General features: G+C 36.4%; 100 protein-coding genes, 2 tRNA genes and 1 riboswitch (1 of these 103 cut by a window edge). Of the genes, 63 read left to right on the top strand and 39 right to left on the bottom strand.

Annotated elements, in window-relative coordinates:
- Positions 1-163 carry the 5' end (the start) of an iron-containing alcohol dehydrogenase gene (locus QMN76_RS05805; protein WP_034339749.1) on the bottom strand. It extends 1,001 nt beyond the left edge of the window, so only the first 163 of its 1,164 coding nucleotides appear in the window; the start codon lies at positions 161-163; its stop codon lies beyond the left edge, outside the window.
- Positions 164-372: 209 nt separating this feature from the next.
- Entirely contained in the window at positions 373-1,716 is a 1,344-nt protein-coding gene (locus QMN76_RS05810) for a penicillin-binding protein activator (protein WP_051462029.1), read from the bottom strand.
- A 125-nt stretch (positions 1,717-1,841) separates the two neighbouring features.
- Between QMN76_RS05810 and rsmI the strand changes: the two genes are divergently transcribed.
- Positions 1,842-2,693, top strand: a complete 852-nt coding sequence (gene rsmI / locus QMN76_RS05815) for a 16S rRNA (cytidine(1402)-2'-O)-methyltransferase (RefSeq protein ID WP_235176846.1) — start codon at positions 1,842-1,844, stop codon at positions 2,691-2,693.
- Positions 2,694-2,708: 15 nt separating this feature from the next.
- On the opposite strand, the gene gntT is transcribed toward rsmI, so the two are convergent.
- Complete coding sequence (gntT, locus tag QMN76_RS05820) at positions 2,709-4,025, bottom strand: gluconate transporter (protein WP_034339746.1); 1,317 nt, start codon at positions 4,023-4,025, stop codon at positions 2,709-2,711.
- 92 nt (positions 4,026-4,117) lie between these two features.
- Between gntT and QMN76_RS05825 the strand changes: the two genes are divergently transcribed.
- Positions 4,118-4,690, top strand: a complete 573-nt coding sequence (locus QMN76_RS05825) for an SIS domain-containing protein (protein WP_034339744.1) — start codon at positions 4,118-4,120, stop codon at positions 4,688-4,690.
- Positions 4,691-4,744: 54 nt separating this feature from the next.
- Here the strand turns inward: QMN76_RS05825 and QMN76_RS05830 are convergent, their stop codons facing one another.
- The gene (locus QMN76_RS05830) at positions 4,745-5,008 is read right to left on the bottom strand and encodes a hypothetical protein (RefSeq protein ID WP_034339743.1); all 264 of its coding nucleotides are present in this window, start codon (positions 5,006-5,008) and stop codon (positions 4,745-4,747) included.
- A gap of 202 nt (positions 5,009-5,210) precedes the next feature.
- Between QMN76_RS05830 and QMN76_RS05835 the strand changes: the two genes are divergently transcribed.
- Together QMN76_RS05835 and QMN76_RS05840 are read left to right on the top strand one after the other, a co-directional pair.
- Positions 5,211-5,855, top strand: coding sequence for an SGNH/GDSL hydrolase family protein (locus QMN76_RS05835; RefSeq protein ID WP_282024156.1), 645 nt, complete (start codon positions 5,211-5,213; stop codon positions 5,853-5,855).
- Between the two features lie 59 nt (positions 5,856-5,914).
- Positions 5,915-6,334 (top strand): DUF1090 domain-containing protein, encoded by a 420-nt coding sequence (locus QMN76_RS05840; RefSeq protein WP_282024154.1) that lies wholly within the window; start codon positions 5,915-5,917, stop codon positions 6,332-6,334.
- A 135-nt stretch (positions 6,335-6,469) separates the two neighbouring features.
- On the opposite strand, the gene QMN76_RS05845 is transcribed toward QMN76_RS05840, so the two are convergent.
- Complete coding sequence (locus QMN76_RS05845; RefSeq protein WP_034339738.1) at positions 6,470-7,048, bottom strand: TetR/AcrR family transcriptional regulator; 579 nt, start codon at positions 7,046-7,048, stop codon at positions 6,470-6,472.
- A gap of 157 nt (positions 7,049-7,205) precedes the next feature.
- Here QMN76_RS05845 and QMN76_RS05850 point away from each other — a divergent pair, with 157 nt between their 5' ends.
- The 6 genes from QMN76_RS05850 to glgA all read left to right on the top strand — a co-directional run bounded on the left by QMN76_RS05850 (position 7,206) and on the right by glgA (position 16,805).
- Positions 7,206-7,427, top strand: a complete 222-nt coding sequence (locus tag QMN76_RS05850; protein WP_034339736.1) for a YiaA/YiaB family inner membrane protein — start codon at positions 7,206-7,208, stop codon at positions 7,425-7,427.
- 33 nt (positions 7,428-7,460) lie between these two features.
- The gene (locus QMN76_RS05855; protein WP_282024151.1) at positions 7,461-10,874 is read left to right on the top strand and encodes an MFS transporter; all 3,414 of its coding nucleotides are present in this window, start codon (positions 7,461-7,463) and stop codon (positions 10,872-10,874) included.
- Positions 10,871-12,115: an NAD(P)/FAD-dependent oxidoreductase gene (locus QMN76_RS05860; RefSeq protein ID WP_282065844.1), complete on the top strand. Its 1,245-nt coding sequence runs from the start codon at positions 10,871-10,873 to the stop codon at positions 12,113-12,115. Before QMN76_RS05855 ends, QMN76_RS05860 begins: the two co-directional genes overlap by 4 nt.
- Positions 12,116-12,380: 265 nt before the next feature.
- Positions 12,381-12,968 carry a DUF3828 domain-containing protein gene (locus tag QMN76_RS05865; protein WP_034339729.1) on the top strand — a complete coding sequence of 196 codons (588 nt, stop codon included), beginning with the start codon at positions 12,381-12,383 and terminating at the stop codon, positions 12,966-12,968.
- Positions 12,969-13,087: 119 nt separating this feature from the next.
- Entirely contained in the window at positions 13,088-15,277 is a 2,190-nt protein-coding gene (gene glgB, locus QMN76_RS05870; RefSeq protein WP_282024148.1) for a 1,4-alpha-glucan branching protein GlgB, read from the top strand.
- A gap of 85 nt (positions 15,278-15,362) precedes the next feature.
- Complete coding sequence (glgA, locus tag QMN76_RS05875; RefSeq protein WP_282024146.1) at positions 15,363-16,805, top strand: glycogen synthase GlgA; 1,443 nt, start codon at positions 15,363-15,365, stop codon at positions 16,803-16,805.
- A gap of 9 nt (positions 16,806-16,814) precedes the next feature.
- On the opposite strand, the gene QMN76_RS05880 is transcribed toward glgA, so the two are convergent.
- A complete protein-coding gene (locus QMN76_RS05880) occupies positions 16,815-19,118 on the bottom strand; it encodes a glycoside hydrolase family 15 protein (protein ID WP_282065846.1) in 2,304 nt (767 codons plus the stop codon).
- A 441-nt stretch (positions 19,119-19,559) separates the two neighbouring features.
- Between QMN76_RS05880 and QMN76_RS05885 the strand changes: the two genes are divergently transcribed.
- The 8 genes from QMN76_RS05885 (at position 19,560) to QMN76_RS05920 (ending at position 34,706) form a co-directional block, all read left to right on the top strand.
- Positions 19,560-25,550: an alpha-2-macroglobulin family protein gene (locus QMN76_RS05885; RefSeq protein ID WP_282024142.1), complete on the top strand. Its 5,991-nt coding sequence runs from the start codon at positions 19,560-19,562 to the stop codon at positions 25,548-25,550.
- Positions 25,547-27,895 (top strand): penicillin-binding protein 1C, encoded by a 2,349-nt coding sequence (gene pbpC / locus QMN76_RS05890; RefSeq protein ID WP_282024140.1) that lies wholly within the window; start codon positions 25,547-25,549, stop codon positions 27,893-27,895. Before QMN76_RS05885 ends, pbpC begins: the two co-directional genes overlap by 4 nt.
- A gap of 428 nt (positions 27,896-28,323) precedes the next feature.
- Positions 28,324-29,172, top strand: a complete 849-nt coding sequence (locus QMN76_RS05895) for a transketolase (RefSeq protein WP_282024138.1) — start codon at positions 28,324-28,326, stop codon at positions 29,170-29,172.
- A complete protein-coding gene (locus QMN76_RS05900) occupies positions 29,169-30,113 on the top strand; it encodes a transketolase family protein (RefSeq protein WP_282024136.1) in 945 nt (314 codons plus the stop codon). The genes QMN76_RS05895 and QMN76_RS05900 overlap by 4 nt, the downstream gene beginning before the upstream one ends.
- A 4-nt stretch (positions 30,114-30,117) precedes the next feature.
- On the top strand, positions 30,118-31,599 hold the full coding sequence (locus QMN76_RS05905) for an FGGY-family carbohydrate kinase (RefSeq protein WP_282024134.1): 1,482 nt from the start codon (positions 30,118-30,120) through the stop codon (positions 31,597-31,599).
- A gap of 40 nt (positions 31,600-31,639) precedes the next feature.
- Positions 31,640-32,404 carry an SDR family oxidoreductase gene (locus QMN76_RS05910; protein WP_034339705.1) on the top strand — a complete coding sequence of 255 codons (765 nt, stop codon included), beginning with the start codon at positions 31,640-31,642 and terminating at the stop codon, positions 32,402-32,404.
- 189 nt (positions 32,405-32,593) lie between these two features.
- Positions 32,594-33,877, top strand: a complete 1,284-nt coding sequence (locus tag QMN76_RS05915; RefSeq protein ID WP_282024132.1) for an MFS transporter — start codon at positions 32,594-32,596, stop codon at positions 33,875-33,877.
- A 49-nt stretch (positions 33,878-33,926) separates the two neighbouring features.
- On the top strand, positions 33,927-34,706 hold the full coding sequence (locus QMN76_RS05920; protein WP_034339699.1) for a glucose 1-dehydrogenase: 780 nt from the start codon (positions 33,927-33,929) through the stop codon (positions 34,704-34,706).
- A 273-nt stretch (positions 34,707-34,979) separates the two neighbouring features.
- Here QMN76_RS05920 and QMN76_RS05925 read toward each other — a convergent pair whose 3' ends face one another.
- The 3 genes from QMN76_RS05925 to QMN76_RS05935 form a co-directional block, all read right to left on the bottom strand.
- Positions 34,980-35,960 carry a sugar-binding transcriptional regulator gene (locus QMN76_RS05925; protein ID WP_282065847.1) on the bottom strand — a complete coding sequence of 327 codons (981 nt, stop codon included), beginning with the start codon at positions 35,958-35,960 and terminating at the stop codon, positions 34,980-34,982.
- A 483-nt stretch (positions 35,961-36,443) separates the two neighbouring features.
- A tRNA-Ala gene (locus QMN76_RS05930) sits at positions 36,444-36,519 on the bottom strand.
- A gap of 164 nt (positions 36,520-36,683) precedes the next feature.
- Positions 36,684-37,124 carry a carboxymuconolactone decarboxylase family protein gene (locus tag QMN76_RS05935; RefSeq protein ID WP_282024129.1) on the bottom strand — a complete coding sequence of 147 codons (441 nt, stop codon included), beginning with the start codon at positions 37,122-37,124 and terminating at the stop codon, positions 36,684-36,686.
- A gap of 492 nt (positions 37,125-37,616) precedes the next feature.
- Here QMN76_RS05935 and hemE point away from each other — a divergent pair, with 492 nt between their 5' ends.
- The 7 genes from hemE (at position 37,617) to QMN76_RS05970 (ending at position 43,012) form a co-directional block, all read left to right on the top strand.
- Positions 37,617-38,681: a uroporphyrinogen decarboxylase gene (gene hemE, locus QMN76_RS05940; RefSeq protein WP_034339692.1), complete on the top strand. Its 1,065-nt coding sequence runs from the start codon at positions 37,617-37,619 to the stop codon at positions 38,679-38,681.
- Positions 38,682-38,693: 12 nt separating this feature from the next.
- Positions 38,694-39,419, top strand: coding sequence for an HAD family hydrolase (locus QMN76_RS05945; RefSeq protein WP_282024128.1), 726 nt, complete (start codon positions 38,694-38,696; stop codon positions 39,417-39,419).
- Positions 39,420-39,425: 6 nt separating this feature from the next.
- Positions 39,426-39,878 carry a protoporphyrinogen oxidase HemJ gene (hemJ, locus tag QMN76_RS05950; RefSeq protein ID WP_371827979.1) on the top strand — a complete coding sequence of 151 codons (453 nt, stop codon included), beginning with the start codon at positions 39,426-39,428 and terminating at the stop codon, positions 39,876-39,878.
- Positions 39,879-39,887: 9 nt separating this feature from the next.
- Positions 39,888-40,847: a threo-3-hydroxy-L-aspartate ammonia-lyase gene (locus QMN76_RS05955; protein ID WP_282024126.1), complete on the top strand. Its 960-nt coding sequence runs from the start codon at positions 39,888-39,890 to the stop codon at positions 40,845-40,847.
- A gap of 281 nt (positions 40,848-41,128) precedes the next feature.
- Positions 41,129-41,728, top strand: coding sequence for a phage neck terminator protein (locus QMN76_RS05960; protein WP_282024125.1), 600 nt, complete (start codon positions 41,129-41,131; stop codon positions 41,726-41,728).
- A gap of 17 nt (positions 41,729-41,745) precedes the next feature.
- Positions 41,746-42,477: a hypothetical protein gene (locus QMN76_RS05965; protein ID WP_282024124.1), complete on the top strand. Its 732-nt coding sequence runs from the start codon at positions 41,746-41,748 to the stop codon at positions 42,475-42,477.
- Positions 42,452-43,012, top strand: a complete 561-nt coding sequence (locus QMN76_RS05970) for a hypothetical protein (RefSeq protein WP_282024122.1) — start codon at positions 42,452-42,454, stop codon at positions 43,010-43,012. The genes QMN76_RS05965 and QMN76_RS05970 overlap by 26 nt, the downstream gene beginning before the upstream one ends.
- Before the next feature lie 101 nt (positions 43,013-43,113).
- On the opposite strand, the gene aroC is transcribed toward QMN76_RS05970, so the two are convergent.
- The gene (gene aroC / locus QMN76_RS05975; RefSeq protein ID WP_282024120.1) at positions 43,114-44,208 is read right to left on the bottom strand and encodes a chorismate synthase; all 1,095 of its coding nucleotides are present in this window, start codon (positions 44,206-44,208) and stop codon (positions 43,114-43,116) included.
- Between the two features lie 34 nt (positions 44,209-44,242).
- Positions 44,243-45,085 carry an enoyl-ACP reductase FabI gene (fabI, locus tag QMN76_RS05980; protein ID WP_034339685.1) on the bottom strand — a complete coding sequence of 281 codons (843 nt, stop codon included), beginning with the start codon at positions 45,083-45,085 and terminating at the stop codon, positions 44,243-44,245.
- Between the two features lie 351 nt (positions 45,086-45,436).
- Here fabI and QMN76_RS05985 point away from each other — a divergent pair, with 351 nt between their 5' ends.
- The 10 genes from QMN76_RS05985 (at position 45,437) to lpxK (ending at position 55,856) form a co-directional block, all read left to right on the top strand.
- Positions 45,437-46,312, top strand: a complete 876-nt coding sequence (locus QMN76_RS05985) for a universal stress protein (RefSeq protein ID WP_034339683.1) — start codon at positions 45,437-45,439, stop codon at positions 46,310-46,312.
- 172 nt (positions 46,313-46,484) lie between these two features.
- The gene (locus QMN76_RS05990; protein ID WP_282024117.1) at positions 46,485-46,820 is read left to right on the top strand and encodes a DUF2849 domain-containing protein; all 336 of its coding nucleotides are present in this window, start codon (positions 46,485-46,487) and stop codon (positions 46,818-46,820) included.
- Positions 46,813-48,516: a nitrite/sulfite reductase gene (locus QMN76_RS05995; RefSeq protein WP_282024115.1), complete on the top strand. Its 1,704-nt coding sequence runs from the start codon at positions 46,813-46,815 to the stop codon at positions 48,514-48,516. The genes QMN76_RS05990 and QMN76_RS05995 overlap by 8 nt, the downstream gene beginning before the upstream one ends.
- Complete coding sequence (locus tag QMN76_RS06000; RefSeq protein WP_282024114.1) at positions 48,503-48,991, top strand: DUF934 domain-containing protein; 489 nt, start codon at positions 48,503-48,505, stop codon at positions 48,989-48,991. Before QMN76_RS05995 ends, QMN76_RS06000 begins: the two co-directional genes overlap by 14 nt.
- A 202-nt stretch (positions 48,992-49,193) precedes the next feature.
- Positions 49,194-50,552 (top strand): ethanolamine permease, encoded by a 1,359-nt coding sequence (eat, locus tag QMN76_RS06005; protein WP_282024113.1) that lies wholly within the window; start codon positions 49,194-49,196, stop codon positions 50,550-50,552.
- Between the two features lie 37 nt (positions 50,553-50,589).
- Positions 50,590-51,975: an ethanolamine ammonia-lyase subunit EutB gene (locus QMN76_RS06010; protein ID WP_282024111.1), complete on the top strand. Its 1,386-nt coding sequence runs from the start codon at positions 50,590-50,592 to the stop codon at positions 51,973-51,975.
- Positions 51,976-51,977: 2 nt separating this feature from the next.
- Complete coding sequence (eutC, locus tag QMN76_RS06015; protein WP_034339670.1) at positions 51,978-52,751, top strand: ethanolamine ammonia-lyase subunit EutC; 774 nt, start codon at positions 51,978-51,980, stop codon at positions 52,749-52,751.
- A 131-nt stretch (positions 52,752-52,882) separates the two neighbouring features.
- On the top strand, positions 52,883-53,563 hold the full coding sequence (locus QMN76_RS06020; protein WP_282024109.1) for a lysophospholipid acyltransferase family protein: 681 nt from the start codon (positions 52,883-52,885) through the stop codon (positions 53,561-53,563).
- Positions 53,563-54,861, top strand: coding sequence for a 3-deoxy-D-manno-octulosonic acid transferase (locus tag QMN76_RS06025; RefSeq protein ID WP_282024108.1), 1,299 nt, complete (start codon positions 53,563-53,565; stop codon positions 54,859-54,861). Before QMN76_RS06020 ends, QMN76_RS06025 begins: the two co-directional genes overlap by 1 nt.
- Positions 54,858-55,856: a tetraacyldisaccharide 4'-kinase gene (gene lpxK, locus QMN76_RS06030; protein WP_282024107.1), complete on the top strand. Its 999-nt coding sequence runs from the start codon at positions 54,858-54,860 to the stop codon at positions 55,854-55,856. The genes QMN76_RS06025 and lpxK overlap by 4 nt, the downstream gene beginning before the upstream one ends.
- Here the strand turns inward: lpxK and QMN76_RS06035 are convergent.
- Entirely contained in the window at positions 55,756-56,805 is a 1,050-nt protein-coding gene (locus tag QMN76_RS06035; protein WP_282024105.1) for an MBL fold metallo-hydrolase, read from the bottom strand. The two genes, lpxK and QMN76_RS06035, sit on opposite strands and share 101 nt — an antisense overlap.
- A gap of 83 nt (positions 56,806-56,888) precedes the next feature.
- On the opposite strand from QMN76_RS06035, the gene QMN76_RS06040 reads away from it, so the two are divergent.
- The 4 genes from QMN76_RS06040 (at position 56,889) to QMN76_RS06055 (ending at position 59,568) form a co-directional block, all read left to right on the top strand.
- On the top strand, positions 56,889-57,824 hold the full coding sequence (locus QMN76_RS06040) for a lysophospholipid acyltransferase family protein (protein ID WP_282024385.1): 936 nt from the start codon (positions 56,889-56,891) through the stop codon (positions 57,822-57,824).
- A 272-nt stretch (positions 57,825-58,096) separates the two neighbouring features.
- Positions 58,097-58,267, top strand: coding sequence for a hypothetical protein (locus QMN76_RS06045; RefSeq protein WP_161631860.1), 171 nt, complete (start codon positions 58,097-58,099; stop codon positions 58,265-58,267).
- Positions 58,268-58,281: 14 nt separating this feature from the next.
- The gene (locus QMN76_RS06050; RefSeq protein WP_282024102.1) at positions 58,282-59,211 is read left to right on the top strand and encodes a DnaJ C-terminal domain-containing protein; all 930 of its coding nucleotides are present in this window, start codon (positions 58,282-58,284) and stop codon (positions 59,209-59,211) included.
- An 18-nt stretch (positions 59,212-59,229) separates the two neighbouring features.
- Positions 59,230-59,568 carry a chaperone modulator CbpM gene (locus QMN76_RS06055; protein WP_034339664.1) on the top strand — a complete coding sequence of 113 codons (339 nt, stop codon included), beginning with the start codon at positions 59,230-59,232 and terminating at the stop codon, positions 59,566-59,568.
- On the opposite strand, the gene folE is transcribed toward QMN76_RS06055, so the two are convergent.
- From folE to trpB, 10 genes are all read right to left on the bottom strand, one after another.
- The gene (folE, locus tag QMN76_RS06060; RefSeq protein WP_034339661.1) at positions 59,563-60,165 is read right to left on the bottom strand and encodes a GTP cyclohydrolase I FolE; all 603 of its coding nucleotides are present in this window, start codon (positions 60,163-60,165) and stop codon (positions 59,563-59,565) included. The two genes, QMN76_RS06055 and folE, sit on opposite strands and share 6 nt — an antisense overlap.
- A gap of 12 nt (positions 60,166-60,177) precedes the next feature.
- Entirely contained in the window at positions 60,178-60,702 is a 525-nt protein-coding gene (locus tag QMN76_RS06065) for an ApaG domain-containing protein (RefSeq protein WP_034339658.1), read from the bottom strand.
- A complete protein-coding gene (gene metZ / locus QMN76_RS06070; protein WP_282024099.1) occupies positions 60,674-61,876 on the bottom strand; it encodes an O-succinylhomoserine sulfhydrylase in 1,203 nt (400 codons plus the stop codon). The genes QMN76_RS06065 and metZ overlap by 29 nt, the downstream gene beginning before the upstream one ends.
- Positions 61,877-62,267: 391 nt before the next feature.
- Positions 62,268-63,770 carry a glycerol kinase GlpK gene (gene glpK, locus QMN76_RS06075; protein WP_282024097.1) on the bottom strand — a complete coding sequence of 501 codons (1,503 nt, stop codon included), beginning with the start codon at positions 63,768-63,770 and terminating at the stop codon, positions 62,268-62,270.
- Positions 63,771-63,808: 38 nt separating this feature from the next.
- Positions 63,809-64,597 carry an MIP/aquaporin family protein gene (locus tag QMN76_RS06080; protein WP_034339649.1) on the bottom strand — a complete coding sequence of 263 codons (789 nt, stop codon included), beginning with the start codon at positions 64,595-64,597 and terminating at the stop codon, positions 63,809-63,811.
- Positions 64,598-64,628: 31 nt separating this feature from the next.
- Positions 64,629-66,134, bottom strand: coding sequence for a glycerol-3-phosphate dehydrogenase (glpD, locus tag QMN76_RS06085; protein ID WP_282024093.1), 1,506 nt, complete (start codon positions 66,132-66,134; stop codon positions 64,629-64,631).
- Positions 66,135-66,635: 501 nt separating this feature from the next.
- Positions 66,636-67,937, bottom strand: coding sequence for a bifunctional folylpolyglutamate synthase/dihydrofolate synthase (locus QMN76_RS06090; RefSeq protein ID WP_282024092.1), 1,302 nt, complete (start codon positions 67,935-67,937; stop codon positions 66,636-66,638).
- A 4-nt stretch (positions 67,938-67,941) separates the two neighbouring features.
- Positions 67,942-68,811, bottom strand: coding sequence for an acetyl-CoA carboxylase, carboxyltransferase subunit beta (accD, locus tag QMN76_RS06095; RefSeq protein WP_034339640.1), 870 nt, complete (start codon positions 68,809-68,811; stop codon positions 67,942-67,944).
- A gap of 47 nt (positions 68,812-68,858) precedes the next feature.
- Positions 68,859-69,686, bottom strand: a complete 828-nt coding sequence (gene trpA, locus QMN76_RS06100; protein WP_034339636.1) for a tryptophan synthase subunit alpha — start codon at positions 69,684-69,686, stop codon at positions 68,859-68,861.
- Positions 69,683-70,909: a tryptophan synthase subunit beta gene (gene trpB / locus QMN76_RS06105; protein ID WP_282024090.1), complete on the bottom strand. Its 1,227-nt coding sequence runs from the start codon at positions 70,907-70,909 to the stop codon at positions 69,683-69,685. The genes trpA and trpB overlap by 4 nt, the downstream gene beginning before the upstream one ends.
- 358 nt (positions 70,910-71,267) lie before the next feature.
- On the opposite strand from trpB, the gene rho reads away from it, so the two are divergent.
- Entirely contained in the window at positions 71,268-72,539 is a 1,272-nt protein-coding gene (gene rho, locus QMN76_RS06110; protein WP_282065853.1) for a transcription termination factor Rho, read from the top strand.
- A gap of 185 nt (positions 72,540-72,724) precedes the next feature.
- Here the strand turns inward: rho and QMN76_RS06115 are convergent, their stop codons facing one another.
- Both QMN76_RS06115 and QMN76_RS06120 read right to left on the bottom strand, forming a co-directional pair.
- Positions 72,725-73,174, bottom strand: a complete 450-nt coding sequence (locus QMN76_RS06115) for a methylated-DNA--[protein]-cysteine S-methyltransferase (RefSeq protein ID WP_282065854.1) — start codon at positions 73,172-73,174, stop codon at positions 72,725-72,727.
- Positions 73,175-73,258: 84 nt separating this feature from the next.
- Positions 73,259-74,206, bottom strand: a complete 948-nt coding sequence (locus QMN76_RS06120; protein ID WP_282065855.1) for a tetratricopeptide repeat protein — start codon at positions 74,204-74,206, stop codon at positions 73,259-73,261.
- Between the two features lie 249 nt (positions 74,207-74,455).
- Between QMN76_RS06120 and mnmE the strand changes: the two genes are divergently transcribed.
- The 6 genes from mnmE to QMN76_RS06150 all read left to right on the top strand — a co-directional run bounded on the left by mnmE (position 74,456) and on the right by QMN76_RS06150 (position 80,408).
- Complete coding sequence (gene mnmE, locus QMN76_RS06125; protein ID WP_408869460.1) at positions 74,456-75,775, top strand: tRNA uridine-5-carboxymethylaminomethyl(34) synthesis GTPase MnmE; 1,320 nt, start codon at positions 74,456-74,458, stop codon at positions 75,773-75,775.
- Positions 75,776-75,813: 38 nt separating this feature from the next.
- Complete coding sequence (gene mnmG / locus QMN76_RS06130; protein ID WP_282024084.1) at positions 75,814-77,706, top strand: tRNA uridine-5-carboxymethylaminomethyl(34) synthesis enzyme MnmG; 1,893 nt, start codon at positions 75,814-75,816, stop codon at positions 77,704-77,706.
- Positions 77,690-78,304, top strand: a complete 615-nt coding sequence (gene rsmG / locus QMN76_RS06135; protein WP_051462019.1) for a 16S rRNA (guanine(527)-N(7))-methyltransferase RsmG — start codon at positions 77,690-77,692, stop codon at positions 78,302-78,304. Before mnmG ends, rsmG begins: the two co-directional genes overlap by 17 nt.
- Positions 78,305-78,309: 5 nt before the next feature.
- The gene (locus tag QMN76_RS06140) at positions 78,310-79,098 is read left to right on the top strand and encodes a ParA family protein (protein ID WP_034339614.1); all 789 of its coding nucleotides are present in this window, start codon (positions 78,310-78,312) and stop codon (positions 79,096-79,098) included.
- A gap of 23 nt (positions 79,099-79,121) precedes the next feature.
- Entirely contained in the window at positions 79,122-80,024 is a 903-nt protein-coding gene (locus QMN76_RS06145) for a ParB/RepB/Spo0J family partition protein (RefSeq protein WP_282024081.1), read from the top strand.
- Positions 80,025-80,332: 308 nt separating this feature from the next.
- Positions 80,333-80,408 (top strand) — tRNA-Lys (locus QMN76_RS06150).
- Between the two features lie 9 nt (positions 80,409-80,417).
- Here the strand turns inward: QMN76_RS06150 and QMN76_RS06155 are convergent.
- Together QMN76_RS06155 and QMN76_RS06160 are read right to left on the bottom strand one after the other, a co-directional pair.
- Positions 80,418-81,752 (bottom strand): lipopolysaccharide biosynthesis protein, encoded by a 1,335-nt coding sequence (locus QMN76_RS06155; protein ID WP_282024080.1) that lies wholly within the window; start codon positions 81,750-81,752, stop codon positions 80,418-80,420.
- 112 nt (positions 81,753-81,864) lie between these two features.
- Positions 81,865-82,530 (bottom strand): histidine phosphatase family protein, encoded by a 666-nt coding sequence (locus QMN76_RS06160; RefSeq protein ID WP_282024078.1) that lies wholly within the window; start codon positions 82,528-82,530, stop codon positions 81,865-81,867.
- A gap of 160 nt (positions 82,531-82,690) precedes the next feature.
- On the opposite strand from QMN76_RS06160, the gene rfbB reads away from it, so the two are divergent.
- From rfbB to rfbD, 4 genes are read left to right on the top strand one after another with little or no spacing between them, the layout of a single operon-like run.
- Positions 82,691-83,743 carry a dTDP-glucose 4,6-dehydratase gene (rfbB, locus tag QMN76_RS06165; RefSeq protein ID WP_282024076.1) on the top strand — a complete coding sequence of 351 codons (1,053 nt, stop codon included), beginning with the start codon at positions 82,691-82,693 and terminating at the stop codon, positions 83,741-83,743.
- Positions 83,744-83,753: 10 nt separating this feature from the next.
- Positions 83,754-84,647, top strand: coding sequence for a glucose-1-phosphate thymidylyltransferase RfbA (rfbA, locus tag QMN76_RS06170; RefSeq protein ID WP_282024075.1), 894 nt, complete (start codon positions 83,754-83,756; stop codon positions 84,645-84,647).
- A gap of 11 nt (positions 84,648-84,658) precedes the next feature.
- Positions 84,659-85,219 carry a dTDP-4-dehydrorhamnose 3,5-epimerase gene (rfbC, locus tag QMN76_RS06175; RefSeq protein WP_282024073.1) on the top strand — a complete coding sequence of 187 codons (561 nt, stop codon included), beginning with the start codon at positions 84,659-84,661 and terminating at the stop codon, positions 85,217-85,219.
- Positions 85,220-85,232: 13 nt separating this feature from the next.
- Positions 85,233-86,111, top strand: coding sequence for a dTDP-4-dehydrorhamnose reductase (gene rfbD / locus QMN76_RS06180; RefSeq protein WP_034339597.1), 879 nt, complete (start codon positions 85,233-85,235; stop codon positions 86,109-86,111).
- A gap of 48 nt (positions 86,112-86,159) precedes the next feature.
- On the opposite strand, the gene QMN76_RS06185 is transcribed toward rfbD, so the two are convergent.
- The 5 genes from QMN76_RS06185 to QMN76_RS06205 all read right to left on the bottom strand — a co-directional run bounded on the left by QMN76_RS06185 (position 86,160) and on the right by QMN76_RS06205 (position 91,655).
- A complete protein-coding gene (locus QMN76_RS06185) occupies positions 86,160-86,816 on the bottom strand; it encodes an RluA family pseudouridine synthase (RefSeq protein ID WP_282024069.1) in 657 nt (218 codons plus the stop codon).
- A gap of 2 nt (positions 86,817-86,818) precedes the next feature.
- The gene (locus QMN76_RS06190; protein ID WP_084051567.1) at positions 86,819-89,512 is read right to left on the bottom strand and encodes a DNA translocase FtsK; all 2,694 of its coding nucleotides are present in this window, start codon (positions 89,510-89,512) and stop codon (positions 86,819-86,821) included.
- A gap of 61 nt (positions 89,513-89,573) precedes the next feature.
- Positions 89,574-90,140, bottom strand: a complete 567-nt coding sequence (gene rsmD / locus QMN76_RS06195) for a 16S rRNA (guanine(966)-N(2))-methyltransferase RsmD (protein WP_034339590.1) — start codon at positions 90,138-90,140, stop codon at positions 89,574-89,576.
- Positions 90,141-90,148: 8 nt separating this feature from the next.
- Entirely contained in the window at positions 90,149-90,925 is a 777-nt protein-coding gene (locus QMN76_RS06200) for a pseudouridine synthase (RefSeq protein ID WP_282024066.1), read from the bottom strand.
- The gene (locus tag QMN76_RS06205; protein ID WP_034339584.1) at positions 90,909-91,655 is read right to left on the bottom strand and encodes a gamma-glutamyl-gamma-aminobutyrate hydrolase family protein; all 747 of its coding nucleotides are present in this window, start codon (positions 91,653-91,655) and stop codon (positions 90,909-90,911) included. The genes QMN76_RS06200 and QMN76_RS06205 overlap by 17 nt, the downstream gene beginning before the upstream one ends.
- Positions 91,656-92,076: 421 nt before the next feature.
- On the opposite strand from QMN76_RS06205, the gene QMN76_RS06210 reads away from it, so the two are divergent.
- From QMN76_RS06210 to QMN76_RS06230, 5 genes are all read left to right on the top strand, one after another.
- A complete protein-coding gene (locus QMN76_RS06210; RefSeq protein ID WP_282024383.1) occupies positions 92,077-92,508 on the top strand; it encodes a nucleoside deaminase in 432 nt (143 codons plus the stop codon).
- Positions 92,509-92,588: 80 nt separating this feature from the next.
- Positions 92,589-94,145 (top strand): Do family serine endopeptidase, encoded by a 1,557-nt coding sequence (locus QMN76_RS06215; RefSeq protein WP_282024064.1) that lies wholly within the window; start codon positions 92,589-92,591, stop codon positions 94,143-94,145.
- A 145-nt stretch (positions 94,146-94,290) separates the two neighbouring features.
- Positions 94,291-94,358: riboswitch (Fluoride riboswitch) on the top strand.
- Positions 94,359-94,421: 63 nt separating this feature from the next.
- On the top strand, positions 94,422-94,796 hold the full coding sequence (gene crcB, locus QMN76_RS06220; RefSeq protein ID WP_034339579.1) for a fluoride efflux transporter CrcB: 375 nt from the start codon (positions 94,422-94,424) through the stop codon (positions 94,794-94,796).
- 259 nt (positions 94,797-95,055) lie between these two features.
- Complete coding sequence (locus tag QMN76_RS06225) at positions 95,056-95,502, top strand: META domain-containing protein (RefSeq protein WP_084051566.1); 447 nt, start codon at positions 95,056-95,058, stop codon at positions 95,500-95,502.
- 38 nt (positions 95,503-95,540) lie between these two features.
- Positions 95,541-96,278, top strand: a complete 738-nt coding sequence (locus tag QMN76_RS06230) for a dienelactone hydrolase family protein (RefSeq protein WP_282024060.1) — start codon at positions 95,541-95,543, stop codon at positions 96,276-96,278.
- 42 nt (positions 96,279-96,320) lie between these two features.
- Here the strand turns inward: QMN76_RS06230 and QMN76_RS06235 are convergent, their stop codons facing one another.
- Positions 96,321-96,575: a DUF3297 family protein gene (locus tag QMN76_RS06235; protein ID WP_282024058.1), complete on the bottom strand. Its 255-nt coding sequence runs from the start codon at positions 96,573-96,575 to the stop codon at positions 96,321-96,323.
- Between the two features lie 543 nt (positions 96,576-97,118).
- On the opposite strand from QMN76_RS06235, the gene QMN76_RS06240 reads away from it, so the two are divergent.
- The 4 genes from QMN76_RS06240 (at position 97,119) to QMN76_RS06255 (ending at position 102,251) form a co-directional block, all read left to right on the top strand.
- Positions 97,119-97,370: a hypothetical protein gene (locus QMN76_RS06240; RefSeq protein ID WP_282024056.1), complete on the top strand. Its 252-nt coding sequence runs from the start codon at positions 97,119-97,121 to the stop codon at positions 97,368-97,370.
- Between the two features lie 86 nt (positions 97,371-97,456).
- Positions 97,457-97,735, top strand: a complete 279-nt coding sequence (locus QMN76_RS06245; RefSeq protein WP_282024054.1) for a helix-turn-helix domain-containing protein — start codon at positions 97,457-97,459, stop codon at positions 97,733-97,735.
- Positions 97,736-97,739: 4 nt separating this feature from the next.
- Positions 97,740-98,726: a reverse transcriptase family protein gene (locus QMN76_RS06250; protein WP_282024052.1), complete on the top strand. Its 987-nt coding sequence runs from the start codon at positions 97,740-97,742 to the stop codon at positions 98,724-98,726.
- A 114-nt stretch (positions 98,727-98,840) separates the two neighbouring features.
- Positions 98,841-102,251 (top strand): S41 family peptidase, encoded by a 3,411-nt coding sequence (locus tag QMN76_RS06255; RefSeq protein ID WP_282024051.1) that lies wholly within the window; start codon positions 98,841-98,843, stop codon positions 102,249-102,251.
- A gap of 371 nt (positions 102,252-102,622) precedes the next feature.
- On the opposite strand, the gene QMN76_RS06260 is transcribed toward QMN76_RS06255, so the two are convergent.
- Both QMN76_RS06260 and QMN76_RS06265 read right to left on the bottom strand, forming a co-directional pair.
- On the bottom strand, positions 102,623-104,260 hold the full coding sequence (locus QMN76_RS06260; RefSeq protein ID WP_282065856.1) for a hypothetical protein: 1,638 nt from the start codon (positions 104,258-104,260) through the stop codon (positions 102,623-102,625).
- The gene (locus QMN76_RS06265) at positions 104,184-104,540 is read right to left on the bottom strand and encodes a hypothetical protein (protein WP_282024050.1); all 357 of its coding nucleotides are present in this window, start codon (positions 104,538-104,540) and stop codon (positions 104,184-104,186) included. The genes QMN76_RS06260 and QMN76_RS06265 overlap by 77 nt, the downstream gene beginning before the upstream one ends.
- Positions 104,541-104,659: 119 nt before the next feature.
- On the opposite strand from QMN76_RS06265, the gene QMN76_RS06270 reads away from it, so the two are divergent.
- Complete coding sequence (locus QMN76_RS06270; RefSeq protein ID WP_034339561.1) at positions 104,660-105,124, top strand: copper resistance protein CopC; 465 nt, start codon at positions 104,660-104,662, stop codon at positions 105,122-105,124.
- Here QMN76_RS06270 and ccmB read toward each other — a convergent pair.
- Both ccmB and ccmA read right to left on the bottom strand, forming a co-directional pair.
- Positions 105,040-105,705 carry a heme exporter protein CcmB gene (gene ccmB / locus QMN76_RS06275; RefSeq protein ID WP_034339559.1) on the bottom strand — a complete coding sequence of 222 codons (666 nt, stop codon included), beginning with the start codon at positions 105,703-105,705 and terminating at the stop codon, positions 105,040-105,042. The two genes, QMN76_RS06270 and ccmB, sit on opposite strands and share 85 nt — an antisense overlap.
- Before the next feature lies 1 nt (position 105,706).
- Entirely contained in the window at positions 105,707-106,348 is a 642-nt protein-coding gene (ccmA, locus tag QMN76_RS06280; RefSeq protein ID WP_328517274.1) for a heme ABC exporter ATP-binding protein CcmA, read from the bottom strand.
- A 174-nt stretch (positions 106,349-106,522) separates the two neighbouring features.
- On the opposite strand from ccmA, the gene acnA reads away from it, so the two are divergent.
- A complete protein-coding gene (gene acnA, locus QMN76_RS06285) occupies positions 106,523-109,207 on the top strand; it encodes an aconitate hydratase AcnA (protein ID WP_282024049.1) in 2,685 nt (894 codons plus the stop codon).
- Between the two features lie 67 nt (positions 109,208-109,274).
- On the opposite strand, the gene QMN76_RS06290 is transcribed toward acnA, so the two are convergent.
- The 3 genes from QMN76_RS06290 to pflB all read right to left on the bottom strand — a co-directional run bounded on the left by QMN76_RS06290 (position 109,275) and on the right by pflB (position 113,039).
- Positions 109,275-109,754, bottom strand: coding sequence for a hypothetical protein (locus QMN76_RS06290; protein WP_282024047.1), 480 nt, complete (start codon positions 109,752-109,754; stop codon positions 109,275-109,277).
- Between the two features lie 139 nt (positions 109,755-109,893).
- Positions 109,894-110,643 carry a pyruvate formate lyase 1-activating protein gene (gene pflA / locus QMN76_RS06295; protein WP_034339544.1) on the bottom strand — a complete coding sequence of 250 codons (750 nt, stop codon included), beginning with the start codon at positions 110,641-110,643 and terminating at the stop codon, positions 109,894-109,896.
- Between the two features lie 110 nt (positions 110,644-110,753).
- Positions 110,754-113,039, bottom strand: a complete 2,286-nt coding sequence (pflB, locus tag QMN76_RS06300; protein WP_282065858.1) for a formate C-acetyltransferase — start codon at positions 113,037-113,039, stop codon at positions 110,754-110,756.
- Between the two features lie 456 nt (positions 113,040-113,495).
- Here pflB and QMN76_RS06305 point away from each other — a divergent pair, with 456 nt between their 5' ends.
- Together QMN76_RS06305 and rimP are read left to right on the top strand one after the other, a co-directional pair.
- Positions 113,496-114,596: a glycerol dehydrogenase gene (locus tag QMN76_RS06305; protein WP_034339537.1), complete on the top strand. Its 1,101-nt coding sequence runs from the start codon at positions 113,496-113,498 to the stop codon at positions 114,594-114,596.
- Between the two features lie 141 nt (positions 114,597-114,737).
- Positions 114,738-115,343 carry a ribosome maturation factor RimP gene (gene rimP, locus QMN76_RS06310; protein WP_282024042.1) on the top strand — a complete coding sequence of 202 codons (606 nt, stop codon included), beginning with the start codon at positions 114,738-114,740 and terminating at the stop codon, positions 115,341-115,343.

Below are 115,343 nucleotides of genomic sequence, written 5' to 3' on the forward strand. Positions count from 1 at the left end.
CTGTTTCCACTTCTGATAATGTTCCATTTTTTCGAACACTACCACCACCAATAATAATTAAAACCTTAGCGTCTTGAGGAATTAAATCATTTAATCTTTGAATTGTTTCTTTACCAAAAATAATACGCGTTGGATTACAAAAGTCAAAATTTTGAACTGACATCATATACCTCGTTTAATGTAAATTATTTACAATGAATATAACACATCTTGTATTCAATTAGAGATGAAAAATATTCATAATTATGATTAGTATTTATAATTAAAAATCGATATTTACCAATAATATTATTTTAGAACTAAACAAAAAAAGAGGGAATCTCTTCCCTCTTTTATAATGAATTACAATATGTTATCTAATAATAATTAAAACTAGCTATTTGTAGAACCTGCTGCAGGCTTAATAACAGAAGGTGTAGAAATTATTTTTCCACCACCAGAAGGTTGAATTTGAAAAATTTGTAAATCACGTTTTACATGTCCATCAGGCTGTAAAACAAATAAACCATCAACCCCATCAAATCCATCAGCACGAGTTAAATTCTTCGTCGTGTATCCGCCAATTTTACTAAGAGAATTAGCCAAGGCCGCAGTATCATAGGTTAAATCAGCCAAAGGCTTGGGTGTAACCCCGTATTTTACTCGATATTGTTGTGCAAAGAATTTTCTTTTTTGAGGATCTGGCGAAGCATACCACGCGCCCTGCAATTTACCCAATTTAGATGCAAAAGCCCCCCATAATCCAGGACCCATAATTCTGACTTTATCAGAGGAAACTTGTGTTTCCCCTAATGCATCAATTACTGATTGTAACTGTAAACCTGTATCAGATAATAATAATGCATCAAATGGAGGGGCACCCAAATTTATTTTTTCAACAGCCTTTGCACCATCAGTAGGTTTTGCTTCAGAGGGTGCTAATTCATCTAACAAATTACTATCATTACTAGCGGTATCGGTTGGTGTTTTTGATATATTTTGTGATGCAGGGTTACTTTTCGCGGCTTGTACACGGGCATCATAATTTGATAAATTTTTCAATTGTTGAGTAATATCATCCTTAGAAGCCGTATGATACGTAATCGTAGGTACCATTAACCCTAAATCAGCACAAGCTTTGGTTAATGCAGCCCCCATTGCTTTTCCCATTGGATTTTCAGGCAATAAAGCTGCAAATTTTGTTCTTCCTTCATTTTTTGCAGCACGCACCATCGTTAATACTTGTTGTTCAGGGGTCACTCCAAAAGCCCAAACATTCGGGCCCGCCACAGAAACATCACTGGTATAAGCAATCACAGGCACATTTTGAGATGCGGTTACAGATGCAACTTCAGTAGTATTTGTTGCTGTTAATGGGCCTAGGATAATACCATCCCCAGCAGCAATTGCTTTGCGTGCAGCTTCCGCAGCACCACCTGCTTGTTCGGTATCAAATACATCAAGTTTGGGTGCAGTGGGATCACTGAGTGCTAGCTTAGCCGCTTGCATCATATTTGTACCCAAAGGTCCATTACGGCCACTAAGCGGTAATAATAATCCAATTTGTTTATTTGTATTTTCACTGTTTGAAATTACCGGTTTATTACCACCATTTCCATCAGAGGAACAAGCTGCTATGATCAATATCGGAACACAAGCACTTAATTTTAATAATTTTGACACGATATCCATTTGATTAAAAATCCCTTGCTTTACAGGATTAAGGCTCTTATTCAATACTTTTGCTCCTTGATGTAACCGAACTCATATAAATTTAGATTGCTATTATTATGAAACAAGAAAAACCTATGTCATCAAATACTTCCTTACCCTTTCCAGATCAACAAAATTCTAGAAATTCAATGATAAATATAGGTGAATTTATTCTTGTTTCTACCCCTATTGGTAATTTAAATGATTTCAGCCTCAGAGCAAAGCAAACTCTTCAAGAAGTCGATATTTTACTCTGCGAAGATACACGTGTTACAGCCAAGCTGCTTGCAGCCTATGGAATTTCTGTGCATATGGAAAGTGTTCATGAACATAACGAGGGCAAACGTATCCAACAAATTATTTCCTGGATGCAACAAGGAAAAAAAATAGCACTTGTTTCTGATGCAGGTACGCCATTACTTTCTGATCCTGGATATCGTGTAACCCGAGCTATTATCGAGGCTGATCTGCCAATTACAGCTATTCCTGGCCCCAATGCAGCTTTAACCGCGTTAACACTTTCTGGATTACCCCCTCATCCTTATATGTTTATTGGATTTCCCCCACCAAAATCTCAAGCCAGACAAAATAACTTTGCCATTCTAAAGGCCTCTGAGCGTGCGGGGCTTAAAGCAACCTTTATTTGGCACGAGGCACCCCACCGCTTGCTTGATATGTTAATCGATTTAAAATTTATTTTTGGTGATAATCGCCCTGCAGCTGTTGCCAGAGAGCTCACTAAAAAATTTGAAGAACTTCAACGCAACTCTATCCAAGGACTAATTGAGCATTTTACCCATACCCCTCCTAGAGGAGAAATTACGGTTTTGCTCGGCCCTGCTCTTGAAGAGGAAGAAGTTAGCGAAGATGATTTAGACCAACAGCTTCAAGGTGCTTTAAAGACAATGTCCGTCAAGGATGCTGCTGCATTGGTTGCTACTGCTGTTCATTTACCTAAAAAAATTGTTTATCAACGTGCTTTGGAACTTAGTAAAAAATAGGTTTTTCCAGTTTGTTTAAATTAACTGGGAGAAAATCAAGCATCCAATCAGTCCACAAACAGAAATAATGGTTTCCAGTACTGACCAAGAACGAATGGTTTCTCCAATAGTTAAATTAAAATACTCTTTGAATAACCAAAAACCTGGGTCATTGACATGAGAAAAAATAACACTGCCAGATCCTATAGCGATCACCATTAATTCTGGACTTACACCTGCTGTTAAAATTAATGGAGCAACAATCCCGCCAGCTGTCATTGCGGCAACCGTTGCTGAACCTAACGCAATCCTTAACAAAGCAGCAATAAGCCATGCCATTAATAAAGGAGATAAATGACTATTATGCATCATATTGGTAATATAGTGATCAATATGACTATCTACCAAGATTTGCTTAAACGCTCCACCACCCCCAATAATTAGCAAAATCATGGCTATTACTTTGATTGCGACGGTCATCGTGTCTGAAATTTCACTCATCGTTCTACCGCGATGAAGACCGAAGGTAAAAATAGCAATCAACACCGCCATTAACGTCGCAATAATTGGATTTCCCAAAAAATCTGCATAAGCAAGCAAAAAATGATTATGAGGTAAAACCATCTCTGCTACTGCACGTAAAGCCATCAAAAAAACAGGAACCAAGGCTGTTAAAATACTAATTGCAAATCCTGGCATTTCTTCTTCAGCAAATTCCTTATGAGAATACAATCCTGGTGGAACAGGTTTATCAATATTCTTTAAAAAATGTGCATAAACAGGCCCCGCCAAAATGACTGTTGGGATAGCAATGCATATACCATATAAAAGTGTTTTACCCATATCTGCGTGAAAAATTGCCGCAATTGCTGTGGGGGCGGGGTGAGGCGGTAAAAATCCATGCGTTACCGATAACGCTGCTGCCATAGGGGCACCTACATATAAAATCGGAATGCGTGCAGATACCGCAATAGTACAAACCAGAGGCAACAATAATACAAACCCAACCTCATAAAACAGCGCAAACCCTAATATAAATCCTGTTAAAACTACTGCCCATTGAATATATTTATATCCAAAAATAGTAATCAAAGTTGTTGCGATACGTTGAGCACCTCCACAATCAGCCAATAGTTTTCCTAATATCGCACCAAAACCGATAATCAGTGCCAGTTCCCCAAGCGTATTACCAACCCCTGTTTTAATAGATGAAATTACCTGCATAACAGGCATGCCCTCTAAGACACCCACAAACAAAGAAACAATAATCAAAGAAAGAAAGCCGTTTAACTTTAACTGAGTTACTAAAATCAGTAACAGAATAATCCCAAAGAATACGATTAATAATGGCATATTATTCTCGATATGTTTTATAGTTTTAAAAAGCATACAATCAAATATGTTAAAATTGAAACATTTAAATAATAACAAGAATGGAGCAACAAATGACAATTTATAAAAATCTAGTTAATACAGTTATTCAAGAAAATCTTGAAACATTACTTGCTGTCGATCCAAAACAAATTCAAAATCTTATCAGCGAAATCAAACAAGCAAAAACTATCCAACTTTACGGAATGGGCAGGATGCAATTATCGGTGCGTGGATTTGCGATGCGTTTAAAACATATGGGATTTGACAGTTACGTTGTTTATGATACGACCACACCCTGCATTGGCAAAGGAGACTTGTTGATCGTGCATTGTGCCGTTACCAATGCTGAGCTTAATGTTATTCAACTGGCCAAAAATGCAGGGGCAAAAATTGTTTTATTAACAGCACATCCAGAAAATAAACATGGGCAATATGCTGATCTATGCGTAAGAGTGCCCGGACAAATTTTTGGAACAAATACCGAAATTCACTCTATTCAACCCATGTCTACTTTACTGGAACAGTCCTTATTTTTATTTACCGATATTATCACCTTAATGTTGATGAAAGAATGTAATATTTCACTCGAAAAAATGAAAAATAAGCATACAAACCTTGAAGGACTTCCTGGCGATTTTGCCTAAGCAATATTGATTTTATTAGAGATACTATTTGTATAGTAACATTATCTTTGTTTTTTATAATGCCGTTATAAAAGCAATTAAACCAAACAAAATTCCTGGTGCATTTGATGCAACAACAGGCCAGATTTTTGCTTTGGTTCCATAAATAACCCAAAGTAGGCAATTTGCAACAGCCGCCGCAGGTTGCCAGGGTTGTGTAACGTGCCCGTGTAAATTATCTATGATTTGAGGAATATAAAAAACATACATACAACAAGCAGTAAACGTTCCGATCCATCCAATCCACTGAACATATTTTGGAAGCTCTGAATTTTCCATAGTGCACCTTAAAAAACTTAAAAATTATCTAAATTTATAAAAAATTAGTAGAAGTAAGCTTTTATCTATTTTAGCTTAGAAACAATCATATCACGTTTTTGTGTAATAATGAAATTTACCTTTAATATGTTTATTCCTTTATTTGACCATTTTTCTATTTTTTACTAGTTTTAGTAAAACCATAAAAGTTAGTGAGATCAAAATGAATAAAAAAACTATTTTGTTTTATGGAGACAGCAATACTTATGGTACAAAACCTATGTCTGGTTTTGGTAAAAGTGAACGTTTTAACCAAAATGAACGATGGATAGGAATACTACGCGAACAATTAAAAGATAATTATTTTCTTATCGAAGAAGGTTTACCTGCACGAACAACTGTTCATAATGATCCTATTGAAGGTATCCACAAAAATGGATTGACCTATCTACAACCCTGTTTAGAAAGTCATTCCCCAATTAATATATTTGTTTTAATGCTGGGGACAAATGATTTAAAAACACGTTTTTCAGTAACACCTGCTGATATTGCTTTTTCTGTTGATCAATTAATCTTAATGGTTAAATCCTGCAAAATTGGACCCAATCAAACTTGCCCTAAACTGGTTTTATTGTGTCCCCCTCCTATCAAAGAAGTCATAGGGAGTTTAGGAGATATTTTTGTTGGAGGTGAAGAAAAATCTAAAATGCTGGGGCATTATTATAAGCAAGTTGCTCAAAAGCATCATGCTGCCTTTTTAGACCTTGCTTCTATCGTTACCGTCAGTGATATAGACGGGATTCATTATGATAAAGATCAACACTTAATATTGGCACAATCCGTAAAAAAAATAATAGAAAACTTATAAAATATTGCCATATTTTCTTTTTAACTTCTATTTAGGACTAAATATTCAGGAGGATAAAAATGCTGAAATCCATCATAAAGATAAGCTGCCTTTCGACAATATTCATTGCGACTGTTCCTGCTTTTGCGGATGACTATTATCATTTTGAAACATGTAAAGAAAAAGTAACTGAAATAGAACAAAAAATCACTTACGAAAAACAACAGCAAAAGCAATATAAGGTTGAGCAATTAGAAAAGAAGCTAAGTTATATAAAAACAAAATGCCAGGATACAGAGCTGCAAAAAGGCTATCAGTTGAAAGTTAATCACAAACAAGCAAAAGTAACAGAAAGAACTGAAGAGCTCAAACAAGCCCAACAAGATGGAAAAACAACGAAAATTAGAGAAAAAGAAGCAAAACTACATGAGGCACAAACTGAGTTAAAGGCGGCTCAAGATGCACTTGAAAGCTTTAAAAAGAATGTAAATTCTAATTAAATTATTATATTCAATATTATAACTAATGTAATAGGTTTATTAAGAAAATTCTTGATAAACCTATCTATTTTCGCAAATGACTAATTACAATGTAATATATGCACGCTTATTTTTAATATTTTCTAATAACATTAATTATTTCATCATGGTTAAAACAAGTAATCGAATACGATTTTCCACATCTTGATTAGTCCCACCTAATCTGGAATCTAATCCTAATACAACAATACCATGAACTGCTTCATACATAGTTCTGGCCAGCATAATATTTTTCTCTTTATCTTGCATATCTTTTGAAAATAAAGTGGTAATTTTTAATAATAAATTACCACGAACCTCCAAATATTCAGTAGGTAAATCCCCTTGAGAAAAACGAAAAGCAAAAAGAGCTTCCCACTGATTAAAATATTCTCTAGCATAAGTTAAATAAGCAACAGCTAAAGCAGTTAAACGATCAACCACTTCTTCCCTTTGTTCTGCTTGGGCTTGTTCAAACATATACTCACCCATTTCTCTTAGCGTTCGCGTGTTTACCGCCAGAACCACGTCATCCAAGCCAGTAAATAAATAGCCCAATGCACCAAGTGCACAACCCGCTTTTTTAGTAATGGCACGTACCGTACATTTTCTCAGCCCTTCTGTTGCGATAATATTCTGAGCAACATCAATGATTTTTTGACGTAGCTCTTCTGGATCTCTACCTTTACGTCCCATTAATTCCTCTGTGTTTACTGATTATTATTTAGTTATGCACTTTATAAGTCAAAAACAAAAGAAGTAAATTTTATTGAACAACGTTCAAAAAGTTCTTGATTTTATCCTCCAAATGTATTTAATGAACATTGTTCAATTAACAGAAAAGGAATCGAAAATGATAAAACAATCAAACACTACAACAACAAACAGCTGGATTATATTTACATGGGTTAACTTTACTATCTCCATCATTGCAATCGCTTTTGCCGTTTTTTATATGCCAATAAATGATTGGCTCAGAGCTTGTCTGGGCCTATCAAGCTTGTTCTTAATTCAATCATCAATCTCTTTATCCAAAACATTACGTGATCAAGCAGAATATCAATCAGAACATTAAAATAAAACATATAACAAATAAGGCAAACCTATTATGCCAAAAACATCCAATTCATCCCAACGCTCTTTATGGTTTTTATGTTTGGCACAATCTTGCGGTGTACTAAATGAAAACATGATTAAAAATGCTATGCTCGTTATGGCACTATTTGTTATGGGGTATGAAAATACAGGAATAGCAGCAATCGCTGGAGGATTATTTATTCTACCTTATGCATGTTTCTCTGCAACCGCTGGACAAATTGCAGACAAATTCTCAAAACAACGTTTAATGATCGCCGTTAAAATTGTACAAATTCTCCTTATACCATTTTCTTTTACAGGATTTATCCATCAACATATCCCTCTTTTATTGGGATGCATATTTTTACTGGGTACAGCCGAAGCTTTTTACTGCCCATTAAAGTACAGTATTATCCCTGAAATTGTCGAAAAGAAAAAAATCCTTTTTGGCAATAGCTTAATCGAAACCTCTACTTTTGTTTCCGTATTAATCGGGATGTTAATTGGTGGATCTGTAATTTTATTGCCTGGTGGTTTATATTGGGTTTGTGGGTCTGCTTTTATCTTATCTATCCTAAGTTTAATTTCAGTTTTAAAAATCGATAAAGTTGCACCAGCAGATCAAAACCTCATATTAAATATTAATATTATTCAAGAAACTTACAGAACAATTCTGTTATCAAATAAAAATCGTAGTATCTGGTTATGTATCTTGGGTATATCTTGGTTTTGGACAATCGGATCTATGGTTGGCGCTGGTATCTTTGATCTCTCTGCACAAATTATTCACCATAATGGTCATTATTTAACCAATTTATTTATCAGCTGTTTCTCTTTAGGCGTTGCTGGAGGGTCTATCTTGTGCTCTCGTTTACTTAGAGGAAATATTTCTGCACGATTTGTTCCTGTCGCTGCGATTGGAATTTCTCTATTTTGTTTCGATTTTGGTTATGCAATCATATCTATTCAAACAGTGTCTTCTTTATCCTTTTTCGTCTCCTCATTTACAGGAATACGTATTCTTGTTGATTTAACCTTGATGGCAATCTGTTGTGGTATTTACTCAGTTCCACTTTATGCCATTATACAAGAAAAATCCCCTAAAAGTAGTAAAGCTAGAATTATTGCTGGTAACAACATTATTAATGCCATCATGATGGTCATAGGCGCTTTTATCTGGGCAAAAGCAAGCTCTTTTGGAGTTTCTTCTGCATCTCTATTCATATCTCTTTCAATCATTAATATATTTGTGGCTGTATATATCATGCGTTTTTTTACTTCCAAAATTCTTCAATTTATATTCAAAATCTATTTCAAAATTTTTCATAAAGTAACTGTCACAGGAATTGAAAACTTTCATCAAGCAGGCAATAAGGTTGTCATTGTTTGCAATCATACCTCTTTTGCTGATGCCAGCTTGTTATCTTGTCTTCTTCCTGAACAACCTGCTTTTGCTATTTATACTAAAACAGCACAAAAATGGTGGGCTCGTCCTTTCTTGGCATTTGTAAAAACATTTACCGTAGATATTCAATCCCCATATACCATTAAAGAAATGGTTCAAGCTGTTCGTGATAAAAACCAAAAACTAGTTATTTTCCCCGAAGGGCGCCTGACTAAAACGGGAAATTTGATGAAATTATATGAAGGTGCAGGCATCGTTTCTTATAACGCAAACGCAAAGATATTGCCTATTTACATAAATGGATTACAATTCAGTATTTTGGGACGCATGAAAGGCAAGTTACCACTCCGATTATTCCCTCGAGTATCCATAACCATTAGACCACCAGTTGACTTAAACGACCACCTTAACCACAATCTTTCTCATCAAGAGAATAGAAATTATATTGGTAATATTCTAGAACAAATTATGATTAACACTTCCTTTGCTGCAAAAAACACTGAAAAAACACTTTTTAAGGCACTGATTGATGCAAAGGATCTCTATGGCAAAAAAAGAGAAATTATTGAAGATATCAAACGTGAACCTTTTACTTATGATCGTTTATGTATAGGGGCGATTTTATTCGGTCGAAAATTAGAAAAAGAAACTACTTTAAGTGAGTGTATTGGCTTATTACTTCCTAACTCTTGTGGTGCTATTGTCTCATTTATGGCTCTTTCTGCTTTTGGTCGCGTGCCACACCCAATCAACATCTCGACTGGCGCAGAAAATATTTTGAATATATTTCAAACTGCACAAATCAAGACCATTATTTCAAGCCATCTATTTATCGACAAAGGAGGGTTACAAGAGTTAGAAGCAAAACTTTTACAAAAAGTTAAAATTATTTACATAGAAGATATTATCAAAAATCTTACCTTATCAGATAAAGCCAAAGCAAAATTAGATTTATTACGTCCAGAAAACCTTCCCGGAATGAAGGCTTCTTATCAGTCACCCGCAGTTATTTTGTCGACCTCTGGCTCGGAAGGCCACCCAAAAGCTGTTGTATTAAGCCATCACAATATTTTAACCAACTGCCAACAAGTAGCCTCAGTAATTGACTTTAGCTGTGCAGATCATGTCTTTAACGCCATGCCTTTTTTCCACTCTCTTGGATTAACTGGAGCTACATTACTACCTTTATTCAATGGAGTTCGTACTTTCCATTACCCTAACCCTTTACATTATAAAACTATCCCCTCTATGATTTATGATACAGATGCAACCATATGCTTTGGTACCGATACTTTTTTAAATGCATGGGCTAAATATGCACATACTTATGATTTTTATGCCATGCGATACATTATTACCGGTGGAGAAAAAGTCAAAGAAGAAACACATAAATTATATGCTGAAAAATTTGGTGTCCGTATTTTCGAAGGGTATGGTGCAACAGAGAGCTCTCCTGTCATTGCTTTAAACACGCCAATGAATCATCGTAATGGAACCGTAGGGCACTTCTTGCCTGGGATTGATCATAAAATCACTCCTGTTCCAGGAATTAGTATAGGAGGAAAACTGTCAATAAAAGGCCATAATATCATGATGGGTTATATGTTAAATACAAACCCTGGCGTTATACAACCTATTGAAAATGAATGGTATGATACAGGGGATATTGTTTCAATTGATAGTGATAACTTTATTACGATTTCTGGTCGTGTAAAACGTTTTGCAAAAATTGGCGGTGAAATGATTTCCATGAGTGCTGTGGAAAGCATGACGACAAAAATATGGCCAACTGCAACGAATGCTGTAGTAAATTTAACGGATGAGAAAAAAGGAGAACAATTATTGTTGATTACAACGCAACAAGATGCGACAATTGAGCAAATGTTATCCTATAGCAAGAAGCATGATATTGCAAAAATCATGATTCCTAAAACTGTTAAAATTGTTAAAGAAATCCCTTTATTTGCAACAGGGAAAATCAATTATCCAGAATTACAAAAACAATTACATTTATTAAAATTGGAGAATTCGACAAAATGAGAAAAAAACAAATCGTTGTCCTAGGCGGTGGGATTGCAGGAATTGAATTCTTGGTCAGAATTAATAAACAAATCGATCATTCTCAATATGAACTTTCTTTAATTGATAAAAATGAATTTCATACTTGGAAGCCTATGTTACATACTTTTGCTGCTGGAACAGCATCTCCTCAAGAACAAGGAATGCCATTTTTAATCCAAGCAAAACGTCACAATTTTACGTTTCAACCTGGTGAAGTGTCAGAGGTCAATACAGAAAAAAAAGAAATTATACTGGCCCCATATATTGATAAACATGACGATGAAATCTTACCCCAAAGAACTGTTCATTATGACTATCTTGTTGTCGCGTTAGGCAGCAGGGCAAATGATTTTAACACTAAAGGCGTAAAAGAGTTTGCTTATACAATTGATGACGTTGGATATGCGATTGAGTTTTACGATGACCTCAAAAAATACACCATACAATCAACATTATTGCAAAAAAAACATCATATAATTATTGTTGGTGCTGGAGCCACTGGAATTGAGCTTGCAGGTGAAGTCGTTCATGTTTTACAGCAATCCTCGCAATATACGAATCATAATTTAGAAAAATATATAGATATAACCGTTATTCAATCAGGAGACAGAGTATTACCTAGTTTTAAAAAACCAATCAGTCGATCTGTGCAAAAAACAATGGATCGAATTGGGGTAAAAACTTTATTATCAACCAGAGTAACCGAGGTTACTAAAGATCATGTTGTTTTAAGTTCAGGAGAAACGTTACCTGCAAATCAGGTAGTTTGGACGACGGGTATCAAAGCTACTGAAATTTCTGGCGATATTTCCAATGGAGAGCGCTCTAAGAATTTACAACTTATTGTCAATTCACAATTTCAGCTTTTAAATCATCCTGATATTTTTGTAATTGGGGATTGTTCTTTTATGCAAGATAAGCCTTTGGCACCAACAGCACAAGTTGCACGCCAACAAGCTATTTATCTAAGCAAAAATTTTATAAAAATTATTCATAAAGAAACTAATATTCCACGTTTTATGTATAAAGATTACGGATCTTTAATCAGTGTAGGTCGTTATGGCTCTTTTGGCTCTTTTGGTTCGACAGGACAAGTCAAAGGCATATTAGCACATTTAGCTCATATTTTGTTATATCGCACTCATCAAATGAATATCCTAGGTACATTCAGAGGGATAAGTGCAATTTTAGCTGACTTATTGCGCAACCTCTCCAGATAAAATCACTATCCAAGCAGAGAAAAAGAATGAACCTTTTTGTATCTCTGCTTTTCTCTTAATATTCTCTTAACGCTTTTAATGATATTAAATACCAAGATATTTCCTCTAGTAACACTCCTATTTATTGAATAATATATATTGTTTAAATAATGTTATAGTTAATTGATTAAAAATATAAATTCAGTATTGTAAAAGATTAAGGTATAATTTTATTAACTATTCTCTTCCTTTTTATAATGTAGTATCATCTTGGATATTGTTTAAAATGCTGATTAATCAAGTGCAACGAACTCGAATATATTGGTGTGCTATTATTTTTATAGGAACAATTTTTCTATTGCAAAGTAAAGCTTATGCACAAGAGAGCCCTATTAAAACTATTCAAGATATTTATTCTTCTTATCAACCTCAATCAGATAATGGAATAAGTAATATTGATCCAGCTGATCTACAAAACAGTCATTTTTTTTCACCTGATTTCCTAAATGTGATTAAGGAAGATGAAAAATTAACGTCCGCACAAGGAGATAATAGTATCATCGATTATGATTTTATCTGCAATTGTCAAGATACAATGGATGGTATTATTGTAAGGAAAATAGAAACATTACAGCAAACCCAAAATACAGCACGAGTAAAGGTTTCTTTTGATTTTATTCTAAATGGCAGCGATAATTTCCAAAAAGATGAACTTTTTTCTAACGAGCATCCTGGTCAACAACAAACTTACTTTAATTTAATCAAGCGCCAAAATCATTGGCTTATCGATGATGTGACCGATGAAAAAAATGTTGGTATCAAAAATGGATGGAAAGAAGAGCTTCGTAAATATTACCACAGCTCTATTAAATAATTTTATAACATCACCTTCACTTGTTTGTGTTTTTATTACGAAAAGATTAGGTTTCAAAAACTTAAATCTATGTCAGAATAAATTAAACCTATTTTTTACCAATAGATAAAATTATATACATGACAGAAAAAAAAACCGAAAAAACACTAACTCAATTATTAGAAGGAAAATGTAATGACCCTTTTTCTCTTTTAGGGCCTCATTTTATAAAAGGTTATTTGGAGTTTCGTGTTTTTTTACCTGGCGCAAAACAAGTTTGCATTCTTGAAAAAGCGACTCACAAAGAAATCTTGCCATTAAAACAAACACATCCTGAAGGTTTCTTTGAAGGTAAAATTAAACAAGATATCTATTTCCCATATTTAGTTAAAATCAATTGGGAAAATAGTGAACAAATTATAGAAGACCCTTATCGTTTTGGTAAAATCTTGACAGAATATGATACCTGGTTACTTAACAGTGGCAAGGATATCTATTCCTATGAAAAACTTGGTGCTCATAAAACAACAATTGATGGTATTTCAGGGGTCAGTTTTATTGTATGGGCTCCTAATGCCCAGCGTGTTTCTGTTATCGGAGATTTCAATGCTTGGGATGGACGCAGGCATCCAATGAGATTGCGCCCAGAAAGTGGTTTTTGGGAAATTTTCATGCCTGATCTTGTACAAGGACAACTCTATAAATACGAAATTTTAACGCAAGCAAACGAAATCCTTTTTAAATCTGACCCTTATTCCTTTTTTAATCAATTACGCCCTGAAACAGCTTCCATTATCCATAATCCTCCCCCTGTAAAACGACGTCAACCAGAACAAAATCAAGCCAATCAATTAAATCAACCTATTTCTATTTATGAAGTGCATTTAGGATCATGGAAACTTAATGCAAAAACAAATAAATGGTTAACTTATAGGGAGCTTGCTGAGCAACTCATTCCTTATGTCAAAAAAATGGGTTTTACGCATATTGAAATTCTCCCTATACAAGAACATCCTTTTGATGGATCTTGGGGATATCAACCTGTTAATATTTATGCCCCCACTTGTCGCTTTGGACCTCCAGAAGACCTTATTTACTTTATTGAAACAGCACATAGAAATAATATTAATATCATTCTTGATTGGGTTTCTGGGCATTTTCCCAAAGACCCATATGGTTTAGAATTCTTTGATGGTACTAATCTTTATGAATATCCTGATCCCAAAGAGGGATATCATCCTGACTGGAATACACTTATTTACAATTACAACAGCCCCTTTATCTGTAATTTTTTATCCAGTAATGCCCTATATTGGATAGAAAGATTTGGGTTTGATGGTCTTCGAGTTGATGCGGTTGCCTCAATGATTTATCGCGACTATAGCCGCAAAGATGGAGAATGGATTGCCAATAAATTTGGTGGCAATATTAATCTTGAAGCTGTCGACTTCCTACGTTATACAAATAACTTACTGCACAAACATACGCCTGAAATTGCTATGATTGCAGAAGAATCTACTAATTTTTATGGCGTAACCCTCCCTCCTGAACAAGATGGTCTGGGTTTTAATTATAAATGGAATATGGGCTGGATGCATGACACACTGGATTATATGCAACAGGATCCCATTTACCGTAAATTCAATCATAATAAAATGACTTTTGGCATTTTATATGCTTGGAGTGAAAATTTTATCCTGCCTTTATCTCATGATGAAGTCGTGCATGGAAAGAAATCTTTAGTAGAAAAAATGTCTGGTTTAGGTGACGAAAAATTTGCAAATCTTCGTGCTTATTACGCCTTTATGTGGGCATACCCAGGGAAAAAACTACTCTTTATGGGTTGTGAATTTGCACAATATAATGAATGGAATCATAATACTCAATTAGACTGGCATCTATTAGATAACCCGACACACAATTTACATAAAGGTGTGCAATCTTTAATCAAAGACCTTAATCATCTTTATAAAAACACGCCCCCCTTATATGAATATGATCATAATATAAAAAGTTTTGAATGGATCATTACTGATGACCATGACAACTCTGTTTTTGCATTTATTAGAAAAGATCAAAATGATAATTTTATTTTGATTATTAGCCACTTTACTCCTACCATCTGTGAAAACTACCGAGTTGGAGTCCCCCATCATGGGGTTTATGAAATTATTTTAAATACAGATCATGCGATGTATTATGGAAAAAATACATTTGATAAACGTAAAATAATCAGTGAACCTATAAAGTCACACAATTTTGAATGGTCTTTATCAATATCACTACCACCTTTTTGTACGTTTTATATTAAGCTTAAAAATATATTTTAAATCTATATTATATTATTAATTTAATGTAATGATTAATCATGGTTTAGAATATATTTATTAATATATTATATATAAAGTGTTCTTGATGAATATATTACATGTTTGTTCTGAATTTTTTCCGTTATTAAAAACAGGTGGCCTAGCCGACGTCATGGCTGCTTTACCTGCGGCACAACGCCGTTTAACTGTTGATGCACGGATTTTACTACCTGGGTTCCCAAATATTATTAACCATGTTCCAGGCAAAGAAAAAGTAACAGATCTTCATAGTTTCGCTGGAAATATAACTTTATATTACGCTGTCTATGATACAATCCCTTTATATATCATTGATGCCCCTAATTTATACGATCGACCAGGCAGCCCTTATCACGATCAAAATAAAAATGCATATAATGATAATCATATTCGTTTTGCTTTATTAGGTTTTGTTGCTTGTGAGCTGGCCAAAGGTTGTGATTCTTTTTGGAAACCAGATATTGTTCATGCTCATGATTGGCACGCGGGATTATCTTGTGCTTATCTCGCTGCGAATAACTATCCTGCTAAATGTGTTTTTACCATCCATAATATCGCCTTTCCTGGCATGTTTTCTCCTCATCACTTGCGTGAGCTATGGCTACCAGACAGCTTTTATAATATTGATGGTTTAGAGTTTTATGGGCAAATTTCATTTTTAAAAGCCGCCTTATATTATGCTAATCATTCTACCACCGTAAGCCCTACCTATGCTCAAGAGATACTTAATCCTCGTTACTCTCATGGATTTGACGGTTTATTACAACAACGATATCATGAGCATCGTTTTAGCGGTATTTTAAATCAGGTTGACGAAAATATATGGGCACCTGACAAAGATCCTTTAATAACACAACCTTATTCCGTACGTAACTTAAGAGATAAAATCAAAAACAAACAAGCTCTTCAACAAGAACTTGGGCTCCCATTACTACAAGGGTCTCCACTCTTTACCATCGTCAGCAGAATGAGTTATCAAAAAGGTCTGGATATGGTCTTGGAAATCCTACCTAAAATGATGGATGCTGGCCTACAATTCGTTATCTTAGGGCAAGGAGATCCTCATCTAGAGCATGCTTTCAGTCAACTTGCTTATAAATATCCCAATAATATGAGAGCAATCATTGGGTATACAGAACCAGAATCTCACCGTTTTATTGCCGGAGCTGATATTTTAATGGTTCCCAGTCGTTTTGAACCTTGTGGATTAACCCAACTCTATGCACAAAAATATGGGACGTTACCTTTAGTCAGGCGAACAGGAGGATTAGCAGACACTGTAACTGATTGTTCTTTAGAAGCGATGGCCACTAATCAAGCCACAGGTTTTGTCTTCAATGAAAGCACCATCCACGATCTTGGTAACGCAATTCATCGCTCTTTGATCTTATGGAAAACCCAAAGGAAATGGCGCCAATTACAAAAAAGCGCCATGACCAAAGATTTTAGCTGGAATACCACCGCTCAAAGTTACATCTCCCTATATAATGAAATATTACATAAGGGATAAAGTAAAACTTTAGGTTACGGGGACTTCCCAATTTCTTCCTTCCCACCCATTATTTTCAAAATGACGTGTAAAATTAATTCTTTTCCCAGCAAGATTTTTAAGATTTAAACAAACACCATACATTCCAAACCCTAAAGGCTGACTTGACTGATCTTGGATATCATTCCATCCATCAAATCCATAATGTAAATTAAAAGGGCTGCTAGCCTGTATCCACAATTTATATTTTGAAGAAACAAAGCCACAAGCAATCGTATCATACCAATAAATAGCATCAGATTTTTGATTGTTTTTTAAATAGCGATCTGTAACGCAAGCAAACTGCTCTATAGGTTTTTGAGATATATGGATATAAATAAGTTTAATAAATTCTGCATGTGCCCAAATTAATGGCATAGCACTGCCTGAAGGACGTCCTTTATATAATCCATATCTTCGAATATCCTCTTGATCCCAAATTTGTTCTGGAAGCATTCCCCCTTTACTGGCAGAGGCAAGAATAGCTTTGATATAATCTGTTGCGTCTTCTTTACATAAAACAGCTTGATGGCCTCGTTCACCACTTAATAATGGCCATAACCGCCCAATACCACTACCATCAAACGCACTACCATCTTCATGCTCGCCATAACCGTCTTCGTTATACCGATAATAATAAGGACCATGGGGCAAATTGACGCATAAAGCTTTATCAATCAACTTTGTTGTATCAACAATACGCTTATCCGTAGGATGACGTAATCCTAGCCTAGCTAAATAAAGATATTCCAGTCCAAGAAGTTTATATGTTTCAATAGATTGCCCATTTCTATTTTTAAGATCAACATATCCATATTTTGCAGGACAATTATTCGGATTAATGCGAACATAGTGACCATCAATTTGATGCTCTTGATCTAAATCTGTATTTTCTACATAAACCCACTCCTCTAGACGATTATTCCAGTCATCTGCCAGCTTTAACGCATACTCCGCATCGTTTTTATCAAGAAATTTAGAATGCGCACCTGTAACCAAAGCTGCTATCATTAAAGATAACGTAAAAGCATTAATTCCTGAATTCTCTTCCCAACGATCTTGAGGGCTAGTAGGGCCATTATGAACTATAAAAGCAATCGCTTTTTGAATCATATTCTCAACGGCTGCTTCCATACCATCAATTAAATTTTCCTCTTGCAATTTTACCGCAAATAATACAGGAAAGGCCACCTCATCAAGTTGTAATCCTTGCCAATATGGGCGACCATCAGTAAAATTATTTTGCATCCAATGGCCATCAGGCAATTGAATAGAAATTAAATAGGAAAGGATTTGCTTAGCCTCTAATAGCATTCCACAAGTTAACATGGAAAAGCCAACTTCGACTAAATCTCTTGGCCAGACTAGATGATATCCCCCTGTATCTTTATGAGCATACCCCCAAGGAATACTTAAACTTGCAACCAAAGCGCCTGGAAAAGTTCCTCCAGCATGACTTTTTATAACCGCCATAGACCTTTTAATAGCATCTAATAAAACGTCAGGAAGTTTATCACTTTTGGGAAAGTTAAAAAACTTGAACCATTCTGTCCAACAAATAACATATTGTTCTCGAACATTAGGATAACCCGTCGCTAACGAGCTATAAGCCAACGTTTGAGCGCCTTCTTTAGTATTGGCAAAAGAAAGAGCTAAAACCCCATTATTTTCAGTAAGCTCGCCCATCATTGCAATATTTCCAGGGCCTGCTTGTTCATATTCCCATGTCATTTGACCATTTTGATGAAAATCTTGCCAACCATCAGAGTTACCTACATACCCAACACTGGAACGATTAAACCCACTATCTGCTGCAAGCATAATGGCGTAATCATCTTTTTCAGCAATCATTCCTTTGGATGTAATAAATCCTATATTACTTTCACTATTTCCACTTAAGTGAGGGGATAATAAAGAGTAAAGTTTTGCACCATTTCCTTCTAACTTATACTGAATTAATAAGACATCTCTGAGGGGATCAACAATAATTTCAAGCTCTAAGGTAAAAAGTTGATGTTTATGTGTAATTTTAGGAAGTAATAATTCTGCAGAAGGGGTGCTTAATGTATAATTATGCAAGCGTTTTACTTCGAACCACTCACCATTAACAGCAACAATAAAGCCTAAATCTCGGATTTGAGGTTTGCTACAAGATGGCCAATAAATTTCGTTAAGTATACCATATCCAACAGTAAACCAAACACGACTTTTTAATAAAGACGTTCCAATAATATCTTTTGCGCTACTTGTCCAAGTAGGGGATATTCCAGGTCCTCCAGGAGCTATTTTAGACATTATATTTCCTTTCTGATTTATAATTACTTGGTTTAATTTTTTACAGTGAGAAAGGGACTATAAAATAAATAAAAACAGTTACTTGATTTCGTAACACTTTATTTATAAACGATAATTACAAATAATAATTTAGTATATAAAGTTAAACATATAGCAAGCAATATATTATAAACTTAATGTAATGTTATTTCTATTCTCCTTAAGAGTCAAAGGCTTAAACTCTTTACCAACAAATTATTAGTATTTGTCTAATATTTAAAAATAAAAAAATAAAAAAATTATCAGAAATAATTTTTTGTATTTAAAATCTATATTAAAATAATACATAGAATAATTTATAAATATTATGCCAGTAATATCATATTGCAAACACCCTAAATTTAGTGAATAAAAGATATTAATATATATATTTAAAACCACAAAATTAAGGATGAATTTTTTATGCAGTTTTTACAGTTTCTATGCTTATTGCCAATTAAAATTCTCCGATTTTTATGGAAATCTATTCTTTTTATTCTCAGACCTATCATAGGTCAGGTTAATTTTACATGGTCAGCCCCAACATGGATGGCACCTTGCCGCAAAAATAAAAAACTTTTTGCATATGGGATTCCTTCTTTTCTTGTAATGATTGCACTTGGTTATTCTGGAATCTATTGGTACCAACATCGTCCTATTCCACCAATTCCCAATTTGGTAAAAATATACGCTATTGCACCCTCTATTACAGATTATAAAAAAACACCTCCAACTATTTATCCATTAAGGATTAATTTCTCAGGATCGGCTGCTCCATTAAATAAAATGGGAAAGAAATTTCCTAATCTTTTTCCGATTACTCCAGAAATCAAAGGCGTTTGGCAATGGACCAGTGACCATGCATTAAGTTTTCAACCTCAAACAGATTGGAACGCTGGGCAAACTTACAGCATCAATTTTACTAAACCAAACGAGTTTAATCCAAATGTCATTATTCGCAGCGCACAAGATATCAATAATACAAACCCTACGGTTAAGTTTACCACAGTTGCTTTTGATGCAAAATTAAATGATAAAGCTTTTCAACAGGATGATCAGCATCCTATGATTAAAAAAGGAATCTTTACACTCAGCTTTAATATGCTTGTTGACCCGATTAGTTTTGAGAAAAATATACATTTATCCTTAGTTACCTACACTAAAAAGAAAAACACTTCTTTATTTAGTGGTGATAAAGACAAAGAAATTATAGAAAAAACTGAACAAAAAATACCTTTTAACGTTATTTATGATAAACAAAAACTGACCGCGACTATTGCTTCTGAAAATCTGCCAATCCCGAATGATAACAGCAAACTTGAATTAACAATTGATCCAGGAACAACTTCTCAACTAGGTCATGGTAATCTTACCAATAAGATCACTGCCTCTGTTAATGTTCCCAGTAAATACACATTAACTATTAATGATCTTAGTACGCATATTGTAACAGATGAGAAAAATACCTCTGATCAAATTTTAGAAGTGAAATTCAACTCTCCCGTCAATGATGAGCAAGTGGCTAAGAATATTTCTGCTTGGATTTTACCTGCTCTTAGCGATCGTGATGAACCATGGAATACGAAAACCCTAACCCCTCAAACCATTAGTCATTTCACACCTCTTAAACTAACTTTAATTCCCGCTGAAAATAACGCTCAAGCAATTCAAAGTTTTAAATATAAAACAGATCCTAATCAGCAAATTCTAGTTAAAATTAATGTCGGCATACAATCAACAGGCGGATATATTCTTAATAACCCTCATATAAAAATCCTTAATACGCCAGATTATCCTAAGCGTTTAAATTTTATGTCTGATGGTGCTTTGTTGTCCCTGCATGGCAGCAATAAAGTCTCTGTTGCTTCACAAAATTTAACTGGTGTAAAAATGGTTATCGGGCAATTACGTCCGAACCAAATACAACATCTTGTCAGCTTCCGAGATAGTGATGAAAATTATAATAAAGTAAACTTTAAATCTCCTTTTACAAAAGACCATATTATTAATCGCTATCAACAAAAAATCAGCTTTGGCAACAAGCCCTCGCATGACATTCGATATGATGGGTTTGATCTTTCATCATACTTGCACAAAGGATTACATGGTGTCTTTATCTTGCACTTATCAGAATATGATCAAAAAGCAGAAAGAAAAGAAAAACAAGCCAAACGCCAACGTGATCGAATTAATAGTCAAAGAACCTTTGCTATCGGTAATACCCCATCAAATATAGATGATAATGACTCTGATGAAGAAGAATCTTCTTTAAGCGATAGTCGTCTTATTGTTATTACTGATCTGGGTATGATTGTTAAGAAATCCCTTGATGGCAGCCAAGATGTATTTATCCAATCCATCAACAGTGGCAGCCCAGTGGCCAATGCAGAGGTTTCTGTGATGGGATTAAACGGGGATAAACTCATTACAAAAACAACAGACGATTCTGGCATTGTTCATTTTCCTAATTTGCAAGGGTTTACAAAAGATAAACTTCCTACTCTTTACATTGTTAATAAAGATGATGACCTATCCTTTTTACCCATTAATACAACTAATAGAAGTCTAGATTTTTCACGTTTTAATGTCGGTGGAGATATCAATACCATCCACAAAAAGGAGATTTCTGCTTATCTATTCTCGGATAGAGGTATTTATCGTACTGGCGAAGACTTCCACATTGGTATGGTAATCAAAACAGCTGATTGGCAAAATTCTATAAAAAATCTTCCATTAAAAATGATTATTACGGATCCTACTGGGAAAAGCTATGAATCTGCAGTGACGGTTGGTCAAGATGGATTTAATGAATACACCAACACTATTGGTGAAAATGACCCCAACGGTACATGGCAAATCAGTTTATTAACCATAGATCCCAAAGATAAAGATTGGTCACAAGAAATTGGATCAACAACGATCAAAGTCAAAGATTTTCTTCCTGAGCAAACGCGGGTTTCAGCTGAATTTTCTGCAAATAACCCTAAAGGATGGGTTAAACCTGAACAATTAAAAGCTATTGTTCAAGCCAAAAACCTATTTGGAACTCCAGCTGGAAACAGACGTGTTGAAGCTAGTATCAAAGTCAGTCCTTTTGTTCCTCAGTTTGAGCAATGGAAAGATTATCAATTCAGTATTGCTGATCGACTAAAAGAAAGCTTTGAAGATACATTACAAGAAGAAAAAACCAATGATCAAGGAAAAGCAACCTTTGATCTAAATCTTAAAAAATATACAAACTCCAGCTATAGCCTATCTTTCCTAGGACAGGTCTATGAACCTGATTCTGGGCGCAGTGTGGCGGCAACAGCTCAAACAATTGTCTCCTCCAATAATTATATGGTGGGATATCATTCAACAGACGATATCAGCAATATTAAGATCAACAGTGCTGTCAAAGCTGTACATTTAATTGCGATTAACCAACAGGTTGAATTAATACCATTACCTGACCTTAAAATCAGATTAATTGAAAAACGCTATGTTTCAGTTTTGGTAAAACAATCTTCTGGGCTTTACAAATATGAATCAAAACCCAGAGAAACAATTTTAAGTGAAACGCCTTTTTCTATTGATAAAAATGGTAGTGACTATTCAATTAACACAAATAAAGCTGGAGACTATAAAGCAGTTGTTTTGGATAAAGACAATAACGAGCTCAATACTATCAATTTCTCTATTATTGGTGCAGGTAATTTATCACGCTCCTTAGAAAGAAATGCTGAGCTTAATATTAGCCTTAATAAAAAAGCTTATAAACCAGGTGAAGAAATCGAAGTTGCTATTCGAGCTCCTTATATAGGCAGTGGATTAATTACCATTGAAAAAGACAAAGTCTATGCGCATACTTGGTTCCATACAGATACCACCAGCTCCATTCAACATATTACTGTTCCACCAGAGTTGGATGGAAACGGATATATTAATGTCCAGTTCGTTCGTGACCCCTCTTCTGATGAAATCTTTATGAGTCCTCTAAGCTATGGGGTTGTCCCTTTTTCTATTGATCTTGAACAACATCAAAACGCTTTGGCAATCACAGCACCTGAAATTACCAAAGACCGTAAAATTACTTTTACAGTAACCTCTGAACGCCCAACACGTGTAATCTTATGGGCGGTAGATAAAGGGATTTTACAAGTTTCCAAATATAAACTACCTAATCCTTTAGGATATTTTTTCAGTAAGAAAATGCTTGATGTGCAAACTTTGCAAATTCTCGACCAAATTCTTCCTGAATTTAGTCAATTATTAAAAGTAGCTGCCGCCGCCGGCGGAGATGAAGATTCCCCGTTTACACAACGTGTTAATCCATTCAAACGCAAACAAGATAAACCTGTTGTCTTTTGGTCTGGAATTGTTGACATCAATGGCAGCAGAGACTTTACCTATGATGCGCCAGATTATTTTAATGGCACATTACAAGTCATGGCTTTATCCGTTTCAAATGAGCAAATTGGTGTAACTAGCAAAGAAAGCATTGTCAGAGATGATTTTGTTTTAAAACCCAACGCACCAACAACGCTTACCCCAGGAGATGAAAGTGAAGTCAGCGTTCTTGTTGCCAATAATCTGGACAAACTCAATGGACAAAAAGTTCCCGTAAGTGTTAGCCTAAAAACAACCTCTCAATTCCAAGTCATAGGGAATAATATCCAAACGCTCTCTTTGGGTGAAAAACAAGATAGTGTTGTTCAATTCCGTATCAAAGCGCTTAATCGTAATCTTGGTTCAGGGGATTTAATATTCTCGGTGAACTATAATCAATCCATAACTCGTAACACAACGCATGTTTTATTACGACCAGCCTCAACCTATCGCACTCAAGTAAATATGAATAAACTTGACGCTGGAGCAACAAAAACTTTTACGGATTTACGTAGTGTTTATCCGAATAACGCTTTGCATTATGCTTCTTTTTCCAACCTACCGATGGTGATTATCCAAGGACTAGGCACTTATCTTATGGACTATGAACATTTATGCTCAGAACAAATTGTTAGCCGTGCTTTTGCTTTGCTAACTATTCAAAATAAACCTGAGTTAAAAAATATTTTTGCTCAGACAGATCCGAACCAAGTCAAAAATCTTAATGCATCACTTGATCAAATTATTACGACTTTACAAGAGCGGCAAAATAGTGCAGGTGCGTTTGGCTTATGGAGATCCACACCCAATGCCGATAACTTTGTTACCAGCTATGTTACTTTCTTCTTACAAAATGCAGCAGATCAAGGAAAAAATGTTTCTCAAAGTGCTTTAAATAAAGCCTATGCTTATTTAAAAGATTATGCTGTAAATGGCAGCAATGACAATTTGACTGATATGCGTAATAAAGCGTTTGCTATTTATATCCTTACAAAACAAGGCAATGTTACCACCAGTGCCATCTCTAGCCTTGTGAAAGATCTAAATACAAAATACAAAGAATCTTGGAAACAAGATTCCACCGCTGCATGGTTAGCCGCCTCTATGAAGCTTATGAAGCAAGATGAAGCTGCAGGACAGATGATGGCGGAATCCTTAAAAAGACTGCAACGAGATCCTAAGGCTTCTAATATAGGTTGGAATTACGAAGGTTATGATGGTGGGGATTTAGCCCAAGATGCTACCATTTTATATCTTGTGTCACAGCATTTCCCAAGTCTATTACCAAACTTGTCTGAAAATGCTTTTACCAACATTTTAAGCACGATTGAACAAGGCTATTATAATACTTTGTCATCATCATTAACCGTAATGGCATTTGATGCTTATTCTGCAAATATTAAAGATGATACGAAAAACTTGTTAATCCAAGCAATGGGAACAGATAGTCAAAAACAATCAACCATTTTGAAAACCAGTCAACTTAAAAATGGCATACAGATATTAAACTGGCAGCAAGGACCTACTACTTCTTTGAGCTTCAACAATCAATCCAGTATCAAAGCTTGGTATAGTGTTATTCAAAGAGGTTTTGACCAAAACCCTCCTAAAACAGCACTCCAACAAAAAATGGAGATTATTAGAGATTATACCGATCAAAAGAATAATCCAGTCTCTGATGTCAAAGTGGGTCAAGAAATCTTGGTTCATGTTAAATTCCGTTCAACAGACAATAAAACACACAATAATATCGCTATTACTGATTTATTACCTGGTGGATTTGACCTTGTTGCTGACAAGACAGAAGCTGTTGATTCAACCACAGAAAATAATAGTTTCTATCCTGATTTTATTAATAAACAAGAAGATAAAGTTATGATTTATACTTCGGTTACTAAAAATATTCAGGAATATGTCTATCGGATTAAAGCAACCAATGCAGGAAAATACATCATTCCGCCAGCTTATGGTGAAGGAATGTATAATCCAACCATTCAGGCAAGATCCCTTTCAGGTGGATATCTTGCTGTTACTTCGGCTAAATGATCCATTTTTTAAAAAAATGGCAAAACTGGATTTGTGCTGGCAGCTTGATTATTATTATCATTATCGGCTGTCGGCTATATCCACATCCTGCACTAAAAGATTCCCTTCCTATTTCTCGTACGGTTTATGATCAGTCTGGAAAACTGCTGCGATTAACCTTGGCAAAAGATGATCGTTATCGATTATGGGTGCCTTTAAACAAGATATCCCCAACCTTAATTAATGCCGTTCTGCTTCACGAAGATCAGTGGTTTTATTATCATTTAGGCACGAACCCTTATGGCATAGCCAGAGGCGCTTTGGTTACCTATATTTTGCATGGGCACAGACAGGGTGGCTCAACCATTACTATGCAACTTGCACGCCTTTTATATCAGCTCAATACCAAAAAACCTTGGGGTAAAGTAAAACAAATCTATTATGCTACCAAGCTTGAGTTACTTTATTCCAAAAAAGAGATTTTAGAAGCTTATTTAAATATCGCTCCTTATGGAGGGAACGTTGAAGGTATACAAACAGCAAGCCTTATCTATTTTAATAAAAATGCTTCTGAGTTAAATATTCCTGAAACTCTTTTATTAGCTGTTATCCCCCAAGAACCTAATCTAAGACTACGTTGTAAAAATAAGGATACTTGTCTGATTACCAACAAAAATATTCTTAAGGCAAGATCACTTTTATACAATCAATGGATTAAAACTTATCCAACAGATAACAACGTAGCTGCGTTTATAAAATTGCCATTACCGTTACGCCCCGTTTCAAAGCTTCCTTTTGAAGCACCACATTTCTCTGAGCAAGTTCTTAATCAATACCCCACAAAATCTAACCTAATGACAACGCTTGATTTAAGCCTGCAACATATTCTTGAACAACAAATTACTAATTATGTGAGTTCGAATGGTCAATTAGGAATTCATAATGCGGCAGCATTATTAGTTGATACAAATGACATGAGCATCAAAGCTATGATAGGCTCAGCAAATTATTTTAACCAAACCATATCTGGACAAATTAACGGAACATCAATCAAAAGATCCCCAGGATCATCGTTAAAACCCTTTATTTATGGGCTTGGATTTGATCAAGGGATATTACATCCGCAAAGTATTTTATATGATATTCCCATGACTTTTTCTGGATATGCACCTGAAAATTTTGATAGACATTTTGAAGGGCCTTTAACCGCAACTAAAGCCTTAAATCTAAGCCGAAATATCCCTGCTGTTTGGGTTGAATCAAAATTATCAAACCCTAATTTTTATCAGTTCCTTGCGAATGCAACTATTCATCATCTTAAAAGCCAACAATATTATGGGTTATCCTTAGCTCTTGGTGGAGAAGAAATTTCAATGCAACAAGAAGCCAACTTGTATGCTTTATTGGCCAATCAAGGAAAATTACAGCCATTACGTTTTCTTTTAACCGATCCTATAAAAGATGGAAAATCATTACTAAGTAATGAAGCCCGATTTATGGTAATCGATATTTTATCACAAAATAAACGGCCTGATGAAACGACCTCAGCCATACATTCTCCGTTCCCAATTGCTTGGAAGACAGGTACGTCTTCTGGATTTCGTGATGCATGGACTGCTGGACTATTCAGTCATTATGTTTTAATTGTTTGGGTCGGTAATTTTGATAATTCCAGCAATAGCAATTCAACAGGTGTTAAAACAGCAGCCCCTTTATTTTTTAATATTATAGATGCTTTACAGCCTAAAGTTACTTCAAAAGACCTTACAGCTTGGCAAGCACCTCAAACACTTAAAAAAGTGCAAGTTTGCCTTGCCAGTGGCGATTTACCCAATCATTGGTGCCCGCAAACAGGATATACATGGTTTATTCCAGGCGTATCTCCTATAAAAGTCAGCACTTTGCATCAACCAGTAATCATTGATAAAAACACTGGAAAAGTGGCATGCCCTCCTTTTGAAGGAAAGCAAATTCATACAGAAATCTTTGAGTTTTGGCCATCAGAAATACAATCTATTTTTAAAAGAGCAGGCTTATCTTATCGTTCCCCACCCTCTGATAAATCTTGTAAAAAAACATTTAAGAATACACACCCACCGCATATTCGCTCTCCTCATGCTTATCAAACTTATCTGTTACGTTCAAAATTGAAAGATCATGATCAAACTTTTATTGCTTTAACCGCCAACGCAGATGGAAATATTTCGCGCTTATATTGGTTTGCAAATAACAATTTTCTTGGAGAAACCCCACCCAATAGTGCTCTGTTTTGGCAGCCTGAACTGATTGGAAACTATCATATATCTGTTACCGATGATCAAGGGCAAAGTGATAGTGTAAATATCACTATTGATTCGATTCAGTAAATTTAAATAAAATCCATTGAAATATAATTTTTGAATAAAAGACAATATTTTATTAAGTGAACGGTTATGAATACTGTAAATATTGATATTTACGTTATTGTTAGAGTTACAGAAATACAGCGAATTTATTTCTATATCGTGATGTAAAATCGATTATAGCACATTAACTGAATGGATATTACACAATCACCTCTCTTCGACAAACTGTGCATTAGTTTGAAAAACTCCACAAAAAGTATAATCGCTTAATAAAGGATTCTAATTCTTTTTATATAGTATGATGTATACCATATATTCACAACATCGTTATTTGTTAGATATTTTCTTGACCAATTTCATTTTAAAAGGTCATATCTATATATGAATAAATTATCACTATGTGAATAAATATTCATATATAAAATTGATTTGTTATTTGAGGTGGTTAAATGGCTAAAGTTCAAGAGGTTTTGAATAATAATGACAAGGATCGCCTGCTAAAGTTAAGTCAAATTGCTTCTGAAATTCGTGTTGATATCGTGAATACCATTGCCGCGGCAAAGATGGGGCATATTGGGGGTGACTTTTCTGTCACTGATATTTTAGTTTCCTTATTTTTTGGCGTGATGAACTATAAATCACAAGATCCAAATTGGGCAGACAGAGATAGATTCATTCTGTCAAAAGGGCATTGTGCAGCAGCTTTATATTCTGTGATGGCCAAAGCTGGCTATTTCAAACATGAACAGCTGGGTGAATTTATGAAGCCTTTATCTTTTTTAGGAGGGCATCCTAATCGCCGTAAACTTGCAGGTATTGAAGCGAATACAGGCCCATTAGGTCATGGATTACCTATCGGGGTCGGATGTGCAATTGGAGCAAAGTTAGCAAAAAAATCATATAGAACTTTTGTTATATTAGGAGATGGTGAGTTACAAGAGGGCTCTAATTGGGAAGCCGCAATGTATGCAGGCCATCGTAAGCTCGGCAATTTAATGGCCATTGTTGATCGTAACCGCTTACAACAAGGTGCAGGCACCGAAGATACCAATTCACTTGATCCCTTAGCAGATAAATGGCGTGCTTTTGGTTGGGATACGTATGAGCTGAACGGGCATTGTTTTGAAGAATTATTAAAAGTTATGGAAGCTCCTTCTACAGGTAAACCCAAAGTTATTATCGCGAACACAATCAAAGGAAAAGGGGTCTCCTTTATTGAAAATAGAGTGGAATGGCATCACAAAGTTCCTTCTGCCGAACAAAATATCCAAGCTATTAAGGAGTTAACACACTCATGACGTCTTTATCTCAACAAGAAACATTTGATTGTCGCAAAATATTTGCTGAAACCTTAATAGAGTTGGCTCGTCAAGATGAGCGTATTGTCGCTGTTTGTAATGACTCTGTTGGTTCATCTAATTTAAATGATTTTAAAAAAGAATTCTCAGATCGTTTAATTAATGTCGGTATCGCTGAACAAAATATGATTGGAGTTGCCGCAGGGCTGGCCAATAGTGGTTTTATTCCATTTGTAAGCTGTGCTGGACCTTTTTTAAGTGGTCGTGCTTTGGAACAGGTTAAGGCTGACGTTGCATATAATATGTATCCAATTATTTTATGTGCGCAAAGCCCTGGAATGTCTTATGGAGAATTGGGGCCAACCCATCACTCTATCGAAGATTTCTCTTGGATCCGAGCATTAACAGATATTACATTGCTAAGCCCTGCTGACCCTAAGCAAACTAAGGATGCAATTCTTTGGGCGGTTAGAGCAAATAAACCTGTTTATATGCGTATTAATCGCTTTAAAATTCCTCAGACCACACCAAATAATGCCCCTTTTGAAGTGGGTAAAGCATTGGTTTTAAAAGAGGGAAAAGATGTTACGTTGATTACAACAGGTATCCTCGTTCCTCGTGCTTTAGAGGCCGCAGTTTTATTGGAACAACAAGGCATTTCAGCCAGAGTTTTAAATATGCACACGATTAATCCATTGGATAAAAAAGCCATTCTTGCTGCGGCCAGTCAAACGCGTGGTATCGTAACTATGGAAGAAGCCATCACAACGGGTGGTTTGGGCGCAGCAGTTGCCGAGGTAGTTGTTGAGCATCATCCAACCAAGATGCGAATTTTAGGCGTTTCACATTTTGCGCCAACAGGTTCTGCATCATTTTTATTAGACCATTTTGGGCTAAGTGTAGAAAATATTGTTAAGTCTGCTTGTGAATTAGCGAGGTAGCATCATGGGCGATCCATTAGTTCTGGCCATTGATCAAGGTAGCAGCTCTACAAAGTGCGTTATTGTTGATTACAAAGGTAAAATTATTGCGTGTGGTAAGATTGAAATTGGGGAAACCCATCCTTTTCCCGGTCACGTGGAACAAGACGGAGAGGAAATCTGGCAAAGTGTAGGAAAGGTTGTTTCTAAAACACTTGAAAACTTGCCTAATGGTTATATAGCTGCTGATGTTATTGTTGCCGGGATCAGCACACAACGAGAATCTTTTCTATTATGGGATCGCCAGACAGGGAAACCATTGCATCCGCTAATTTCTTGGCAAGATCAACGCCAAGTCGATTTATCATCAAAATGTTCAGATGAAGCTGTGCAGAACAAGGTAAAGTTTCTTACAGGCCTTCCTTTGGACCCCATGTTTTCTGCATCAAAAGCTAAATGGTTATTAGATCATTATGATAAAGACCGTAATCGCTCTTTGAAGGGTGAGCTCTGCCTTGGTACAATTGATTCATGGTTGCTATTCAACATTTATGGCGAGCATTTAATCGAAGCAGGCAATGCATCACGTACTCAATTAATCAATGTTCATGAATGTGATTGGGACGATGACTTACTGGCCTTATTTGATGTGCCGAGAGCATGTTTACCTAAAGTTATTTCTTCTAATGGTCCTTTTCCAAAAGAGATTAAACAATCTTTGGGTCCATTAAAAATTCCTGTTGGTGCAGTAATGGGAGATAGTCATTCTGCTTTATTTGGACATCAAGCATTTAATATTGGGCAAGTCAAAGCAACTTATGGCACAGGCTCTTCAATTATGGGGCTTATTCGTAAAGAAGACGAGCTGCATTCTGGTTTATGTTTAACCATTGGTTGGAAAACTGGTGATAAGATTGCTTATGCTGCTGAAGGAAACATTCGCTCTTTAGGAGCTACCTTACGTTGGATGGCAGGAATATTGGATATTTCTGTGACTGAACTCGTTGAATTGGGTATGAAAAGTCAAAGTGACTCTGTTGTGTTAGTTCCTGGTTTTGGAGGGCTGGGCGCCCCTTGGTGGGATGAAAAAGCAGTTGGTTTAATTACCAATTTGACCCTCGGAACCAGCAGGCAGACTTTGGCCAGAGCTACTATAGACAGTGTGGTTTATCAAGTTGCGGACGTAGTAAATGCTATTCGTCGTAATGTGGGTGAAATTCATCAACTTTTTGTAGATGGTGGACCAACCAGTCATGACGGTTTGATGCAGTTACAAGCACAGATACTGAATTGTTCTGTATTTAGAGCAGAAAGACCAGAATTATCAGCTTTGGGGGTTGCTTATATGGCAGGGTTAACCGAAGAAATTTGGACTCAAGCAGGTTTAGATAAACTCAATCGAGCTTATGATTTGTTTGAACCAAAATCACAGCAAGATGAACAGAACATTGATTTAGAAAAGTGGCATAAAGCCGTTAACCAATCCCGTCAGCTATATTCTATCTAATATTTGTTAAAGAGAATATTTATTATAAAGGAATACAATTATGGAACTTTTTTCTCTTGCAGGTCAAAACGCTTTTGTAACAGGATCAGGAAGCGGAATTGGACAAAGAATTGCCGTTAATCTTGCTAAAGCTGGGGCTAATGTAGGATGTTTTGATTTACCTAACAGTGCTGGCTTATCAGATACGATTGCACAAATCGAAAAACTAGGCCGTAAAGCTATTGCATTAACAGGGGACGTTACCAATCCTAATGATTTGGCTGAAGCAGTAAAAGCTGTTGATGAAAAATTAGGGAACTTATCCTTAGCGGTAAATGCCGCTGGAATTGCGAATGCTAATCCGGTCGAGGAAATGGAGCTAGAACAATGGCAACGTTTGTATGACATCAATGTTAAAGGTGTTTTTTTATCTTGCCAAGCAGAAGCACGGATAATGCTAAAACATGGTAAAGGGGCTATTGTTAATATTGCTTCTATGTCTGGTGTGATTGTTAATCGTGGATTGATGCAAGCACATTATAATTCTGCCAAAGCAGCTGTTATTCATATGAGTAAAAGTATGGCAATGGAATGGGCAGAAAAAGGTGTACGTGTTAATACAATCAGCCCAGGATATACCGCAACGCCAATGAATACACGTCCTGAAATGGTTAACCAAATGAAGCAATTTGCATCAGAAACACCGATGCAACGTATTGCCGATCCTGATGAAATGGCTGGGCCAGCAATATTCTTATTATCCGAAGCAGCATCTTTTTGCACAGGCGTTAATTTACTGGTCGATGGTGGATTCTGCTGTTGGTAAGCCTTTTGTAGATCAAAATCATAATAATATATAAAGCTGTTTTTTAAATAAAATATAAACAGCTTTACCTTAAAAGGGACAAGAATATGTGTTTTAAAACCAAATTATTCTTGAAGGGGAAGTTGCGTCTTCTTTTTAGAAAAACGGCTATAAACTCTAAATTATCTTGTAAAGAAACAGGAGATAATTATGTGGAGTAGTTTTGTAGAAAAGGTATTTATCACGCCAAAATTAATGTTGGGATACATAGGTGTGATGATTTTTATGGCTGGTGAAGGGCTAGAACAAGGATGGTTATCTCCTTATCTCATTAAAAATGGATTATCGATTGAACAATCATCCTTATTATTTAGTGTGTATGGATTAACAGCTTCTTTTTCAGCATTTCTTTCTGGTGTTTTAACAGAAATGTTTGGTGTCAGACGCGTTATGTTTGCAGGATTGATTATGTTCTGTATTGGCTCCTTTTTCTTTTTGACGTTTGGTATTCCAAGTCATAATTTTGCAGTGATGTTGCCATCTTATGCGTTAAGAGGACTAAGTTATCCTTTGTTTGTTTATGGATTCCTAGTATATGTGACTTATGAAGCACCAGTAGATAGACTTTCAACAGCAGGTGGTATTTTCTGGTCATGTTATGCTTGTGGTTTAAGTGTGCTTGGGGTGATGTATTCCAGCGTTACACTTAAATTTATGACCGAAATCCACGTGTTGTGGAGTGCCTTAGTCTTTGTTTGTTTAGGCGGAGCTATTGCACTATTAGTCGATAAAGATGCTATTAAATCTAAGAAAAGAGCAAATTCTGAAGAAAAAACATCTATTTTATATTTGCTTAAAGGAATTACGATTATTTTCGAAGTTCCTAAACTTGGGCTGTGTGGTTATGTCAGAATAGTCAATACGCTTGCAAGTTATGGTTTTCCGATTTTCTTACCCCTAGTTTTACAAAATTTAGGGTTTACGATTAGTCAATGGCTACAAATGCTTGCTTCATTATGGATTACCAATATGATTACCAATTATTTTTGGGGAATGTTGGGTGATAAATGGGGTTGGAAAAATACTGTTGCATGGGGAGGATGTGTTGGTTGTGGATTAACAACACTTTTATTCTTCTATATTCCTACATGGGGCGGTGGATATTTTGTAACTTGGCTTGCAGCATGTGCATATGGGGCCTGTCTGGCTGCTTATACTCCAATCAATGCGATTATGCCAATGTTGGCACCAGAAAATAAAGGTGCTGCGATGTCTGTACTAACCCTTGCGGCTGGTCTCAGTACATTCTTTGGCCCAGGTATTGTTGGCATATTTATTCATTCTATTGGTGCTGTTGGTGTTATTTGGATTTATGCAGCTCTTTATTTCTCAGCAGCTATTGTGATGGCTTTTGTGAACATTGACCACCGTAGTTTTATCAAAAAAAAGGATGATAATAATCCTGCTTCGCCCCCAATAGTGGCAAAGAGTTAGTTAATTTTTAGTTTATTAATATTTTTACATAGTTTAGAGGAGAGATCCCATGAGTTTACAAAATAAAGTTGCTGTTATTACAGGCGCAAGTCGTGGTATTGGTGCAGCGATTGCAGAACGTTTATCAAAAGATGGTGCCAAAGTTGTAGTTGCATCCAATGAAGCCAAAGTAAATGAAGTTGCCGAGCGTATTAATAAAAATGGCGGCCAAGCTGTTGCTTTTGAAATGGACGTAACGAACAAAGAGGACGTTATTCGTTTATACGATTTTGCCGAAGAACAATTTGGTCGTGTCGATATCTCAGTTCAAAATGCAGGGGTGATTACTATTGCTAAGATTGAAAATCTGACCGAGCAAGAATGGAAAAAAGTCCTAGATGTGAACACGACAGGTGTCTTTTTATGTTGCCAGGAAGCTATTGCTAGAATTCGTAAACATGGTCAAGGTGGACGTTTAATTAATACTGCCTCTGGTCAAGCACGCCAAGGATTTATTTATACCCCTCATTATGCAGCCAGTAAATTCGGAGTCATGGGGATCACGCAAAGTTTGGCACACGAAGTTGCCAAAGAAGGTATTACTGTAAATGCTTTTTGCCCAGGAATAATCGAAACTGATATGTGGGCATATAATGATGAGCATTGGGGAAAAATGTTAGGGAATTATAAACCAGGCGAATTAATGGCTGAATGGGTATCAAAAATTCCTATGGGTCGTGCAGGTACAGGCGAAGACGTCGCAAATGTTATCTCATTCTTGGCAGGACCGCAATCAGCTTATGTAACGGGTCAAACCATCAATATTGATGGTGGTATGTTTATGTCTTAATCGCCTGTCATACACTGCTATTATAATAATAATAACAGTGTATGACAATGCTTATTCAACACTGTAAAATTTCTCTTGTTGAATACACCAATTATTTTCTTTAACCAGTTCATACATATGTTTTCCAACACGGTAATTGTGTGATAAACTTTTTATGTCAGTTATAAGTTCAGACATATCTGTATGTAATAAATTACCTAATGCTAGAATATCTTACTTGGACATCTATAAATAGCTTTTTTTTGTTTTTTGCCCTTTATTCCATACCATATTTTATTTTTTTTTTTGTAATTTAGGTGCAATACTTTGAAGAATACGCATTGCTGTATATTGGTCTGTAATTAAAATATTAATTAAACGTCCAGATAATGCACCAAGAATAGCATCGGTCTTATTTTTCCCTCCAGCAACACCAATAACACGAGGGATTTTTTTTAATTGATCCAAGGTAATCCCGATAATACGTTGATCGATAGCTGTTTCTAAAGGCTTACCTTTATTATTATAAAAATGTAAACAAATGTCACCAACAGCTTTTTTCTGTGTAATTGTGTTCATTTCAGCTTTGGTTAAGATGTTGCCACTATCCGCCAGAAGTTTAGCTAGAGAAATAGGGCCAATACCAACCAATGCCATGGTAATCTCGTTGAATTGAGACAATGTCGCTTTGACATAAGGGTCATCCATTAAAATAGTTTTAGCCTTTGTTGAGCCAAAAATTCCTTGTGCAGGTAATAAAACTGTTTCTGCATGAGTAATTTTTGCAAGTTTTGAACTGAGTATAGCAGCATGTTTTTTTACTGTTAGACTGCCAATTCCACCTTGAATTTGGATGATTTTTTTTGCTGATATTTTAAAATTATGGTTTAAATGATTAACCATACTAAGCAAGGATTCACTCCAAGATGAAATACCAATAACCTCATCTTGTTGCATGGTAGCAGAAAAAAATTGTGCTGCAGCCTGTCCAATATGTAAAAAAATTTGTTCTTCTTGATCTTGCTCACAAGCAGCAATAACAACTTCTGACAATCCAAAATAATTTTTAATTTGTTCTTCTAGCTCTAGAAATGTATTTTCTGGTTCATTAATTGAAATTTGTACAATATTTTTTGCCACTGCTTTTTTTAATAAACGCGATACTGTTGCTTGTGAAATATATAAATGTTTTGCAATATCAGGCTGTTTCATATTATCGAGGTAGTACATTCGGGCTACTCTAGCGATAAATCTCAATTCATTTGGTGTTGTCATATGTTCTTTTAAGTTTAATAAAATGATTATAATATGTTTGACAACATATTTTATTCAATCGAATTGCTTGGTTTAGGTTTAATCATACATCAATTATAAAAATTTGAGAATTCTATATTAAAATTAATATAAATTTTATTGATATTTATACATTGAAATTATAGTTAGATATTGTACAAATCACCCTTAGACTTTAAAATAAACTTTTTTATTTATTAAACAAGCATTGTCCGTTCATAAACAAAAATATCTTAATTATAAACTATATTCTTAACAGATTAAAATGTAATTCTGAATTGTACAACAAATACAGAATGAATTGTAAAATTAAATTTTTACAAGTTATTACTGCTAGCTTTAAACCAACAAAAACTAAAAGGTGTTGATGAATAACGGCATACTTAATTTAAAAAATTATACACTCAGTTTTATGAGAATCTACATGAATTTTTAAATATTTAATAAAATTAATATATTTTAAAATGGTGGAGTCAAGGGGAATCGAACCCCTGGCCTTCTGAATGCCATCCAGACGCTCTCCCAACTGAGCTATGACCCCATTGTCAAAAACATATAAACAGTAAATAATAAAAAATCAACGATTAAATATAAAATTATAATCTTTAAATTTCCATCGATTTTATAAACAACTTCAAACTATTGTCGTAATTATATTATTTCAACGTAAAGAAGATTATTATAAAATCTGACTATTTCTTCAGACTATTCTGCTTTCATAGCTAAACCAACACCAAAACGATTCCATGCATTAATAACTGCAATCATAACAGTTAATTCTGCTAGCTCTTGATCATTAAATTGATCCGAAACTTTTTGATATATCTCATCTGAAGCTTCTTTTTCCGACAATAAAGTTAATGTTTCAGTCCATAATAATGCAGCACGTTCACGGTCTGTAAAAAAAGAGCTTTCTTTCCATACACTAATTGCCATTAATCTATTAATTTCTTCACCAGCTTTTAAAGCGTCTTTGGTATGCATATTCAAGCAAAACGCACAGTTATTTAATTGAGAAGCGCGGATTTTTACTAATTCTCTTAGAGAAAGAGGTAAAATAGATTCATGAGTTGTTTTTTCAAGATCCATCATAGCCTTCATCATCACAGGCGCTGTTTTATATTGATTGATGCGCTTTATACTCATATCGAATATCCTTTTATTTATTTTCACTATGATCTTTATCTTGTAGCAAAAAAGAATTCTTTAAATCAAACCTAATTCATATTTTAAAACCGATTCTATAATAATTTTTAAGTAAGTATAACTTGTATTTGTGTCTGTGGTACATTGAGGTACATGGGGATTGTACGACAGTAAAAAGATAGGGGTACCGAGTACTGGGGATTGTACTCTCTTTTTTGAATTCAGTGAGTTGTACACAGGGGTAGGGTGATAATATCTGGATAACTCAGTTTTGTTAAATAAAATCAATCTGTTAAAAACTGTACACTCTGTGATAAAAATGGGGTACATTTTTTGAAAGCTGGGTACCACAGTACTAACAGGCAACAATAAACAAACACTATAAATTTAAATTTTCTTTTTATTTTTTAAGGGAATGTAAAAAAGGAAAACTTTTGCTAAACTTGTAAAAGAGAAAAAACAAATGAAAAAAATAAACAGAAAGTTTCCTTAATGTCCTCAACAAACAAAAAACTTTTAACCGTTCTTAATGGTCAATCTGTGTGGCCACCTCCTGTCTGGTTAATGAGACAAGCAGGAAGATATTTACCAGAATTTAGGCTCTTAAGGCAACAAGCTGATTTTTTAACACGTTGTTTAACACCTGATATTGCTGTGGAAATTACATTACAACCTATTCGACGGTTTGCTTTTGATGCAGCAATTCTATTTTCAGATATTTTAATTTTACCTTGGGCTTTGGGACAAGATTTACAATTTATTGAAGGAAAAGGACCTGTATTACCTCCCATTCAATCAGAACAAGATTTACAGAAACTTAATCCAAATCAAATAGAAGAAAAAACAGAGCCTGTTCTAGAAGCAATAAGACGATTAAATAAAATTATAAATGGTCAAGACTCAATTGGAACAGCAGCAGCGAAGACGGTAACTTTAATTGGGTTTACAGGATCACCTTTTACCGTTGCTTGTTATATGGTTGAAGGAGGAAGTTCTAAGGATTTTGGCAATGTCTTTAAGATGATGTATGAAAATCCCACTTTATTTAAGAAAATTATTAATTTACTTGTTCAAACAACGACCGATTATCTTTGTCGTCAAATTGAAGCTGGTGCTGAAGCTGTTAAGCTATTTGATAGTTGGGGTGGATTATTACCTGTCTCTTTATTTAATGAATATGTTATTCAACCAACACGCCAAATTGTTGAAGCAATTCAACAAAAATACCCTCATATTCCTATTATTGGTTTTCCTCGTTTAGCAGGAACGAAATTGCAATCTTATATTGATGGAACAGGATTAAAAACAGTTGGGATTGATCAAACTGCTGATATTACCTTACTCAATAAAACAATTAATCCAGAAATAGCTTTTCAAGGAAATATTGATCCTTTATGTTTATTGCATAATCCAAATGTTTTGCAACAAGAAGTTCACAATATATGTCTTGAATTAAAAAATAGACGGCATATCCTTAATTTAGGACATGGTGTTCTTCCAACAACGCCTGTTGAACATGTTTATGAACTGGTAAATACTGTTCGTAATTTAAAATAAAGGGATTTAAAAATGAGAGAAGATATTAAAAAAGCTATTGCACAAGCTCCCAAAGGAGTACATGCCGATGGACAATTGAAACTTGTTATTTTTGATTGTGATGGAGTACTTGTCGAGAGCGAGCATCTTGTTGGTGATGTGTTAGGTAAAGAGGCCAGAAAACACGGTTGGAATATTACAGGTCCAGAAGCCAGAGCATTATTCACAGGCGTTCAATTAGTTGATATTGAAAAAGAAATGAAAAAACATGTGACAATGCCTTTACCAATACATTGGCGAGAACATGCACATGATCTTATTGTAGAAGCCATGCATCATGATATTCACCCTATTGAGGGTGTAGAAACTATTTTACAAACATTAAAAGACTTAAATATTCCTTATCGTATAGGATCAAATTCTTCTCATGAAGAAATGAAAATCAAATTCAATACATCAAAACTAGCACATTGGTTTGAAAAAGATCGTACTCATTCAGGATGTGATATGGAACGTCCAAAACCTTTTCCTGATTTATATTTACATGCAGCTGAACAGGAAGGCGTTAACCCAGAAGATTGTATTGTTGTCGAGGATTCTGATACAGGATTAAAAGCAGCTTATGATGCAGGATCTGTTTGTATTTTATTAAGAGATCTGGATAAACCAGCTCCTGATTATCGTGGATTAATTCGTGTAGCGTCTTTAAATGAAGCCACAGACTTCATTAAAGAAGTTGTTCAAAGTCAAAAGAAATAAAGGTTTATTATGCTGATCGCACTTGCACCTTATTATTTATGGATAAAAGCATTTCATATCATAGCAATTATTGCATGGATGGCGGGACAATTTTATTTGCCTAGATTATTTGTTTATCATTGCCAAACCAAGGTTGGATCTGAAGAAAGTGAACGTTTCAAAATTATGGAACGTAAACTTCAACGGATTATAATTAATCCAGCAATGATTTGTTCATTTATTTTGGGTGCATTATTGGCATCAATTCCAGGCATAGTTGATATGCATTCTGGATGGTGGATCACAAAAATTATTGCTGTATTGCTTTTATTTGCATTTCATGGAGCTTGTTCTCGGTGGCGCAAGCAGTTTTTAAATGATAAAAACAAGCATTCTGAAAAATTTTATCGTTATATGAATGAAATTCCAACAATTTTAATGATTATTATTGTGATCATGGTTGTGATTAAACCTTTTTAAGAGAATAAAATGAAATTATCTGTGACGTATCAAGATGTAGAAGCTGCTGCTTTAAGACTTGAAAATAAAGCATTTCGAACGCCCGTTTTGACATCAAGAACTGCGGATCAGTTAAGTAAAGCACATCTTTATTTTAAATGTGAAAATTATCAACATGTTGGTGCTTTTAAATTTAGAGGGGCTTTTAATGCTATTGCTTGTTTAACAGATGAGCAACGTAAGGCGGGTGTAATTACTTATTCTTCTGGTAATCATGCTCAAGCGATCGCTTATGCCAGCCAATTACATCAAACAAGGGCATTAATTGTTATGCCCAAGGATGCGCCGCAAATTAAAATGGCAGCAACCAAAGGATATGGCGCAGAAATATATTTATATGATCGCTATACAGAGGATAGAGAAGCTATAGCTCAGCAATTATCCCATGAACAAGGTTTAACACTTATCCCCCCTTATGATCATCCTGACGTTATTGCAGGTCAGGGAACAGCTGTTAAGGAACTAATAGAAGATGTTGGATCCTTAGACTATTTATTTGTGCCTTTGGGTGGTGGGGGATTATTAGCAGGATCTTTATTATCAGCCAAGCATTTACTACCTAATATCAAAGTCATTGGGGTTGAGCCTGAGGCTGGAAATGATGGACAACAATCTTTACGTAAAGGCAAGATAGTGACTATTCCCGCACCAAAATCCATAGCTGATGGTGCGGTAACAACGCATTTAGGACAATATAATTTTCCTATTATTCGAAAATTAGTGGATGATATTATTACTGTTTCTGATCCAGAATTAATCTCTATGATGCATTTTTTTGCAGAACGTATGAAAATGATTGTAGAACCCACAGGATGTTTGGCTGCTGCTGCTGTAATAAAAAAAACGATACCAATTGAAGGAAAAAAAATAGGTATAGTGCTTAGTGGTGGTAATGTTGATTTAAAACAGTTTGCATTATGGGTTAAATAATTAATAAAATTAATAATTCGAATAAGATGCTAAGATTAAAAGTAATTTGAAAAGTTTTTTATTAAATAGTAAATGAATACTTTTTCTTTATTTATTCAAACTATTGAACAAATATGAGATTATATAAATAGAGTAATATACTCGTATTTTATATTAGAAACGACCTATTTAAAGGTCGTTTTTTTATGCCAATTTTCCAAATTAAGAAAATACTTCAATCAAGACGCCATAGCTGCGTTTTTTTTTATATTTTTATCATTATTTTTAAAAGGATCAATTAAATGACAATCAAAAAAACACACACTCAAGTAATAGCCAAAGCCTCAAAGGATCAAGATTTTCCAGAATTAAAAACATTAACTTACAAAGAAATGTATAATTTAGTCGGCAAGTTTTTACAAAAAGCCATCCCGATTAAAGGAGTAAAATTAAAAATCATCAAAGGATTGGTGAACAGAGTTTCTCCACCTAAACCGCCTTATGTTATTTTGCAAGTGATTGATGAAAATCAACTGTCCAGCACAGAAACGCGTTATACCGATAAATATAAAATTCTATGGGCTAGGTCAGAAATAACCATGAATATGCGCTTTGTAGGCACAGGGAATGTTGCTGCCCTGCAAATGGCCAAAGCCTTTACCGTCAGATTTAATGATGCATGGGCAACGGAACAATTTAAACAATATAGCGATATTTTATTTCCTCTTTATTGTGACGATGTGAAAATCGAAAAATTCTCGATTAATGCCGAAGATCAATATGATGATTCTTGCTCTGTGGTGAGCTATTTCGAATATCACCCAGAATTTGGTGTTTGTACAGACAGCGCCAAAGAAATCGTGATGGATGTCATTAATGCGGATAGCAATACAGAAAATTAATTGTAGAAAAGGATTAAATGATGCCCACATGGCAAGATAAACATAAAAAGCACTCTGCTAGACAGATGAAAAATACAGCAAATAACTTACAACCTTGGCAAAATCAAAAAAATCAATTTAATTTACTGACCGTACCAATTAGAGTGCATACTGGCTTAGGCGATGGAGTCGATCGATATGCTTCTTTATCACCAACATTGGTTCGTCAAATTAAAGAGCTACAAGATCATAAATGGGCATTTGAATGGAATGCACCAGGAAAAGGATCTATAACTTATTTTGATAAAGATAATAAGCAAAATAAAATTTTGATTAATATACAATATAATCCTCAAAATGATCCTGACCCATCTTATGCGATACAAAAAGAAAAATATGTAACATCAATATTGGCGCATGAGGTCGGACATGCTCAACATGAAATACAATATGATACTTCCTCTATGGAGGCATGTATTGCTTCTGCAATGAAAGGGCCAGGGAGCGAGGCAGAGGCTGTTTATAATAGTGTTATTGTGCGCAAAGAAATTTTGAAGAATAGTAATAATATTGTTGATATTTTTAATAATGGTAATGATTCTTTAGAAGAAATGAATAATTTTCAAAAAATTATGGAACAGAATAATAGATCAGATGCTATAAATCAGATAGGAGATTTATACTCAATGCATCAAGTAAGTTCTAAACCTTTTCCAACATATACGAAATATTATGGTGATTATTGTGCAAATATTGTTAAAAAACATTAAATATATTTTATTATCTATAACATTAGTTTTTTGTTTATTAGCCGCAGGATGTTCCCAACAGCTCTATCGATATTCTGCACCAATAGAAGCACAACACTATCCTGTGCTCAAATATACATTAGTCGAATTGATTGGTAATTTGCCAAAACCTCTACCGATTACCTTGAAGCAAGCACAGGTATTATTTAATAATCAATTACATTTAAAAAATAAAAATGAGCTATTTGGTTTTTATACTGCTGGTCCTTTTATTACGCGTGATGGTGTGATTGTAACGAATGTTGATTTAATTACTAGGAAAAATAGTAAAATTCCTGTTGAGAATATTAATTTTTTTCTTGATCAAAGGCAATGTGTGAGTACAAAATTATTAAAAAATAGATATAATTTAAATATTCGTTCCTTATTAACTCTTCATCCAGTAGAGAATCCAGCTATTGGTTATAGTGCAAATTTAGATTGGGGAGGTTTTGGCGTTGGAACTACATTAGATAATGAAGATTGTGCAACAAGTATTGGCGTTGGTTTAAAGTAATCATATAATAAATACATAGGGCAATACTGATGATAAAGTTGTTGAGGAACATTGGAAATCTTTTGCCATTAGTATTAGGAACCTTTTTTTATTTGTAAATTCTAATCTAAAATACTAGATCGAAATTGCCCAATTTGTCCGCGATGCCTTAACCAATGATCGGCGAGGATACATGCCATCATCGCTTCACCGACTGGCACCGCACGAATACCAACGCAAGGGTCATGTCTTCCTTTGGTAATCACGTCTGTGGCATTGCCTTCGGAATCAATAGAAGGTTGTGGAATTAAAATAGAGCTGGTTGGTTTAACCGCAAAGCGTACATTAATGGGCTGCCCTGTTGAAATCCCGCCTAGAATCCCCCCAGCATGATTGGATGAGAATGATAGCTTGCCATCATTCACATAAATAGGATCGGCATTTTCTTCACCACGTAAAGTGGCGGCATTAAAGCCTTCACCAATTTCAACACCCTTAACAGCATTAATACTCATCATTGCCTGCGCAATATCTGAATCTAGTTTGCCATAAATAGGTGCACCCAATCCCGCAGGAACTCCCTCAGCAACAATCTCAATGACAGCACCAATCGAAGAGCCTTGCTTGCGAATACAATTTAAATAATCTTGCCATTGAGGCACCATTTCACCATCAGGGCAAAAGAATTCATTCTTCTTTACTTCATCCCAAGACCAACGATCACGATTAATTTTGCGATCCCCAATTTGTACCAAAGCACCGCGGATGGTTATTTGATCACCCAGAATTAATCGAGCAATAGCACCAGCAGCAACCCGCATTGCCGTTTCTCTGGCTGAAGATCGCCCACCACCCCGATAATCACGAATGCCATACTTTAAATCATAAGCAATGTCTGCATGTCCTGGGCGATAAGATTGGGCAATATTGGAATAATCTTTGGAGCGTTGATTGGTATTTTCAATCAACAAAGAAATTGGCGTGCCTGTTGTTTTGCCCTCAAATACTCCAGACAAGATCTTAACACGGTCAGGTTCATTCCGAGACGTTGTAAATTTAGATTGCCCAGGTCTACGCAAATTAAGCCAAGGTTGAATCATTTCTTCGGTCAAAGGAATTTGTGGGGGGCATCCATCCACAACACACCCGATTGCAGGTCCGTGACTTTCCCCCCATGTCGTTACACGAAACAAAGTTCCAAAACTATTACACGACATGGTTTATATGCTCACTTGTATATTAAAGTTAAAATTAGTCTTCAGAAGCCAAAGCGATATCAGGTGCTGTTGGATTTTTCATACCAACCATATGATATCCACAATCAACGTGATGGATTTCTCCTGTGACACCACGAGAAAGGTCAGAAAGGAAATAAACCCCTGCGCCACCAACTTCGTCAATGGTAACATTGCGTTGCAGTGGAGAGTTTAATTGATTCCATTTTAAAATATAACGGAAATCCCCAATTCCACTAGCAGCCAAGGTTTTGATCGGGCCTGCGGAAATTGCATTTACGCGAATATTATCTATACCTAAATCTGCGGCCATATATTGCACAGATGATTCTAGTGCAGCTTTGGCAATACCCATCACGTTATAATGAGGCATGACACGTTCTGCACCTAAATAGGTCAGCGTTAATAACGAACCGCCGTGTTTCATAAGTTTAGAGGCCTCTTTGGCAACAGCTGTAAATGAAAAACAAGAAATATCCAATGCGGTTAAGAAAGCTTCTCTAGGTGTATCAACATAACGTCCACGTAGATATTGTTTATCTGCCCAACCAATTGCATGCACGACAAAGTCAAGTTTCCCCCATTTTTCTTCTATATTTTTAAATGTTTTTTCAATATCTTTATCATCACCAACATCACATTGGATTAAATAATCAGAACCTAGGCTTGCAGCCAAAGGTCTAACTCTTTTTTCTAGGGCTTCACCTTGATATGCAAATGCTAACTCTGCTCCTTGTAAAGCACAAGCCCTTGCAATTCCCCAAGCGATAGAGTGATTATTAGCCATTCCCATAATCAATCCACGTTTGCCCTGCATTAACTTCCCTTCTAATGGAAGTACAGCGTTTTCATTTGACATGACAAATTCCTAGCTTTAAGCCAATTTATAAATTTCTATGTATTAGCAGTTATTATAATTAATAAAGAGAAAAAACCGCAATTATATTTTTAATACCTGATTTACAATAGAAAGAAAAGAGGTGGATTATTTCTAAAGTTTTGTTGTTTTTAGACAAATCACAAAAACGTTAAAGCGTATAATAACCGTGAATATAAATACTCTTTGCTAGATTTTTTGATTTCTGTCATAATTTTAATTTATAAAAATAAGTATATCTTATTGAGCTTGAGCTACTAACGGAGCAATAGACCCTGTCTTTTTTGAATATCTATCCTTCATCATCTAATTCTTTATTAAGGAATATTTAATATGATTAAAGTTAAAAAAGTTCTTGTTCCTATTCAAGGAACGCCTTTAACTGATGCGACTTTGGCTACGGCAAATTTACTATGTGAAGGATATGACGCGCATTTGGCAGTAATGCATATTCGCCCAGATAAAAAAGATATTATTCCTTTGACGGGTGAGGGACTATCTGGAACCATGATTGAAGAAGTGATGGCGATAGCAGAACATGAAGGTACAAAACGTTTAAGATTTGCGCGTAAAATGTTTGATGATTTCGTGGATCAAAATAATATCAAAGTGGTTGATGCAGAAGCAAGCCAAGTTGCAGAAAAAGGGAAGACAGCTAGTTTTAGAGCATTAGCAGGCAGAGAAACCGAAGTCGCGACTTATTGGTCTCGGTTATCTGATATTACAGTTGTTGCGCATCCAAGTTCAAATGAGCATATTTCTTCTTCTGAAATGTTACATGCGCTTTTATTTGAAAGTGGTCGTCCTATTCTTATTGCGCCAAAAGAAAGACCAGCAAGTGTTGGTAAGCGTATCTGTATTGCATGGAATGGCAGTGTCGAAGCAGCAGCAGCGTTACATACAGCCTTAAGATGGATGAATTCTGCGGAAAAAGTTGCTATTTTATATAGTGATGATTATCCAAAGCGTGGTCTGGATATTCAAGATGTTGCTGATTATCTTAAATTTTATGACGTTAATGTTGAGCTTTGTGTGATTAAAGGGGAAAGAAGCACTGGTGAAAGTATGATTTCAAAATGTCATGAATTTGGTGCTGATATGCTTTGTATGGGTGCTTATTCTCATCCACGTTGGAAACAAATGATTTTGGGTGGGGTTACAAGCTATATGTTAGAAAATGCAAATTTGGCCGTATTAATGAATCGCTAAATTATAGAACAGCATACAGATTAATATTTTTTTGTAGTGAAGGATTTTAATAATCTTTCACTATATTTTTTGGTAGTATAAAAATACTCGTAAAATTATTTGTATATTATAAGAATAAGAGTATATAGTATAAGAAACGATTATTACTATCTACTGATAAGGACATCAAATTGTGGTTACTATAAATAAAAATGCAAAAGAAGAATTAAAGTCGGTAATCACAGCAAATCGTTTTGCTGATGGGCGTGTTGTGTGGTTGACTGATCAAGGGTATTGGAGCGTTAAACTTGAAGAAGCACAAGTAACTTCTTCACAATCTGACCTTGAGTTCGCACAAGAACAAGCCAAGAAAGATGTGGCAGCACAATATATTATTGATCCTTATTCTGTAGAGTTAAATTCCAATAATATTCCACTTACAACACGAGAACAAGTTAGAGCCTTTGGGCCCAGCACTCATCCAGAATTTAACCCTCGTTCAATACAAGAAACAATACCAAATGAATAATAATCCTATTTCTTCTAATCCGTCTTTGGCGGTTGGTCGGTATAATTACGATCAAGTTGACCATGATTTTTTAAAAGAACGTATTAACCAGTTTCGTTCGCAAATTGAACGCAGGTTAAGTGGCGAGTTATCAGAAGATGAATTTAAACCATTACGGTTAATGAATGGTGTTTATTTGCAGCTTCATTCTTATATGTTACGTGTTGCGATCCCTTATGGGATTTTATCTTCGACAATGTTACGAGGGCTGGCTTACATTTCTCAATATTATGATCGTGGTTATGGACATTTTACAACCCGACAAAATATACAATTTCACTGGGTTAAACTCGAAGAAATGCCAGATATTTTAACGCATCTGGCCTCTGTCGAAATGCATGCGTTGCAAACCAGTGGGAACTGTATTCGTAATATTACCAGTGATGAGTTCGCAGGTTTGGCAGAGGATGAAATCATTGATCCTCGAGTTTACGCAGAAATTATGCGTCAATGGTCAACGTTGCACCCAGAATTTACCTTCTTACCGCGCAAGTTTAAAATAGCAATTAGTGGCTCGTCGAACGATCGTGTTGCAGCATGTTTTTATGATATCGGTATTTTAACACGGTTAAATGATGATCAAAAACCTGTTTTCGAGGTTTGGGTCGGGGGTGGTTTGGGGCGTATTCCTTATAAAGGGAAAATCATTCGTGATGATTTGCCTCCTGAACATTTAATTGCTTATATAGAGGCGATTATTCGAGTATATAACCTTCATGGTTCTCGTAATAACCTTTATAAATCTCGGATTAAAATCCTGGTTGAAAACCTAGGGATTGATGCTTATCGAGAGCAAGTTGAAAAAGAATTTGCTACGATGGATTTGGATCAATATCGCTTATCCGATGATTTAGTTGTTCAAATCCAAGAGCGTTTTGGTCGTCCTAATCTGAAAAATCATCCACAAGCTTCTGAAGTTTTAGAAGCGCATCGTGCTCAAGATAAAGAATTTGATCGTTGGGTAAAAAATAATACACATCCTCATTTTCATAATGATTATATTGCTGCGGTAATTTCTTTGAAAGAAGTGGGAAAAACCCCTGGGGATGCATCAACTGAACAAATGCATGCTTTGGCTGACTTAGCAGATCAATATGCTTTTGGTGAAGTTCGCGTAACCCATTTACAAAACGTAGTATTGGGACATGTGCAAAAAGACAAGCTTTATGAGTTATGGCAAGGGTTGAAAAAACAGCAACTTGCGACAGCGAATTTAGGGTTGATTACCGATATTGTGTGTTGTCCAGGCATGGATTATTGTGCGCTTGCGAATGCACGCTCTATTCCTGTGGCTAAGCAAATTGCAGCTTTGTTTGAAGATATAGAACTGCAAGAAAAAATTGGTCCTGTGAATATTGGGGTTGATGGATGTATTAACTCTTGTGCGCATCATCATATTATGAATATTGGTGTTTTGGGCGTTGATAAAAAAGGTGAAGAATTTTATCAAATTAAACTTGGTGGATCTTCTTATAAAGAAGGGGCTGCGATTGGCTCTATTCTAGGGGCTGCGGTAAAAGCAGAAGAAGCTGTAAAAGCTGTCGAAAAGCTGATTTATTTTTACCTTGAGCAACGTCAAGCTAATGAGCATTTTATTGATACGTATCGCCGTCTGGGCACAGCACCATTTAAGGAGATTGTTTATGCCACTGCTTAGAAATGGAGAAATTATGCCTGATTCTTGGAAGATGCTAGAGGGGGATATTCCTTCTCCTTTGCCTCAAGGATCAATTATTGTGCCTTTCGCATATTTAACTGAAATTGACGTCAACACTATCAGCCAACCATTAGGGGTTATTTTCCCCTGTGATCAGGATGTGGATACGTTAAAACCCTATATTGATCGATTGGAAGTTATCGTTTTGAACTTTCCTGTTTTCAAGGATGGCAGAGCTTTTTCTCAAGCCAGAAAAATCCGTGAGCAATTAAAATTTATGGGAGAGATCAGAGCAACAGGTAAAATAATTTCTGATCAGTATCAGTTTTTAATCCGTACAGGATTTACCACAGTTGCTTTGCCTGAAACAGCAAATGTGCAAAGCTGGCAAAAGGCAATGCATGATTTTAAAGAGGCGTATCAGCCCTCTGTTTTAAAAGAAAAACGACTTTCTGGATTACGTTGGAAAGTTTAATTACGATTACAAGCGATATAGTAAAAGCTATATCGCTTTTTTTATATGAGAGTGATCTTTCTGAGATACACATCTAAGAAGCTTTTTAGAAATTTCTTTCCTTTATTAATAAAAAATCATTTAAAATATTTTTTAAATTGCATTATTTTTATAATTTAATTAGCATTTTAAGAAGATTTTGAAACTATATAAAGGATTGCTAATGTTGTCCTCAAATTCGTCTCTTAAACAAACATTAAGTGGTTTTCATCTGTGGGGAATTGCTGTTGGATTAGTAATTTCAGGGTCTTTTTTTGGATGGAGCTATGGTTGGGCCTCTGCTGGGACATTAGGTTTTTTAATAGTTGTCCTTTTAATTGCATTAATGTATTGCTGCTTTATTTTCAGCTTAACAGAACTTAGTACAGCTATTCCACATGCTGGTGGTCCTTTTGCTTATGCTTTAAGGGCTTTTGGACCCACAATTGGTTTTTTTGCGGGATTTGCCACATTAATTGAATTTGTCTTTGCGCCCCCTGCGATTGCTATGGCAATTGGGGCTTATATCAATGTTCAATTTCCTTTTATTAATACAAAATTAATTGCTTGTACGGCATTTTTGCTCTTTATGGGGTTGAATATTATTGGTGTGCATATTGCAGCAACCTTTGAATTAGTTGTGACATTACTCGCTATTTTCGCGCTGATTCTTTTTATGGTAATCGTTGCACCCACTTTTTCGTGGGAACATTTTGCCAATAACGGATGGGGTGGACAAAATCAATTTCATTTCTCTACGATTGAAGGAATGCTGGCTGCAACCCCTTTTGCAATTTGGTTTTTCCTTGCCATTGAGGGGGCATCTATGGCAGCAGAAGAAGCCAAAGACCCACAACGCACAATTCCAAAAGCACTAGGCGCTGGCATTATTACGGTTACTATACTTGCTTTATTCATTATGTTGTTTGCAGGCGGTGCAAAAGGCGACTGGCGTTTATTAGCCAATATTAATGATCCCCTGCCACAAGCAATGAAAGCTGTTGTTGGTGGGAAAAGTATATGGTTAACTATGTTGGTTTGGTTGGGGCTTTTTGGATTGATTGCCTCTTTGCACGGGATTATTATGGGTTATTCTCGACAAATCTTTTCTTTGGCAAGAGAGGGTTATTTACCTTCATGTTTAGCAAAAGTAAATAAATACACCCATACGCCTTATCTTGCTATTCTTGCAGGAGGATTTGTTGGTATTGGCGCAATTTTCTCAGACTCGCTTATTATCATTGCCAATCAACCCTTAACAGCAAGTATCATGACCGTAGCTGCATTTGGTGCTTTGTTGATGTATATTATTTCAATGGCATCTTTATTTAAATTACGCCGCAGTGAACCAAACCTCCATCGACCTTTTAAAGCACTCTTATACCCTTTTGCACCATTCTTTGCGATGGTAATGTCTATGTTATGCTTGATTACAATGGCGCTCTATAATCTTGAGCTGGCAGGATGTTTTATTGGATTTATGGGCATAGGATATCTTTATTTTTTAGCTACTCAATCATCCAGAAATAAACTAAATCAATAAAATCCAACACATACTTAGCAACATTCAGCAGGTAAAGATGATGTATAAAACAATTTTAGCCAATCAAACTTGGGTTTTTGAAGATTTAAAAACAGTCATGGCAAAAGCCTCTCCCCTACGATCAGGTGATGTGTTGGCTGGTGTTGCTGCAAGTTGCGATGAAGAGCGTGCTGCTGCAAAAATGGCGCTGGCTGATATTCCGTTAAAAACTTTTCTAGAGGATCAGTTAATCCCTTATGAACAAGATGAAGTCACACGTCTTATCGTGGATAGTCATGACAAAGATAAATTTCAGCCTATAAGTCATTTAACGGTTGGTGATTTTCGTGATTGGATCTTAGATGATACAACCACACCAGAAATGATTACTTCTGCAAGTCTTGCGATTACACCTGAAATGGCAGCAGCGGTCAGTAAATTAATGCGCAATCAAGATCTTATTATTGCAGCAAAAAAATGCCATGTGGTAACAAAATTTCGTAATACTATAGGGTTGCCAGGACATCTGAGCACTCGATTACAACCCAATAGTCCGACTGATAATTTACAAGAAATTGCTGCTGGCATGTTAGATGGATTACTTTATGGCAGTGGTGATGCTGTCATTGGAATTAATCCTGCAAGTGATAGCTTACCGATATTAGGAAAAATTAATCAAATGTTGGATGAGGTCATTCAACGCTTTGAAATTCCTACACAAACATGCGTACTAACTCATGTTACAAATACAATACAACTTATAGAAAAAAATATTCCTGTCGATCTCGTTTTCCAATCAATTGCAGGAACAGAAAAAGCCAATACCAGCTTTGGAATTAATCTTAATATCTTGCAAGAATCTTACGAAGCTGCTCTTTCTTTAAAGAGAGGCACCGTTGGAAACAATGTAATGTATTTTGAAACAGGCCAAGGCAGCTGTTTATCCGCTGATGCACATCATGGGGTTGACCAACAAACATGTGAAGTCAGAGCTTATGCTGTAGCAAGACATTATCACCCTTTATTAGTGAATACAGTTGTTGGATTTATTGGTCCGGAATATTTATATGATGGTAAACAGATTATCAGAGCAGGTTTAGAGGATCATTTCTGTGGAAAATTGTTAGGTTTACCTTTGGGATGTGATATTTGCTATACAAATCATGCTCAAACAGATCAAGATGATATGGATACATTGCTCACTTTATTAGGGGCTGCCAGTATCCCCTTCATTATCAGTGTTCCTGGCGCCGACGATATTATGTTAAATTATCAAAGTACCTCTTTTCATGATGCCTTATATCTTCGTCGTTTACTAAACCTTAAACATGCGCCTGAATTCGGCAAATGGTTAGAAAAAATGCATATCACCGATAAAATGGGGCAATTACAAGCGACTAACTCTAATCACCCTTTACTAGCAGCTTTACCTACAGGAGAATAAACATGACACTTCCTGATAATTGGTTATTTTTAAAACAATTTACCAAAGCTCGAATTGCATTGGGACGTCATGGGGTCAGTTTACCAACCAAGGAAATTTTAAATTTCTCTCTCTCTCATGCACAGGCAAGAGATGCTGTTCATCAGCCTTTTAATAGCGATAAGATCCAAGGCGAATTACATGCAATGGGTTTATCCACACTTACGGTTCATAGTTGTGTAAAAGATCAAGAGGAATATTTACGACGTCCCGATTTAGGACGAAAATTAAACCAAGAAAGTATTAAAAATCTACAAGAGGCGTATCAAAAACCATTTGATTTAATCATTATCATCGGAGATGGTTTATCTTCCTATGCCGTTGACCGTCAGGCTGTGGGCGTTATTCGTGCATTACTACCTTATTTAGAGAAATTAAATATCCAGTTAGGGCCAATTATTCTTGCCCATCAGGCTAGAGTGGCTCTTGGCGATCAAATAGGTAGTATCTTACATGCAAAATCAATTGCTATGCTTATTGGTGAACGCCCTGGATTATCCTCGGCGGATAGTCTTGGTATTTATATGACGTGGCAGCCAGACAATACACGCAATGACGCAGACCGTAATTGCATTTCAAATGTTCGCCCAGAGGGGTTAAAACATGATCTTGCTGCATTTAAACTTGCATGGTTATTAGAGCAAAGTTTTATCAAGCAAATAAGTGGCGTTCGTTTAAAAGATGAAAGCGATAATACTGCTTTATCCGATACAATTAAACCTCTTTATATTAGCTGAATAAAGCTGTTTATGAAACAATATTAAATGACTATATATCTTTTGAAATCTTCAGAATATAAATTCATTCTTTTATTAATTATAATAATTATTTATAGTTAATTTAATTTTTATTATAACGATGCAAATTTATGATCGCCTTTTTTTTTAAACAGAATTTTATTCACAACAGTTTAGTTAGTATTTTACGTGCTTATTTAAAATTTGCTTTGAAAACGACACGATGGCAGTTTGATATAGCATCAGAGGCTTATCCTCTATTAACTTGTCAACAAGGTGAGCCTGCTTTGGTGGTATTATGGCATGAATATTTAACATTGGGTTCTCGTTTATGGTGGTGGGGATTATCCCAAAATCCCGATTTACAATTTTATGTCTTAATCAGTCGTAATCGTGAAGGGCGTTTAATATCACAACTGATTAATCCTTGGCGTATTCAAACAGTGCAAGGATCATCTAATAAGCGCGGTCAAGATAAAGGGGGTGCAGCTGCATTTAGAGAGTTATTAAAACATACTAGAGCAGGCCATGTTATAGCTATCACTCCCGATGGTCCAAGAGGCCCTAGGCATCAATGCCATGAAGGTGTTTTAAAACTGGCTTTACTATCAAAAAGAAAAATTGTTCCTATGGGTGCATACTGTCATTCTATTCGATTAAATACATGGGATAAACTGGTTATTCCGTTGCCTTTTGGTAAGGGTAAAATAGTTTGTGGGGAACCTATTGCTGTAACTAAAGATAATTATGATGATTTTGGAAAAAAAATAGTGTCTATGATCGATGATGTTACTCGTAAAGCGCAAGAATAATGTCATTATATTTTAAAAAACGATCTCTTCTTTTACTTTTTTGGAAAATAACTGCAACCTTATTATCTCCGTTACTACCTTTATATTTACGCCACCGTTGTAAAAAAGGAAAAGAAATTAAAGAGCGCTTGTCAGAGCGTATGGGGATTGCTTCTTTGCCGCGCAAGCCTGAAAATATAATCCATTTTCATGCGGCCAGCGTAGGGGAAATTATTTCTTTATTTCCGATTATCACAGCAATTTATCATATTGATCATCATCAGAATTTTTTGATTACTACAGGCACATTAACCTCTTATCGTATTGTCCAAAAATATTGCGAAGAACATCCAGAGTTTGGAGCTTATATTCAACATCAATTTGTTCCTTTGGATGTTCCTTATTGGACAGAACGTTTTGTTATTTATTGGCGACCATCTTTGAGTGTGATTGTGGAAAGCGAGTTATGGCCTAATTTTATTGATGCTTTGTATAAACATCATATACCTGTGGTCTTATTAAATGCACGTTTGTCAGATCGTTCTTTCAAACTATGGTATCGTTTTGGCAAGACGGCTTATGCATTACTCTCAAAATTTAAGTGGATTGCTGCACGCTCACGGCAAGATCAATTAAATTTTAAAAAATTAGGTGTAGAAGCAGATTTTTTAGGGGACATTAAACAAATTGCTCCAGAGTTAGCTTTTGATCGAACAGAGCTTGAACAACTCAAAGTGCATTTTCATAATAAATCATTGTGGTTGGCAGCGTCTACCCACCAAAATGAAGAGGTTTTGATTGTTAAAGCACATCATCAATTACAAAAGAAATATCCTAATTTAATAACAATTATTGTGCCGCGCCATCCAGAACGAGCTAAAGAAATCATAGAGCAAATAGGACCGATGCCTAGGCGCAGTTTGAACCAATTTCCAGATGCGCAAGGCCTATGGTTATGTGATACGTTAGGAGAATTGGGGTTATTTTATCGATTATGCGATATTGTTTTTATAGGCAATAGTTTTGATGTAACGCCTAAAGGTGGTGGGCATAACCCTTATGAACCAGCCAAATTAAATTGTGTCATTGCTTCGGGCAATAAGATTCATAACTTTGTTCAGGCTTATCAATTTTTGGATCAAGCAGTTACGATTATTTCTGATTTAAATTCTTTAGTGGCTTGGGTAGATGATATGCTTTGTAATTCAGATAAACGTAATGCATATGCTGTAAAATCATTATCTTTGATGGGGCAACAAAATGAACAGGCTCAACAAATTGCATTGAGATTATATAATTTAAAGAAGGATGCATCATGAAAGCACCCTTGTTTTGGCAAATAACCCCTCCAACTTTGATAGCAAAAATATTAACGCCTTTTTCTTATATTACTGATTATATAACGCAACAACGTTTATCTAAACCCAGTTATAAGGCTTCAATCCCTGTTATTTGCTGCGGAAATCTAAGCGTTGGTGGCACAGGAAAAACAACAGTTGTATTAGAATTGGGGAAGTATTTTCAACAATTTTATAAAATTGCTTTTTTAATTCGCGGTTATAAACGTAAAAATCAGAATCAGAATCCTGTTTTAGTCAATATTACACAGCATAATGTTGATGATGTAGGGGATGAAGCGTTATTATTAGCACGATTAGCGCCTACTTGGGTTGGGGCTAATCGTGCAGATTCTGCAAAAGCAGCCATTCAAAACGGGGCAGAATTATTAATTATGGATGATGGGTTTCAAAATCCTACCCTTTATCAAGATTTGCCTATTATTATCATTGATGGCGCTGTGGGGTTTGGTAATCAAAAGGCACTGCCGGCAGGGCCTTTACGAGAATTTTTGCATCATGGTCTATCACGCGCCAAGGCCTGTATTTTAATTGGTGAAGACCAAATGGATATAAAAAAATTACTTCCTAAAAAGCTTCCTGTTGTTCATGCATCCTTAGAAATGGATGCTCGAATTATTTGCTATTCTGGAAAATCGGTTATTGCTTTTGCTGGTATTGGACGGCCTGAGAAATTCTTTCGTGCTTTACAACAAAACCAATTATATCTCACGGAGCAAATAGCTTTTCCTGACCATCATTTTTATAGCAATATAGACATAGAGAAATTACTGTATTTGAAATACAAACATCAAACTTCCTTGGTAACCACACCAAAGGATTACGCTCGTTTGCCAGTATCATTCAAAGAGCATGTTATCCCTTTAGGAGTTCATTTGAGATGGCAGGATCAACGGGCTTTGCCTCACCTTCAGGAGCTTCTGCATTCCACGTTTGCCCAGGGCGCAAAGGGATAAACTGGTCTACTGATAATAAATGATCCCTTAAAACACCATATAAAGTATGCACAGGCTCATAAGCTTCCTCACTGCTTAATTGAAAAGTTCCCCAGTGAATTCCCAGAGCTTGTTTGGCACCACAATCTTGGAAAATATCAACAGCTTCTTTTGGATCATTATGATGGCTTTTTAATAAAGCTCTTGGAGCATAAGCCCCTATATTAATAATGGCGGCATCTAAGGACGGAAAATGTTCTTTGATTTGTTTAAAAATACTGCCATCTCCGTAACTGGTATCCCCTGTGAAATAGGTATTATAATGGGGGGATGATATAACAAATCCTCCCCACAAAGAGCGATTGCGATCATAAAGTCCACGTGCTGACCAGTGATATGCAGGCCATAAAGTGATTTTAAGTTGATGCTTGAACAATTTTTCTTCAAACCAATCCATCGCATGAATAGTCATATTATGAGAAATATGTTTTTTTAAAATCAGATCATTACCCAAGGGAGTATAAAATATTGGATGATATTTTTTATAAAGGCGACGTAAGGTTCGGATGTCCATATGATCATAGTGATTATGTGTGATTAAAACTACGTCAATACGTGGCAAATGAGAAAAGGCAACACCAGGAGGGTTAACTCGTTTTTTACCTATAAAGAATACAGGTCCTATTCTAGGTGACCATACAGGATCAACTAAAATATTAAAGCCCTCAATTTGTAATAAAACGCTGGCATGGCCAATCATGGTAATCTTTAAGCCTGCTTCTTGGGTTTTTGGATCTGATTGCACGACATGAGGTGTTAATCCTGTCCAAGCGTGGGTCATCATATGAATATACCATTTAAACCCATCAAACGCGTTTAAATACTTAATTTTACCGGCTGTAAATAAATTATAAAATACATTTCCATTAAAATGGTCACTAATTGGGCCTTTATAATATTTTTGTGTCATAATATTTCCTTAAAGCCCTCTTGCACTTTTTAAACAAACACTCGTAGAATAGCACATGATCTCATTTATAAAATATAGTCATGATGCCAAATTTTAAACCTAAGAAGATATCCTCTTATTTTCATCAGTTTTTACAATATAACGAATATATATTGGCAAAAGGATGTCTTTCTTTATTACGTGCATTATCTCCACGAACAGCTTCTAATGTTGGTGCTTTTATTTGTCGTGAAATTGGGACCAGATTACCTGTGTCTAAAACAGCTGATACCAATTTGCGTTTGGTTATGCCAGAATTAACATCAACCCAAAGACAGAGGGTGATCAAAGGTGTTTGGGAAAATTTAGGTAGGACAGTAGCAGAATTTCCACATCTTGCAGATTTGAACCATAATACGTCTGTAGGGCCAGGATGGGAAGTTGTGGGTGCAGAATATTTAACAGAGCAATCTAAAAAGACAGGGCCTGTTTTATTCGTTTCTGGACATATTGGGAACTGGGAAATGCTGCCGTTAGGTGTGGCAAAATATGGAACGCCTTTTTCTTCTTTTTTTAGGGCGGCAAGTAATCCATATGTCAATCAGTTGATTTTGCAATTGCGTGACGAAGCAATGGGAGAAAAAATTCCAATGTTCGCCAAAGGATCGAAAGGTGCAAGGCAAGCCCTTAAACATTTATTGCAAGGGCAAAGGTTGGGTGTATTAAGTGATCAAAAAATGAATGATGGTATAGAAGTTCAGTTTTTTGGCAGGCCTGCGATGACCTCTTCTGCAGTAGCCAGCTTAGCATTGAAATTAAAGTGCCCCATTATTCCAGGGTATGTAGAACGTTTGGGACCTGCACGATTACGTATTGTTGTTGAGCCACCGATTGATTATTCAGAATTTTCGGAAAATAATTTGGAGAATATTCATCGTTTAACACAGGTGATTAATGATAAATTAGAAGGTTGGATTAAACAAAACCCAGAGCAATGGTTGTGGTTACACAAACGGTGGCCAAAAGAGTTTTATAAATAAAAACGGTATGGGATTATTTATTGTTAATCAGGCCGTGCTTAGCAAAATAATATTCGTTATCAGTATTTATTTTAAATAGCTACTTAGTGAGGCGATAATAAGTAATAATTTTTTATGGGTATAGATACTGAATTTGCAATATTAATATGTATTTTTTTGGAGAAAAAAGTGTAAAATAGTGAAGAAAAATAGAGAACGGCTTTTTGTGATAAGGGCAAAAATGCTATGTTTAATAAAAGCAATTATTTTATACGATATAAAGGCACTTAATAATGACTGAAGACACACAAAAAGATCCTTATTTTGCAAAGAAATTTGTAGAAGCAAAGCTTATACAAATCGCTAAAGAAGCAGCAGGAGTAGGAATCTCTGCAGATGTGTTTGAAGCTTTGATTATTGCTTTGACAGATGAACTTGATTTTAAAGATATAGTGAAAAATTAAAAGGAACCAGTGCAGTGAGTACAGATCCTTATAAAATACTGGGTATTGCTAAGACCGCTACTCAAGATGAGATCCGTAAAGCTTATCGAAAGTTAGCCAAGAAACATCATCCAGATTTAAATCCTGGGGATAAAAAAGCCGAAGAGCAATTTAAATTGGTCAGTATGGCGCATGATTTATTGTCTGATGCAGAGAAACGCGCCCGTTTTGATCGTGGTGAAATTGATATTCATGGTCAAGAACAGGGTTTTGCTGGGGGCGGAAGTCGTTACCAGCGCCATGGAGATGGCTCTCAAGGATTTAGATATAGCCAACAAGGTGGACCACAAGGTAATTTCTCTGAAGATGATTTACAAGATATTTTCAGTATGTTTGGTGGTGGTGCAGGCAGAGGGCCTTTTCAACAAGGCGGAGGCGGTGGTTTTCGTGCACAAAAAGGACAGGATCGTCGTTATAATCTAGATGTTGATTTTCTTGATACCGTTAATGGTACAAAGTCACGCATTATTTTACCTGGTGGGGGTGAGCTTGATGTATCTATTCCTGTGGGGATAGAAGATGGCCAAGTTTTAAGATTAAAAGGAAAAGGGGATTCTGGGTTTAATAATGCCCCTGCTGGAGATGCATTAATCACTATTCATGTTCGTCCTCATGAGTACTTTAAACGTGAAGGCAGAAATATTCGTCTTACTTGGCCAATGGATTTAAAAACAGCTGTTCTAGGTGGAAAAATAAATGTTCCTACGCCTAAAGGGGAAGTTGCTTTAAATGTTCCAGCTGGATCTGATACGGGCAGTGTATTAAGGTTGAAGGGGCGTGGTTTACCAGAAAAAGGCAGCCAAGAAGCAGGGGATTTATATGTGTCTTTGCAAGTGAAACTTGGAACAGTTGATCCTGCTCTAGAGGAATTTTTACGTAATACATCTAATAGTGATCAAAAGTAAATAAAGGGAGAAGAGTAGATGATGACGTTTGAAATGTTTTGTCTTAATCTTCCAGAAGTAACATCAGCAGAAATTAAGATCTGGATTGAAAATCAATGGTTAAGACCTCAAGAAAAAGATGGTAATTATTTATTTCAAGAGATTGATGAAGCCAGAGTTCACTTGATTATTGAGCTACGTGATGATTTGGGTATTACAGAGGATGCAATGTCTGTGGTATTAAACCTTCTTGATCAGCTTTATACTACACGTAGACAGATGAAGTATCTATGCGAAGTGATTGCTACGGATCATTACCCAGATACACAGCAAAAACTTCGTCATATGATGACTCAGCAAGTTATCGTTGATTTATAATCCCAATGTAGAGGGGCGATTAAGAGTCATTAAGAGTTCATTTCTGGTTGTTGGATCGTCTCTGAATATTCCCAACATTTTAGACGTGATCATTGAAACACCTGTATTATGAACCCCTCGGGTAGTCATACATTGATGACTACCTTCAATAATAACGGCAACCCCTTTAGGTTCTAGAACTTCTTGGATCACATTGGCAATTTCAGAGGTCATACGTTCTTGGATTTGTAAACGTTTGGCAAAAATTTCTACAACTCGAGCAAGCTTTGAAATACCTACCACACGTGAGTGCGGAAAATAAGCAATATGCGCTGTACCGATAATAGGCACCATATGATGCTCACAATGGCTTTCAAAACGAATGTCTCTTAATAAAACTGTTTCTTTATACCCACCAACTTCGTCAAAGGTGCGTGACAAGACTTCTCTGGGATCTTCTTTATATCCAGAAAAGAACTCGTCATAAGAATTAACCACACGGGCAGGGGTGTCTAATAATCCTTCTCTTTCGGGATTATCTCCAGCCCAGCGAATTAATGTGCGAATAGCCTCTTCTGCATCTTGGCGGGTTGGGGCAGAATTATTTTTTGAGTTCATATTGCTTCATCTTTAATTAATTGAAAATAAGTCATGTGGATTATCAAGGTTAAAAGAGGGAATATCGATATTCATTATATTTCCTGTATGATCTGAAATCGTATAATAACCTTTTACAATATTTGAGGGTGTATCCAAGGTTATACAAGATGTATAATCGCATGCTTCACCAGCATTGAGCTTAGCATCATCATTTTCAATGATTTTGGTATCAATGGTTGTAATACGGCTGTTGGTTTTAATAATGTCCCAATGTTGTCTTGTGATAGAAATTGGGGTAACATTATGGTTTTCGATACGAACATGATAACCCCAACTAAATATATTTCTTCTGGGAAAGGAATATTCCTCTAACCAAAAAGGATAAATAGCAATATAAATATGATGCGTGCTTGCTTCAAACACGTCATATTCTTGAAATAGATCTTGGTATTGCTCTTTATTAGTTTGGGCAATTGATGAAAAAAGTAAACGTGGTATATGATAATTCATTGCAGATAGATTTATTTTATGAGGGTGATAACGCAGCAACGGCATCAAGGCCTCGTTGCAAATCTTCGATAATGTCTTGAACGTCTTCTATACCTACAGAAAAACGAATAGATCCATCAGTAATCCCTAAATGTAGACGTTCCTTCTCCCCAATTTTCATATGGGTTGTCGTAGCAGGATGGGTCATAATACAACGGTTATCACCAAGATTATTGGAAATTAAAATTAGTTCCAAAGCATTCATAAATGTAAAAGCAGCTTTTTTCCCTCCTTTAATTTCAAAACCAATCATGGTGCTGGATGCAGACATTTGTTTTTGACCTAGCTCATAATGAGGGTGCGATTTTAATCCAGGATATAATACACGAGAAATTAAAGGAGATTTTTCGAGAAACTCTGAACAAGCTTGTGCATTTTGCGTCATTTTTTCAACGCGTAAAGGCAAGGTTTCCAATCCTTTGAATAATACCCATGCATTAAATGGAGACAGGCCAATACCAGTATTTCTGACAAAAGGAGTGATATTATCTTCAATAGTTTCTTTGTTGCCTAATACAGCCCCTCCTAAAACACGTCCTTGACCATCAATATGCTTTGTACAAGAATAAACAACAATATCAGCCCCCCATTGCAAAGGGTGTTGATATAAAGGAGTTGCAAAGACATTATCAACAATTAGCTTTCCGCCAGCTTTATGAGTTAAATCTGCAATAGCTTTGATATCTAAAATATCTAACATTGGGTTAGATGGTGTTTCAATTAAAACTGCAGCAGTTGGTTTGCTTAGTGCTTCTTGCCACTGGTCTAATTTTGTTCCATCAACAAAAACGGTTTCGATACCTAATTTTGGTAATAGATTTTCAACAATCCAATAACTTGATCCAAATAAAGCACGTGATGCAACAACGCGGTCACCAGTTTTTATCAAAGGCATGAGGCTGGCATAAATAGCACTCATTCCAGTAGAGGTCAGCACACAGGCTTCTGCATTTTCTAGTACTGATAGGCGATTTTGCAAAGAGGTTAGATTTGGATTATTGAAACGGCTATATTGATATCGATCCTCTTCACCAGTAAAGGTTCGTTCTGCTTGTTCTGCACTATCGTAAATAAAGCCAGAAGTTAAAAAAACAGCATCACTGGTTTCATCAAAAGAAGTTCTTTCAACCCCACCATGTATTAATTGTGTGGCGGGTCTATATGTTTTGGCGCGTTTCATAAAATTATCCCTTATAAATATTTTTAGGTAAAATAGAGGAGAAAATAATAAAGATAAAAGATCTTTTTTAATACATATATTTGTTTTGATTGATTTTTAATGAGATAGCAAGAAAAAATATCAAACTTGTATTTTCAATAAAAGGGTTTACTGATTAATAAGAATATATTCTACAGATTGAATATAGTGCGAATACTCATCATTTGTTTGCGCTGGCGATAATATCATATTGTTTTATCTTAAAAGGATTAACTCACCTAATTTACAAATATTTGAGTTAAATGAAAATCTATAATTATTATAAGTATGCTTATTAATAAATTTTATTAGCCAGATTTAATAATCTATACTGTTATAATAAAACTATCACAGTATAGATTATCTATAAAAATTATTCTACTTCTAACAAAGCTTGTCTTAAGGCATGTTGCCAGCCTTTAAGTTTTTTTACTCTTTCTTCTTCTTGCATATGAGATCTAAAGCTTGCACCTTGTCTCCAATGATGTTGAATGTCAGAAAGATTTGTCCAAATACCACTGGCCATTCCTGCTAAGTAAGCCGCCCCGATAGCAGTTGTTTCGATATAAGATGGGCGCTCAACAGTGATATTCATAATATTGGCAAGAAATTGACAGAACCAATCATTGGCAGACATTCCGCCATCAACACGTATGGTAAGAATATCTTTGCCACTATCTTTTTTCATTGCTTCGGATAGATCATAAGTTTGATAAGCAATAGATTCTAACGCAGCCCTTGCAAGATGCGCAGCGGTTGCATTAAGAGTTAATCCTGTAATTATAGCCCTAGCATCAGGTGCCCAATGAGGTGCTCCTAATCCTACAAAAGCAGGAACCATATAAACTTGGTGGTTATCGTTCACTTGGGTTGCCATATCGTGCGTTTGAGAGGCATGGGTTATTAATCCCAGTCCATCGCGTAGCCATTTAATTGCAGCACCTGCAACAAAAATAGATCCTTCTAGTGCGTATGTTGGTTTACCATTCAAGCGATAAGCTGTGGTAGTTAACATACGGTTTTTAGAGATCACCATTTGATCACCCGTATTAAGCAACATAAAACAACCCGTACCATAGGTAGCTTTGGTCATACCAGGTTCAAAACAAGCTTGCCCAATTAACGCAGCTTGTTGGTCACCTGCCATTCCCATAATAGGAATGGGATGTCCAAATAAATTAACATCTGTAACTCCAAATAAGGTACTATTATCTTTAACTTCAGGTAAAAGTGATTCTGGAATATTAAATAATTTTAAAAGCTCTTCATCCCAAGATTGTGTTTTAATATTAAATAATAGGGTTCTGCTGGCATTGGTTGCATCGGTTGCATGTACTTTACCACCAGTTAATCGCCACAAAAGAAAACTATCAATCGTTCCAAAGGCTAATTCTCCACGTTGTGCTGCTGCTCTGGCACCTTTAACATTGTCTAACAGCCAAGCTAGTTTAGTTGCAGAGAAATAAGGATCAAGTAAAAGCCCTGTTTTATCATGAACCGTTTTTTCTGCTCCGTCTGCTTTTAATTTTTGACAAAACGCAGAAGTACGACGATCTTGCCATACAATGGCGTTATAAAGAGGTTTACCTGTGACTTTGTCCCATAAAACGACGGTTTCACGTTGATTAGTAATGCCAATAGCAGCAATAGAACCAAGATCTCGATCAAGCTTTGCTTCTGTCAATGCTGATTTAATTGTATAAACAGCATCATTCCAAATATCTTCAGGATTATGTTCTACCCATCCCAGTTCTGGATAATGTTGGGCGAACTCTCGCCTACTTATAGAAATAGATTCCCCTTTATGGTTAAAAATTATGCAACGTGTAGAAGTCGTTCCTTGATCTAGGGCAATAATATATTGAGTTTTACTCATGGTTTTTTTATGTCCATTTCACTATCAGAGAATATTGTTTATAAAGGGCGAGGTAAAAAGGGTCTGATTAAAAATTGATAGGCTCCTCCTCCAAGAACACCTCCAATTAATGGGGCAAAAACGGGAACCCACCAATAGTTGGTTACTCCAGGAAATGCAGATGATCCCCAACCCCCTAAATAAATGAAAATCCTGGGACCTAAATCGCGGGCTGGGTTAATAGCCCATCCTTCTAAATATCCAGCAGAAGCACCAATGACAGCAACAACAAGACCAATCATAAAAGCACCACTATTCGCCTGAGGGGCAACAGTATTATAGCTTTCAGTAATTGCAAAAATACTGAAAACTAAAAAAGCAGTTAAAAGAACTTCGTTAGAAAAAGCATGCCAAGTAGTAATAGATAATCCAGGAGATGTAACGAAAACACCAGCTGCACCACCCATCATGCGGGTTAGTTGGTGTACTTCGTTATAATGATCAATCACAGAGTAATATAAGCAATAGACTAGGATAGCTCCACAAAAACCACCAAAGATTTGCGCCACACAATAAGCAGGCACTTTTTTCCAAGAGAAACCTCTATATAACGCCAAGGCTAAAGTTACTGCTGGATTGGCATGGGTCCCACTGACGCTTCCTGTTGCGTAAATTGCAAAGGTCACAGACAAACCCCACGTAATAGCCACCCCCCAATAGGCATGTTGGTAAGGGCTGGGATCATATAAAATTAACATTGCCGCTGCAGAGCAACCAATAAAGATAATGATGGCAACGGCAATTGCCTCAGCAATTAGCTCACCAACAAATTGTTTTTTAGAAGACATGGGTTAAAGACTTTCTAGCATCAAGAAAAACCTATTGGAGTTTTTCTTTCAAATAATTTTGCAATGTTTGTGTTTCATCTTTGGAAAAATACAAACCGAGTTTTGTTCTTCTCCATAGAATGTCTTCGACAGTTGTAGCCCATTCTTGCTCAATTAAATAATCAACTTCACGTTGGGTTAACCCATGTCCAAAATCAGCTCCCAAATCTTCTTTATTAGTTGCTTTATTTAAGACTTCAAAAACCTCTGTTCCATAAGCACGAGCCATCCGTTTGGCTGTCATTTCGTCTAAAAAGGGAACATGTTTACGGAAATTTATAAAAAATAAATTAAAATCACCATTAGTGATATGCCCACCAGGTAGAGGCTCTGATCCAGTCCATGATTGGCGGTTATACTGGAAGAAAGGAGCCAGTTGCTCCATACTATGTTCTGCTAAGCGTCTGTATGTTGTAATCTTTCCACCAAATATAGAAAGAAGGGGTGCTTTACCCACCGCTTGGTTTAAATCAAGATGGTAATCTCTGGTTACGGCTGATGCGTTGCTAGACGCATCATCATACAATGGTCTGACCCCAGAATAATCCCAAATAACATCGTCTGGAGTGATATTTTTTGTAAAATAATTATTAATAGATTCACACAAATATTGGGTCTCATCTTGATCAATATTAGGGAGTGCATTAGGCGACTTATCCCACGAAACATCCGTTGTTCCAACAAGTGTGAATTCATCATGATAAGGAATAGCAAACACAATACGCTTATCTGCGTTTTGCAGAATATAGGCTTGTGGTCCATCAAAGAGTTTCTTAACAACTATATGACTGCCTTTAACCAGCCTGACATTCATAGAACTTTGGACTTGCAGATCTTGTAGAATATCTGCAACCCAGGGGCCAGCAGCATTTACAATAGCTTTAGCTTGAACAGTTGATTGGGTTTGCGTTTTATTATCCTGTAAGGTTGCTGCCCATAAATCTTGTGTTCGTTGAGCTTTTAATAATGTCGTTTGTGTTCGAACGTCAGCCCCTTTATCACGAGCCCCTTTGGCATTCAAAACGACGAGACGGCTATCATCAACAGCACAATCTGAATAGGTAAATCCTTTTTGGATATCATTGCGCAAAGGTTGTCCATAAGGGGATTTTTGTAATGAAATTTGTTGGGCATTAGGAAGTTTTGGATGGCATGCTAAATGATCATATAAGAATAAACCTGCACGGATCATCCATGCTGGGCGTACAGCATTACGATGTGGCAGAACAAATTTCAAAGGATGAATTATATGAGGTGCAAGGTTAAGTAAACGTTCTCGTTCCTGTAAAGATTCTCTGACCAGTTTGAACTCATAATATTCCAAGTAGCGTAACCCACCATGGATTAGTTTTGTGCTGGCAGAGGATGTGTGTTGGGCAAGGTCGTCTTTTTCAACCAGCAACACTTTTAATCCCCGACCTGCAGCATCTCTGGCAATTCCAGTACCATTGACGCCACCGCCAATAATTAACAGGTCATAAGGCGTTTGAGCAGACATTCAAATCTCCTAGTTATCATAGTATGGATTATTAAATATTTTTATTTTTGAATTTTAAAAATGATTAAATTAATAGTGATACGTTGTGAATAGATCATAAAGTCTTTATGAATTAAATGTAAAGATCATAGATTTACATAAAAAATCAAGAGTTAAAAAAATCTATAAATCACAAGGATAAAGCTTCTTTTTATTGATAAAAAACAATTATCACAAATACTTTACCTAGAGTTAACAAGACTATCCATCTCATTGGTCACCACAACATAAATAGCATCCTCTTGAACAGCAATATCATCGGGTCAACGCTGGCAAAATTACTTTACTTATTGGCAATAATCTTATGAATACTGTTCAACTCATAAGCAAATTCTTTCTCACCTAAAACCTTAACGATTTTAGTTGAGGTATTTCATGGTGATTTACCAAAGATTAAACGAGCGTTATATAGGCTTGAGATTAGTGTAAGAATGATATTAAAGAGAAGAATGCCTTAAATATTTATTGATCTTGTTTTAAAACACTACCCGCTAAATACAAACTACCACATATTAAAATACGCACAGGGGATGTTGCCTGTTTTTTAATAACAGATAATGCTTCCTTAACAGTTCCCCCAGAGATTGCATAATTATCAGACGCTTTGATAATCTCAGTAATGGGCATGGCTAAATGTTGATCGGGTTCCATAACCGCTTGAATCGAAGCACTTAACGGAATTAAAGGGGCGAGATATTCACGGACATTTTTATTGTCTTTCATGCCCACAATTAAGTGTAATGGCTTGTCTTGCCATTTCTTCTGAATCATTTGTGCAAGAACTTGCCCTGCATCAGGGTTATGTCCACCATCAAGCCAAATTTCACAGTCTGAAGGAACTAAATTGATTAATTGACCATAAAGTCTTTGTAATCTTGCTGGCCAGACAGCCTTGGCAATTCCTTGATAAGCATGATCGGGGATCGGTAATTGGCTGGTTCTTAAAGCTGTAATTGCAAGCCCTGCATTTCTGAATTGATGTTCCCCCAAAAGGCTGGGCAAGGGAAGCTCTAGTTCTCCTTTAGCATCTTTGTAAAAGAGCTTGGTTTCAGTAGGAATGATTGACCAATCTTGATTCTTAATTAAACAAGGGGCGTTTAACGATTGAGCAACCTCTTTAATAACGCGTAGGGCCTCTGGCTTTTGTTGATCAACAATAACAGGGATATTTTCTTTAATAATTCCAGCCTTTTCATGAGCAATTTTTGCCAAATTAGCACCCAGGAAAGCTTCATGATCCATTGATATAGAGGTGATAATACTAATCATAGGGGTTATTACATTGGTCGCATCAAAACGCCCACCAAGGCCAACCTCGATGATTGCTAGATCAGCACGGTTCTTAGAAAATAAGACAAAGGCGGCTGCGGTTAAAACCTCAAAAACAGTAATTGGTTGTTGGTTATTAACACGTTCAATTTCCATTAAAACTTCAGATAGTTCATTTTCACTGACGAGTTCTCCCGCAATACGAAATCGTTCAGTGACATCAACAAGGTGAGGGGACGTTGAAACATGAACCTTTAAACCGGCCTCTTCTCCTATAGCTCGAAGGAACGCACAAGTGCTTCCTTTACCATTCGTACCAGCCACATGAATGATTGGTGGCATTTTTTGCTGAGGATTACCCAAATCATTTAATAATCTTTTTAATCGATCCAAAGAAAGATCAATTAATGCTGGATATAATGTATTCAGGCGTTCCAAAATTTGACCAGAACGACCTGAAAATTCGGTTAGAATAGAAGAGGATGAGGAAGACATAAAATTATGCTACTTGTTCAGAATTTTCAGTTTTTTTTGATAATAAGCGTATAATTTTTGCCAAAGTAGGGCGCAACTCTTTTCTGTTGGCGACAATGTCGATCATCCCATGAGCCAACAAATATTCAGAACGTTGAAAACCTTCTGGCAATTTTTCATGCACAGTGTTTTCAATAACCCGAGGGCCTGCAAAACCAATTAAGGCATTAGGTTCCGCAATATGAATATCACCCAGCATTGCAAAAGAGGCTGTAACACCACCAGTAGTAGGGTCTGTGAAAACTACAATAAACGGGATTTGCGCTTCTTTTAATAGTTCAACGGCAATAACAGTTCTGGGCATTTGCATAAGACTTAACATGCCCTCTTGCATTCTGGCGCCACCAGAAGCAGTATAAACGATCAAAGGTATCTTTTGTAATAAAGCTAAACGTGCCGCTGCGATAAAACCTTCACCAAAAGCGGCCCCCATAGTGCCTGCCATAAACTCAAAAGCCATAACAGCAATAACGGCTTTTTCACCTTCGATGGTCCCATGAGCAACAGCAATAGATTCATCAAGTTGAGATTTGGTTTTATTTTCTTTTAAACGATCTGCATATTTCTTTTTATCTCTGAATAATAAAGGATCAACAGGCGCTTTGGGTAACTCAATACGCGTGTAAGATTCATGATCAAAGGTCCATTCAAAGCGTTGCGCAACAGAAGCACGCATATGATGGCCGCAATGAGGGCAAATATTAAGATTTTTTTCCAAATCTTTGATTAATAACATCTGACTGCAAGAATCACAGTTCTTCCAGATATTGTCAGGAACATCTTTTTTAAGAAGCCCTTGGATTTTTGGGCGGACATATTCGGTAAGCCAACTCATGAGGTAAACCTTTTAATTTCGTAAATACTTAAATAATCTATCAGAATTTATTGTTTAAGAACACTATGTGCACCATCAGCAAGGCATTTTGTATGTTCAATTACTTTTGTAACTGTATCTTGAGTTGCGTGATTATGACTGTCTAAAGTGGATTCAAGTGTTTTTAAAAGCGCAGAACCAACCACTGCTCCGTCAGCAATTTTCGCTGCATTCGCCGTATGTTCTGGGGTATTTAACCCAAAACCAATCACAATAGGTAAATCAGAAGCAGCTTTAATCATTGGAATTGCTTTTTCCAAACTTTCGTTTGTTGCTGTACTTGTTCCTGTTGTTCCTGTAATGCTGACATAATAAATAAAACCAGAAGCTTCTTTTAATATAGTCGTAAGACGATCAGCAGAAGTTGTTGGAGCAACTAAGTAAATAATATCTATTTGATTTTTAATTGCATAAGGTTTGATATTTTCGATTTCTTCAGGAGGCATATCGACGATTATTAACCCATCAACACCTGCTTTGGCAGCATCTTGGCAGAATTTTTCATACCCATAATATTCAATAGGATTTGTATATCCCATTAAAATAAGTGGGGTATGTTGATTTTCCATTCTGAATTCTGTGACCATTTGCAACGTTTTTTTCATTGTTGCACCAGCTTTTAATGCACGAATGGCGGCTTTTTGTACGGCTGAACCATCAGCCATCGGATCACTGAATGGCATACCAATTTCAATGATATCTGCCCCAGCCTTGGGCATTGCCTTTAAAAGCGATAAAGAGGTTTGATAGTCAGGATCATGTGCCTCAAGATAAGGGATAAAAGCACCACATTTTTTTTGTTTTAATGTGGCAAAACATTTTGAAATACGGCTCACAATTCCACCTTTAAGTATTTAGCGACACTATCAATATCTTTATCTCCACGCCCAGAGAGATTGACAATGATGATTTCTTCTTTGTCCATTGTTGGAGCGATTTTTAAGGCATGTGCCAAAGCATGTGCGCTTTCAAGTGCAGGAATAATCCCTTCTTTTGTCGTGCATGTTTGGAATGCTTGGACGGCTTCGTCGTCATTAATGGCAACATATTCAACGCGTTTGATATCATTTAACCATGAATGCTCAGGGCCAACACCAGGGTAATCGAGCCCGGCACTAATGCTATAAGGTTCAATAATTTGACCATCTTCATCTTGTAGTAGGTAAGTACGATTGCCATGTAAAACACCAGGAAAACCACGTTCAATAGAGGCAGCAGTCTCACCACTATCAAGTCCCATACCACCAGCTTCTACACCGATTAATTCAACAGAAGAATCATCAAGGAAAGGATGAAAAATACCCATAGCGTTAGAACCACCACCAATGGCAGCAATAATCTTATGAGGAAGTTTACCTTCAGCGTCCATGATTTGTGCTTTGGTTTCTTTACCAATAATACATTGGAAATCACGTACCATTGCAGGATAAGGATGAGGGCCAGCAACGGTTCCCATCAAATAATAACTGTTATGAACATTGGTTACCCAATCACGCATACCTTCATTAATAGCATCTTTAAGTGTGCCATTGCCTGAGGTTACAGGAACAACTTTAGCCCCTAATAATTTCATACGAAAAACATTGGGTTTTTGGCGCTCAATATCAACAGCACCCATATAAACAACGCATTCCATACCAAAAAGCGCACAAACAGTGGCTGTGGCCACACCATGTTGTCCAGCACCTGTTTCAGCAATGATACGAGTTTTCCCCATGCGTCGAGCCAACAGGATCTGTCCCATCACATTATTAATTTTATGAGCGCCTGTATGATTTAAATCTTCACGTTTTAAATAGATTTTGGCACCTTGTCCAAGATCAGTTAGTCTTTGAGCAAGCCATAAGGGGCTGGGGCGTCCGACATAGTCTTTTAAATAATAATTTAATTCTTTATGAAATTCTGGATCTTTTTGAATTTCATCATACGCCTGTTGTAATTCAAGAATTAAAGGCATTAATGTTTCTGAAACAAAAACACCACCAAAAACGCCAAAGCGACCATTTTCATCAGGTCCTTGACGCAAGCTATTTAAAGGCAGGTCAGATGCAGGCCTCACGTTTGTCTCCTAAAAGGTAACCTAAAATTATTAAGATAAATAAAGTATATAAGTATAATATATCATTAAACACAAAGTTAGTCTAAATTATATGAATAGCAAGTCTAAATGACTGTAAAAGATCTATGTTCGTCAGTTGAGAGAGAGATTGATAAAAGTGCTTGACACTTGAAAAAAATAAAAGTATTTTTTAACCAATTTAGATAGTCATATCTAGACCCTGCCTCGTATGGAATTATGTATTTTTACTTTTAATAATTTATTCAAAATAAAAATCACCGTTCATTCAATCCAATATTAATGGTGTTTGATCGATATTTCCTTTTTCATTCATGATTTTCTATAATTAGAGCCATCTATGCAACTTGCCGACCTTAAGGCTCAGTCTCCAGCAGAACTTCTTGCGTATGCGGAAAGTTTAGAGATTGAGAATGCATCTTCACTGCGCAAACAGGATATGATGTTTGCGATCCTCAAAAAATTCGCGGAAAATAATCAAGCAATTTACGGAGAAGGCACATTAGAAATCCGTCCTGATGGCTTTGGATATTTACGCTCTTCCGAGTCTAATTACTTGCCTGGTCCTGATGATATTTATGTATCTCCTGCCCAGATAAGACGTTTTAGCCTCAGAACTGGTGATACGGTTTCAGGAGAAATTCGTGCACCCAAAGAGGGGGAACGTTATTTTTCTTTATTAAAAGTAGATTCCATTAATTTCCAAGATCCAGAAGCTGTCCGCCATCGGATTAACTTTGATGATTTAACGCCATTATTTCCTAATGAGCGATTGAAAATGGAAATCCCTGCGCTGATGGAAGGTAAAAATCCAAATAAAGATTTTACCCATCGAGTGATCGATTTGGTTACCCCTATCGGCAAGGGACAACGTGCATTGGTTGTTGCACCTCCCAGAACGGGTAAAACCGTCATGTTGCAAAATATCGCAACAGCAATTGCAATCAATCATCCAGAAGCTGTTTTAATCGTATTGTTGATTGATGAGCGTCCAGAAGAAGTCACAGATATGATTCGTTCTGTCAAAGGTGAAGTGGTTTCTTCGACGTTTGATGAACCAGCCAATCGGCACGTTCAAGTGGCCGAAATGGTGTTGGAAAAAGCCAAGCGCTTGGTCGAGCATAAACGCGATGTGGTGATTTTATTAGATTCGATTACTCGTTTAGCACGTGCTTATAACACTGTTGTTCCTTCATCTGGTAAAGTGTTAACAGGTGGTGTTGATGCCAATGCGTTGCAACGCCCAAAACGTTTTTTTGGTGCTGCGCGTAATATCGAAGAAGGTGGTTCTTTAACTATTATTGCAACAGCTTTGATCGATACAGGAAGCCGTATGGACGAAGTGATCTTTGAAGAGTTCAAAGGGACAGGTAATGCCGAATTAATCTTGGATCGTAAATTGGCGGATAAACGTACGTTCCCTGCGATTGATATTACCAAGAGTGGTACTCGTAAGGAAGAATTACTCGTCGATCGTGCGAGTCTTTCTAAGATATGGGTATTACGTCGTATTCTTGCCCCAATGGGAACGATGGATGCGATGGACTTCTTGCTCGATAAGTTGAAATATAGCAAGAATAACCAAGATTTTTTTGATGCGATGAATACTTAATTCATACTCATTTTTTCAAAAGCCAGTATTTAACTAGACACTGGCTTTTTTTGTTTTTTGCTAGGATATTTACTATTTTACCGTTTAGGTAAATCGTTATAAGCCTTAATCAGACCCTTGTAATCTATGCAATGGAGAAATCTGTTTCGAATTTTTATATTCGCTAGCATTCTGGTTATATTAAATTAAATTTTGAAAAGTTGTTCCATATTTAACAGATATTGTTTGGTCTCAATGCCTTCTCCACCGGAATAACCACCTAGACTGCTTTTTCCAATCACTCTGTGACAAGGAATGATGATGGGAATAGGATTGGCTCCATTGGCTCCACCAATAGAGCGAGGGCTACCTCCTGTAATGTGTACAAGATCTTGGTAAGAGCGCGTTTCGCCATAAGGAATGGTTTGTAAAGCCTCCCAAACTTTTAATTGGTAATTTGTGCCAAAAGGGCGAATAGGCAAATTAAATTGTTTTAATTTACCATCAAAATAGGCATCAAACTGCTTTTTCGCTTCGATTAGCAATGGTGTTTCTTCTTGTAGACTCCCCCATCCCCAATCGACAGAAACGATAAAGCCATTATCTTCGGCAATGCTGAGTTCTCCTGTGGGAGAGTGAAAAGATATTTGAGACATAAGTGTGATTTTTCTTTACATGGAAAATTAAATTAAAATAACTCTCTGGTAATATAAATTATTATTAAAAGGCTTGAAAAGAAATTATTTGATATGTTTTTGGGTAGATAGTGTTTTTAATACTTGGCAGGCTTGTTCATTGTTTAATGAGCAAGCATCTTCAAGATAATTTTTGGCAATTTTGTTGTTTTTTTTCACGCCTAATCCCTGTTGATACATTGTTCCAAGAAGGTGTTGAGTCTCTGCGCTTTGTGATCGTAGTAAATATTTTAATGAATTTTCTAAAATATTTCTGGCTTTATGGTAATCGCGAGGTACATATGTTCCGTTTATGTATAATTGAGCTAGAAATACTGAAGGAAATCCTTTGGATAAATGGCTAGTAAGCTCTAAATAATATTTGTTATATATTTCTAGTTCTTTTACTCCTTGTTGTATCTCGCTTTGAGAGTGATGTAGGTGAATAGCAATGATCCCTGATAGACTACTAATAGTTTTATATAAAGGTTCACCTTCTATCCATGCATCACATATTATATTGATATTTTTCTCTTTTGACATTTTTTCAGCATATTGATAACAAGCTTTTTCCTGCAGATCTAACAAGGTATGATATTGATCTAATAAGGTTTGGGCTTTTTTATAATTATTAATAGTCTTTGCATTCTGTATGAGAAAAATGATGTAATCAAATAGTTTTGAAGGGCGATTATTTTTTTTTAATTTTTTAAAATAATCCTGTGCTTTTTTCTCATCTTGTGGCACACCTTGCCCATGAGCGTATAGTGTCATAAGTGTTATTAAAGAGTCTGAATTTTCTTGTTCTGCTGCTTTATTAAGAAGGGGGATCGCTAAGGGTATACTACCTTGGTTGATATATTTATTTGCTAAAATATTTAATATATCTGGATTGTTATTGGGAATCTTTGCATATTCTATCTTTTTTTCGGGACTATGTTCAATAGCGGAAGCATTGGGTAAAAAGTAGCTAAGAATTGTACAGACTATCATAAGTTTATGTTTAAATTGCATTTTATTAACCCTAAATTGCAACAGTTTGCAGTTCAAAATATCAGTATAATAAATCAATTGTTTTTGATGAATAATTAAGTACAATATATACTTAAATGTGAGTATAAGTTTTTTCTGCTTGTTAGATCATTAAAAAATATATAAATACTCTGGAAAAATACTTTCTTTTTGATATAAAGAAAGGTTACTTTACTATAAAGTAATTGTAAAATTTCAAATAACTCTCTGGTCAAATCGTTATTCATGAATATACCCCTTTCAAACTCTACAATTTTTGCTTTGGCAACGGCTTCTGGTCGCGGTGCTGTTGCGATTATGCGCATTAGTGGCCCTCAAACATTATCTATTTTGGAAAAACTCTGTCATAGCGTGCCAAAAGTAAGACAAGCCTCTGTTCGACAGTTGTGGAGAAGAGGTGATAAAGATGAGTTGTTGGATCAGGCACTGGCTATTTGGTTTAAGGGGCCGAATAGTTATACGGGTGAAGATAGTGCAGAGCTTCATTTGCATGCTGGCCCAGCGGTGATAGACGCAGTTGCTGATGCATTGGTAGCTTATGGGGCAAGACCTGCACAGGCAGGTGAGTTTAGTAAGCGTGCTTTTTTAAATGGTAAGGTGGATTTATTGCAGGCAGAAGGGATCTCTGATCTTGTGGAGGCAGAGACTCAAGCGCAACGACGACAAGCTCTTGAGCAAACAGAGGGTGGATTAAGTGTTGTTTATCAAGGATGGGCGCAAAAGCTACGTGAAGTTCTGGCTTTTCAGGAAGCATTGATTGATTTTCCAGATGAAGATTTGCCTGAAGAAGTAGAGCAAAATTTAAAAAGCACGATTGAAACATTATACGAAGAAATGAAAGCGCATCTTGATGATGCAGGTCGTGGTGAGCGTTTGCGTCGTGGATTAGTGTTTGCGATTTTAGGTGCGCCAAATGCTGGCAAGTCAAGTTTATTAAATCTGTTGGCTGATCGTGATGCGGCGATTGTAACCGAGCAAGCAGGAACAACGCGTGATGCAATTGAAGTGAGAGTTGTATTGGGGGATGTGCCTGTTACATTGGTAGATACGGCAGGCTTGCGTGAAACAGAAGATTTAATCGAAGCGGAGGGAATTCGGCGTGCCCAAAAAATTGGTCGTGAAGCAGATTGTGTTTTATGTTTAACAGATGCTTCTATTGATGTGTTGGAGCCAGAGGTTAAATGTGATTTTTGGATTAGAACCAAAAAAGACATAGATGTTTCACGTGAAACATTGGATCGAAATGATAACAAAATTTTATTTATTAGTGTTAAAACCGGCGAAGGTATTGATCACTTAAAACAAGTCTTAGCTGAAAAGGCCAAGTTTTTAACAGCAAGGCAGGGGCCACCACCTTTAACAAGGGTGCGGCATCGTTTGGGGATAGAGGAGTGTGTTCAACATCTGGAAGAAGCTCAACGACTTGATTGGCCAGAATTAAGAGGTGAAGAATTAAGGCTTGCGATGCAAAGTTTGGGTAGATTAACAGGCACGATTGGTGTAGAGGATTTGTTGGATACAATTTTTAGTCAATTCTGTATTGGGAAATAAGAGTTGATTGATAAAATAATGAAAATGAGCAAAAGATAATGGTTAATGTAAAATATGATGTCATTGTTGTTGGTGGTGGTCATGCTGGCAGTGAGGCTGCGGCAGCTTCTGCACGAATGGGGGCAAAAACATTACTGTTAACACATTATCAGCATACTGTTGGGACGATGTCTTGTAATCCAGCGATAGGTGGTATTGGAAAGGGGCACTTGGTGCGTGAAATTGATGCCATGGATGGTATTATGGCGCAAGCAGCAGACCGTGCAGGCATTCATTTTAAACTCCTAAATCGATCCAAAGGCCCAGCAGTACATGGACCACGAGCACAGGCAGATCGTATTTTATATCGTCAGGCGATACAAGATTTATTAGCTGCCACACCCAATTTAACAATTGCCGAAGGGGCTGTTGCTGATCTTCGTGTTGGGCCAGGAAATTGTGTTGAAGGGGTTGTTTGTGAAGATGGTAGAGAATTTATTTCTGGTGCTGTTGTCTTAACAACAGGAACCTTTTTACGTGGTGTCATTCATATTGGTGAAAAAAGCAGCCCCGCTGGGCGTGTAGGTGAAGCCCCTGCAACATTATTGGGTGCACGTTTGGAAGCTTTAGGGTTGAGAATGGGGCGTTTAAAAACAGGGACACCACCTCGTTTATTAAGATCCAGCATTGATATGGAAAGTTTAGCTGAAGATAAAGGAGATGAAGAACCAGAATTCTTTAGTCGATTTACTTCAAAAGCATATAACCCAATGGTATCTTGTCGTATCACAGCGACTACGCCAGAAACGCATCAAATTATTCAAGACAATATTCATCGCTCAGCAATGTATGGTGGATCAATCACTGGCAAAGGGCCTCGTTATTGTCCTTCTATTGAGGATAAAATTGTTCGTTTTGCTGGACGTGATCGTCACCAATTATTCTTAGAACCAGAGGGACTTCCTCATCATGAGGGGGGGGATCTCATTTACCCTAATGGCATTTCAACAAGTTTAGCTGAAGAGATCCAAGAAAGAATGGTTCATTCTATTCCCGGATTGGAAAAGGCTGTAATTGTGCGCCCTGGATATGCGGTTGAGTATGATTTTATTGACCCACGTTCGTTAAATCCAACATTAGAGCTTCCTGTGTTTCCAGGTCTGTTTTTGGCTGGGCAAATTAATGGCACAACTGGGTATGAAGAGGCTGCCGCTCAAGGGTTATTAGCAGGACTAAATGCGGCATTACATGCAAGTGGTTCTAATAAAATTACGATTGATCGCAGTCAAGCTTATATTGGGGTAATGATTGATGATTTGACCACTCAAGGGGTTACCGAACCCTATCGTATGTTTACATCCCGTGCAGAATATCGCTTAACATTGCGTGCGGATAATGCAGCGGTCAGGTTAACACCAATGGGGGAAAAGTTGGGTTGCGTAGGTGCTGAACGTTTGGCATTATATCGTCAAGATCAAAATTATATTCAACAAGCGGTCGAACGTGCTAGGGAAGAGAAATTTTTACCTAAAACTTTATTACAACAAGGGTTAACGGTTTCTCCCGATGGGCGCTGGCGTTCTTTTTTTGAAGTGCTCTCTTTGATACCTTCACAAGAATCTGTTTCTCAGCTAGCTCCTTGGTTTGTAGAGCTTCCTAAAAATATTCAAGATTATGTTCGAACAGAAGCACGTTATGATGGGTATTTGGTCAGACAAGCCAGAGAAATACGACAATTAGATCAAGAAGCAAAAATTACTTTTCCACCCAACTTAGATTATAAACAAATTGGTGGATTAAGTCGTGAAATGCAAGAACGTTTAGAGGCAGTAAGACCAGTCAGTTTTAGTGCAGCCCAACGTATTCCAGGGGTAACACCTTCGGCTTTGATGGCAATTTTGGCGCATATTCGTAGTTTAGATGGGGTATCAAAATATGCAGCCAAAGAATGAAGACGCTGATTTGTTGAAAAATGTTTCACGTGAAACAAAAGAAAAATTAGAATTATACGTTTCATTGTTACAGCAATGGAATACAAAGATAAATCTGGTTTCAAAGCAAACTGTTGATCAAGTTTGGGATCGTCATATTTTGGATAGTTTGCAGTTAGCAAGTTTTATCGAACCATCAGTGGGATCTATTGCTGATTTTGGTACTGGGGGTGGCTTTCCTGGATTGGTGTTGGCAATTGTTACAGGAATACCGATAACGCTAATTGAATCGGATATACGTAAAACTGTCTTTTTGCGTGAAGTTGCCAGACAAACGCAATTAAACGTAAATATATTATGCAAACGGATAGAGCAGGTGGATATTCCCCCTGTAGATTTAATTACAGCAAGAGCCTTGGCCTCTTTAGAAATATTGCTTTCTTTTTCTGAATATAGGGTAAAAAGAAATGGATATTGTTTATTTCTGAAAGGTCGACAGGTTGATGATGAAATTGCAGAAGCACAGCAAAATTGGGAATTTGATTATCTGAAAATTCCTAGCAAGACAAGCTCCGATGGGGTTATAGTAAAAATCAATCAATTTAGACATATTGTGTAAGAAGTATGACCGAGAAAAATATAAAACTAAAAACACCACATATTTTAGCGATTGCCAATCAAAAAGGTGGGGTTGGAAAAACAACAACCGCAATTAATTTGGCAACAGCATTGGCAGAAAAGAAAAAGGTTCTATTGATTGATTTGGATTCTCAGGGCAACAGTTCAACAGCGTTAGGTATTGATTATAATGATCGTGCTGTTGGTACGTATAACCTGCTCATTGATGGTGCTGTAAGTGAAGGTATGATTAAACAAGGAATTGTTCCTAATTTATCATTAATTACGGCCGATGGGAATCTGGCTGGTGCAGAGTTGGAATTGATTGATGTTGAAAGTCGTGAATTCCGCTTGAAAAATGCATTGGCAACATTACCTCAACATTACGATTATATTTTAATTGACTGTCCACCCAGTTTGGGGATGTTAACGTTAAATGCTTTGGTCGCGGCTAATGGGCTGATCGTGCCATTACAATGTGAATTTTTGGCGTTAGAGGGGATCAGTCATCTTGTTAAAACGGTTACAAGAGTGCAAAAATCTCTAAATCCTGAATTAGATATCAGAGCAATTGTTTTAACCATGTATGATAAGCGTAATAAGCTTTCTGAATTAGTTGCTGAGGATACAAAAGCATTCTTTGGGGAAAAAGTCTGTAAAACGGTTATTCCCAGAAATATTCGCATTTCAGAAGCCCAAAGTTATGGTAAGCCAATTATGTTGTACGATCGTAGGTCAGCAGGAGCTGTGGCTTATATAAATCTTGCCAAAGAATTAATGCGTCGCTTCAAATAAAAAAATAAAAGGTAAGAGTTATTATGGCTGGCAAAAAAAATCATGAAAAGGCACGTTTAGGCAGAGGTCTTGCTGCTTTGTTAGGAAATGCGGTTGAGGATAAAATACACACATCTATACCTCACGAGATAACACAACAAAGTAATGCAGTTTCTTTGTTAAATCTACCAATTGAATTTGTAGAACCAGGACCTTTTCAACCACGTCAAGTGATGATGCCAGAGTCTTTACAGGAACTTGCAGATTCCATTAAACATCATGGAATATTGCAGCCTTTATTGGTAAGAGAAAAGCCAGGTCATAAAGGGCACTATCAAATTATTGCTGGGGAACGTCGTTGGCGTGCTGCTCAACTAGCTACTATTCATGAAGTGCCAGTGCGCGTTTGTGAGCTTAGCGACAGTGATGCGATGGCAGCAGCATTGGTAGAAAATCTGCAACGCGCAGATTTAAATATCATTGAAGAGGCTGAAGGATTTGCAAGGTTATTAGAAGAATTTGAGCTCACCCAAGAAGATTTAGCAGCTGCGGTAGGGAAATCACGTCCTCATATTGCTAATACTATTCGTTTATTACACCTTCCTGCAGAAGTGAGGGTTTATTTAAAAGAAGGAAAAATAAGTGCTGGTCATGCACGTGCACTATTAATGCATCCTAATCCAGTTGCTGCTGCAAAAGAAGTCATTTCGCGTGGTTTAACCGTTCGACAAACAGAAGAGTTAGTTAAAAGAGATCTGGAAAAAAAGCCAAAGAAACATAAAGAGCATGAGCCTTTGGATTCAGAGCTTAAATTATTAGAAAAGGACTTGCGTAGTAAGCTTGGCTTGAACGTACAGATTAAATTTGATGGTAAAGGGGGAACTGTTCAAATTTATTATAAATCTTTGGAACAGTTTGATGAGTTGTTGAGCTTACTCAAAAAATAAATGGTAAGATAAAACATATCTTTTATGTATTCATGATAATTAACTGATTGATTTTGATTGCAATATAAAAGGTTAATCTCTTTTCAAGAAAAGCTCTTATCTAAATTGATAAAGTTTTTAATAATTATGTAAATATTTTACATGTTATTATAAATAAAGGAAATTTATTGTATAAAATGTCTATGTGTAAGATAGATTAATTTTGTATGACGTTAAATAAAAATAAATAAACTGTTTATTAGGACTAATATTGAATTTGAACTTGTATTTTAAATGATGCTTTGATATTGATAGTGTCAATAATTATTGGGTGCATAGCTCAGTTGGTAGAGCAGCTGACTCTTAATCAGCGGGCCCAAGGTTCGAACCCTTGTGCACCCACCAATTTCAAGTTTAAGGTCGTTGTAATTTTTTCTTTTTGCGAGCTAATAGAATAAAGAAAGCTTGGAAGAAAATCAGGATAAAAGCAGCGATTACTGTTGCAGGACCAACACCTGTCATTCCCCACCATTGAATAGATAATAATAACATTGGTAAGAAAATTAAAACATCTATACCTCTGGCATAAATGGCACCACTAGTATTTCCTGTTGTGATTAAAATAGGTTCAAGAGACATTCCCCAAATTAAAACAAGTTCTGCACCTGCAAGCCAATATAACAAAGTTAATGTTTCAGGTGTTGGGTCTTTATGCAACAAGATATGCATAATTGGAACAGCAATATAGGGTAAAATTAAAAGTAATATGCTTGTAAATACGCCTGTAAGCAAGGTAATTTGTAAGGCCATTTTGTAGAGATGGGAGGGTTTGTTACTCTGCCAAGAGCGCACCATTTCTGGATATAAAGTCGATTGTAATAAGACAATAGGTTTGGCCATTGCTTCTGCTATTTTATTGGCAATATTATAATATCCAGCAGCAATAGGCCCCAGTGTTCCCCCAATAACCAGGGTGGTAATTTGTTTGAAAGCCAAAGAAAAAGTCATATTTAAATTTGTATTCCATGCAAATTTCCATATGCCAGGCAAGTCTTTGGTAAGGCCTTCATGAATACCATTTAGAAACCCTTTGAGTAAGCCGTGGCGATGTAATTGATACAAAGCAAAAGTTAAAAACGATGAAAAGCTGACAATAGAAGCTAACATCCATATTCCAACAGCACCTGTAAGGCCGCCTCCAACTAGGATTAAACATAAAATTCCTAAAAGTCGAGTAGAGGTTGAGACCGTTCCTTGGATAGCAATTAAATCATATCGATTAAGCAATCTTAAAATACCATTAGAAGTGGCACTGGTTGTAAAGATAACGCTAAAACTGTAAAAAATCCCTAAATAGCGCCATTCTGGCGGCCACCCCAGATAAGAGCTAAAGTAAACAGCACACAGAATGCCAACGATAAAAGCAAAAATTGCACTACAAATATCTAAAAGAAAGGAAAATCTTAAGACACGTTGTACCAAGGGTATATTTTTATTTTCGTATGGTTTAAGGCCATAGTGTAAAACGGTTTGCCAAGATTGAAACTCTGCGAGATCACCTATAGTCTGAGAAAATGAATGTATCAGAATAAGAAAACCGTATCCTTTATCCCCTAAAAGATGAATGGTTAAAGAAATTTGTAAAAGGCCTAAAGGCGCATTGATGGCTTTTCCACTAAGTAATTTAAGCAGATTACGCCCTGAACGCCTTAAACTACCTCTATTTGAGGGAATAGTTGTATCAGACACGATAGTTTCCCAAATCGTTAATAATATTCACTTCATATAAGATAATTTAAGATTTAGTAACCTTAAATTATTGAATTGACCAATGTAATTTTTACCAAGAGAACAAATCGTATCAAGTTGTTGGATATTCGTTAATGGTTAATGCACGCCAATTATCTTTATTTTTCTCTAGGATGGTTATAGAAAGGTTTAAAATAGATAGTGATAAAGCGGAATCAAGAGGTATTCTTAAACTATAAGCAATTGCGGCTCGGATAGCACCACCATGGGAGACAATAATAATATCCTGCCCTTGATTAATATCGGCAAGCTGTTTCAATCGTGGACCAACACGGTGAATTACATCATACATATTTTCCCCATGAGGTGGGCGTTCTTTGGCGCAAAAAGGCCAAAAAGGATGTGACGGATATTGACAATATTTGCTTGCGATACCATGTGTTAGTCCTTGCCACTCTCCTAAATCTTGTTCCAAAAAGGAATTATCAATTTGAAAGGGATGATGACCATATCCAGCATTTTGGATTAAACGAGCTGTATCTTGGGTTCTAGAAAGAGACGAAGTAATCCAAGATTTGGTTTGAGGTAATCTTTTTGCCAAGTGATGATAAATATGTTGTTGTTGTTTGATATGGTCAGGACAAAGAGGGACATCCATAGAGCCATAAAGATAATTTCTATCTGTTTGATTAACAATGGCATGGCGGATAAACCAAAAGCGTGTTGAGCTTTGTATCAGAGCAGGATTATCAAGAAATTGATAAATATTTTTTGTCATTTTAAGATTCTATATGAATAAACTAGATTATAATAACACAGTCATTAAATATACGTTATTACCTCTTATATTAGAAGGTAAATAGCTTGATATTATATATATAGACGTTTACAAAAGAAGAAAGTTTTAACTTTAAAGTTTTTTAAAGGTGTATCCTATTATGCAAATTCTTGTTACGGGCGGATGTGGTTTTATTGGTTCTGCTGTTGTTCGTCATTTAATTCATAATACTCAACATTCTGTTGTGAATGTTGATGTGTTAACTTACTCAGCCTCTCCAGAAACAGTAGCAGAAATTGAAAAGGATGAGCGATATCATTTTTGTCAGATAAATATTACAGATGCAGCAGCATTAAAAAAAGTATTCGAACAATATAAGCCTGATGCAATTATGCATTTAGCTGCTGAATCACATGTGGATCGTTCCATTGATGGGCCTGGTATTTTCGTAGAGACGAACGTTGTTGGTACTTATACCTTATTAAACGTTGCTTATGAATATTGGAAAGATTTGTCCGAAGATCAAAAAAAGAATTTTCGTTTTCATCATATTTCAACAGATGAAGTATTTGGCCATCTTGAACTTAATGACCCTCCATTTACAGAAACAACACCTTATGATCCTCGTAGTCCATATTCAGCATCAAAAGCGGCTTCTGATCATTTAGTACGCGCTTGGTTCCATACATATGGATTGCCGACTTTTGTAACCAATACGACGAATAATTATGGGATTTGGCATTTTCCTGAAAAATTAGTTCCTTTGATTATTATTAATGCCCTAGAAGGCAAAGAATTACCTGTTTATGGTAAGGGCGATAATATACGTGACTGGTTATTTGTCGAAGATCATGCCGAAGCATTGGTGAAAGCTGTTGAAATTGGTGAACCAGGTGAAACCTATGCCATTGGTGCAAGACAACCCCGAACCAATTTAGATGTTGTGAAGGCGATTTGCTCTATTTTGGATGAGTTAAAACCTGATTCAAAAGGGAAATATGAACGGTTAATTAAATTTGTTGGGGATCGCCCTGGCCATGATTTCCGATATGAAATTGATCCTTCTCATGCGGAAAAAACGTTGAATTGGAAAGCACAACATAACTTTGAGACAGGTATTCGCAAAACTGTTCAATGGTATTTAAATAATCAAGATTGGTGGCAATCTATTCGTGATAAACGATATAGTGGTCAACGCCTAGGAACAAAATAAGGAAATCAAGATGCAAGCAAAACCAATGAAAGGAATTGTACTCGCAGGAGGTTCTGGAACGCGTTTACATCCATTAACTTTGGCATCAAGTAAACAGTTATTACCTGTTTATGACAAACCGATGATTTACTATTCTTTATCTACGTTAATGTTAGCAGGTATTCGGGATATTATGATTATTTCGACACCACAAGACATCCCTCAATTTAAAAGATTGTTAGGTGATGGTTCTGATTGGGGAGTCAGTTTTGAATATTGTATTCAACCGAAACCAGATGGATTAGCACAAGCATTTGTTTTGGGTGAGGGTTGGTTGGATGGGGCCCCTTGCGCTTTGGTTCTAGGTGATAATTTAATTTTTGCTGATCATTTAAGTGTTTTATTACAACAAGCTGCACAACGACAAAATGGTGCGACTGTTTTTGCCTATCAGGTTCGTGATCCAGAAAGATACGGTGTTGTTTCTTTTGATGAAGATGGGAAAGCGCAGCAAATTATTGAAAAGCCGATTGATCCACCTTCTAATTGGGCCGTAACAGGGTTATATTTTTATGATTCAAAAGTTACTCAATACGCAAAAGAGGTAAAGCTATCTCCTCGTGGAGAGTATGAAATCACAGATTTAAATAAAATGTATCTAGATAATGAAGAGTTACGCGTTGAACTTTTAGGGCGTGGTTGTGCTTGGTTAGATGCTGGAATGCCTGATAGTTTGATGCAAGCGGGGACCTTTGTACAAACAATTCAATCTCGTCAAGGAATGTTAGTTGGCTCACCTGAAGAAGTAGCATATCGTCGTGGTTTTATAGATGCCAATCAATTGCGTACATTGGCTAAACGTGTTCAAAAGACTGAATTAGGTCGGATGTTATTTGAATTGTCTAATGAACCTCAAGAGGGTTAAGGAAATTAATAATGAAAATAGAATTTTTAGCTATTCCTGAAGTTGCATTGATTACTCCACCTCGTTTTCAGGATAATCGTGGTTTTTTTTCTGAAACTTATAATGCAGAACGTTTAAAAGAAGCTGGTATTCATCTTCCTTTTGTTCAAGATAATCAAAGTCTTTCTACGCAAAGAGGTGTGGTCCGAGGTTTACATTGTCAGTTGGCGCCTTATGCACAAGGTAAATTAGTTCGTTGTACCCAAGGTTCAATCTGGGATGTTGCGATTGATGCACGCACGGGATCACCAACTTATGGACAATGGGTTGGAGCTGAGCTTTCTGCAGATAATTGGTCACAGCTTTGGGTTCCACCAGGATTTTTACATGGCTTTTGTACTTTAACGGATAATGTGATGGTACAATATAAATGCACGGGCTTATTTAATAAAGCCAGTGAACGTGCAGTACGTTGGGATTGTAAGGATTTGGCAATAGATTGGCCAATTAAAAAAGAAGAGGCTATTTTATCGGAAAAAGATGCACAAAACCCTGGTTTTTCCGAAGCAAAAGGCTGGTTTTCATATCCATAAGAGGTAAAAATAAATGACTATTCTGGTTATTGGTGGAAAAGACGGTCAGTTAGCAACTTCTTTTCTAAATTTAAAAGATGATCGATTGACGTTTCTTGGACGTCCAGAGTTGGATTTTACGAATGTTGACACGTTAAAAGCTGCTTTTGCGGGCGAGAAGCCTGATTTGATTATTAATACGGCGGCTTGGACCGCTGTCGATGCCGCTGAAACACAACAAGAAGATACTTATTTGGTTAATCGTGATGGCCCTGCACAGCTGGCTAAATTGTGTGCGGTTAACAATGTTCCTTTTATTCATGTATCTACAGATTATGTTTTTGCTGGTGATAAAGGCTCTCCTTATGTTGAAACTGATCCTGTTTCTCCTGAAACTGTTTATGGGGCCAGTAAAGCTGAGGGTGAACAAGCGATTTTAGCAGCACAACCAAACGCTGTTATTCTAAGAACGGCTTGGGTGTATTCTGCACACGGTAAAAACTTTGTTCGCACAATGCTTAATGCAGGCGCTAAAAATCCGGCATTAAAAGTCGTTGGTGATCAATATGGAAACCCAACTTGTTCAGATGATTTGGCATGTGCAATTATGCAAATTGCGGATCGTTATTTAAAAGAAGGATGGAATTCTCAGTGGAATGGTATTTACCATGCTGTTGGAACTGGAGATACAACTTGGCACGGATTGGCTGTTGAGGCTTTACAACAAGCTTCTCTATATGGTCAAAAAATGCCAGAAGTGACTGCTATTAAGACAGAAGACTGGCCAACTCCTGCAAAGCGTCCTCAAGATTCACGGTTAAATACAGATAAATTATATCAAACATTTAACATACGTTTGCCTACATGGCAGGATAGTGTTGCAAAAGTTGTAAAAACATTGTTGAGTGCTTAAGGTGTTTTAATAGTTATAATAAAAAGCCCTGAAATATTCAGGGTTTTTTTATAAGTGGCACTTTTTTAAAAAGTCTAACATATGTGCTGGCGGTTCAGCTTGAGCGAATAGGGGAGGGGATAGAGGGAGATTTATTTCCCTACTAAAGAGTTGTAAAAATTCATTTTTATTACTAACAGGATTATAAATACGATCCCCAATAATTGGATTTCCTAATAATGCACAATGAGCTCTTGCTTGGTGAGTTCTGCCCGTTAAAAGTTGTAATTCAAGACAAGTAATGATTCCATTTGTCCCTAGTATTTTCCATTTTGTTAAAGCTGATTGCCCTTTGGGATCGTGCTGCATAGACCATTTTTTGTTTTTAGTAACTTTTGCAAGTGGTAGTTTAACTAATCCAGAATTCTCATTAGGCTTTCCTTGTACGATTGCCCAATAGATTTTAGTAACATTTTTATTTTCAAAACAGGCTTGTGCGTTGATCAAAGCTTGCTTGCGTAAAGCAATGACCAAGCATCCAGCAGTATCTTGATCTAATCTATGTACTAACCAAGGCCCTTCTTTGCGTTTAGAAAGAAGGGGAAAATAATCCTCAACAGACTGTTGTTCAGAGTGTCTGTTGCTATAAACAGGCATCCCAGCAGGTTTGTTGATAATAATAAAATGGTTATTTTGAAATATAATGGGAAAGGGAAGCTCTGTCATGGTTAATCGTCTGAAGCTCTATTGGCCAAAATTTCTCTTTTGCCAACATGATTTGCGGGGCTGACAATACGTTCTTTTTCCATTTGTTCGATAATCTTGGCGGCACGATTATAACCAATAGATAAATGGCGTTGAATAAAAGAGGTTGATGCTTTGCCTTCTTTGACAACTAGAGCAATGGCTTGATTATAAAGTTCATCACTATTATTACCAGAACGTCCACCAGAGTTATTATTTTCTTCTGCAGGCTCTGCGGTTACATCCTCTACATAAATAGGCTCTCCTTGGCTGCGTAAATGTTGAACCACTTTATCAACTTCATCGTCTGAAACAAATGGGCCATGAACGCGTTGAATGCGACCACCAGCTTGCATGAACAACATATCGCCCTGACCTAATAATTGTTCAGCACCTTGTTCTCCAAGAATGGTTCGGCTGTCGAATTTACTAATCACTTGAAAAGAAATACGGGTTGGGAAATTGGCTTTAATCGTTCCTGTAATCACATCAACAGAAGGGCGTTGGGTTGCCATAATAACGTGAATTCCAGCTGCACGCGCCATTTGAGCTAGACGCTGAACAGCCACTTCGATTTCTTTACCCGCCACCATCATTAAATCAGCCATTTCATCAATAATAACGACAATATATGGGAAATGTTCCAAAGGAATTTGTTGTTCTTCAAACGTTGGACGGCCAGTTTCTGTATCAAATCCTGTTTGTACCCTGCGGGTCATAGTTTTGCTTTGATTGCGTGCATTGGTAATCCGTTGATTAAAACCATCAATATTTCGAACGCCTAGTTGAGACATAAGGCGGTAACGGCGTTCCATTTCCCTGACGGCCCATTTAAGTGCAGATAATGCTTTGTGAGGATCTGTGACAACTGGTGTTAAAAGGTGGGGGATCCCTTCGTAAACAGAAAGCTCCAGCATCTTTGGGTCAATCAAGATCAAACGGCATTCATCAGGAGATAAACGGTAAAGTAAGGACAGGATCATTGAGTTGACCCCAACAGACTTTCCAGATCCTGTTGTTCCAGCAATCAGAAGATGTGGCATCTTGGCAAGGTTTGTATAAATAGGTTCACCAAAAATGTTTTTACCCAAAGCAAGACAAAGTCTTGCTGTATGTCGGTGCCAAGTTTCTGTGGTTAACATTTCAGAGAAATAAACCATTTCTCTTGTATTGTTTGGCACTTCAATACCAATAATATTGCGCCCAGGAACAGTAGCAATACGCACAGAGATAACCGATAAAGAACGCGCAATATCATCAGATAATCCGACCACTCTGGCAGAGCGGATACCTGGTGCGGGTTCTAATTCATACAAGGTAACAACGGGCCCACATAGAATTTCACCAATAGTACCCTTGACCCCATAATCATCTAAAATATTTTCCAACATACGGGCATTTGCTTGCAACATTTGTTCGCTAGGTCGGTTATTATTTCCTTCTGGATTTTTCCTCAGTAAAGAGACAGGAGGAAATGCCCAAGAGTTTTCACTAGGGTATTGTTCTTCTTGTTTATAAGGATCGGCTGCCTGTAAAGTTTCTTTGATGGGTGTAATATGTTCGTTAACAATATGCTCTTTAATGGGGGTTAAGCGCTCTTTAATTGGTTTATGAAACAGTGAAAAAATCCCTTTTGCCTTAGGGGGATTAATTGCTTCTGTTTCTTCAAATACAGAGCTATCCTCGTTATACTCTTGATGAGTAACTGGCATAGCAGGAGGGGATGCAAGCTGTGCTGGTGGCGTCGGAGCATATGCAGTATTTTTAATGTTTTTATCTTGAGGATTTTGAGGATCAAAAATAGGGGTATTATCTGGCGCTAAAGAGCTTGCCTCTTGTTTCCTTTGCGCAGTTGCAGGATAGGGATTTTGTGTCGTTGTCCTAATAGATTCTTGATATGAACGTGGTGTATATTCTTGTTCAGATGCTGTTTTTGGATCAGATTTAAATGGTGACTTGTCGTAAGAGCGAACAGGAGAAGAATAGGTACTATTCGTATATTGGTCTGATTCTGGTGCTGCTTTTTTTCGTTTAAAGATTAAATAAGTAATAATTCCAAACGTGCGTTTAAAGAATCTGAGAATGCGATACCATTCTTGTTTTGATAATCCCATCGATAAAGGAACGAGTAACAAACAAAGAATAATTCCAAGCGTCCAAATAAGGATTTTACCAGAAAGCCCCAAAGCGTCAGAAGCTGCGGTAAAAGAGGTTTGTGCAATAACAAATCCTACAGAGCCACCAATTCCTGATTCACTGGGCCATTGTGGAGAAAAATCGTTGGAAACAAATAACGGAATAGCAGCAATAACCGCAGCACAGGCAGGTAACGCAAATAATGTTGTGATAATTCGCAAGACAAAACCTTGCAAATGCTGGTGCCTAATAATTCGCCATCCCCATGCCATAAAAACAATAACGGGGAAAAAACTGGCTATTCCAACCCATTGAATCAACATATCGGACAAATGTGCCCCAATATACCCCAACAAATTAGTAGGAGGCTGTGTCGAGGAGGTATTAAAAGAGGGATCAGATGGATTATAACTGATTAATGCCAAGGTTAACAAAAATGCAAAAACCCACAGAATCCAACCACTTAGCTGCACGATTCGTTTTCCAAATGCAGATTGTAATTCAGAAGAAATAATTTTTTCTGTTTTATTATGGCCGATCACTATGATTATCCATTTGTTAGTATGATGATAAAGGGTTCGTAACGGATAGAGACAATCAAATTTACTCTATTATATTGTTTTGTTTCCAAAATTTTAAATATGCAGCACCTATTTTTCGCTCGTTTATCATATCAAATGATTGATTTATAGGTAGTTCCTCATTAATGGCTGTCTCTGTAATAATCAATGCATCTGGCAAGATCCATTTTTGTTGTTGCAGTTTTTTCAATGCAATAGGAATTAATTCCTGATGGTAAGGGGGATCAAGAAAAAGCAAATTACATGAACAGGGGCTTAATGGAGGTGTTAAGACATCCTTATATAGGATGCTTACAGAATTTGCACGGCAAAGTTGAATGTTTTTTTCTAAGGTTTGTCTAGTTTGTACATTTTTTTCAAAAAAATATGCTTTTTGTGCACCTCGGGAAATGGCTTCCAACCCCAAAGCACCTGTGCCAGCAAATGCATCGAGAATAATTGCATTTTCCATAAATTTTTTTCCTGCCCAAGGCGCATGCATTAATATATCAAACAATGTTTGTCGCGCACGATCTGAAGTTGGCCGTGTTTCTTTACCTATAGGTGTAAATAAAGTGGTGCCTTTATAATTTCCTGCAATGATGCGCATCTCAAAATTTACTTTTTTCGAGGTTCAATAGAGGCAAGTCCAATTTGCTCTTTGATAACTTTTAAAGTCACTTCGTCAAGGCCACCTTTGGCTAAAGTTCCTAGTTGAAATGGGCCATAGGCAATTCTAATCAATCGATTTACTTGCAGGTTAATATGCTGCATTACTCGTCTGATTTCACGGTTACGCCCTTCTTGAAGGGAGACTGTTAACCAAGTATTATTGCCTTTGTGCGAATCAACTTTGACATCAATCGGGGCATAATGGATCCCTTCAACCGTAATTCCTTTTTTCAGCTTATTAAAATCATCATGATTAATCGTGCCAAAGACCCTTACTCGATAACGTCTGATCCATTGGCTGGTGGGCATTTCTAGTTTTCTGGCTAAAGCACCATCATTGGTTAGTAATAATAGGCCTTCACTATTTAAATCCAAACGGCCCACGCTGATCACACGTGGCATGGTTTCTGGTAAAGCCTCAAAAACTGTTTTACGTCCTTCAGGATCTTTGTGCGTGGTGATTAACCCAACAGGTTTATGATAACGCCATAAACGTGTACGGTCTGGAGGAGAGATAACTTGTCCATCAACGCGAATAATATCTTGTTCTTGTACAAAGGTCGCAGGTTTTGTTACGGTTTCATTATTTAAAGAGATTTTACCTTCTTCGATCATGACTTCTGCTTCTCGGCGAGATGCCACACCTGCTCTGGCTAGCCATTTAGCGATACGCTCCCCTTTGTTTGGAGAATCAGAAACAGAATCATTATTGGGGTTGTGCATAGAGTTTCGCCTTGGCAATTAAAGCAGAGAAAATTTTACGATCAGGATATTCAATTCCGAATTCGGGATGCCATTGTACACCAACAAAGAAGGATCGTGAAGGATCTTCGATAGCTTCAATCAGATTATCTTCGGCAATGGCACTGACTATCCCTCTTCCTGCGGATTTAATTCCTTGATGATGAGAGGAATTAACAGCCCAGCTTTTTCTTGGGCTTAATGTGGATAAAAAAGTATCAGGTTGAATTAAGACAGAGTGACTTCCTTGATGAGGGGGTAATTGTTGTTCATGAGGGAGTGCATCAGGCATATCATCAGGAAGATGTTGATAAAGTTCTCCACCTAAAAATACAGCCATTAATTGTGCCCCACCACAAATACCTAAGACAGGTATATTTTTCCCCCAGGCGGCTTTTACAAGGGCGAGTTCGAATTCTGTACGTACTTTATTGAGTTTTACATTTTTATGAATATTTTGGGCGCCATAAAGATGTGGAGAAATATCAAAATTTCCTCCACTGATGATTAATCCATCCAGTTTTTCAAGTATAAAATCTATATTTTTAGGGTTTAAAGGGGGAAGACCTATCGGAATACCGCCTGCCTCAATGGTAATGGTTGTATAATTTTTACGCAGAGCCATCCATGGATATGCAGAATATTCATGCTCTGAACCGTTTAATACATCAAGGGTAATGCCAATCAAAGGCGGAGAAAGAAATGTCGTCAATATAATTAATCTATGTTGTTATTAGGAGTTATAATATCTTCTTTAAGAATAAGTAACCTGTTTGTCAAAGTCTCTTTATCTGTTTAATAAAGAATGTGTGGGGTCAGGGGTAATTATAAACATAGTCATTGATTTCTCTTTTCCTGTTTTTCGTGGCAACAAAATTCTTGCAGAGTTAGAATGTTTATCCGTGTAATGTAACTAGAAGACGTAATGGCAACAATACATATTAAGTTTCCTAAGTAGATCATTTTAAAAGTGTTATAGGTTTGGTTTATGTTTATACACAGATTAAAAAAAGGCTTTTTAATGATAATTCAAGATATGAATATTGAGCGTTTAGTCTAAACAGGAAAAATAAATTTTTCTTTAATTATTATAAGGTGATAGGTCATTGCAAAGCATATCTTCTTATTGGAGAATGGATCAAGCGTTAAAGCTAGCTAATAAAGCTTTTAACAAAGGGGAAGTTCCAGTAGGGGCTTTAGTTCTGTCATCAGATAGACAAATCATTTCCCAAGCTTTTAATCAGGTAGAGCAATTACAAGATCCTACAGCGCACGCAGAAATGTTGGCGCTTAAAGAAGCATGTGCAATTCTCAATAAAAAACGCCTGGTTGGGTATACGTTGGTTGTAAATTTAGAGCCTTGTCCAATGTGTGCAGCCGCCGCGATGCATTATCGGGTGGAGCGTATAGTATTTGGAGCTTATGACCCTAAGGGTGGTGGAATAGATCATGGGGCTTGTTTATTTTCCCATCGACAAACGTTGCATTGTCCAGAAATTATTGCTGGGGTAAGAGAGCAAGAAAGTCAAAAGTTACTTAGATTTTTTTTTCAATCTCTTCGATAAATATTTTGTTAATTTTTGCCATAATTATCAATCATATTAAGTCTGTATTCATTTAAATGAATTTAAAAAATAGGTGTTGAATGATTAATATTTTAGATAAAAACAAATTGGTTAAAGCTTTTTCTCAGGTAACTCCATATATAAAGCAAGGACTTTTAGCCTCATTATTAGTTGGCAGCTCTATTTCTATGGTGAATGTGAATTCTGCTCGTGCTGCTGATTTGTTAAATGAACATGCTGGGGCGATCAAACCTGTTACATCGACACAAAATCTTCCTAATTTTGTGAATTTGGTTAAACAGGTCAGACCTGCGGTGGTATCTATTACGTCAAAGATGACCGCTGGTGGCGAGGATCAAATGATTAGTGGTTTTCCTGATGGAGGAAACTTTCCAGGTGGTAGTGGTGGGTTTTCATCGCCTTTTCCCTTTCCTATGTTTCCTCAGCAAATGCCTAAACAAATTATAGAGGCTCGAGGGTCTGGGTTTATTATTTCCCCTGATGGGTATGTAGTTACTAATAATCATGTTGTTAAAGGGGCAAAAATCATTACAGTTTCCCTTGAAGATGGTTCAAAATATCAGGCAAAAATTATCGGCCTTGATCCAAAAACAGATTTGGCATTATTAAAAATTAAATCAGATAAACCGTTTTCATTTATACAACTTGGCGATTCTAATGGTGTCGAGGCAGGGGAATGGGTCGTTGCTGTGGGTGATCCATATGGTCTTGGGGGAACGGTAACGGCGGGAATTGTATCTGCACGTGGAAGAGATATTGGTGATGGTCCTTACGATTCTTTTATTCAAATTGACGCACCGATTAATCGAGGAAACTCTGGAGGACCTTTATTCTCTCAGGATGGTAAAGTGATTGGTGTGAATACCGCAATTTTATCCCCATCAGGGGGGTCTATTGGAATTGGATTTGCCATTCCATCGAATACAGTTAAGAGCATTATCGGCCAACTAGAGAAAAATGGTCATGTGACCCGTGGTTATATCGGTGTCGCAGCACAATCGGTAACTTCTTCTATGATTAAGGCATTAAAACTGCCTGCTGTTGATCATGATAAAGCGCCACAAGGCGCCTTGATTGCATCAATTTCTCCAGATAGCCCTGCTGAAAAAGGAGGGCTGAATGTTGGGGATGTGGTGTTAAGTTTGGATGGTAAAGATGTTAAAGACCCTCGTGAATTAGCAGTTCGAGTAGCAAGTATCATACCAGGAACCACAATTAAACTGGTTGTTTTACGTGATGGTGTTAAAAAAGACATCACCATTAAAGTTGCTAATTTAAATGATGACAAGCAAGATAATAAAGAAATCGTTAAAAAGCCCAGTAATATTGGGGTTGCTTTGTCTCCTTTAACCCCTGATATCAGACAACAAATTGGGGTTGAAGAAACAGTAAAAGGGGTTGTAATAAGTGGGATTAAAAGTAACTCTCCTGCTGATCGTGCAGGATTACAAACAGGGGATGTGATTGTTTCGGTGGATAATCATCCTGTTGATAACCCCAGTGCAGCTACAGATACAATTGCCAGTGTTTTGAAAAAAGACACAAATGTTTTATTGCGTATTGTTCGTGGCGGACAAAGTCTTTTTGTTCCTGTTACATCTGGTGATAATAATTAATTTGTAGCAAACAAATAGATTATTTTAATAAGGCCGAATTTAGTATGAGTTCGGCCTTATATAATTAAATGCGGTTTTTAATATTTTAAGGTACAATGGAAAAATCTTTTGACAGTTTTTTTTGATTGGATTACTTAATAATATTAATGAAATAGGAGATGATATCCTCCTTGTAAACCGCCGCTTTATGCGGATGATGATATCTACGCGGGGCCGGTTTTGTACGGATGCGTAGGTCTGTACCTATCTGGCAGATTATTTTATAAGGATAGGCATATGTTTAATTCAGTTATCATGATCAGTATTGGTGGGGCTTTGGGATGTTTGCTGCGTTGGTGGTTGGGATTATCGCTTAACGCTTTATTTCCTTATATGCCTTTGGGAACATTTGCGGCCAATTGTATTGCAGGATATCTAATTGGCGTTTCTATGGCGGTGTTTTTATTGATACCCGCTTTGGCTCCATGGCGATTATTTATTATTACAGGATTTTTGGGCGGACTTTCTACATTTTCTACTTTTTCTGCTGAAATTGCGATGTCTTTGCAACAAGGACGTTTTTTTTGGGCTGGAACAGAAATTGTGACCCATGTTGTATGCTCTGTTGCATTAACCATCTTGGGAATGATGACGGTTTATTCTTTGCGGTAATAAGTATAAAGGTCTTCTCTGTTTAATCTTATATTTTGACCATAGTGATTATGGTAATTAATTAACTAACAAACCAATTATATAAATAATCTTCCAAAAAAATTGCATCGTATGATTAAAATCAAAGCAAACAAATATAATAAATATTTTTAGTCATAATTATTGTAGGTTGAGTATGTAATGTTTTTATCAGAGATATCTTTATCGATTGATCATAATATGACACTATAATTTATATTTTTAATAGGATTGGTTAAATATGCTAAGGAATATAGCAGCCTGTTTTTTTATAATGATAATGCTCTTAGGCGGTGAAGAAGTCTTTGCTCAACCGTCTGAAGGATCTGCCCCTTTTAATGAATCAGTTTGGCGTATAGAGAAATTGCATAATCAGACAAAAACAATTCAAACCTATCAAGGGGAAAAGAATTATGTTGCTATTTCTTTTAATCCATATACGCACAAAGTGACAGGGCGTGGATTATGTAATAAGTTTATGGCAAAGTTTGAAAATAAAAATAATGTTGTTACCATTAAAGATGTGATTACAACACATGAAACATGCCTTTCTGATGATGTGAATGCACAAGATAAGCTTTTTTTTAGTTATTTAAAATCTATTAAATCTTATTCGATTCATGGAAAAATCTTGCGATTAAAAGATGCACAAAATCAATCTTTGATTATTGCGCGTTGGGCTAAATAAAAACTATAAATTTGTGACTTGTTGTTGAAGGTAAATAGATGATTATTAAAACAGATGAAACGATTGATTTAAAAACCCCAACAGGATTAATGCGTTGTCATATTTTTCGTCCTGTTGCAGAGGGAAAATATTCTAGTGTTATTTTTTATTCCGAGATTTATCAAGTTACACAACCTATTCGTAGGCTGGCATCTTATATAGCTGGGCAAGGATATATTGTGATTGTACCAGAAGTTTATCATGAATATGAGCCTTTAGGGACAGTGTTTGAATATGACAAAGAGGGCACAGACCGAGGAAATTGCTTAAAATTTGAAAAGCCAATTTCAGCCTATGATTCGGATGCATATACGGTGATAGAATGGGCTAAAACTTATGAACATTGCAATGGCAAAGTTGGTACAATGGGAGTTTGTTTAGGTGGACACTTGGCATTGCGCGCAGCATTACATCCAAACGTGTTGGCGGCAGCGTGTTTCTATGCAACAAACGTGCATGATTCAACACTTGGTCAAGGAAAAAAAGATGATACTATTCATCGTTTGTCAGAATTAAAAGGGGAAACTATGTTTGTTTTTGGCAGACAAGATCCACATGTTCCTTTTGAAGGTAGACTTCAAATTCAACAAGCTTTGTACAAAGCAGAAGCTTCTTATGAGTGGCATGAATTCAATGCCCAGCATGCCTTTTTACGTGATGAAGGCCCACGTTATGATGCTGCTTTATTTCATACATGTATGGGATTAGTCACTAGCTTATTTGCACGTAATTTATAGGCAAATAAAAAGCATTATACTTTTGATATAATGCTTTTAAAATTACTTTTCTTCGTCTGTTTTTTCTTTGACGTAAGCTTCAACGGGACCGTTTAATTTCATGGTCATAGGTGTGCCATCTCGTTTTGTGGTATTGCCAACGGTCACTTTGACCCATTGTTCGCTGATGCAATATTCTAAGATATTATCTTTTTCAACACCCTTAAAACGAATACCAACTCCACGGTTAAGGAGTTCTTCGTTATAATAAGGGCTGCTGGGATCAGCAGAAAGGCGATCTGGAAGAGTATCAGTCATGACAGAGATTCCTTTGGTTATAATCTATATATAGGTTTATCTATTACAAAAAAATCTTGAAACATGACAAGAGAAATCGTCTTTTGATTGATTGTTTATCAATATTACATGCAAAAAAGTTCACTATTTGTGAGTTTTATATTGAATTGGTTGTGTTAATGTGTTACATCTAATCTCACGAGTGGGTGTTTCACCCATCTACTTTGTTCTTTGAATTATTAAAACGAATAGATCTTTAAAATTAAGCTTGATTTGTGCCTTTCGGGCGCTGGTTCTGCCAGATTTTACAAACTATATAAGGTTTTACCTAGCTTATTTTGGTAATGATTACCTTACAACGCAATATGCTTGTATAAAGTAATTATGTATTTTAACGGGTAACAACATTTATGTGGGACATGTAATAGTAAAACTTTTCTAGATGTAAGGTGGGTAACTGGGCATCACAGAATTCTTTGCGGCTTAATTGTTTTGGGACATGGCAATGTTGCCTGATTAGAAGGGAATATAATTATTCCCCTCATGTACAAAAGGAGACTCTAAATGAGTTTTAATAAACCAAAGCAAGCGGTGCAAGTATTACAACGTTTGCTTGAGGAACATGGTGGTTCTTTTGATGCCCAAACAAGATTGGCTTTTGAAATTGAAATACAGGGATTGTTACTAGAGAGTGATGAGAAAAATGAAAGGAGGAAACAAGAGCTTAAAGTAGCTTATTTGAAACTATTAGCAAGACTATTATCTGCTTTACCAGTTTTCAAAGAGTTGTTGGATATGTTTCATCATCATTTTTAAGGTAATCCCATGTTTCAATACTCAAGAGTGAGCTTGTTTAAAAGTTGCTCACCCTATTCTAACTTTTAATTTGATTGGATTTTATTATGAATGTAGCTCATGCGATAAAATTATGTAGAGCTGCTAAAAATCTTTCTATTGAGGCACTTTCTAATGAATCAGGTCTTTCAAAATCATATATTTCAATGATTGAAAATGGCAAGCGTAAGCCTTCTATGGAAGCGATTGAAAAAATATCAGAAACATTAGGGGTACCTGTAGTCGTTTTATTGATGCTGGCTGCTGAAAAAGGTGAGGTTTCTACGTTAAGCCCAGAGCTCGTATTTGAATTACAAAAATCTGTATTGGATGTTTTAGGCAGTTAATTCTATGCAATATCTTGCTTATACAAAAGAAAATAGAATTCAAAATCTTTCTTCATTATGTTTGGCATTAAAGATTAATCAAGACGATTTATTAGAAATTGCAAATAATGTGCAGGCTTATTACAAACCCCCATATTTTATTGATAAAAAAAATGGTGGGCAGCGCTGTATTATTGATACAGTTGATCCGTTAAAATCCTTGTTAAAGTCAATTAACAAAGTCTTTTTTAAAAATGTTTATTTTCCTGAATATTTAACAGGCTCTGTTTCAGGAAGCGATTATATTTCAAATGCGCAGATTCATAGTGGTTTGAAAAATGTTATTACAGAGGATATATCTTCGTTTTTTGATCATATTACAGCACAACATGTATATGGTATTTGGAAGAATTTCTTCAAATTTTCTGATCCAGTTTCTCAGATGTTAACTCAATTAACGACTAAAGATACAAAATTATATCATGGTGAGATAGATCAAGAGGAAATAAAACAAGGGAGAATATATCAGGGTGTTCCAACAAGCTCTTATCTAGCGAATCTTTCATTATGGCGAAATGAGCAATGGCTAGTTAATGAATTACACAAAAAAGGGTTTGTTTATAGTCGATATGTTGATGATATGACGATATCATCTCCCAATGTGATTAGTAGAGAAGATAAAACATGGGTTATTTCACATTTGATTGGTATGTTGTCTGCTAATGGGTTACGTATAAAACGCTCTAAGCACGCGGTATTAACAAATAATAAACAAATGAATATTATGGGGTTAAATATCAACGGTTCTAAACCAACAATCCCAGAAAAAGAACGTGATATTATTAGGGCAACATTGCATCGTTTTGATAAGCATCCAGCCTCTTTTTCAGTAGAAGATTTACGTAGTTTACAGGGGAAGATTATAAATATTCGGCGTATTCATGTATCAAAAGGTGAGAAATTTTTTAAGCAATTTAAAGCAATACTACGTAAAAATCATATTACTATATAAGATTCATTTTAATATAAATCTGTATATTTAAAATTGAAGTATATTTGCTTTGTAAATAAGCATTTTATTTAATAAAGTTATAAATAATTTTAGTTTAGGGAGAAAGACATACCAATGGTTCGGATCAGTCGATGGAAAACATTATTATTAAGTACCATGCTCGCACAAGTTGGAGCTATTGGTTATGGTATGATCTTTATGCCTGTATTGGCAGAGGAAGAAAGTAAAACAGCACAAGAGGCTGTAAAAGAGCCCGTAAAAGAACAAGCCTTAATGCGTTATCCAACCTTACATGGGGATAAGATTGCTTTTGTTGCGCGTGGTAATGTCTGGGAGGTTCCTAAAGCTGGAGGTGTTGCACGTCGGTTAACTGCAGATACAGGTGAGGATTTGATGCCTCGCTTTTCTCCTGATGGAAAATGGTTGGCTTTTACAGCCAGTTATCAAGGAAACCGTGATGTTTACTTGATCCCTGCTGCTGGTGGAGCAGTAAAAAGATTAACTTATCACTCTGATGTAGTTGCTTCAGCCCCAGAACGTTGGGGACCTGATAATATGGTTGTTACCTGGACACCCGATTCCAAAGAAATAGTATTTTTATCACGCCGTAATGCGTGGAACAGCTGGATGAGCTTGCCTTTTACGGTTTCAATTGATGGCGGTTTACCAAAGCAATTACCATTGGATCGCTCTGGCTTTATAAGTTATGGCCCTTCTGGTAAAGATATTGCTTATACCCGTATTTATCGTGATTTCCGCACTTGGAAACGTTATGATGGTGGCTTGGCTCAAGATGTCTATACGTATAATTTTGATACAAAAAAATTAGATCAAATTACCCATTGGAAAGGTACGGATACCATCCCAATGTGGTATCAAAATAAGATCTATTTCTTATCTGACAGAGATTCAAATCGTCGTTTAAATCTGTGGGTCTATGACAAAGCAACAGGCCAACAGAAGCAAGTTACGCATTTTACCGATTATGATATCGATTTTCCATCGCTTGGGGATAATGGGATTGTTTTCCAACAAGGGGGTAAGCTCTATGTGTTGGATTTACCTTCAGAACAACTTCATACGGTTGCAGTCAAAGTACCAGATGATGGCACCCGCACAATGCCACGGTTTGTGGATGTAAGTGACTCCATTCGCAAAATTGATGCTGCACAACAACCCGACTACTCAATCTCTCCAAATGGGAAACGTGCTGCTTTTGCTGCTCGAGGAAACATATTTACGGTTCCAGTTGAGCACGGGGCTATTCGTAATTTAATTTATTCCAGTGATGTTGATGCGGATCATCCAGTATGGTCTCCTGATGGGCAATGGATTGCTTATACAACGGATAAAAATGGTGAGCAAAATATTGCTATTCGTCCATCTGTTGGGGGTGAAGAAAAAATCTTAACTGATTTTAAAACAGGGTATTATTATGCGCCTCGTTTTTCTCCTGATGGTACAAAACTAGCTTTTTCTGATGGTAACCATAATTTATGGCTGGTTAATAATGATGGTAGTGATTTAAAGAAAATTGCTGTTGACCGTAATGCTGAAATTCATGATTTTAATTTTTCCCCTGATGGAAAATGGGTGGTTTATAGCCTAACACAACTCAATCAACAACGTGCATTGTGGGTGTATAATATTGAAAAAAAGATGCCTTCTCGACTAACTTTGGGTCAAAATAATGATTATTTACCTGTGTTTTCCTCGGATGGTAAATATTTATATTTTGTTTCTAATCGTTATGAAAATACCGTTTTTGCAGATAATGAAATGAATGCGTTAACTGTAAAAAGTGCTGGGATTTACATTGCTACATTGAGCTTAGAAACACCTTCACCTTTTGCGGCACGTTCAGATGAAGGACAAATTGTTAAAGAGACCAAAGAGCAAGCTGGTAATGATAATAAAAAAGATGCAGTTTTATCGATAAAAATTGAGACGAAGGGATTTGAAGATCGAATTGCGCCTGTGCCAATGACGGGTGGAGAAATTACCGATATGCAGGCTGTTGGAGACAAAATTTATTATTTATTGTCTCCTCCTCAAACCATGTCAGGGGAATTTTCTGGTGAGAAGCCTGAGTTACACGTCTATGATTTAAAAGAACGCAAAGATACAGTCATTGAAAAAGGCATTGATAATTATAGCCTTTCCTATGATGGAAAGAAGGTTTTATATAATCAAAAAGACTCTTGGATTATTGCTGATGCCAAAGAAAAACATGCAGATGATAAAACTTTGGATGTTAGCTCTATGCGCATGCGTATAGAGCCATCTAAAGAATGGAAGGAAATGTTTGAAAATGCTTGGCGTCTGCAACGGGATTTATTTGTAAATCCTAAAATGAATGGTCAAGATTGGCAAGCAGTTCATGATAAATACGCAGCGTTGATTCCTTTGGCTGGCTCTCGTGCTGATGTAAATTATATTATCGGGCAAATGGTTGGTGAGATTGGTAATTCACATACTTATGTTGGTGGTGGTGATCAACAAGATCCAGTTAAAGCTGTTCCCACGGCTCTATTAGGTGTTGATTTTGCGTATGATGCACAAAAAGAGCGCTTTGCACTGGCGAAAATCTATCAAGGGGATAACAGTCGTAAACAATATCGCAGTCCGTTGACAGAACCAGGTTTGAATATTCATGAGGGCGATTATTTATTGTCTGTGAATGGGCAAGAGGTCAAAGGAAGTGTAAATCCATATCAATTCTTTGTCGGGGTTTCTAATCCTGTACAGCTTTCTTTCGAGGATAAAGACTCAGGTAAAGTCAAAACAGTTGAAGTCAATACGCTTAAAAATGAACTTTCTTTAAAAGAAAGAGCATGGGTAGAGCATAATCGCGAGTTAGTTGATCGTTTATCTGGGGGTAAAATTGCTTATATTTATCTTTCTGATATGGAAGAGCTGGGAATGCAGCAATTTATTCGCCAATTCTATTCTCAGTTGGATAAAGAAGCCGTTATTATTGATGATCGTTGGAATGGTGGTGGCTTCATTGATCAAATATTGCTGGAAAGATTGCGTAGAATATTAGTTGGAATGACGACTAATCGTGAAAATATGCAAGCAACCTTGCCTCAACAGTTGATTCATGGTCCAAAAGTTACGTTAATCAATCAATATTCTGCATCTGATGGGGATATTTTTCCTTATTATTTCCGCAAATATGGATTGGGAAAAGTGATTGGTAAGCGCACATGGGGCGGTGTTCGCGGTATTCGTGGATATTGGCCTTTACGCGATGGTGGGTATATTACCATTCCAGAGGAAAGTTTGTATGGTTTAAATTCTGAATGGATTATTGAAAATCATGGCGTAGAGCCTGATATCGAAGTCGAAAATACGCCTGGTGAGTTACAGGAGGGGAAAGATCGTCAGCTTGAAACAGCGGTTAATTATTTACTTAAAGAATTAAAAGATCATCCAGTTTCTTTGCCTAACCCTCCAAGTTGGGATACGGCTTATCCCCCTCAAGGGGAACCTTTTGCAAAGGATCATCCTAGTAAAAACTAAAATAAAATATTTTTAATAAAAGGCATTATTTTTATAAATATGCCTTTTATTATATCTTGGTGATTACTTGATAAAACGAACTAATATTTTATTAAGGTAAGAAATATAACTGTAGAAAAAAGCCATGATAAAATACTTTTTTCTCTGGGGTTCATGTTCCAGAAAAAATAGTAATTGAGTACTTTGATAGAGTAAATATGTAACCAGCAAGCCATTCAGACACTTAATCTTATTGGGGATATATTTTTATCAATATTGTGTATTAGTATTAATGTAATTTGAACGGTAATTATATTAAAATAGCAAGATTATATGCAGCAATATCAAAGGATTATTTAATCAATAAAATAACCCTTTGATAGATATATACTTTAATTTACGATGCAACCGACTTGAAATAATTGAAGGTGCTCCCAATTACCATGAGTGATTGTAACAACATTATTGTTATCGGCACATAAATGCGCATCATCTTTTTTAAATAATAATCTGTCGTAATGGCATTCATAATTGATGATACCATCATGTGAGTGAAAAGGATCAACATAGAAAATATTGTTACAGATTTTAATGAAAAATTTAATTTTATTGTTGCCTAGGGATGCAATATTGACAACATAAATATCTGGTAATCCAATTTTATCGAGTTTAAAAGGCTGGAATAGATTATCTACTGTATTATAGCACAAAATGCTTTCATTATAGCTAAAAAGTGCTAGTGTTTTGTTTTCTGTTTTTACATTTTTATCAAAGAAAATATTTTTCTGTATGATATCAGCACCAGTATTTGGTTTGATAAGGAATATCTTCTTATGTTGAGAATTTTTATTGAAATCTTGTTCTAGTTTTTTTTGAAGTTTCTCACAATCAAATTGATTGATAATTTCTGATTTTTGAAAAAGAAAAGGTGTTGTATCCAAAAGCTCTGGATGGCAGAAGGTAAAACCAGTGACTGCAATTGTTGTATTTTCTTCTGGATGAGGCTCTTTTCTGGAACCCAAACCATGATAATCAACATTTTCATTTGTTGCTGGGCGTATACGGATTTCATCAACTAAGAGGCTTTCTGGTATCGGTACAAAAATTTTAACAATATTATCTGCATGAGCATAGTTGAGAGCGATTGAAAAAACACGTTGGTTATTGAAAAACAAATCCATAATACAATTTGTTTTTGTAATATTAATATAAAAACCAATCAGCAATTTTGCATCATTAAAACGAATGTTATTTCCATCACCTAAAATCGTATAGATATCACTTACCAATGAATTTGTGTATAATTTTTGAGGGTACTGATCCGTAGGCCACCAATAAGAAAAGGGATTTTGTTTTTTGGTGGGTAATGGAATAAAATTATCATCAGATAAAGCTGATAAATGCTCACCAATTGAATTACCAATAATATTCATTATACATCTATCTGGATGTGAGGGATGGTAATCATAAATAATATCAGGGTTAATACCGTTTGCTTTAACAAACGTGTTAATAAGAGGCTTTGTATCTACAAAATAAGCGTTAGCATTTCGGGCAAAGGCTATACGGTTATTATAAAATTCTGAATTACAGTTAAAGTAAGCTTGTTCTTCTATACATAAAACAATAAGCTTGGTTTCACTGGCAATTCTTTTAATAATTTCAAAAGTTATTTGATGAAAGAATGCTGTGTTTTTTGCATCATAATGTATTAAGTTTTGATCATGATATGTTTGATCATTGGGTATGCTATCAAAAAAAACAAAATCATAATCTGCAAAGTTGGTTTTCTCAAGATTTACACTAAACTGAATTCCTGGAGAGGCGCCAATCGACATGTTTTCTATTGTAGCGTCTGGAAGAGATTGGCGAAGGCCATAAACCCACCCAGGGTAGATAATTGAATTGGATGTCCCTAATATCAAGATGCGCATTATTATATTATTCCTTATTTTATAGTAATGGGAAATGCGGAACAAAAATTGTGTAATATCCAGTGGCAAGGGTACAGTGATCCAAATTTTTACCATTTCGAATAGGGCATTGATACCAGCGATGATCGGTTAGGATCATGGCAAACCCGTCTTCTTGCTTGCAATCTTTTTTGAGTGCTCCACTGGCTACTGTACATTTTTTATAGTGATCTTTTTCTTTGATATAATAATGACCATCTCCTGGATTACAGTTAATGGTTGCAATCCCATTATCAATCCAACATCTTTTATAATTCGCAAGGGCGGAATATGATCCAGAAAAACTGGCAAAACATATTCCAAAAACAGTTAATAAAGCGATATGTTGGCAAGACATGATACTGGATATTTCCTATAATAAAGCACAGAATACAAAGAATAATATTGTTTTCGAGGAACAAGATAGCTTAGGATGCAAAAGGAATAAATTCTTTTTTATAAATAAAGGATAAAAAAGTGCAAAAAAATAATAAAAGGATATGTTTTTCTTTGATCGCAGCGGTGGGAGTAATCACGAGTGGAATATCTGCTTATGCGATTGACGTGAAAAGTTCTATTCCAAAAGCCAATCAAATTTTACAAGCAGGTAATCAAGAGATCATGGTTAAATATGATCATGAGTTTAACCCTTTTCGCAGCAGGCTATTATTGGTCGGGGAAACAGGGGAGCCAAAGTTAATTCCTGCAACAGTATCTTTGGATCATACAGAGGTTAAAACAACGTATCCGTTAAAAGCCGGCAAGTATAAATTACAGTGGCAGATCTGGACGTGGAAAGGGGAGGAAAGCTCTGGTGAAATTCCGTTTATTGTTTTAGGCAATGCACCTCAGAATGATCATTCTACAGCAAGTTTAAGCCCAGCCCCTGCAACAAATGGGCAAAGTGGTAATGCCAATGCAAAGCAAGCCCCTAGTAACTGAAGATGGGGTATAAAGTTGAGGTGATGAAGCTGTGCATCAGTTACCATAGCACCAAAGATTAAAATCGGGGTCAGTAGAGGGAAGGTGAGTAACGGTAATAAAAAAGCGTTCCTTCTAGCTCCAAGAGCAATACAAGTTGCCATGCCCCCTAATAAGGATAAACATGCTGTGCCAATCATAAGGCTGAATAATAGCAAAGGAATAGTCTTATAAGGCAAATCAAACATGAATGCCAAGGGGATACTGGCAATGAGCAAAGGTAACCCTGTGGTTAACCAATGCCCTGTCATTTTCGCTAATGCGACTCCATAAGCGGGCAGGCCGAGCAACAAGAGTTGTTCCAAAGATCCATCTTCATATTCATGATTAAACAAGCGTTCTATGGGTAATAAAGCAGCTAGTAAAATACACACCCAAAGAATTCCCGGAGCCATTTGGCGTAGTAATTGTGGTTCTGGCCCCAAAGCTAAAGGGAATAAAGACGCTGTTAAAATAAAAAATAAAATTGTACCCAGACTATCTGTGCTGTACCTGAGGGATAGTTGTATTTCACGGCGAATAAAGAGGAAAAAAATACGCATGTTACAAAGGCCGTGCCACAGAAATAGAGGGGGTAAGGTAAAGAATTTTACTGTTTTCCAAAGGAAGAGGAACATGTGTTGTGGTAATGATCATTCCGCCTTGATTAGTGAAATCTTTAAAGATATGTCCTAATAGTTCAATAGTTTCTTGATCCAGACCAACGGATGGTTCGTCTAGTAACCATAATTGTGCAGGTTTTAATAAAATACGAGCCAGGGCTGTACGTCGTTTTTGCCCTGCGGATAACATACGAGCAGGAATATCTGCCATATGATCAATTTTGATGGTTTTCAGGGCGGATTCAATATCTGTTTGATAAAGCTGACTGATCAATTGGAGGTTCTCTTTGACGGTCAAAGCAGGTTTTAAAGAGTCTTGATGGCTAAGCCAAGCAATGCGTTGGGTGTGTTCTGTGTAATGCTCGGTAATATTATCGTTATTCCAGGTGATTGTTCCAGCATCAATTGACCTTAACCCTGCTAATACTCGTAATAATGTGCTTTTGCCTGCACCATTTGGTCCTTGGATGATCAAAGACTGGCCAGAGGAGAGAGAGAAGTTGACTTTTTTAAAAATCAATTTTTCTCCACGAAAAGCACTGATATTGTCAATTTTAAAAATATTAGTGGGTTTTATCGACAGCGTTTAGATCCTTTTGACGGTTTAGTACACACGTAAGTGAAAAAACAATACAGCTCTCATAATTGCTTTTATTCTATTCGAGATATAAAAACTATATGGTAAGTGATAAATTCAAAAAAATAGTTTAATCTATTCATTGTTCAGAAATAAAATATAAAAATTAAGGATGCCATTATGAAATTGATAGGCCAAGACAGCTTAAAAACTCTCCGCACATTGGATGTTGATGGAAAAACCTATCATTATTTTTCTTTGCCAGAAGCAGAAAAACATATAGGATCGGTAAAGCATTTACCAAATACATTAAAAGTATTACTAGAAAATATTTTGCGCTTTGAGAATGGTAAAGCTTTTACAGTTGAAAATGCCAAGTCAGTTGTCGAATGGTTAAAAAACCATCGTAGTGATTCTGAAGTCCCATTTCGTCCTGCTCGTATTTTAATGCAAGATTTTACTGGTGTTCCAGCCGTTGTGGATTTGGCTGCAATGCGTGAAGGTATGATCCATTTAAAAGGTGATCCCCAAAAAGTTAATCCATTAATTCCTGTGAATCTAGTGATTGATCATTCTGTAATGGTTGATTATTCAGCTTCTTCAACTGCATTGACACAAAATATTACGTTGGAATTTAAACGTAATGCAGAACGTTATGCGTTCTTACGATGGGGTCAGGAGGCATTTAAAGATTTCTCTGTTGTGCCACCTGATACTGGGATTTGTCACCAAGTTAATTTGGAACATATTGCTAAAGTGGTTTGGCATAATGAAGAAGATGGTAAAACTTACGCTTATCCAGACACTTTATACGGAACAGATTCTCATACAACCATGATTAATGGTCTTGGTGTTCTCGGTTGGGGTGTTGGTGGTATTGAAGCCGAAGCAGCGATGCTAGGGCAACCAATTACGATGTTAATTCCTGATGTCATTGGGTTTAAATTAACAGGTAAATTGGCTGCGGGTGTGACTGCAACAGACTTGGTTTTAAAAGTTACCGAAATGCTTCGTAAAAAAGGCGTTGTTGGTAAGTTTGTTGAATTTTTTGGTCCAGCTTTGGATCATTTACCACTTTATACCCGTGCAACGATTGCGAATATGGCACCTGAATATGGGGCAACTTGTGGGTTCTTCCCTGTTGACCAACAAGCACTTGATTATTTGCGTTTAACAGGTCGTGATGAACATCAAATTAAATTAGTGGAAGCTTATCTTAAAGCTCAAGGTATGTTCCGTGACAATAATAGTGTTGATCCAGAATTTACGGATACTTTGGAGCTTGATATTGGTACGGTTGTTCCATCTATTTCTGGTCCCAGCCGCCCACAAGATCGTATTGATCTGTCCAGTGCAACCAATGTTTTTGAAAAAGCATTAACGGATACCTTTAATGTTCCAGATCAAGATAAATCTTATCCTGTTGCAAATGCTGATTATGAATTAGAACATGGTTCTGTTGTTATTGCTGCGATTACGTCTTGTACCAATACATCAAATGCAGAAGTCATGATGGCCGCAGGTTTATTGGCCAAAAAAGCGCATGCGTTGGGATTAACCCGTAAACCTTGGGTTAAAACTTCTTTGGCTCCTGGATCAAAAGTTGCAACGAATTATCTTGAAAATGCTGGTTTAATCGAGCCTTTGAACGCATTGGGCTTTAATATTGTTGGATATGGATGTACAACCTGCATTGGAAATTCAGGTCCGTTAGAAGATGATATCATTGATACGATTGAAAATAATAAAATGGTAGCCACAGCCGTTCTATCTGGTAACCGTAATTTTGAAGGGCGTATTTCTCCGAACGTTCGTGCGAACTATCTTGCAAGTCCTCCATTGGTCATTGCTTATGCGATTTTGGGAACATTGCGTAAAGATATTACCAAAGACCCAATTGGTGTTTCCAAAGATGGAAAAGAAATCTATTTGAAAGATATTTGGCCATCTGCCAAAGAAATTTCTGATGCAATGGCTTCCTCGATTACTCAAAAAGAATTCCTTCAAGGCTATGATGGCGTTGAAAAAGGTCCTAAAGAATGGCAAGCTTTGTCTGTTGCAACAGGGTCTCAAACTTATAGTTGGAATGAAAAATCAACGTATGTGCGTAACCCACCTTATTTTGATGGAATGGGTCAAGAAGCTCCAGCGAAACGTCCTGATATTAAGGGGGCAAGAGTATTGGCAATCTTGGCTGATAATGTCACAACTGATCATATTTCTCCAGCAGGTTCTATTCGTAAAGATTCACCAGCAGGCAGATATTTGACAGAGAATGGTGTTGGGGAAGGTGATTTTAACTCTTATGGATCTCGTCGTGGTAATCATGAGGTGATGATGCGCGGAACTTTTGCCAATATTCGTATTCGCAATGAAATGGTTCCAGGGGTTGAAGGTGGTTATAGTAAACATTATCCAGATGGCAAAGAAGGCGCTATTTATGATGTTGCTATGCAATATATGCAAGAAAATACACCGTTAATTGTCTTTGGTGGTAAAGAGTATGGTATGGGTTCTTCTCGTGACTGGGCAGCAAAAGGTACAAATCTTTTGGGTGTAAAAGCGGTTGTGGCAGAAAGTTTCGAGCGTATTCATCGTTCTAACCTTGTTGGTATGGGCGTTTTACCTTTATTGTTTGAAGAAGGCACAACACGTAAAACATTGAACCTCAGAGGCGATGAACAAATTGATATTCTTGGTGTGGAAACATTACAGCCACGCCAAAAAATGATAATGCGTATTCATCGTGCCGATGGTTCTAGCCAAGATGTTTCATTGGTTTGTCGTGTGGATACTCAAGAAGAAGTTGAATATTATCGTCATGGCGGTATTTTACCTTATGTTCTTCGTTTGATGGCTGAATAAGGTTTGTTGTTATAAACATTAAAAAGGAGGCTTTATGCCTCCTTTTTTTTGTTATTAATAGTTTTTCTTAATTTGAAGAGTGAGTAGTATCAGCACTTTTACAAGAATTCATCAGTTGCACTAAGAAAATAGCAGCATCTTGTTTGTAATAGTTAACAATTTGCTTTAATGGTTTATTCGGAAATTGTGGAAGTACGTAGTAACTAAGGCGTTTTTGGAAAGCTGAGGAAGATAAAAAAGGATACTCTTGACTAATATCGGGTTTTCCCAGAGCGGCTCTTTTTTCATGATCTAATAAAATCTGGCTTGTAATGCCAATATCAGCAAGAATACATTGCTGTATTTCAGGGGATGTTCTATCCGTATTTTCAAAACAATCTGACATTGCATTAACTAGACCCTCGATATCCCCTTTGCATAAAAAAGGAGAAAATCTTTTTGATGCAGCTTCTATAGTGTCAAAAGTTAAAGGTTTTTTTATATTTGCTGCATAAAGATTCATAGGTAAAGCAATGAATAAAGTTGCTGCAATTAATATTTTTTTCATAAGAAATCCTATTATATTCATTATCATTCAGTGAATATACATATAAATATAATAGCTATAAAATAGTTTAATTAAAGAAACATTTTTTTGATAATATAGTGTCTGATATACAATTGGCTTTTGTATTTTATCATAAAGATCAGTAAATAACTTTATGCCCATAGCCTTGCAAAATAGATTGTAATCGCTTTAAAGTATCAGCAGATGGGGGTTCGACACCTTCTAATTTATATACTTTGCCTAAAGTTTTCCATTTATGCGCGCCCATTTGATGGAAAGGCAACATTTCTATACGCTCAATATTATCCATATCTTTGGTAAATTGTCCCAGTAAATGTGCTGATTCATCGTCATCTGTCCATCCTGGTACTACGACATAACGTATCCATGTGCGTTGGTTTTGTTTATGTAAATACTCTGCAAATCGTTTTGCGTGTTGGTTGGATATCCCAGTGAGTTTTTTATGAATTTCGTCATTCATTTGTTTAAGATCAAGCATAACAAGATCAGATTCATTGACAAGGTCAATGATATCTTGATTATAGTCTCGAACATAACCATTCGTATCAAGACAAGTGGTAAGTTCTTCTTTATGTGCTGCTTTAAAAAAATCTGTAACAAATTTTGCTTGTAATACAGCTTCTCCACCCGAGGCGGTAACCCCACCACCATTGGGCTTTAAAAAAGCTTTGTAGGTCACAATTTCCTGCATTAACTCTGGAACTGTGACGATCCGTCCCCCTTTAATATCTAATGCATCAGGATTATGACAATATAAACATTGCATTAAACAACCTTGGACAAAAACAATAAAACGAATTCCATCCCCATCAACCGTACCAAAAGACTCAACTGAATGAATGCGTCCTGTAATAAGGTCTGCTGACATGGTTATACTTTCATTTTGTAATGTTTAAAGAGTGCTTTATTCTTTTAAAGAAAGGCCCCTCTCAGGACCTTCCTTTATTATCTTATAGGTATCAAAATAATGAATTTCAGTTACATCGTTGCTGTAAAGGTACGATGAATTACATCATTTTGTTGTTCTCTGGTTAAAGAGTTAAAACGTACTGCATATCCAGAAACACGAATGGTTAAGCTTGGATATTTTTCTGGATGTTCTTGGGCATCAACCAACGTTTCACGGTTAAAGACGTTCACATTTAGATGTTGTCCACCTTCGCGATTATCATTGTGATGGAAATATCCATCCATCATACCTGCTAAGTTTGCTTTACGTAAGGAATCATCTTTACCCAGTGCATTTGGAATAATAGAGAAAGTATAAGAGATCCCATCTTTGGCATATGCATAAGGGAGTTTTGCAACAGAAGTCAAAGAAGCAACAGCACCTTTTTTATCACGGCCATGCATTGGGTTTGCACCAGGCCCGAATGGGGCACCAGAACGACGGCCATCAGGTGTATTGCCTGTTTTCTTACCATATACAACATTAGATGTAATCGTAAGCACAGATTGCGTTGGAATAGCATTGCGATAAGTATTTAGTTTCTTAATTTTTTTCATGAAACGTTCAACAAGATCACAAGCCATATCGTCAACACGAGGATCATTATTACCAAATTGAGGATATTCACCTTCAATTTCGAAATCAACAGCAACACCGTTTTCATCACGAATTGGACGAACTTTTGCGTATTTGATTGCAGATAAAGAGTCAGCAGCAACGGAAAGCCCAGCAATACCACAAGCCATAGTACGAACTACGTCACGATCATGTAATGCCATAAGAGCTGCTTCATAGCTATATTTGTCATGCATGTAGTGAATACAATTTAATGCTGTGACATAGCTTTTGGCTAACCAATCCATAAAATTGTCCATACCAGCCATGACTTTATCATAATCCAGCACATCATCCATCATAGGGGCAGTTTTAGGGCCAACTTGAGCTTTGGATTTTTCATCAACGCCACCATTGATCACATAAAGCAAGGTTTTGGCAAGATTTGCACGTGCACCAAAGAACTGCATTTGTTTCCCAACAACCATTGGGCTAACACAACAAGCGATCGCATAATCATCACTGTTAAAATCTGGACGCATCAGATCATCATTCTCATATTGTAAAGATGATGTATCGATGGAAACTTTACTGGTAAATTCTTTAAAAGCTTGTGGAAGTTTTTCAGACCATAAAACCGTAATATTGGGTTCGGGTGAAGGCCCCATTGTGTATAAGGTATTTAAGAAACGAAAAGAGTTTTTGGTAACTAATGTACGACCGTCAAGTCCCATACCACCAACGGATTCTGTTGCCCAAATCGGGTCGCCAGAGAAAAGCTCATCATATTCTGGTGTACGAAGGAAACGAACCATGCGTAATTTCATGACGAAATGATCAATGAATTCTTGAGCTTGCTCTTCGGTAATAACACCATTATCAAGATCACGTTGAATATAAATATCCAAGAATGTGGAAGTGCGCCCTAAAGACATGGCAGCACCATTTTGAGATTTTACCGCAGCTAAATATCCAAAATAGGTCCATTGAATAGCTTCTTGTGCGTTTGTTGCTGGACCTGAAATGTCGCAACCATCATATGTTGCTGCCATAATTTTCATATCATTTAAAGCATGATATTGATCTGTAATTTCTTCGCGTTTACGAATGGTTTCCTCTAGATTATTGCCATTTTCAAGATCTTCTTGCAAAGAATCAAACTGTTTACGTTTGTCGGCCATTAAAAAGTCAATACCATATAGGGCAACACGACGATAATCACCAATAATACGACCACGACCATAAGCATCAGGTAACCCTGTTAAAATACCTGATTTACGACAAGCCATAATTTCAGGAGTATAGATATCAAACACGCCTTGGTTATGGGTTTTACGATATTTCGTAAAGATTTCTAGAACTTCTGGATCTAGGGTTTTATCATATGCTTTACAAGAGCTTTCAATCATACGAATACCACCATTAGGCATAATCGCACGTTTTAGAGGCTTATCTGTTTGCAGACCAACGATTTTCTCTAGAGATTGATCAATATATCCTGCGTCATGTGAAGTAATGGTTGATATAATTTTTGTATCGAAATCCAAAGGGGCCTTGGTAGCATTTTCGATTTTAATTCCTTCCATGACCTCAGCCCACAATTTATCTGTTGCTTTGGTAGCAGAAGCTAAAAAGGACTCATCTCCTTCGTAAGGAATGTAATTGTCTTGGATAAAGTCGCGCACTTCGACTTTGCTTTGCCAAGATTGACCTTTAAAGCCTTTCCAGGCAACGGTTTGTTTTTCAGTGAGGTTAGACATATTCATCTCCTTAAGTAGAATAGATAAGAGAAAGTCATTTTCATTTATGCTATAAAATGATAGGCAAATCCTTTTTTGAAATCTCTTTGGGATTATATTCAAGCTTATTTGTGAAGAAATAAGAGAGGCCTTTAAAAGCAGAAATAGTCTTGAATATACAAAATTCAATAAAACAGCGTAGATTGGCGAAGCCTCTTAATGATGGAAAAGAGGAGTATAAATTTATTTTATGCTTAGCCAGTCTCTCCATAGATTTTAACTCTATACAACGTTTACTGTTCGCTTATAACGTCTTGGATACACGTTATCGTGATTAGCATTTTAAGATTAAAATTGAATCTTTTCAAGGTTAAACTGTTATATTTATTAATTAATGTTTTAAATTTATCATTAATTACAAAATTTGTTACATTAATATTTTGTTTGAAAAAAAATATCTAAGATAAGGAAATAATCATGCCACATCTTCCTCGTACGGTTACGTCTCCTAAGAAATTTATTATTGGGAGTGGAATTTTAAAAGAGCTGCATGAATATATCAAAGATTTTGGTGATAATGCGTTGTTGCTTTGCGATGAGTTTATTCTTGAGCGTGTTACTCAAAATACATTACCATATTTGCATATGGCTGGATTAAAAGGTAAAGCTGAAAAATTTAATTGTGAATGTACTGATGCCGAGATCAAACGGGTTATGGGTATAATGGATGAAGTATCTGCCAATGTGATTGTGGGAATTGGTGGAGGGAAAACGCTTGATACCGCCAAAGCAGTTGCATTTTATAAAAAGATCCCTGTCATTATTTTTCCAACGATTGCTTCTACTGATGCACCATGTACAGCGTTGACTGTGATTTATAAAGAAGGGGGTGCATTTGATCGTTATTTATATCTTCCGCAAAATCCTGATGTTGTGATCGCGGACACATCCATTATCGCGCAAGCGCCAGTACGTTTCTTTGCAGCAGGGGTTGGAGATGCGTTGGCGACTTATTTTGAAGCCAGAGCCTGTTATGCTGTTGATGGGGTTAATTTGGTATTAAAAAGACCTTCAAGAACAGGGATGGGGCTTGCACAATTGTGCTATCAAGTTTTACAAGAAAATGTTGAATGTGCTATGGATGCGGTGCGTAATAAAATTACTACTCCAGCGCTAGAGCAGGTCATTGAGGCTACAATTTACCTGAGTGGTGTAGGTGCCGAGTCTGGTGGATTAGCTGCGGCACATGCAATTAATAATGGGATGTCAGTCGTCCCTGATTTACACAAAGCACAACATGGTGAAAAAGTAGCTTTTGGATTACTTACGCAATTAGTGTTGGAAAATGCTCCTAAACACGAGTTTGATGAAGTTATTCGCATTATGAAAATAGTTGGTCTTCCATTAACCCTACAGGATATGGGGCTAGTTAATTTCGTTGAGGCAGAATGGCGCAAGGCTGCAGAGATTGCTTGTGATAAGCATGATACGATGCAAAATATGCCTAAGAAAGTGACTCCAGAGGCTGTTTATCAAGCTATTATTGCCGCAAATAGTTTGGCAGAACGTTATAAATAATTGTTTTATAAAGAATAAAAAAACAGGCAAAGCTTTTTTAAAATAAGTTAATGCTTGTATAGTATAATTATTTTTGGTATGTTGAATAAAATTTATCTTCCTTATTGTGGGGGGTGGCCTTAGTCGGCCGCCTTTTTTGTTTTGGATTCATTAGAAATTTCAGATAGTCGCCTTGAACATCGTATTGCTGCATTAATCGAACCAACTTTGGTTGATATGGGGTACGAAGTTGTCAGAATCATGATCTTGGGTAAAGTATCGTTGACCTTGCAAATTATGGTCGATCGTGCTGATGGCTCTTTGATCAATGTCGAGGATTGCGAACAGATTAGTCACGCAGTCAGTGCAATTATGGATGTCGAAGATCCAATTGAAGCAGCTTGGACCCTTGAGGTATCTTCTGCTGGGATTGATCGCCCTTTGGTTCGTCCCAAAGATTGGAATCGGTTTTCTGGGCATTTAGCAAAAGCTGAAACAATGATCCCCGTTGAGAGTAGAAGACGCTTTTCTGGTGTTGTTTTAGGGGCAGATGATGCGTTTGCACGTATGCGTCTGGATGATGGGGTCGAGGTTGCACTGCCGTTTTCTGAAATTCGCAAAGCAAAATTAGTTTTGACAGATGCATTAATCGATGCATGCCAGCATATGATTACTCCTAGTAAAAGCGAAGCTGAAGAATCTGTCGAAGAAGATACACAGCACCAGTCTAGTGGATTTGGTGAAAATAATCGTTTTAAAACGCATTGA

The sequence above is a fragment of the Commensalibacter papalotli (ex Botero et al. 2024) genome (genome assembly GCF_947179115.1).
GTDB classification, from domain to species: Bacteria; Pseudomonadota; Alphaproteobacteria; order Acetobacterales; family Acetobacteraceae; genus Commensalibacter; species Commensalibacter papalotli.

Bases quoted from the DNA above. Each gene is read 5' to 3' on its own strand.
- QMN76_RS05985 (WP_034339683.1), top strand. From the start codon at position 45,437: ATGATTAAAGTTAAAAAAGTTCTTGTTCCTATTCAAGGAACGCCTTTA.
- QMN76_RS06120 (WP_282065855.1), bottom strand. From the start codon at position 74,206: ATGCAATTTAAACATAAACTTATGATAGTCTGTACAATTCTTAGCTAC.
- rfbA (WP_282024075.1), top strand. From the start codon at position 83,754: ATGCAAGCAAAACCAATGAAAGGAATTGTACTCGCAGGAGGTTCTGGA.
- QMN76_RS05865 (WP_034339729.1), top strand. From the start codon at position 12,381: ATGCTGATTAATCAAGTGCAACGAACTCGAATATATTGGTGTGCTATT.
- QMN76_RS06305 (WP_034339537.1), top strand. From the start codon at position 113,496: ATGCCACATCTTCCTCGTACGGTTACGTCTCCTAAGAAATTTATTATT.
- lpxK (WP_282024107.1), top strand. From the start codon at position 54,858: ATGAAAGCACCCTTGTTTTGGCAAATAACCCCTCCAACTTTGATAGCA.
- QMN76_RS05955 (WP_282024126.1), top strand. From the start codon at position 39,888: ATGAAATTATCTGTGACGTATCAAGATGTAGAAGCTGCTGCTTTAAGA.
- ccmB (WP_034339559.1), bottom strand. From the start codon at position 105,705: ATGCGTATTTTTTTCCTCTTTATTCGCCGTGAAATACAACTATCCCTC.
- folE (WP_034339661.1), bottom strand. From the start codon at position 60,165: ATGAACTCAAAAAATAATTCTGCCCCAACCCGCCAAGATGCAGAAGAG.
- QMN76_RS05960 (WP_282024125.1), top strand. From the start codon at position 41,129: ATGACAATCAAAAAAACACACACTCAAGTAATAGCCAAAGCCTCAAAG.
- QMN76_RS06210 (WP_282024383.1), top strand. From the start codon at position 92,077: ATGGATCAAGCGTTAAAGCTAGCTAATAAAGCTTTTAACAAAGGGGAA.
- QMN76_RS06240 (WP_282024056.1), top strand. From the start codon at position 97,119: ATGAGTTTTAATAAACCAAAGCAAGCGGTGCAAGTATTACAACGTTTG.
- QMN76_RS06255 (WP_282024051.1), top strand. From the start codon at position 98,841: ATGGTTCGGATCAGTCGATGGAAAACATTATTATTAAGTACCATGCTC.
- QMN76_RS06185 (WP_282024069.1), bottom strand. From the start codon at position 86,816: ATGACAGAGCTTCCCTTTCCCATTATATTTCAAAATAACCATTTTATT.
- QMN76_RS06000 (WP_282024114.1), top strand. From the start codon at position 48,503: ATGCCACTGCTTAGAAATGGAGAAATTATGCCTGATTCTTGGAAGATG.
- mnmG (WP_282024084.1), top strand. From the start codon at position 75,814: ATGGTTAATGTAAAATATGATGTCATTGTTGTTGGTGGTGGTCATGCT.
- rfbD (WP_034339597.1), top strand. From the start codon at position 85,233: ATGACTATTCTGGTTATTGGTGGAAAAGACGGTCAGTTAGCAACTTCT.
- QMN76_RS05855 (WP_282024151.1), top strand. From the start codon at position 7,461: ATGCCAAAAACATCCAATTCATCCCAACGCTCTTTATGGTTTTTATGT.
- gntT (WP_034339746.1), bottom strand. From the start codon at position 4,025: ATGCCATTATTAATCGTATTCTTTGGGATTATTCTGTTACTGATTTTA.
- QMN76_RS06160 (WP_282024078.1), bottom strand. From the start codon at position 82,530: ATGACAAAAAATATTTATCAATTTCTTGATAATCCTGCTCTGATACAA.
- QMN76_RS05830 (WP_034339743.1), bottom strand. From the start codon at position 5,008: ATGGAAAATTCAGAGCTTCCAAAATATGTTCAGTGGATTGGATGGATC.
- pflA (WP_034339544.1), bottom strand. From the start codon at position 110,643: ATGTCAGCAGACCTTATTACAGGACGCATTCATTCAGTTGAGTCTTTT.
- QMN76_RS05910 (WP_034339705.1), top strand. From the start codon at position 31,640: ATGGAACTTTTTTCTCTTGCAGGTCAAAACGCTTTTGTAACAGGATCA.
- QMN76_RS05945 (WP_282024128.1), top strand. From the start codon at position 38,694: ATGAGAGAAGATATTAAAAAAGCTATTGCACAAGCTCCCAAAGGAGTA.
- QMN76_RS06020 (WP_282024109.1), top strand. From the start codon at position 52,883: ATGATCGCCTTTTTTTTTAAACAGAATTTTATTCACAACAGTTTAGTT.
- hemE (WP_034339692.1), top strand. From the start codon at position 37,617: ATGTCCTCAACAAACAAAAAACTTTTAACCGTTCTTAATGGTCAATCT.
- QMN76_RS05850 (WP_034339736.1), top strand. From the start codon at position 7,206: ATGATAAAACAATCAAACACTACAACAACAAACAGCTGGATTATATTT.
- QMN76_RS05895 (WP_282024138.1), top strand. From the start codon at position 28,324: ATGGCTAAAGTTCAAGAGGTTTTGAATAATAATGACAAGGATCGCCTG.
- QMN76_RS06065 (WP_034339658.1), bottom strand. From the start codon at position 60,702: ATGCCGTTGCTGCGTTATCACCCTCATAAAATAAATCTATCTGCAATG.
- QMN76_RS05965 (WP_282024124.1), top strand. From the start codon at position 41,746: ATGATGCCCACATGGCAAGATAAACATAAAAAGCACTCTGCTAGACAG.
- eat (WP_282024113.1), top strand. From the start codon at position 49,194: ATGTTGTCCTCAAATTCGTCTCTTAAACAAACATTAAGTGGTTTTCAT.
- QMN76_RS06290 (WP_282024047.1), bottom strand. From the start codon at position 109,754: ATGAAAAAAATATTAATTGCAGCAACTTTATTCATTGCTTTACCTATG.
- QMN76_RS05835 (WP_282024156.1), top strand. From the start codon at position 5,211: ATGAATAAAAAAACTATTTTGTTTTATGGAGACAGCAATACTTATGGT.
- QMN76_RS06235 (WP_282024058.1), bottom strand. From the start codon at position 96,575: ATGACTGATACTCTTCCAGATCGCCTTTCTGCTGATCCCAGCAGCCCT.
- QMN76_RS06260 (WP_282065856.1), bottom strand. From the start codon at position 104,260: ATGGTAAAAATTTGGATCACTGTACCCTTGCCACTGGATATTACACAA.
- QMN76_RS06055 (WP_034339664.1), top strand. From the start codon at position 59,230: ATGATGACGTTTGAAATGTTTTGTCTTAATCTTCCAGAAGTAACATCA.
- rfbB (WP_282024076.1), top strand. From the start codon at position 82,691: ATGCAAATTCTTGTTACGGGCGGATGTGGTTTTATTGGTTCTGCTGTT.
- QMN76_RS05995 (WP_282024115.1), top strand. From the start codon at position 46,813: ATGAATAATAATCCTATTTCTTCTAATCCGTCTTTGGCGGTTGGTCGG.
- QMN76_RS05900 (WP_282024136.1), top strand. From the start codon at position 29,169: ATGACGTCTTTATCTCAACAAGAAACATTTGATTGTCGCAAAATATTT.
- aroC (WP_282024120.1), bottom strand. From the start codon at position 44,208: ATGTCGTGTAATAGTTTTGGAACTTTGTTTCGTGTAACGACATGGGGG.
- QMN76_RS06045 (WP_161631860.1), top strand. From the start codon at position 58,097: ATGACTGAAGACACACAAAAAGATCCTTATTTTGCAAAGAAATTTGTA.
- QMN76_RS05915 (WP_282024132.1), top strand. From the start codon at position 32,594: ATGTGGAGTAGTTTTGTAGAAAAGGTATTTATCACGCCAAAATTAATG.
- metZ (WP_282024099.1), bottom strand. From the start codon at position 61,876: ATGAAACGCGCCAAAACATATAGACCCGCCACACAATTAATACATGGT.
- QMN76_RS06265 (WP_282024050.1), bottom strand. From the start codon at position 104,540: ATGTCTTGCCAACATATCGCTTTATTAACTGTTTTTGGAATATGTTTT.
- QMN76_RS05935 (WP_282024129.1), bottom strand. From the start codon at position 37,124: ATGAGTATAAAGCGCATCAATCAATATAAAACAGCGCCTGTGATGATG.
- QMN76_RS06140 (WP_034339614.1), top strand. From the start codon at position 78,310: ATGACCGAGAAAAATATAAAACTAAAAACACCACATATTTTAGCGATT.
- QMN76_RS05860 (WP_282065844.1), top strand. From the start codon at position 10,871: ATGAGAAAAAAACAAATCGTTGTCCTAGGCGGTGGGATTGCAGGAATT.
- QMN76_RS05885 (WP_282024142.1), top strand. From the start codon at position 19,560: ATGCAGTTTTTACAGTTTCTATGCTTATTGCCAATTAAAATTCTCCGA.
- QMN76_RS05845 (WP_034339738.1), bottom strand. From the start codon at position 7,048: ATGGGACGTAAAGGTAGAGATCCAGAAGAGCTACGTCAAAAAATCATT.
- QMN76_RS06200 (WP_282024066.1), bottom strand. From the start codon at position 90,925: ATGCACAACCCCAATAATGATTCTGTTTCTGATTCTCCAAACAAAGGG.
- QMN76_RS06230 (WP_282024060.1), top strand. From the start codon at position 95,541: ATGATTATTAAAACAGATGAAACGATTGATTTAAAAACCCCAACAGGA.
- rfbC (WP_282024073.1), top strand. From the start codon at position 84,659: ATGAAAATAGAATTTTTAGCTATTCCTGAAGTTGCATTGATTACTCCA.
- crcB (WP_034339579.1), top strand. From the start codon at position 94,422: ATGTTTAATTCAGTTATCATGATCAGTATTGGTGGGGCTTTGGGATGT.
- glgA (WP_282024146.1), top strand. From the start codon at position 15,363: ATGAATATATTACATGTTTGTTCTGAATTTTTTCCGTTATTAAAAACA.
- QMN76_RS05905 (WP_282024134.1), top strand. From the start codon at position 30,118: ATGGGCGATCCATTAGTTCTGGCCATTGATCAAGGTAGCAGCTCTACA.
- eutC (WP_034339670.1), top strand. From the start codon at position 51,978: ATGACACTTCCTGATAATTGGTTATTTTTAAAACAATTTACCAAAGCT.
- acnA (WP_282024049.1), top strand. From the start codon at position 106,523: ATGAAATTGATAGGCCAAGACAGCTTAAAAACTCTCCGCACATTGGAT.
- glgB (WP_282024148.1), top strand. From the start codon at position 13,088: ATGACAGAAAAAAAAACCGAAAAAACACTAACTCAATTATTAGAAGGA.
- pflB (WP_282065858.1), bottom strand. From the start codon at position 113,039: ATGTCTAACCTCACTGAAAAACAAACCGTTGCCTGGAAAGGCTTTAAA.
- glpD (WP_282024093.1), bottom strand. From the start codon at position 66,134: ATGTCTGCTCAAACGCCTTATGACCTGTTAATTATTGGCGGTGGCGTC.
- accD (WP_034339640.1), bottom strand. From the start codon at position 68,811: ATGAGTTGGCTTACCGAATATGTCCGCCCAAAAATCCAAGGGCTTCTT.
- QMN76_RS05825 (WP_034339744.1), top strand. From the start codon at position 4,118: ATGACAATTTATAAAAATCTAGTTAATACAGTTATTCAAGAAAATCTT.
- QMN76_RS06040 (WP_282024385.1), top strand. From the start codon at position 56,889: ATGCCAAATTTTAAACCTAAGAAGATATCCTCTTATTTTCATCAGTTT.
- QMN76_RS06010 (WP_282024111.1), top strand. From the start codon at position 50,590: ATGATGTATAAAACAATTTTAGCCAATCAAACTTGGGTTTTTGAAGAT.
- fabI (WP_034339685.1), bottom strand. From the start codon at position 45,085: ATGTCAAATGAAAACGCTGTACTTCCATTAGAAGGGAAGTTAATGCAG.
- QMN76_RS06115 (WP_282065854.1), bottom strand. From the start codon at position 73,174: ATGTCTCAAATATCTTTTCACTCTCCCACAGGAGAACTCAGCATTGCC.
- QMN76_RS05925 (WP_282065847.1), bottom strand. From the start codon at position 35,960: ATGACAACACCAAATGAATTGAGATTTATCGCTAGAGTAGCCCGAATG.
- QMN76_RS06250 (WP_282024052.1), top strand. From the start codon at position 97,740: ATGCAATATCTTGCTTATACAAAAGAAAATAGAATTCAAAATCTTTCT.
- glpK (WP_282024097.1), bottom strand. From the start codon at position 63,770: ATGAGTAAAACTCAATATATTATTGCCCTAGATCAAGGAACGACTTCT.
- QMN76_RS05840 (WP_282024154.1), top strand. From the start codon at position 5,915: ATGCTGAAATCCATCATAAAGATAAGCTGCCTTTCGACAATATTCATT.
- QMN76_RS06225 (WP_084051566.1), top strand. From the start codon at position 95,056: ATGCTAAGGAATATAGCAGCCTGTTTTTTTATAATGATAATGCTCTTA.
- rsmI (WP_235176846.1), top strand. From the start codon at position 1,842: ATGATAAATATAGGTGAATTTATTCTTGTTTCTACCCCTATTGGTAAT.
- QMN76_RS06215 (WP_282024064.1), top strand. From the start codon at position 92,589: ATGATTAATATTTTAGATAAAAACAAATTGGTTAAAGCTTTTTCTCAG.
- QMN76_RS05920 (WP_034339699.1), top strand. From the start codon at position 33,927: ATGAGTTTACAAAATAAAGTTGCTGTTATTACAGGCGCAAGTCGTGGT.
- rsmD (WP_034339590.1), bottom strand. From the start codon at position 90,140: ATGCGCATCATTGCAGGAAATTATAAAGGCACCACTTTATTTACACCT.
- QMN76_RS05880 (WP_282065846.1), bottom strand. From the start codon at position 19,118: ATGTCTAAAATAGCTCCTGGAGGACCTGGAATATCCCCTACTTGGACA.
- pbpC (WP_282024140.1), top strand. From the start codon at position 25,547: ATGATCCATTTTTTAAAAAAATGGCAAAACTGGATTTGTGCTGGCAGC.
- QMN76_RS06090 (WP_282024092.1), bottom strand. From the start codon at position 67,937: ATGTCTTCCTCATCCTCTTCTATTCTAACCGAATTTTCAGGTCGTTCT.
- QMN76_RS06035 (WP_282024105.1), bottom strand. From the start codon at position 56,805: ATGACACAAAAATATTATAAAGGCCCAATTAGTGACCATTTTAATGGA.
- rsmG (WP_051462019.1), top strand. From the start codon at position 77,690: ATGCAGCCAAAGAATGAAGACGCTGATTTGTTGAAAAATGTTTCACGT.
- QMN76_RS06025 (WP_282024108.1), top strand. From the start codon at position 53,563: ATGTCATTATATTTTAAAAAACGATCTCTTCTTTTACTTTTTTGGAAA.
- rho (WP_282065853.1), top strand. From the start codon at position 71,268: ATGCAACTTGCCGACCTTAAGGCTCAGTCTCCAGCAGAACTTCTTGCG.
- QMN76_RS06080 (WP_034339649.1), bottom strand. From the start codon at position 64,597: ATGTCTTCTAAAAAACAATTTGTTGGTGAGCTAATTGCTGAGGCAATT.
- QMN76_RS06245 (WP_282024054.1), top strand. From the start codon at position 97,457: ATGAATGTAGCTCATGCGATAAAATTATGTAGAGCTGCTAAAAATCTT.
- QMN76_RS06145 (WP_282024081.1), top strand. From the start codon at position 79,122: ATGGCTGGCAAAAAAAATCATGAAAAGGCACGTTTAGGCAGAGGTCTT.